The sequence below is a fragment of the Polaribacter sp. AHE13PA genome (genome assembly GCF_019278505.1).
Taxonomy (GTDB): Bacteria; Bacteroidota; Bacteroidia; order Flavobacteriales; family Flavobacteriaceae; genus Polaribacter.
On the sequence record NZ_CP058985.1, the window covers coordinates 230,685 to 346,027 of the forward strand.

Here is a 115,343-nt window from a genome sequence, read left to right on the forward strand (position 1 = left end):
CCAAAAAAGTAGCTATGGCTTTGGCAGAATTAATTACCACTCGTTATCCTAAAGATACCTTAGATATTATTGTTTTTGGAAATGATGCGTGGGCAATTAAAATTAAAGATTTGCCATATTTACAAGTAGGTCCATATCATACAAATACGGTTGCAGGTTTACAATTAGCCATGGATTTATTGCGAAGAAAAAGAAATACCAACAAACAAATTTTTATGATTACCGATGGAAAGCCAAGTTGTTTGCGTTTGCCAGATGGTCAATACTATAAGAATAGTAATGGTTTAGACAAATACATTGTAAACAAGTGTTATGCAATGGCGCAACAAGCAAGAAAATTACATATTCCGATTACTACTTTTATGATTGCACAAGATCCATACTTAATGCAATTTATAAGAGCTTTTACAAAAGCGAATCAAGGAAAAGCATTTTATACAGGTTTAAAAGGATTGGGAGAAATGATTTTTGAAGATTACGAAACCAATAGGAAAAAGAGAATTAGAGGATAATAATAAGTGACAAAATTGCAAAGTAAAAATTACAAAATTTGTTTCAAAGAAAAATATATATGAGCGTAAATACGATAAATTCATTAGGAGAATTAAAAGCATCAGGATACAAATCAAAATCAATTAAAGATGAGTTGAGAGAAAACTTGATTGTGAAAATAAAAAATAAAGAAACAGCTTTTAAAGGAGTTCATGGGTATGAGAATACCGTAATTCCGGAGTTAGAAAGAGCTATTTTAAGTAAGCATAACATTAATTTATTAGGATTAAGAGGACAGGCAAAAACACGTTTGGCTAGATTGATGGTAGATTTATTGGATGAATATATTCCGGTTGTTGAAGGTTCTGAGATTAACGACGATCCTTTAAACCCTATTTCTAGGTTTGCTATTGAGTTGATTAAGGAAAAAGGAGATGATACACCTATATTTTGGTTGCATAGAAATGAGCGTTTTGCAGAGAAATTAGCAACGCCAGATGTTACTGTAGCAGATATTATTGGAGATGTAGATCCTATAAAAGCAGCAAACTTAAAATTGAGTTATGCAGATGATAGGGTCATTCATTACGGAATGATTCCGCGTGCTAACAGATGTATTTTTGTGATTAATGAATTACCAGATTTACAAGCTAGAATTCAGGTGGCACTTTTTAATATTTTACAAGAAGGTGATATTCAAATTAGAGGTTTTAAATTGCGTTTGCCTTTAGATATGCAATTTGTGTTTACGGCAAATCCAGAAGATTATACGAATAGAGGAAGTATTGTAACGCCTTTAAAAGATAGAATTGGCTCGCAGATTTTAACGCATTACCTAGAGGATATTGAAACAGCCAAAACAATTACACAACAAGAAGCAAACAAGGTAGGTTCTCAAAAAGATTTTATAGCAGTACCAGAGCTGGCAAAAGACTTGTTAGAGCAGATTGTTTTTGAAGCTAGAGAAAGTGAGTATATAGATGCTAAAAGTGGTGTAAGTGCACGTTTAAGTATTTCTGCTTTCGAAAACTTATTAAGTACTGCAGAAAGAAGAGCATTACTTTCTGGGGATGATAAAACAATGATTCGTTTAAATGATTTCGACGGAATTATTCCTGCAATTACAGGAAAAGTGGAGTTGGTGTATGAAGGTGAACAAGAAGGGGCACAAGTAGTGGCAGAGACATTAATTAAAAATGCGATTAAAACGTTATTTCCAAGTTATTTTCCGGAGATAAAAAAGTTAGAAAAACAAGAAGAAGAATCTCCTTATGACGATATAATTTCTTGGTTTTTTAATGCTGATGAAGATTTCGAATTGTTAGATGAACACACAGAAGCGCAATACAAAGCAGAGTTAGATAAGGTAAAACCTTTAGATACTTTTCTTAAAAAACACCAACCGAATATGAATGAAACAGATGGGTATTTTGTAAAAGAGTTTATTCTTTGGGCATTGGTAGAGTTTAAAAAACTAAGTAAGTATCGTTTTGCAGAAGGAACACAATTTAAAGATCCTTATGGAAATTTTATAAGTGGACTATAATTAATTACCTCGTTCCACGAGATTTAATATTTTTACTGCACAACCGAATTATTTCTATAATTCGGTTTTTTTTTGTGGTTTCTCTTTTTGCTTGATGTATCCAATATAAATACTGCTTTCTATAACTAGGAGCAAAATTTCTAAAATTGGTAAAAGCTATTTCATTTTTATCAAAGGCAAGTTGTAGGTCATCAGGAATAATTCCTTTTTCGACGGCATCTAAAGCTGTCCAAGATCCATTTTGTTTTGCAATCTCAATTATATCTAATCCACTTTGGTGCATTAAATTATCAGTAATTAAATTTTGAATATAATTTTTATTAACGGCACTCCAAATACTTTTCTGTTTTCTTGGGCAGAAATATTGCCTACGCTTACCATCACCTAAACTTTTTACAGTGGCGTCTATCCAACCAAAACATAAAGCTACTTTTACGGCTTCTTCCCATCGCATAGATTCCTCTATATTTTCTACTTTATAAAATATAAGGTAAACACCTTTAGACAAATTATAATTTTTTGACAACCAATTGCGCCATTCAATATCATTTTTAAAGTAAAATTCGTCTATTTCTTTCATGATTTTTAGATACTAAAATTACCTTTTGTATTTTTTATGTGATTGTTAGTAATTGAAATTTACAATTAAAGCGTGTTGTTTAGAAAGGGAGGTAAATTAAGTAAATTATCTTTATCATTCTCTATTTAGTATTTTTTGATAGTCATAATTATCACAATCATAAAAATGGCAGAACAAATAACGATAGATAGCTCAAGTTTTGGTTGTCCTTAATTTTTTAATTAAATTCAGTGTTATTAATGATTATCTCATAAAAACACAATGAAATGACTGTAAAAAGCTTAAAAAATGAAAATAAAATAAAATTATTGTCCTTTGATATTGACAATACTTTAATTGACTTTCATACCTATAAAAGTAACTTTAAAAAAATATGGGAAAAGTATCATGATCAAAACGATGTGCTTTTAACATATAATACAGGTAGATTAATAGATGACGTCTTAGATTTAATAGATAAAGAGGTGCTTCCAGAACCAGATTATATTATTTCTGGAGTAGGTACACATATTTATAATTTTAAAAAAGGTGCTGTAGAAAAAGAATTTAATGATGTTTTAGATGATGGGTGGAATTTGGAATCTGTAGAAAATATCATTCAAAAAATAAAACACCCTATTAGTGATCAACCAACAAAATTTCAGCATTCTTATAAAAGAAGTTATTTCTTTCATGATGCTAGTAACGATCTTATAGAAAGTATAGAACAAGATTTTGCAGATGCAGATATGGATGTAAATATTGTGTATTCTGGCAATAAGTTTTTAGATGTTTTGCCTAAATGGGCAAATAAAGGAAATGCTTTACGTTGGCTACTAAGAAGATTAAAATTTAAATCTGATCAGGTTTTGGTTGCTGGAGATAGTGGTAATGATTCTGCAATGTTCGATTTAAAAGATGTGTCTGGTATAGTGGTAGCAAATGCACATGACGAATTGTATCTGTATACAAAACATAAAAAGGTTTATCATACAGAAAAAGAAAAAGGTGATGGTATTATAGAAGGACTTATTTTCTATGAAATACTACCAAAAGAAGCGCTTGAAGATACAAATATTGATCACTCAGATGATTTTTTTATTAAAAAAGAGAAAGAAAATATTGCGCAAGAAGATACCGATGAAAAAGTAGCTTTAATTAAAGAAGGATATGTAAAAGCAATTGAAGCTTTAAAGAAAAATATTACACCACTTGGCTTTTCAGCATGTTCAATAAAAGATAATATTCCGAATGGTACAGATGAAAATTATCATAGTGTTTGGGCAAGAGATGGAGCAATTACTGTTATAGGTTCTCTGTCTTTAATTGATGATGAAGAAATTCATACTTGCCAAAGACAAACTTTAGTTACTTTAATAGATAATATTTCTAGAAACGGACAAATACCTGCAAATGTTCGGTTAAAAGATCAAGAACCAGATTATTCTGGAGTTGGTGGAATTTGTTCTATTGATAGTGGTATTTGGGTGGTAATTGCTTTCTACGAATATGTAAATGTTACCAAAGATATTCAGTTTTTAAGAAAATATATTGGAGATATTAAAGAAACCATGCGATGGTTAGGAGCGCATGATAGTAATAATGATGCCCTTTTAGAAATTCCGGAAGCAGGAGATTGGACAGATTTATTTGGTAGAAGTTATAACATTCTATATGACGAAATACTTTGGTATAGATCTAATGTTTGTTTCGGACGTATGTTAGAAATGTTAGGAAATCATGAAGATGCAGGAGAATATATTAGATGGTCTCAGGTAATTAAAAAAGAGATTGTACAAAACTTCTGGCCTTCTACACAGCAAAAATTATTTCAATCGGTTTCATTTGCCGAAAAGCAGTTTACTTTAGGAGATACGTCTTACTTAATTGCACAAACAACACCTTTCGATTTTAGCTGGCGTTGCGATACCCTTGGAAATATTTTAGCCTTTTTACACGGAACCATAGATGCTGAAAAAGCACATCAAACTTTTAAGTTTATGTTGGGGGTCGGAGTTAATGATCCTTTTCCAGTTGCAAATGTATATCCGGTTGTAAGTCCTGGAGATCCTGATTGGAAACCTTATTACACCGTAAATCTCCTGAATTTACCCAACCATTATCATAACGGAGGTATTTGGCCTTTTGTGGGTGGATTCTGGGTGAAATTCGTCAATAAATTAGGGTTTAAAGACATCGCAATAGAAGAACTACATAAACTAGCTTTAATCAATAAAGAAGGAATTAATGAAGAGTGGGAGTTTACAGAGTGGGCACATGGAACTACAGGGAAACCAATGGGGAAAGCCTATCAAGCTTGGTCTGCAGCGCAGTATATATCAGCTTGTAACGATTTAAAAATAATTAAAACTAAAACTAAAAAATAGAAATATGAAATCGATATTAATGATTTCTTTACATGGATATGTAGGGGCACATGCAGAATTAGGAAAACCAGATACAGGAGGTCAAGTAGTATATGTATTAGAATTAGCAGATAGATTTAGTAGATTAGGTAAACGTGTAGATTTGGTAACGCGGCAATTTGAAGATCAACCAGAGTATGATGTTGTAGATGATAATTTTAGTGTTTGGAGAATTCCTTTTGGTGGAAAAAAATTCATCAGAAAAGAAGACATGCACGACCATTTAAAAAAGTTTGTGACCAATACGTTGGCCGCTATAAAAAAAGAAAATAAAAAATACGATGTTGTGTATTCTCATTATTGGGATGCAGGTTGGGCAGGACAAAAAATTGCAGAAGAATTAGGCATTTGTCATGTACATACACCACATTCTTTAGGGTGGTGGAAACAACACTCTATGGGAAGTGATATGGATGAGAAAGAGATGGAGAAAACCTATCGCTTTAAAGAACGTATTAGAAAGGAATATTTTGTGTATCAGATGTGTAATTTTGTGATTGCAACAACACTTCCTCAAGTAGATTTATTGGTACAACAGTATGATGTTTTGTCTAGAAATTGTAGCATGATTCCTCCAGGAATTGATGAAAATAGATTTTTTCCTGTTCCGTCTAAAGAGAATGATAAAATTCGATTGAAATATGATATCAAACCAACCGATATTTTGGCGTTGGGTAGAATGGCGCATAATAAAGGCTACGATTTATTAATACGTTCGTTACCTACGGTTTTTGAACTGTGTCCGGAAGCTAGATTAGTCGCTGCAATTGGAGGAGATTCTCAGCAAGATAGAGACGGAATTGATACTTTAAAAGTATTGGCGAAGGAACTAGGTGTTATGGATAAAATTAAATGGAAAAACTACATTGCTGATGAAGACTTAGCAAACGTATACAGATCTGCAAGTATTTTTGTAATGCCTTCTAGATATGAACCTTTTGGTATGGTTGCTATTGAAGCTATGGCTTGTGGAACACCAAGTGTAATAACGGTTCATGGAGGTTTGTGTGATTTAATTGATTTTGGAAATCAGGCTTTATTTGCAGATCCACACAGACCAAAAGAATTTGGAGCAATGATGGCAATGCCTTTGTTATACCCTAAATTAAGAAACGAAATGTCTGTTGAAGGGGCACGTTTTGCACGTAGAAATTTTGGATGGACAGGGATAGCAAAAAGGATGTTATCAATTTTTGCAAGTTCAATTAATCAAAGAACATCAGAAACTAATATTTATTAAAGTATGTCTAAAATTGTATGTTTTGGTGAAGTTTTGTGGGATGTTTTTCCTACGCATAAAAAAATAGGAGGAGCGCCTTTAAATGTTGCAGTGCGGTTAAAGTCTTTAAATAATGAAGTTGCTATGGTAAGTGCCATTGGTAATGATGACTTAGGTAAGTTGATTTTAAATTACATAAACGATTTAAAAATAAATGCTGATGCTGTTGTAATTTTAGAAGATTATACAACAGGAGAAGTGGCTGTAACGTTAAATGAAAAAGGAGCTGCTACCTATGAAATTGTACATCCGAAGGCTTGGGATAAAATTCCATTTACAGCAACAGCGGCAACATTGGTAAAACAAGCAGATGCTTTTGTTTTTGGAAGTTTAATTACAAGAGACGATGTTTCTAAAAATACACTTTACCAACTTTTAGAATTGGCTAAATATACTGTTTTTGATGTGAATTTAAGAGCACCTTTTTATAACAAAGAAATTCTTATTGATTTAATGTGTAAAGCTGATTTTATAAAATTTAATGATGAAGAATTGTATGAGATAAGTGCTTTTTTAGGTTCCCCTTTTCATAATTTAGAACAAAACATACGTTTTATTGCAAAAAAAACTAAAACAGCACATATTTGCGTTACAAAAGGCGAACATGGTGCTGTTTTATTATATAACAATACATTGTTTTACAATAGTGGTTATAAAATTAAAGTAGTAGACACCGTTGGTTCTGGAGATTCTTTTTTGGCCACATTAATTCATCATTTATTAGACAATCATAATCCGCAGAAATCATTGGATATTGCTTGTGCAGTTGGAGCTTTAGTTGCCCAAAATGAAGGAGCAAACCCTATTATTTCTGAAAACGAAATTTTAGATTTTAGCAGATTATAATTTATTCAATTATTTTAATTTATCTAAAAAAGGCTTTAATTCTAATAGCGTTATATCATCACGTTTTCTTAATTCTTTTAGAAACCAAGCTTTGTGTCCGGCACCATAAGTAATTAAAATACGTTTATTTTGATACTTATATTTCTGTAAAGTTTTCTCAATATTCCAATAATGTGCAATATTAATATTGTCCCAACCACCAAGACCTAATTCTTCATTAAAAAGTCTGTTATAAGCTCCTAATCCAATATTGGAAATACTATCGTAAGTATTGGTGTGTATAAAATAAGGGTCATTTCTGTTACCTGTAATAGCCATAATAGAATCAGATTTTCTATTAGCTTCTCTGTATTGTTTCCAATCAGATTTCCGTAAAGTATCTCTGCTAATGGCTCTTAATTTTTGTTGACGTTCTCTTGCCATAGAAGCAGACCAACCTGCAGTTGGTATAATTTCAAAATCCATAGTTTTTGATAGCGGAAAAATGACTTCTGTATATTCTGGAAAACGAGAAACCCTAGGTTCTGAAATAGAATCATCTCTTTTAAAACCTTTCATCGCTTCTTCAAATCTATTTGGCGGAATTTCAGTTAAAATAAGATCAGGTTTAATTTCTTGAATCAGCTTTGTTAGTTTTTCTATAGAATATTCGTCTGAAGTTAAATGACTACCATGTATCGTTCCTAAAACTAAAACTTCATTCTTTTTATCTTTAGTACAACTAAAAAGTAAAAAGATAAAACTAAGGGCAAAAAGACTTTTAATTATTGTTTTCATATTTATTATCTTAAAATTTTATTAGGGAAAACAACTACACTTTCATGACCGTTTTCGCCAATAGCAGCAACACCAAAAAAGAAATTATCTATTACAATTCCATCTAAAGTAAACTCTGTAGTTTCTACATATCTAGAATTGTCCCAAGTAGGAGAGGTGGTGTCTCTCCAATAAATTTTATACCCTTTGGCTCCGTCAACTTTATTCCATTTTAACTTTACAGAAGCTTCTACAATACCGCCAATAGCTACTTCTTTTGGCGCTTCTGGAGCCCATGCTAAATTGGCCATTGTAATTGCATTAACAGCGGTTAATTTCTTTGCATACTCAAAATTTACATGCTCAAAAGTATCTCCGTATTTTATACCGTTTTCGGTTCTAATGTCTTGATGTTGTTGCGTATAGTTTTCATGTGCTTCCATAATTCTAATACCAGCAAAACCTAAATCATTAAAAGGTCTGTGATGTCCTCCACGGCCAAATCTATCCAATCTATAAATCATCATCGGATTCATTTCTGGCATATAGGTTTTTACATTTTTGTGAATATATCTAGCCAATTGTCTCGAAACTCCATCTACTTCACCACCATAAAACCTACGCATTTTACGTTGGGTTTCTGTTTCGTTTGTAGGTACAGGTTCCGAGAAAATTCTAAAACTACGATTGTCAATTACACCATCTACCCCTTTTATATTTCCAATCATATCATTGTTTAAAACACCAATAATATCCCAACCTTTATCTTTAGCGTACTTGGCTAAACCAGCGCCACCAAACAATCCTTGTTCTTCACCAGAAAGACCTACGTAAATAATACTACTTTCAAATTGATACTTGCTCAATACTCTTGCAGCTTCTATGGTTCCTGCCATTCCAGAGGCATTGTCGTTCGCGCCAGGTGCATCTGTGGTAAAATCCATCGTATCGCTTGCACGAGAATCAATATCACCACTCATAATAATGTATTTGTTTGGGTATTTGGTTCCTTTTTGAACTGCCACAACATTTACAATCCACGCATCATGAGGAACTCTTCTATTACCTTTTTTAGTAACAAAATCCTTTTGATAAAAAGTGTTGATGCAATTGTTACAATTGCTAGATATTTTATCGAATTCGGCTTTTATCCAGCGTCTAGCTGCACCAATACCTCGAGTTGTGGAAATGGTATCTGAAAAAGTATTTCTTGTACCGAATTCTGTTAAGGTTTTTATATCAGCTTTAATATTGTCTGCTGAAACAGAGTTTATAATATCATAAATTTTAAGATCTGTTTGTGCAGAAATAGAAATTGACATCAATAAAAATAATAGTGTAATTTTTTTCATCCGAAGGAAAGTTTAGGCTACTAAATTACAAAACAAAAAAGAGAACAGATTAAAAATCCGTTCTCTTTTATTATTTTATTTAAAATGCTATAAGTTGTTTGAGATCTATCATCAACCTTTAGGTTAAAATAGAGCTTGCAGCATGTACACTATTCATCAATACTAACATGAAATAAAGCATCTCCTTTATTTACGATTGGTGTTTTATTAATACAGAAAATATGACAATCAAACGGCGCATAAATTTTCTTTTTAAACTCACCAAAAGGATCTTGTATTACGCCTAAAACTTCTTTCTTTTTTACAAAGCTTCCGTTTGCTACTCTAATTTTAAACATCCCAGAATCAGATGATCTTATCCACTTTGCCTTATGCACAAAAACAGGAGTTTCTCTAACCGTAATGTCTCCTTCAATAAGACCTAAACGAATTAATACATTTTTAGTTCCGTTAACACCTTCGTTAATAATTGTAGGGTTTAGTTCTTTAGATTTTCCTCCTTCGAAAAGTAAAACGGTTTTACCCATTTTATGTAATGTATCTCTAAGTGATTTTGTAATGTTTTCAGAAAAAACAATCATTGGAGGGTTAAAAACCTTAGCCAATTCTAATGCTTTTTCATCTTCTTTACTACATCTTATTTGTGCAATATTATCGCGATCTCCACCACCTGTATGAAAATCGATAACATAGTCTACAATCGGAGCAATTTCTTTTGTAAATTGATAGGCAAATTGGCTCGCTAACGATCCACCTGCAGAACCAGGAAACATTCTGTTTAAATCACGTCCGTCAGGAAATTCTCTAGTCTGAATTAAATACCCAAAAATATTAAAAACAGGAATGCAAATAATGGTTCCAGTTTTTGGTTTATTAATTTTTAAATTAATGATTTCTCTAATAATTCCTACTCCATTTGTTTCATCACCATGAATACCTGCAAGTAATAAAACAACAGGTCCAGGATTTTGAGAGCGTTCTATAATTATTGGAACCTTAACAGTAGTTCTTGTATGTAATTTTGCTACTTCTAAATCTAAAACGGTACGTTTTCCTAAAGGAATTACTTTTCCTAAAAGGATAAAAGGTTTACTCGACATGAATTTCTAAATAACGAATTATTTCTTTCGCGATATTTTTACCAGTTGCTACCTCAATTCCCTCTAAACCTGGAGAAGAATTTACTTCTAATACCAAAGGTCCTTTAGATGATTGTAACATATCTACTCCGGCAACACCCAAACCTAAAGCTTTGGTTGCTTTTAATGCAGTTTTTTCTTCTTCGTCTGTCAATTCTATGACAGTTGCATTACCACCTCTGTGTAAATTAGAACGGAATTCTCCTTCTTTTCCTTGGCGTTTCATAGCACCAATTACTTTACCATCAACTACAAAAGCTCTAATATCTGCACCACCAGCTTCTTTAATAAATTCTTGCGCAATTACTCTTGCACCCAATCCATTAAAAGCTTCTAAAACGGAGGTTGCTGCGTTTTTGGTTTCAGCCAAAACAACACCTAAACCTTGTGTTCCTTCTAATAATTTTAAAATTAAAGGCGCTCCACCAACAGATTCTACTACGTGTTCTACATCTTTTGTGTAGTTGGTGAAAACTGTTTTTGGCAACCCAACACCAGCTCTTGCTAAAATTTGTAAACTGCTTAATTTATCTCTAGATTTTACTAAAGCTTGAGAAGAAACTGCAGAAAATACTTTCATCATTTCAAATTGACGAATAACAGCAGTTCCATAAAAGGTAACAGAAGCACCAATTCTTGGTATAATAGCATCAATGTTTTCTAAATATTCACCTTTATAAAATATTTTTGGCGATCGTTTTTCAATTTCAATGTTACATTTTAAATGGTCTACAACCATTACTTCATGACCTCTTTTTTCGGCGGATTCTACCAATCTTCTAGTTGAATACAATTTAGGATTTCTAGACAGAATTACAATTCTCATTATATTTTATTTTTTAATTTGTGTGATAAGTTTGTCTTTGTAGTGTCTATCACGAATTTTTTATTTAAAAATTTTCTTCCAAGCAAGATCGGAAACTTCATGTCTTTACGTTCACTTAATGTTAAATGAATAGGGAAGATTTCGTTGAAAATTACAATTTCAGTTTCAACTAAAAACCTTTTTTCTGAAATTCCATTCGAGCTTTTTACCAATTTAGAAGCATAATTTTTTGTAGTAAACTCCTTATTATTGTAAAATGGATGCTCTGGATCTAATAGCTTAAACCTGATAAAATTTTTTCCGTCTATGGTTATTTCTTCAATATTAGAACAATGTATTGATGATGTATAAGCGCCAGAGTCAATTTTTAAATCGATGTCTTCTAAATGGAGTTCCGGGAAATCTGCTTTATCAACACGACCAATGGTTATTTTCATATATTATTTTAAACTGCTGTAAAATTAGTGATACTTATTCGAAATCTTGATAAAATGAAAAAAATTATAAAGAATTATTAAATAACTAATCTAACGATAAGGTTTTTAAAAATTAGATAAATTTTTGATGTTTTAAAACCGATATAAATATCAATTATATTTGAATCTTAAATTTAGATAAATATAGAAAAAAATATAAAACTTTTTTCTTGTTAAGGCTATTCTATTTTAGAAAATGGACTATTCGTTTACAACTTGATTAAAATAGCTATTTATATTTTTTTTATTTTTATTAATGAATTGCAAGTCAGTGTATTAAAAATATAAGTTAAACAAATTAAAGAACTAAGGATACTTCTGTTAAATGTTTTTTAAATGCCTATAGATGTATATATTTGCACCCTAATTATAAATTAAAAGAATAAATATGAAAAAACCTACTATCGGATTTATCGGACTTGGCCTTATGGGTGGTAACATGGTTGAAAATTTGCAAAAAAGAGGTTATGAGTTAACAGTAATGGACCTTAACAAAGATGAGGTTGCAACTGTAATAGCTCGTGGTAATGCTACCGAAGCTAGCTCTCCTAAGGAATTAGCAGAAAAAAGTGATATTATAATGTTTTGTTTAACTACATCTGCTGTAGTTGAAAAGATTGTTTACGGTGAAGATGGAATTTTAGCCGGTATTAAAGAAGGTACTGTTTTAATTGATTTTGGAACTTCAATTCCTGCATCTACGATTAAGATTGGTAAAGATTTAGCAGCTAAAGGAGCTGGTATGATTGATGCACCTTTAGGTCGTACACCTGCACATGCAAAAGACGGATTATTAAATATCATGGCAGCTGGAGATAAAGCTACTTTTGATAAAGTAAAACCAGTTTTAGATGAGCAAGGAGAGAATGTGTTTTATTTAGGAGCTTTAGGAGCAGGTCATACAACTAAGTTAATTAATAACTTTATGGGGATGACTACTGTTGTTGCAATGTCTCAGGCTTTTGCTGCTGCAAAACTTGCAGGAGTAGATACACAACAATTGTTTGATATTATGTCTTCTGGACCGTCAAACTCTCCATTCATGAAATTTTGTAAACATTACGCAGTAGATAACGTAAGTGATTTAGGTTTTTCTATTAACAATGCAAATAAAGATTTAGGTTATTTTGTTCAGATGATGAACGATTTAGGTACTACTTCTAAAATAGCAGAAGCTACTTCTGCAAACCTTCAAGCAGCTGTAGCGGCTGATATGGGAAGCGGAAACGTTCCTGAAATTTTCGATTACTTTACAAGTTTAAAGAAATAATTATTTCCGCAATAGCGGAAGTATAAAATAAGTTTTGATTTTAATATCAAAATGAAATGTATAAAAATACCTCGAGGCTTTGCTTCGAGGTATTTTTTGTTTTTATAATGATTTACAAAATGTCAGTTCGAGTAAAATTTCTTTTTATAAATTTTGTATCGAGAACTAATATTATATTGTCTAAAGAGATGATATTTAAAGTCTATAACTTTGCGATTGCAGCTTCTGCACAGCGTTCTCCATCCATGGCAGCAGAAACAATTCCACCAGCATAACCACCACCTTCACCACAAGGATATAAACCTTCTATTTCTGTATGTTCTAAACTTTCTTTTCTAGGGATGTTTACTGGTGATGAAGTTCTAGATTCCACTCCAATAATATTTGCTTCGTTGGTGTAATAACCATGCATTTTTTGTCCGAATGCTGCAAAACCTTTTCTTAATCTACCTCCAATAATTTTAGGTAATAAAGAATGTAAAGGAGCCGATTTTAATCCTGGTTGATATGAACAATCATTTAAATCGTTAGAAAGTCTTCCGTCTACAAAATCCACCAATCTTTGTGCAGGTGCTGTTTGTGTTCTTCCTCCAGCAAAAAAGGCTATTTTTTCTAAATCTTTTTGAAATTCTAATCCTTTTAAAGGTCCAAACTGTTCGTATTTCTTAAAATCTTTATCAATATCTAATTCAACAACAATTCCTGAATTTGCAAAACGATTATTTCTACGAGAAGGCGACATTCCGTTTACAACAACTTCACCGTTTGCAGTAGCTGCAGGAACAATAAATCCACCAGGACACATACAAAAAGAATATACACCTCTATTATTTACTTGGTGTACCAAGCTATAAGCTGCTGCAGGTAACAATTCGTCTCTTTCTCCTGAACAATGATATTGAATTTGATCTATAATTTCTTGCGGATGTTCTACACGAACGCCCATCGCAAAAGACTTTGCTTTTAAAGCAATCTCTTTCTTGTGTAGTAATTCGTATATATCTCTGGCCGAATGTCCGGTTGCTAAAATAACTGAATTCACAGCCATTTCTTTTCCGTTTTTAAGATGGATAGCTTGTAGTTTATTGTTTTTTATAGTAAAATCAGTAACACGAGTTTCAAAATGAATTTCTCCACCGTACTTTAAAATATTCTCACGAACATTCTCGATGATTTTTGGTAATTTATTGGTTCCAATATGCGGATGTGCATCTACCAAAATTTGTTCTGTTGCTCCATGAAAAACTAAATTTTCAAAAATTCTTCTAACATCACCACGTTTTAATGAGCGTGTGTAGAGTTTTCCATCAGAGTAGGTTCCGGCTCCACCTTCACCAAAACAATAATTAGAATCTTCGTTTACAAAATGATCTTGATTGATGGCTTTTAAATCACGCCTTCTATCTTGTACATTTTTTCCACGTTCTAAAACAATTGGTTTGTAACCTAATTCTATACAACGCAAAGCGGCGTACATTCCTGCGGGTCCAAAACCAATAATATGTACTTCTTTGGCATTAGAAACATCTTTGTATTCAAAAGTATAATCAGATTTATCTGGTACTTTTTCATTGATATAAACGGCTACTTTGTAGTTAAATATGATGTCTTTTTTACGTGCATCTATAGATTTACGCAATACTTTAACAGCAGAAATTTCACTTTTATCAAGGCTTAATTGCTTAGAAGCTTTGTATAATAAGATGTTTTCTTTACGTTCTTCTATTAAATTTACTCGAAGTTGAATTTCTTTTACCATGTGGCAAAAATAATGAATTTTAAAGTCTAAAAAAGCTACGAATTCATGAATTTCTCTTCAATATGATATAATGATAATTTTTAGCGGTAAAAATATTTAAGTTGAGTAGTGAATTGATGTATCCTGTTTTTTAAGTTGTGGTTGTAAAAGGCCTTTTTTTTGTGCTTTTATTTTCTGTTTGAGCGTAGTTGAGATTTAATTACCGACTAAAATAGGTCTTGATTACACGCAAGGAGACATTTATTTCATTTTTTTAATTAGATAAATTTTGTACTGTTTTTGTACCTGAATAAAATGAAACACGTTAACTTTATGCTAAAATTAAGAATTAGATATTTTATTTTTTTTAATTTTAAATGATGACTATATTGTGAATATAATTATTATAAAATGCTATGAAAATCACGGGTAAAAATCACGATTTTATCTATCTTTAAAAAATATTTGAAAGGATGCTAGACAAGGAAAAATATAAGGTAAAAGGAATTATTCAATTGACTGATTTTAATACAAAAGAAGTAATAGAAAAGTCTAAGAAGAAGCTAAAGAAAATTAGAAAAAAACTGAGTGATATTCAGGATACAATGTATGCAGAAGGCAAATATAGTATGCTTATTTGCTTACAAGGAATGGATACTTCTGGCAAAGACAGTTTAATTAGAGAGGTTTTTAAAGATGTAAATGCACGTGGAGTAGAAGTGCATAGTTTTAAAGTACCAACAGAGTTGGAATTAAAGCACGATTTTTTATGGCGTCATTATATTGCACTTCCTGCAAAAGGTAAAATAGGTGTTTTTAATAGAACACATTATGAAAACGTGTTGGTGACAAGAGTGCATCCTGAGTATGTTTTTGGAGAAAATATTCCGACCATAAATACGTTAGAAGATATCAATGATGCTTTTTTTCATGAAAGAATGGAAAGAATCAATAATTTTGAAAAGCATATTACAGATAGTGGAACCATCGTATTAAAGTTCTTTTTAAATTTGTCTAAAGACGAACAAAAGAATAGATTATTACGCAGGTTGAATTTACCTGAAAAGAATTGGAAATTTTCTGCAGGAGATTTAAAAGAACGTAAACTGTGGGATAAATACCAGTTCTGTTATGAAGATTTATTAAACAGAACTTCTAAAGAAAATGCACCTTGGTTTATAATTCCTGCGGATGACAAACCAACTGCAAGATTTATTTTAGCAGATATTGTATTAGAAGAATTAGAAAAATATAACTTTAAAGAGCCAACTTTACCTGCAAAAATTCAGGATCAAGTAGCTGCATTTAAAACACAATTAAATAACGAATAGTTCTTGCTTGCGATTTAGTAGGTAATTATTTTTACCTGAGCGAAGTAGAGAAATTAAAATATTAAAATGAATTTAGATTTAAAGAAGCCAATCGTATTTTTCGATTTAGAAACAACAGGAGTAAACATTGCAACAGATAAAGTTGTTGAAATTGCCATATTAAAAGTATTCCCAAACGGAAATAAGGAAAGTAAAACTTGGTTGGTAAATCCGGAAATGGAAATTCCACAAGGATCTATAGATGTACATGGAATTACAAATGAAAAAGTAGCTTCAGAGCCAACTTTTAAAGAATTAGCACCACAAATTAATGAGATGATTGCAGATTCTGATTTGGCAGGTTTTAACTCTAATCGTTTTGACATCCCGCTTTTAGCGGAAGAATTAATGAGAGCTGGTATCGACTTTGATATGAAAAATAGAAAAGCAATTGATGTGCAAGTAATTTTTCATAAAAAAGAACAAAGAACATTAAGTGCTGGATATCAGTTTTACTGCGGAAAAGAATTAGAAGGAGCACACGGAGCGGAAGCAGATACCAATGCAACGTACGAAATTTTGTTAGCTCAGTTAGATAAATATGATGACATACAAAATACTGTAGATGCTTTAAGTGAATATTCTACACACGGAGAAAGAGCAGATTTTGCTGGTTTTATTCTGATGAATGATAATAAGCAAGAAATTTTCTCTTTCGGAAAATACAAAGGTAGAACGGTAGAAGAGGTGTTTAAAGAAAACCCTGGTTACAATAACTGGATGCAGAATGCAGATTTTCCTTTGTACACTAAAAAGGTTTTAAAAGAAATTAAAGAAAGAATGACGGCGCCAAAAAAGCAAATGTCTGACAAAGAAAAATTAGAAGCTTTACAACAGAAGTTTAATTTAAGATAGTTCTTTTTTGTCATTTGGAATGAGTCTTTTTAGGCGATTGAGAAATCTAATAATTAAGATGTATTAAACTAAACTGTCAATTAAACAGTTAAAAAATTACACAACAAACAATGTTTACAGAATATAAAAATTTACCAAATAATTCTCGCGTTTGGATTTACCAATCCAATAGAGAATTTACAGAGAATGAAATAAACTTTATTTCAGAAAAAGCAGAAGACTTTATTAACCAATGGACGCGTCATGGTGACGATTTAAAAGGTTCTTTTACTATCAAATACAATCAGTTTTTGGTGTTGGCAGTAGATGAAAGTTTTAACAATGTTTCTGGTTGTTCTATAGATAGCTCTGTTCGTTTTATTAAAGAATTAGAAAACGAATTACAATTAGATTTAATGGATAAATTGAATGTTACTTTTAAAGATAATGACAATATTAACTTAGTAAAATTGTTCGATTTTCAGAAGTTCGCAGAAGAAAATAAAGTAACTGCCGATACGATTGTTTTTAATAATATGGTAGCTACCAAAGAAGATTTTGAAAACAATTGGGAAATTCCCGCAAAAGATAGTTGGCACAAACGTTTTTTGGTGTAAAAATTGTATTAAAATTATTGAATTCAGCTAGCAAATTGTTGCGTTAAGGATAGAGCGGTCTGTTTGAGCTCTTTTTTAGGTTTCAGTTCGAGTGGTTACGCTTTTTAGCGTAATTGTATAGAGAACAACCTAAAAAAAGCGAGTAGCGAAAGCCTGTTAAAACGCCCTAAGAATATGTCCCATAATAATATGAAGAAAGAGTTATTAATAGTCGTTTTTATAAGTTTTGTTTTTAATTTATCTGCACAAAGTGTAGATCCTTTAATAGCGAAAGATGCAGAGGCGCAAGATATTTGGGTAGATAGTATTTTAAAAAATATGTCGATTGATGAGAAGATTGGTCAGCTTTTTATGATACAAGCCTATTCTAATAAAGACAAAAAGCACGAAGCTTATATTACCAATATGATTCAAAAATATCATGTGGGTAATTTAATTTTTATGCAAGGAACACCTGAAAAACAAGCGGTACTTACTAATAAATTTCAAGATTCGGCAAAAGTACCTTTGTTAATTGGTTTTGATGGAGAATGGGGCTTGGACATGCGTTTAAAAGATACCTATAGATTTCCTTGGAACATGACTTTGGGTGCTATTGAAAAAGATTCTTTAATTACTGAATTCGGTAAGCATTTGGGGATGCATTGTAAGCGATTGGGAATTCATGTAAACTTTGCGCCAGTTGTAGATATTAATACAAATCCAGAAAACCCAATTATTGGAAACAGATCTTTTGGTGAAGATAAAGAAAACGTAACCCAGAAAGCGATTGCGTTTACAAAAGGGATGCAAAGTCAAGGGGTTTTGGCAAATGCAAAACATTTTCCAGGGCATGGAGATACCGCAACAGATTCTCACCATACATTACCCGTTTTAAATTTTGATTTAGCGCGCTTAGATTCTGTTGAATTGTACCCATACAAAAGAGTTTTTGATGCTGGTATGGCAAGTGTTATGACGGCACATTTAAGTATTGCTAGTTTAGAACCAGATAGTAGATTGCCTACTTCTTTGTCTAAAAATGTAGTGACTAATTTATTGCAGCAAAAATTAGGCTTCTTAGGCTTGGTAATTACCGATGGTTTAAATATGAAAGGTGCTGCTAATTATGCTACTTCGGCAGAAATTAATTTGGCAGCTATACAAGCAGGGAATGATTTACTGTTAATTCCGCAAGAGATTCCTGCTACGGTAAATATGATTAAAAAGGCTATTGAGTTAAAGACATTAACAGAAGAAAGAATCAATTTTTCTGTTCGTAAAATATTAAAAGCGAAATATTGGGCAGGTTTAAATGAATATAAACCAGTAGTCTTAAATAATTTGCATGAAGACTTAAATTCAATTGAAGATGAATTATTGCATAGAGAATTGGTGAAGAATTCTTTAACTGTTCTTAAAAATAAAAACTATAATATACCTATTACAAATTTAGAAGAAAGAAAAATTGCATATGTAAAATTAGGCGACGATTCTGGATATCCTTTTATTGATATGCTTCAAAATTATGGACAAGTAGATGAGATTTATAGTGAAAATTTAGACGGACTTATAACAAAATTGAAACCTTATAACTTGGTAATCGTTGGTTTTCATAAATCGAATGCTAACCCATGGAAAAGTTATAAGTTTACAAATAAAGAATTGGTTTGGTTGCAAGAAATATCTAGAGAGAATAATGTAATTTTAGATGTTTTTGCAAGTCCTTATAGTTTATTACAGGTAAAATCTTTTACAAATATAGAAGGCATTATTGTGTCATACCAAAATAGTAAATTGGCCCAAGAACTCTCTGCTCAATTAATTTTTGGAGCTTTTGGAGCAAAAGGGAAGTTGCCTGTTTCTATTAAAAGTGATTTTTTAGAAGGTAGTGGTTTCTTTACCTCAAACCTAAGTAGATTTGAATATACCATACCAGAAGCAGCCCAGTTATCTTCTATAAAATTAAAAAAGATAGATTCTTTAGCTACCATTATTTTAAAGGAAAAAATGGCACCAGGTTTTCAGGTTGTAGTGGCAAGACATGGTAAAATTGTCTTAGAGAAAAGTTATGGGCATCACACAGATGATACGTCTAGAAAAGTAAAAAATTCTGACGTGTATGATTTGGCTTCCCTTACTAAAATTTTAGCCTCTTTACCTTTAGTGATGAAAGCAGAAGAAGAGAAGAAAATTTCTTTAAATGAAAAACTTCAAGATCTTTTACCAGGTTTTAAAGGCTCTAATAAAGCAGCGGTTTCTGTTAGAGAAATCCTTTCACATTATGGACGTTTAAAAGCGTGGATTCCTTTTTACGTGGCAACTCAAGATAGTATAACGCATAAAAATTTACCTGCTTTTTATAGTAATAAACAATCGGAAAGATTTTCACTAAACGTGGCAAAAAACTTATATATAAACAAGAGTTATAAAGACAGTATTTATAAATATATTAAAGATGCAGACCAAAGAACAACTGCAGGTTATAAATACAGCGATTTAGGATATTATTTATTGCAAGAAGCGATAGAAAATACTTATGAAAAACCTTTAAATACCTTGGTAGATGAAGAGTTTTACCAATCTTTAGGTGCTAATAGAACGACTTATTTACCACTTCAAAAGTTTCCTGCAAACGAAATTATACCTACCGAAAAAGACAACTATTACCGTAACCAATTAGTACAAGGTTATGTGCATGATATGGGAGCTGCGATGTTAGGTGGAGTAGGTGGGCATGCAGGTTTATTTGCCAATGCAAATGATGTTGCAAAAATTATGCAGATGTATTTACAGAAAGGATATTATGGTGGTAAAAGGTATTTAAAAACAGAAACCTTAGACAAATTTAACCATCGTTATTTTTCAGATATGCAGGTGCGTAGAGGTTTAGGTTTCGATAAACCGCAGTTAAACCCTAAGGTAAAAGCAACTTGTGGCTGTGTGTCCGACGAGAGTTTTGGGCATTCTGGTTTTACAGGTACTTACACTTGGGCTGATCCACAAAGTGGAATTGTATATGTATTTTTGTCTAATAGAGTGTACCCTACAGCAGCAAACATGAGTTTGGTAAGGAGTAATATGCGTACAGAAATTCAGCAAGTTATTCAGGATGCTATTATAAATTAAGAAGTATAAAATATTCTTTTTCAGAAGCTATTTCCTGCTTTCCGCACTCGCTTTTTTTATTCAGAAAAAGAATAAAAAAGAGCTCAAACAATTGCTGCAATCAGGGCTAAACTTGGTTGTAGCTTTATTGTATTATAGAAAGTCAGATGTTTATGTTATTAATTTTAGATGCGTTCTAGTTGTTTTTTAATTAATTAACTTCCCGTTTTCATAATTTTCTTGTTTTGTTAATTTACCATTTTCATTAAAATATTTCCATTCTCCTATTTTTTTCATTTTTTTATAAGTACCAATTTTCATAGGTTTTCCACTATCATAAAATTTTTGAAAATATCCATCAACAATTCCGTTATCATAGTTTGCTATTAAAATAATATTTCCATTTGGGTGATATTTAGTCAAGCTTTTATTTTTAAGGTTTTCTAATGGAAAGGTTGTTGATTTATATAAGTCGCCACTTTCTGCGTATTCTTGAATAGTGAATTTTTCTAAACTCCTAAATTTTATTTTTTTAAGTATTTTAGTTGAATTGTATTCTCTTATAGTATCTCCAATATTTGGGATTACTTCTTTTTCAGCCCCATAAGTAATCGTTATTGCTTTTTTTTCTTGGCCAAAAGAGAATGCAGAACATAAGATTATCATTATTAATGCAATCGTTTTTCTCATTTTTTTTTATTTTAAGAGTTGGCTTCTGTATTTGTTGGTGACAACTTGCTATATATAAATATTATAAAACAGCTAAAAGTAAAATAAAAGAGTCCTATTTTGTTGTCAAAGAAATACGAAACTATAAAAGCTTGGAGTGCATAAAAAACAGGTAAAATAAACAAGTTATAGGTAAACCTAAAAGTATCTACAAAATCGATATCCGGATTTTTTTTCGCTTGCTTTTTATAAATTATATAATGAATCAAACTATTTAGGAGAATTAAATAGTACAACGGTTTTAAATAGTTTTTAGAGCCTTCTTTTTTAGGTGGAAATGTATTTGTCTTAATCATCTCTTGTACTTTTTTTACTTCTGTAAAATCTACTTGCGCATCATTTAGCTTTGTTAAAATAGTATCATAATTTTCATCTTTTTCTATATGAACAGAGAGTCCTTTTAATTGATTTACAACTTCGTTTTTTAAAATGTTAATAGATTTACTAGGGATATTGTTTGCGTAAATTTCACTAGCATTAATAGGTGCTCCATAATGCAGCGCTACTTTACAAGGAAAGTGAGATGCATTTTGATACGTAAGTCCAACAGGTACTACTTGTATCTGTAAATCAGGATGTTTTTCAATAGCTCCATATACAATTCTAGTAAAACCTTTACTTAAAGGTCTTACGGTTCTGTCTCTACAATCGCTACCTTCTGGAAAAATCATTAAAGATTTTCCTCTATTAAAAATGTCATAACATTTATTAAAAACTTCCTCGTTTTTTGCCAATTGATCGATGCCGTCTCGCATTCTATAAATGGCTATTAGATTTAAAGAATTTAGAATTTTTTTTATAATTGGGTTTTTAAAAGCAGCCGCTTTTACTAAAAAATAACTAGCTCTTGGGTTATTAGTAGTTACAATTAAAGGATCTATCAATCCGTTTGGGTGGTTTATAGCAAAAAGTACAGCTCCTTTTTTTGGTACGTTTTTTAAACCCACTACTTTTATTTCTTTTGTGTAAAAAAAGAGTCCGAGTTTAACGTACAAACGCACTAAACGAAACCATATTTGTGAAATTTCCATATAATTTTAATAATTATTTTAAAGATGATTTTCTGCCCCAATAAGTCGCTAATGCCATGCCAGAAAAGACATCCCAAACTCCCCAAAAAGCAGCCAATAAAGCCATTCCTCCTAAACCTTCAAAGAAACCAAAAATTAGTAACAAACCTAAGCCTCCATTTTGGATACCAGTTTCCATAGCGATTGTTTTACAATCTTTTTTATTCAATTTAAAACTTTTTGCGGTATAAAACCCTAAAATGTAGGCAAAAATATTATGAAAAATAACCAAGAATAGCACGTGGTGAATATGGTGTATAAAGACGTCTAAATTCTGAGAAAAAGCAATAAAAATTAAAGCGATAAAAACCAACATAGATAATGGTTTTAGAACTTTTTCAATTTTTTGAGCCATTTCAGAGTGGTAGTGTTTAATAACCATTCCAAGAATTAAAGGGATTCCTAAAATTATAGAAACGAGTTTAAATAAATCATACGGATTTAAAGAAACAGTTTTTAAAATTATATTGGTTGGTTCATATAGACTTCCCCAAAATTGTAAATTAAGAGGCGTCATTACAATACAAATTAAGGTTGCAAAAGCTGTTAAACTTACAGATAAAGCTGCATTTCCATCAGCCATTTTACTGAAAAAGTTTGAAACATTTCCACCAGGACACGCAGCAATCATCATCATCCCTAATGCAAAACTAGGATGCGGTTTTAGTATTAAAATAATTAAAAATGTTGCTGCAGGTAATAAAATAAATTGTGATAAAACACCTACAAAAACGATTTTAGGATTTTTAAAAAGCCTTTTAAAGTCTTCTACTGAAATCCCCAAAGCAACGCCAAACATAATAATGGCAATGGCTATGTTTAAAACCCATAAACCACTCTCATCAAAGTTTATTTTAATATCGTCTATATCTATGTTGTTTTGCATTTATTTAAATTAGTTTCAAAGTTTCTGGTTTTCTTGGTTCAAAAAATCTTGTTTTAAATTTTATTTTTTCTAGCAAAGTTGCAAAGGCTAAAAGTTTTTTATTTTTGCTAACTGCTAACTGCTAACTGCTAACTGCTAACTGCTAACTGCTAACTGCTAACTGCTAACTGCTAACTGCTAACTGCTAACTGCTAACTGCTAACTGCTAACTGCTAACTTAATTCTTAAAAGCAAACTCAATAATGTTCGCCCCCATTTTTAAAGCAGTTTCTCTTACACTTTTTGGGTTATTGTGTATAATTTCATCTTCCCAACCATCGCTTAAATCTGTTTCATAATCGTAAAAAACAACCAACCTTGCTTTGTAAAACAAACCAAAACCTTGGGCAGGTTTTTTATTGTGTTCATGAATTTTTGGAATCCCGTTAGGGAATTTAAAAGTCTGATTAAAAATAGGATGATTGGTCGGGATTTCTTTAAACTCTAAATTCGGAAAAACTTTCTTTAATTCTCTTCGTATAAATTTATCTAATCCGTAATTGTCTGAAATATGTAAAAATCCCCCAGAAATTAAGTAATTTCTTAAGTTATTTGTATCATCTTCAGAAAATAATACATTTCCATGTCCCGTCATAAAGATGATAGGGTAGCTAAAAAGATCTTCACTATTAATATTTACGGCTTGTGGATCTTTAGAAATATTGGTTCCAATATTTTTGTTTGCAAAGTCTACTAAATTAGGAATTGCTGTTGGGTTTGCGTACCAATCTCCACCGCCATTGTATTTTAAAATGGCAACATCCTGTGCATTTGTAGATAAAATAAGGAAAATTAATACTAGAACTAAAGTTTGCTTCATCAATTATTTTAGTGAGAATTGAAAGCAATATAGTAAAAATTACTGATTGATAAACGAAATGGTATTTACAGCTACTAATGCAGCAGTTTCTGTACGCAATCTACTTTCTCCTAAAGATATAGGAATCATATTTTTTGCCAAACATTTTTTAATTTCATCACTAGAAAAATCGCCTTCAGGACCAATTAAAATGGTCGTTTTTTCTGAAGGTTTTATTACGGATTGTAATAAGTTTTTTTCTTTTTGATCTTCGCAGTGTGCAATACAAACGTTACCTTTAAAATCTTGTTTTATAAAATCATTCAATTTTACTGGTTCATTCAATTTAGGAAGCGTGAATTTTAAAGATTGCTTCATGGCAGACTGAATAATTTTTTCGAAACGTTCTAGCTTTACAACTCTACGTTCTGAATTAGAACAAATAATTGGTGTAATCTCATCGATACCAATTTCTGTTGCTTTTTCTAAAAACCATTCAATTCTGTCATTTAATTTGGTAGGAGCAATGGCAATATGGAGGTAATAATTCCATGGTTTAGGTTTTTCTTCAAAACCAATAACTTCTGCCAAACATTTTTTGTCGCTTGCAAGTATAATTTTTACATCAAACAAAAAGCCTTTACCGTTTGTAATTTTAAGAATGTCATTTTCTTTTTTACGTAAAACACGTACAATATGTTTACTCTCAATTTTATCGAATGTGAGTTGCGTGGTTTCTGTAGAAATTTCAGAATTATAAAATAATTGCATTTTTTAAATTAGTTTCAAGGTTCTTTTTTCTCGCAAAGACGCAAAGTTTTTTAATTTTGCTTTTGCTTTACTGAATACTCTTTCGATATGTTTTTCGTCTTTTATGCGTTACAGGATCAAAGTTTTCCCATAATTTTTTAATAGCTTCATTGTCTTCTAACTCCGGAGTTCTAATACAATTTTCGATGCCTAGAGGCGCAAAAGTTTTTGTGTATTGATCAAATATAATGGCGTGTACACCTTTATTTTGATAATCTGGATGCACACCAATTAAATAAAATGTAACATCTTTAGAGTGCTTTCTTGCTTTTAACAAGTGAAACAATCCGAATGGAAATAATTTTCCGTTTGCTTTTTGTAAAGCTTCCGAGAAAGAGGGCATTACAATGGCAAAAGCTACTAATTTATTATTTTCATCAACCACAAATTTTATATATTCTGGATTGATAAAGCTGATGTATTTCTTCTTGAAAAAAGCAATTTGAGAATCAGAAATTGGCACAAAAGAAGACAGTTTAGAGTAGGAAGCACTAAAAACCTCAAACATTTCATCTACGTAAGGTAAAATGTCTTTTGTCTTTGTAAAATCTAAGGCTTTTAATTTAAAACGTCTTTTTAAAATGTTACTTATTCTATCAAAATAAACACCATCAACATTTTTAAATTTGAATTTATTTTCTAAATATTCTTTCTCTTTTACAAAACCTAATTGCTCTAAATGGTCTTTATAGTAAGGATGATTGTACCAGGTAATCATGGTACCAATATGGTCGAAACCTTCTGTTAAAACACCCGTTTTATCTAGGTTGTTAAAACCTATTGGTCCTTCTATATATTCTAAGTTGTTTTCTAATCCTATTTCTCTAACTTTCTCCAATAGAGCCTTACTTACTTCAATATCATCAATAACATCAAACCAGCCAAAACGCATTTTTTTAATTTGTTGTTTTTCAACCTCAAACCAATTGATTATTGCAATAACTCTTCCTACAATTTTGCCATCTCTTAAAGCAACAAAGAACTGCGCATCTGCATTTTCAAAAACAGGGTTTTTTGCTGGATCAAAATTGTCTATTTCATCTTTAATAATAGGAGGAACCCAATATTTATGGTCTTTATATAACGAAAAAGGAAATGTTACAAATTGTTTCATTTCCTTTTTGGTGGTCATTTTTTTAATTGTAATCATATTACAAAAATAGTATTTCTAATGGTTATTTTAATCTTCTTCTACTTCTTTCTCAAGCTCTTTAATTTCTCTTTCTAATTTTTCTATATCTGTTTCTTCTTTGGCTTTTTTCTTACCAAACAAACCTAAGAAACCTCCTTTTTTCTCTTTTGTAGAAGTCCTTTTTCTACTTCTTTTCCTAACTGATTTTTTCTTGTCTTTTTTCTTGAAAACACTAAATATTCTAGAGAAAAAACCGTTTTGTTTTTTATTGTACCTACTAATTGGCGTGTCTTTAATCACTTGACCGCTATCGTCTAAATCTGTATAAGAATCAGAATGAGTATCTATTCTATAAGAGATACCAAAACCTCCGTAAAAACCTTGTGATTCTCCTTCTTTTAGAAATCTTGCTGAGGTATTTAGTTGAAAATCTTCATTAACAAGATAGGCTAATCCTGCTCCTATGTTTAAATTATTTTGTTCTTTTTTAAAAATTGCTTGGTGTTCTATAAAACCAGACCAATTGTAGTTTAGATTCTGTGTTGCAGTAATGATATATGAAAGTTCAAAGAAGTCGGTTCCTATTTTATCGTAATATCCATTGTAAACGATATTAAATCGATCTGTAATATTTTGCTGTAATAAAACACCTAATTTAGGTGAAATGCTTTCTGTTTTATATAGATCATCTACAACATCTGTATTTACTCCTAAATACAAAGCAACAGAAGGAATTAATCGCTTTTTATCAAAAGCATGCCTTTTTCTCCAACTTCTAACTTCTTTTGTTTTATCAGTATATTCTGGTTGAAATAACAAGTATTTTGCACCGATTGTAAATTTACTTAACCCAGAATTTGAATATTGCGATGTGAAAACATTATGAAATGTTACTTCGTCTTTTTGATAGGTTAACTGCGCATTTAATTCTAGTTTTTCAAGAAAAAAACTTGTTCTAAAAAGTAAATCTGCTCCAAAAGATTCTGGTATAGAAAAAGTAGGCTCTATACTGGTGTTTTTGTAGAAAACATTTGTCTCAAATTGATATACGCCAGTACCAACACTGTAAGGACTTTCTGAAAAACCAGGTTTGTTAGAGTTTATTACATCGGTGTATTGTGCTTGTGTAGAGCTGCTTATAAATACGATGAGGGTAATAAAAAATTTCAGGAAAAGGTTTTTCATAAATTAAGATAATATATTATTGGCAGTAACTACCTATTACACAAACATAGTATAAAAATGCTATTTTATAAAAGCAAACGATACTTTTTTGAGTTTAAGAAAGTTTTATAGTCTGTAAACGCTCCAATTGTATTCAAATTGTTATTTTTGATTGATTTTTTTATAAATAAATATTTGAATGGGATTATTAAGAACCATAGCTATTATTGTTTTTTGCTATTATGCGTTTAAGTTTTTAGCAAAATTATTCGCACCTTTTTTAATTAAAAAGGCTGCTGAAACAATTAAAAAGAAAGCAGAACAGCAATACGGTGGCGGACAACAACAAGAACCGCAAAAAAATACTGTGCCAGAAGGGAAAACAGTAATCGATAAAACTCCAGGGAATCAACAGCAAAGTAAAAATTCTGTTGGTGAATATGTGGATTTTGAGGAAATAGATTAATTTATGAAGTTTACTAAAATTTTACCATACATCGGTGCTGTTGCAATTTTTGCTTTGGTATCAATTATCTATTTTCATCCTGTTTTAAAAGGTGAGAAGCTAAACCAATCTGATATTACTCAGTTTACCGGAATGGTAAAAGAGATTAATGATTTTAGAGCAGATAAAAACACAGAGCCTTATTGGACAGGTGCTTCTTTTAGTGGAATGCCGGCGTACCAAGTAAGTGCTTATTATCCGAATGATTTTGTAAGGGGAATAGACAGAACTTTACGCTTTTTGCCAAGACCTGCAGATTATACTTTCTTATATTTTTTAAGCTTCTTTGTTTTAATGATGGCTTTGAAAGTAAATTGGAGGTTGGCTATTTTTGGGTCGCTCGCCTTTGGGTTTTCAACCTATTTAATCATTATTTTTGGAGCAGGACATAATGCAAAAGCACATGCAATTGCTTATATGCCATTGATATTAGCTGGATTGTTATGGGTTTTTCAGAAACGATATATTCTTGGTTTTATGGTAACTGGAGTCGCAATGGCTTTAGAAATTTATACAAACCATCCTCAGATGACGTATTACCTAAGTTTTGCTTTAATTATTCTAGGAATTGTAGAGTTTATCCATGCTATTAAAGAAAAAATTATTCCGACTTTTATAAAACAAGTAGCTATAATTTTTGCAGCAGTTTTATTAGGTATTGGAGCAAATGCACCTCGTTTAATGGCTATGAAAGAATATGCAGATCATAGTACAAGAGGGAAATCTGAATTGACTATTACGCCAGATGGGAGTAAAAAAGAAGCTACAAAAGGCTTAGATAAAGCCTATATTACAGAATATAGTTACGCAAAATTAGAGACTTTTAATTTATTCATTCCTCGTTTTATGGGCGGAGGAACCATAGAAAAATTAGGGGAAGATTCTAATTTTTATCAAATTTTAGAAGAAAAAGCAGGAAGAAGTGCAGCAAAAGAATACTCTGAACAAGCGCTTACCTATTGGGGAGATCAAAATATTGTAGAAGCACCTGCTTATATTGGTGCTGTAATTTTCTTTCTATTTTTCTTAGGGATATTTTTGGTAAAAGGACGCTTGAAACAATGGTTGGTTACTGCAACCGTTTTTTCAATTTTAATGAGTTGGGGGAGAAACTTTGATGTTTTAACCAATTTCTTTATTGATTATTTTCCGTTGTACAATAAATTTAGAGCTGTTTCCTCGATACAAGTAATTGCAGAACTATGTGTGCCTATTTTAGGGATACTAGCATTAAAAGAATTCTTTTCGTCTAAGATTTCTTCGGATGAAAAACTAGATGGATTAAAAAAAGCAGTCTATGCTTTTGGAGGATTAATTGTTTTAGGGTTTTTATTAGCACACGGATTTTCAACTTTTGAAGGAATAAGAGATGCTCAATACAATCAGTTACCGGGTTTAGCAGATGCAATTATTTCTGATAGAAAATCGATGCTATTAACAGATACATTACGTTCTTTATTTTTAATGATACTTTCTGCAGGTGTTTTATGGATGTTGTTAAAGGATAAATTAAAACAAGGTGTTGCTATTTTAGCATTAACTGTCTTTTTGTTATTTGATTTAATTTCTGTGGATAAAAAGTACGTAAATGAAGATGATTTTCAATCTGCAAGAAAAATTGAGAAACCATTTATAGCATCAACAGCAGATAAAATTATTTTACAAGATAAAAGTCATTATAGAGTTGGTAACTTCACTGTAAACCCAATGAATGATGGTAGTACATCTTACTTTCATCAATCTATTGGAGGGTATCATGCAGCAAAATTAGGTCGTTATCAAGAGTTATTTGATTTTCAAATTGCCAAAAATAACATGCAAGTTTTAAACATGTTAAATACCAAATATTTTATTATTGGTAATGATAAAGGGGAGAAGCAATCGCAATTAAACCCAGATGCTAACGGAAATGCTTGGTTTGTAGAACGTGTAAAAATTGTAGATTCTGCGAATGAAGAAATTCAAGCTTTAGATTCTTTAAATACAAAGAAGGTGGCTGTTTTCTATAACGATGAAGACAATCAATCTACTTTTCCTAGAGAAATTGATAGTACTGCCAAAATAGAACTTTTAAATTACGATGTAACAACGTTAACATATCAAGCTAAAACATTGAAAGATCAGTTTGCTGTTTTTTCTGAAATCTATTATAAAGATGGTTGGAACGCTTATGTTGATGGAAAATTAACGCCGCATGTGCGTGTTAATTATGTGTTACGTGGAATGACAATTCCTGCAGGAGAGCATACGATCGAATTTAAGTTTGAACCTAAAGTAATTCAGCAAGGAAAAATTATTTCATTAGCTTCTTATGCGTTGTTAATTTTAATAACAACTGGTTGGTTTTTTTACAAAAAGAAGAAAGAAAAATAATGAAAATAGGGATGATTTTAGATGCTCCTTTTCCGCCTGATCCAAGGGTAGAAAACGAAGCCGTTTCTTTGGTGAAAGCAGGTCATGATGTTTTTCTGTTCTGCTTAAAATATGCTGAAGAAAAATCGTCTGAAGTTATAAACGGAATTCAGGTTAAAAGATTTACATCAAATAAACTAGAATATAAATTATCAGCTTTAGCGTATACCGTTCCTCTTTATGGCATTTTGATGAAAAAAAAGATTCATCAATTTATAGAAGAAACAAAAATTGATGCGCTACATATACATGACATTAGAATTGCAGAAGCTGTTTTTAATGCAAATAAATCTTTCAATTTACCGGTAGTTTTAGACTTGCATGATAATATGCCAGAAGTGATGAAATTATATCCGCACCTGCAGAAATTTCCAGGAAAGTATATTATTTCACCATCAAAATGGAAAAAGAAAGAAAAGGAATTTATAAAAAAAGCAGATAAAGTAATTTCGGTTTCTCCTGAATTTTTAGAAAATCTAGTAAAAAGAATCCCCTCTGTTAAAGAAAAGTTAGTTTTAGTTCCGAATACCATTAGAGAATCGTTTTATACAGATTATAAAGTTGATAAAACGATTGTAGCTAGGTACAAAGACAATTTTGTACTCTTGTATTTAGGAGATACTCATTTAAGAAGAGGCCTGCAAACGGCTATTGAGTCTCTAACTTCATTAAAAGAAACCATCCCAAATATTAAGTTGGTTATTGTAGGCAGAAATACTACTGATGTTGTTTTAAAACAACAAGTAGCTGACTTAAAATTAGAAGAATTTGTTGATTTTGAGGGTTGGCAAAATGTTGCTTTATTTCAATCTTATATTTTGTCTAGTGCTATTTGTATTTCGCCTTTGCATAGAAATTTACAACATGATGTAGCTTATGCAAATAAGATTTTTCAATATATGAGTTTGACAAAACCACTTTTAGTGAGTGATGCTACGGCTCAAAAAAGAGTTGTAGAGAATAATAAAACAGGTTTAATTCATAAAGACAGAGATGTACAAGATTTTTCTGATAAAATTATAACGCTCTACAAGGATGAGAAATTAAGAAATGAATTAGGACAAAATGGAAAAGAGTTTATAGAAAATGAGTTCTCTTGGGAACAGACTTCAAAAAAACTGCTACATTTATACGATAATCTACCATTTTGAAAGTATTAATAATTACATATTATTGGCCTCCTGCAGGAGGTTCTGGAGTGCAACGTTGGTTGAAATTTGTAAAATATTTACAAGAGTTTGGTATTGAACCTATTGTATACACAGTTGATAATGTAAAATATCCGAAGGAAGATAACACCTTAATTAATGAAGTCCCGAAAAATATAGAAGTTTTAAAACAAGCTATTTGGGAACCTACAGATATCCTTTTTTGGAAAAAGAATACACCTCAGAAAAGTGGAATTTCCAATGCAAGTAACGGAGGCGTTTTATCATTTATAAGAGGGAATTTTTTTATTCCAGATCCTAAAGTATTTTGGGTAAACTCTTCTGTAAAATACTTGCAAAAGTATTTAGATGCTAACAAGATTGATGCAATTATTTCTACCGGTCCGCCGCATAGTATGCATTTAATTGCTCAGAAATTACACGAACAAAATAATATTAAATGGCTTGCAGATTTTAGAGACCCTTGGTCGGATTTGTATTACAATAAAGATTTTAAGCAATTGTCTTTTGCGAAAATTCGAAATAAAAAATTAGAAGAAAAAGTTTTAAAAAATGCAGATTGTGTATTAACGGTTAGTAATGCTCTAAAAACCGAATTTGCTAAAAAAGCGAGTAGAGTAGAAGTGATTACCAATGGTTTTGATGATGAAGTTTTAACCAATAGCTCAAGTGTTTTAGATACAGCGTTTTCTATTTCTTACATAGGATTATTACCCAAACAAAGCAATCCTAAGGTATTATTTAAAGTTTTAAAAGAACTTTGCTTACAAGATGAAGGTTTTAAGAAGGATTTAAAATTAAATTTTATTGGAGATATTTCTAATGAAGTAAAAGAAGAAATTTCTCAAAATAACTTAACAGAGAATTCTAATTTTGTTGGATATGTTGCGCATGAAAAAGCAATAGCATACCAGCAGAAAGCTCAGGTTTTGTTGTTATTAATTCCGAATGTAGAAAAGTCAAAAGGAATTTTAACAGGGAAGTTATTTGAATATCTAACTGCTAAAAGACCTATTTTAGCGATTGGACCAGAAGATGGAGATTTATCAGAAATAGTGAAAGAAACCAATGCTGGTGTTGTAGTTGATTTTGATAATGGAAAAAAATTATCATTAGAAATATTAAAATTATATCATCAATATAAAAAAGGTTCTTTAGAAGTGAATTCTAAAAATATTGAGAGATTTCATAGAAAAGAACTGACCAAAGACCTTGCATTACTTCTTAAAAGTTTACATTCGTAGCCATGGGAGTTGTATTTAAACAGTCTTTAAAAAACACACTTTTTATTTATCTTGGCTTTGCCTTTGGCGGAATAAATACCTTGTTTTTATATACTCGTTTTTTAGAAGATGAATATTATGGTTTGGTAACTTTTCTGTTATCTACTTCTAATTTGTTAATGCCTTTAATTGCGTTAGGAATCCATCATACAATTGTAAAGTTTTATTCTAGCTATTTTACAAAAGAAGAGAGGGATAGTTTTTTATCGTCGGTACTTTTTTTACCACTATTTATTGCAATTCCTATAGCTTATTTTGGAAACTTATTCTATCAAGAAATAGGGGATTATTTATCCGTAGAAAATCCTATTATAAAAGATTATACTGTTGTTATTTACCTAGTAGCAGTTGCTTGTTCTTATTTTGAGATTTTTTATTCTTGGGCTAAAGTTCAATTTCAATCTGTTTTTGGTAATATTTTAAAGGAGCTGTATAACCGTGTAATGGTAATGATTTTGTTATTTGCAGTTTACTTTGAGTTGATAACAAAGCACGAGTTTATTTACTTCTTAACAGGGGCTTATTTTCTAAGAACGCTTATCATGATGTTTTATGCATTTAATTTATATACGCCAAAATTCACCTTTTCTAGACCAGATAATTTTAAGGAAGTAATTCGTTTTTCTGGGTATATTATTTTAGCAGGAAGTGCAGGAGCAATTATTTTAGATATTGATAAATTTATGATACCTGGTAAGGAGTCTTTGGTAATTGCAGCTTATTATTCTGTTGCCGTTTTTATTGGTTCTTTTATAGAAGCACCAAGTAGGGCAATGTTAAACATTTTACAGCCTTTAACATCTAAAACATTAAATGAAGAGAACCATAAAGAAGTTGCTTCATTATATAAAAAGAGTTCTATTAACCTTTTATTAATTAGCGGCCTTTTCTTTGTTTTAATAAATGCAAACGTTGGTCAATTATTTAATTTACTTCCTAAAGAATATGGAGGTGGTGCATTGGTGGTTCTTATGATTTCTGTACTGAAGCTATATAATGGTTTCTTAGGGAACAATGGAGCTATCATAAACAATTCTAAGTTTTATAAAATAACATTACCCATTAGTATTTCTATGGCATTATCGGTTTATCTTTTAAATAAACTTTTTTATTATGAATTAGATATGGGAACAGATGGCTTAGCGTTGGCAACTTTAATAGTAATCTTTTTAGCAAATACGTTTAAGTTATTTTTTGTAAAAAGTAAGTTTTCTATGACACCTTTTACAGACAAGTCGTTAAAAATGATTGTAATAATTACTGTTCTTTATTTAGCTTTTAATTTTTGGGATTTTACTATAAGTGACATTTATTTATGGAAGTTTCCTGTGCACCCTATTATAAATATTGCTTTAAAAAGTATTTTAATTACGGTTGTATATATACTTTTAGTACTTAAACTTAATATTTCTAATGAGTTTGATATACTCTTAAAAAAATACTACAAATAACAATCTATATAATCTGTAGGCATATGAAATAAGAGTGCTATACAGAGTATTCTCGTTTTCTTAAAAACCAAACCTACTGCATAAAAGCCAATAGCTATGTAAGAATGCAATGGATGAAAGTTGATACTGCATCTATTCTCTTTAAAAATAGGAGTGGCTAATAAATGATCTAAATCGACCAACATAGAACACAAAAAGATTAAGTAAACCTTTTTCCAATTATCTTTAAAAAAAAAATAGGCTATAAGTGCAGGTATTATAAAATGTAGTGAATAGTGTATTATAAATTTTGACATAAAAAAAGGTTTACTCTTTTTACAAAATAAACCTTTTTTTTAGGGGTAGTAATTCTTTGGGGGAGCTTAGAATTCTTACACTGCTAAATTAGATATAATTTGTTTATTAATTCTTTACCTATGTTAATAGATTTATTTTGAATATATTTTTTTTCTAATTCGACTTAATTGCACAGCAGAAATATTTAAATATGATGCTATGTGGTATTGTGGTATAATGTTTTCTATATTAGGTATCTCTTTTTTTAATGCTTTATACCTTTCTGTTGCATCTAAAACGGATAAATTATATATTTTTTTTTCAAATAATAAAAAAATGCTTTCCAAAGCATTTGCATACATAACTGCAATGTCATTATCAACTAAAGCAAGTTCTTTCAATTTTTTATAATTTATAACAAATAATTCACAATCAGTTAAACATTGATAGGTTAACAAAGAGTTTTTATTAGAAACTAAAGCTCCAAATGAACCTGTAGAACTAAAAGGTACAAATAGACTTCTTATGTATTCTTTTCCGTTTTCATCTTCATAGTAAGATCTAACAATTCCTTTTTTTAAAATATATAAATCCGTAGGTTTATCACCTGTTTTAGTTAAAACATCTTTATTATTAAAAAATTTCAACTCTGTAAGCTCTAAAAATTTTTGATAAGATTCAGGAGGTAATTTGTGGAAATTATTAATAAAAAAGGATAAAACATTCATTAAAGAAGCGTTTTAGTTAATAAGTTTAAATTTAATGCAATTAATTATAAATAGCTAATGGCATTTGGTCCTTCCATGAAGATTAAGTCTAAAATTGATAAATTAGGAATAAATCCATGTTTATCATCAAACATTTGAATGTAAGAATCGGGTGTTTTTTTTGGTTGATTTTTTACATTTACAAGTTCTCTAAAATCAGGTTCTGTAGTTTCTACAAGGTATTCTGTTGTTTTAGAATATTGTTGAGAAATTTGTAATGCATCTGTAATAAACAAATGTGTGTCTATATTTACGTCTTGTAAAAATGTATATTTTTTATGAAATATTTTTAATAAATCATCTTCATAAAACTCGTAAAAAGGAGAGGTTCTATATGCTGTTTGTAAAGATTTTAAATGATGGTCTTGCCAAAGAGCATCATTATCTACCAGTAAATCTTTTGTTTTTTTACGCTGAGAAGTACCTTTATTTTTATCCTTAACAGGGATGTTTAATAACTGTTTTCCGTTAGAGTTAAAGATGTAACATCTGTTTCTATAGCTTTGTTTTTGGAAGTTGTCTTCCATTTCAAAAACAACAGCATCAGATTTTACAATCTCTGTATACTGAGAAATTGGGCCAAAATATGTAGGTATAAATAGAGACATTTTCTATTGGTTTTTAGATGCTTTTTTTAGTCGAAATCTGTTATTATTACAAACAGCTATTTAAAACTGAATACTATTTCTTAGCTTTTTTTCCTCTGTAAAAACTATATCCAAAATATAAACCAATTAATGCAAATACAAAATATCTATAAGAAACAGGCTCTCCGTCTCCATGCACAGTTGTAAACATTCTATCCCAACGAATAGATTTTATTTTCTCACCAAAAGATGCCGCATTTGCATCCCAGCTAAACCAAACCATTACGGGTTTCCCTAATACATGATCGAAAGGAGTGTAGCCATAATAACGTGCATCTAAAGAGTTGTGTCTGTTATCTCCCATCATCCAATAATAATCTTGTTTAAAGGTATAGGAATCTGCTTTTTTACCATTAATAAAAATATTATCTCCAACAATTTGTAAATCATTGTTTTCATAATTTTTAATAATTTGCTCGTAATATGGCAAAGATTTGGCATCAATTTTTACAGTTGCTCCAGCTTTAGGAATGTAAATTGGTCCCATATTATCTTGACTCCATTGATTTTCTTTTATATGAGGAAAAATACCAACATCAGCTCTATAATTAACCTTTTTTACAGATACTGTAGAAGGGTGTTTTTTAAGTTGATTAAATTCGTCTTCGGTTAAATTAATATTTATCTTGTTAGCTACATTCGTCATTTTTAAACGACTTGCTAAATCTTGAGAAACACCACCTGCAACTTCTGTATATAAAGAATCTGAACCTATTTTAGATAAGTTAGCACTCTTTTCAAAAGCTTCTTGAACCTTTGGATTGTTCCAATATTCATTTAAAATTTTATAAACTCCTGTTCTTTCTTTATTGATTAAAAACTGCGGAAAATTGTTTCTATCTATTGCAGACTTCGCTTCGTAAGTATAATAAAATTGAATTTTTGCTCTGTACGGTAATTTGTTTTTTTGTCCGTTTATATAAACGTAACCATCTTTAATTTCTAAAGAATCTCCTGCTATACCAACACTTCGTTTTACGTAGTTGGTTTTTTTATCTACCGGTTTGTAGGTGAATTTTCCAGAAGTATCTCCCCACATAGTTGCCAATGTATCTGCAGGCCAATTGAAACAAACAATATCGTTGTTTTTAATTTTCTGTAAACCAGGTAAACGTGTATATGGTAATTGCGGACTTTTTAAGTAAGAAGCAGTTCCTGTAAATGGTAAAGAATCATGTACCATTGGTGCTGCAATTACTGTAGATGGAACTCTAGCTCCGTAATGAAACTTACTTACAAAAAGATAATCTCCTACCAATAAAGATTTTTCTAAAGAAGAAGTTGGTATGGTAAAAGGTTGCATAAAATAGGTATGTACCAAAGTTGCCGCAATAATTGCAAAAGCAATAGAACTAACCCATTCACCTAGTTCAGAGCGTGGTTTTAAGCTTCTTTCTGCATTGTACTTTGCATCTGTTGCATAATTGATGTAAAAAATATACAAACCTAAAGTAACAATAACTAAAAACGAATCTAATTTTTTATAGAAACCAAAAGTTCTAATAGTTTCAATCCAAATAACAGGAAACATTAATAAGTTTACAATCGGAATAAATAATAAAATGATCCACCATTTAGGTCTATTTATTATTTGCATTAAAATAATTCCGTTATAGATAGGCACTGCAGCTTCCCAAGCTTTTCTACCAGCTTTAACATATAATTTCCAAGTACCTAAAAAATGAATTACTTGTATTGCTAAAAAAAATATAAACCACTCTAAATAAGTCATAATTGTACTATTTGATTTCTGTTCGAGCGCAGTCGAGAGCTTAATGTTTTATACTAAAAATATAAACCTCTCAACTGCGCTCGAGAGGATAAATGATACATTTATTAGTAGCTTTATTATTAGTTTGTTACAGGGTTTAACCTATGTTTAACACATCTTTCATAGAGAAAACTCCTTGTTTCCCTACAATCCATTCAGCTGCAACAACGGCACCTAAAGCAAAACCTTTTCTACTGTGTGCTGTGTGTTTTATTTCTATAGAATCTACTTCAGAATCGTACCAAACGGTGTGTGTTCCTGGAACTTCAGGAATTCTTTTTGCAACAATAGGAATATTTTCTTCGGATGTTTTTTCATCCAACTCCCAATTGTTTTTAGAAGAATTTTCTATAATTCCCTCTGCCAACGTAATGGCTGTTCCACTTGGAGCATCTAATTTTTTTGTATGATGAATTTCTTCCATAGAGATATTGTAATCCTCTAAAGAACTCATCATTTTTGCCAATTGCTTATTCAATTCAAAGAAGATATTTACTCCTAAACTAAAATTGGAAGCATAAATAAACGCGCTGTTTTTTTCTTTACAAAGAGCTACTGCATCCTCATATTTGTCTAACCATCCTGTTGTTCCAGAAATTACAGGAACGTTGTTATTAATACAGTTGGTAATATTATTATAAGCAGAAGAAGGTACGCTAAAATCAATGGCAACATCAGCTAACGTAATGTCAATAACATCATCTACATCTTTTTTTATTACGATTTCATGTCCACGAGATAAAGCAATCTTTTCAATTTCTTTCCCCATTCTTCCATATCCTAATAGTGCAATCTTCATTTTAAAAATTATATTTAATTGTTAGACCTACTTTTGGAGCTTCAAAATAAGTAGGATCGTTAATAAAAGTAGGTTTAAATGATAAATCATCATCGGTATTAAATTGTAATAAATGTGCATTTACACTTGCTTCTACAATCTGTAAAACGTACAAAATAGCAGTGGTTAATAGAGACATATCTCTATTTTCGCTTAACTGTTCTTGTGCTCTTTCTAGTGTTTCTAGAGAAAGAATCTCCACACCATCTACCGTAAATTCGTCTACTAAATTATTCTTTCTAAGTTTGTAGGCAGTTCTGTATCTATGGTATTCTTTATTATTGTCTAAATAATAGTAAATACTAGTACCCATAGCACCCCAAACAATGGGCGCTTTCCAATATTTCTTATTGTAAATTTGTCCCATTCCAGGAAATATAGCAGAATAAAATGCTGCTTTAGAAGGAGCTAAAGGATCGTAAACACCACCTTTTTCAATTTTAATATCTCCTTTAATTTTTAAATCTTTCACATTCACAGAATCTTTCTGCCCAAAAATAGATGCAGAAAATAATGCAAGGAATAAAACAAATATGGTATTTTTAATAAACACTTATTTTAATAAGTTTTTTATTCGATTAAAATCTTCTTCAGAATGAAAAGGAATCGAAATTTTTCCTTTACCATTGTTACCAACAGTAACGTCTATTTTATGACCAAAGTATTCACTAATATCTTTAACACTACTTTTAATGAAACTTGGTACTGGTTTTTTCTTTGGTTTTGCAATGGTACCAGATTTTAAGCTTTTTACTAAATCTTCTGTTTGTCTTACAGATAATTTATCTCTTAAAATTTTCTCATAAATAGCTAATTGATCTTCTGTATTTTCTACATTAATCATAGCACGACCATGCCCCATAGAAATAAAACCGTCTCGCATACCTGTTTGTAAAATTGGATCTAACTTTAACAAACGTAAGTAATTGGTTACTGTAGATCGTTTTTTACCAACTCTTGTACTTAATTCTTCTTGCGTTAATTGAATTTCATCTATTAAACGTTGGTAAGATAAAGCAACTTCTATTGGGTCTAAATTTTTACGCTGAATATTTTCTACCAAGGCCATTTCTAGCATTTCTTGGTCGTTGGCAAGTCTTATATATGCCGGTACTGTTTTGTTTCCAATTAATTTTGATGCTCTAAAACGACGCTCACCAGAAACCAATTGAAACTTATTTCCTTCTAGTTTTCTAACTGTGATTGGCTGAATTACACCTAGTTCCTTTATAGAACTTGCTAATTCTCTTAATGCTTCTTCATCAAAATAAGTTCTAGGTTGAAAAGGATTTACATCAATTAAATCTAATTCTATTTCAATAATACTTCCAACAAGTTTGTCTGCATTTTTATCTGATGCAGAAATTACATTAGAAGATTCTTGCAATAAAGCTGATAATCCTCGTCCTAAAGCTTGTTTTTTGGTTGCTTTTGCCATTTTACGAATTCTTTTTTAATAATTCTTGCGCCAAATTTAAGTAATTTACGGCACCTTTACTGGTTGCATCGTATGCAATAATGCTTTCTCCGTAACTTGGTGCTTCTCCTAAACGTGTATTTCTTCTAATTATAGTATCAAAAACCATACTAGAAAAATGTTTTCTAACTTCATCAACTACTTGATTAGAAAGGCGTAAACGAGAATCGAACATGGTTAAAAGTAAGCCTTCTATATCTAAGTCAGAATTATGAATATTCTGTACACTTTTAATGGTATTTAATAATTTCCCTAACCCTTCTAAGGCAAAATATTCACACTGAATAGGAATTATTACAGAATCTGCAGCTACTAAAGAGTTTAACGTAATTAAACCTAATGACGGAGCACAATCTATTAAAATATAATCGTAATCGTCTTTTAGATCGACTAACGCTTTTTTTAACATATACTCTCTATCTTCCTTATCTACCAATTCTATTTCAATAGCTACTAAATCTATATGTGCAGGTATAATATCTACATTTGGAGACTCGGTTTTAACAATCGCATCTTTTGCATCAATGGAATGTTCTAAAACTTGATAGGTTCCATATTCTACAGTTTCAACATCAATACCTAAACCAGACGAAGCGTTTGCTTGCGGATCTGCATCAATCAACAAAACTTTTTTCTCTAAAACACCTAAAGAAGCAGCTAAATTTATGCTTGTAGTTGTTTTACCAACACCACCTTTTTGATTTGCAATAGCAATTATTTTACCCATTATAAAAGTTTAGTTTATAGGTAGTAAAATTACGTTTTTTTCTGTCTTTAGAAAATGAAAGATGTTAACAAAAAGATAAAAATGTAAATTACTGTATTTTAGTTATTTGAGTTTGTTTTTGTTGACTTTTTAAACAAATTTAAGCAAAAAAAAACCGAAGCATAAACTTCGGTTTCTAACAGGTAATATTGTACTATTTCTTTGGAATGTTCTTTAAAATTTCAATTAAAAATTTCCAGAATTTTTGTGTTGATGAAATAGATGCTTTTTCGTCTGGAGAGTGCGCTCCTCTAATAGTTGGTCCAAAAGAAACCATATCCATTTCTGGGTAATTCTGACCTAAGATTCCACATTCTAAACCAGCGTGACAAGCTGCTACATCTGCTTTCTCACCATGTAAAGTTTCATATAAATTAGAAACTACGTCTAAAATTGCTGAGTTTACATTCGGTTGCCATCCTGGGTATTCACCAGATAAATCTACATCAAAACCAGATAATTCAAAAGCAGATTTTAAAGAATTTGCTAAATCTAATTTATTACTTTCTGATGATGATCGTGTTAAACATCCAATTTTTATGCTTCCATCTTTTACAATTACTCGAGCAATATTATTAGAGGTTTCTACCAATCCTTTAATATCCGGACTCATTCTATAGACTCCGTTATGAGCAGCGTAAATAGACTTTAATAAACCTTCCTGAACGCCTAATTCCATGACTTTATTTGGAAGTGTAGTTTCTTGAATGTCAAATGTTAAGTTAGGTTCTATTGTTGAAAACTCTTCTTTTATATTGTTGATAAGTAAATTGGTTTCTAAAAGAAAAGCTTCTTTAGAAATGATGTCTACAGTTACAATTGCAGTACTTTCTCTAGGAATTGCGTTACGTAAACTACCTCCATTTATTTCAGAAATTTGTAAACCAAAATTGGTGAAACCATCAAATAATAAACGGTTCATAATTTTGTTTGCGTTTCCTAATTCTTTAATAATATCCATTCCAGAATGTCCACCATTTAAACCTTTTACAGTAATTGAATAAGCGGTAGCATTTTCAGAAACACCTTCTTCAGCATAACTTCTTGTAGCAGTAACATCTACGCCACCAGCGCAGCCCATGCCAATTTCATCATCTTCTTCTGTGTCTAAATTTAAAAGAATTTCTCCTTCTAAAATCCCGCCTTCAAGTCCCATTGCACCAGTCATACCAGTTTCTTCATCAATCGTAAAAAGTGCTTCTAGGTTTGGGTGTTCAATATCATCAGAAGAAAAAATAGCCATAATAGCGGCAACTCCTAAACCGTTATCTGCACCTAATGTTGTTCCGTCTGCAGTAACCCAATCACCTTCAATTAGCATTTTAATACCTTCCTTATCAAAATCGAAAACAGTAGCTGAGTTTTTTTGATGAACCATATCTAAATGGCTCTGTAAAACAACAGTTTTTCTATCTTCTAAACCTTTTGTAGCTGGTTTTTTAATAATGACATTTCCAACTTTATCTACAAAAGTTTCTAAGTTTAATTTTTTACCAAAATCTACCATGAACTGAATTACACGTTCTTCTTTTTTAGAAGGACGAGGCACTGCATTTAAATCTGCAAAGTGATTCCAAACAATTTTAGGTTCTAAATTTCTTACTGCTTTACTCATTTTCTTGATTTTTATTATGAATTTTTAAAGGCATTTAAAGTCTTTAAAAAGTTTAATTCTAGCTAGTAAATTTACAATATTTCTACTACAGTTTCTGTTAAGTCTTTTCTAACTTTTGTTAAATCTTTCATGTAGCAATCGTCGGCTCTAAAACCAACAGGAAGTACTAATACTGATTGTAAATTTTGAGCAGTTAAATTAAGAATTTCGTCGTATTTATTAGGGATAAAGCCTTCCATTGGGCAGGCATCTATTGTTTCTACGGCACAAACTGTCATTAGATTACCAAGTGCAATATATGCTTGGTTTTTATTCCATACGGTTAATTCTTCTTGTGTTTTTTTTTCAATATCTGCAGTTAGAAATTCTTTAAAAGGTTTTATAATTTCATTAGGAGTCTTTCTAATTTTTTGGACCAATGTAAAGTAGTTTTCTACTTCTACACTTGTATAGTTTTTAGGAATGCAAATAACCAAAACATGAGAAGCATCTAATATTTGTGCTTGGTTCCAAGAATGTGAAACTAGTTCTTTTTGAACTTCTTTATTTTTAATTACAACCAACTTTAAAGGCTGCAGTCCGTATGAACTTGCTGTTAAGTTAAAAGCTTCTTTTAAGGTGTTTATTTGAACTTCTGAAAGTTGCTTTTCTGAATCAAACTTTTTAACGGCATAACGCCATTTTAAACTATCTATAATATTCATTTATCTTAATTAGGCTGCAAAAATAAGTCATTATTTTTGATGAATTCTGTTCATGTGATTATAAATATTGATAAAGGTATAAATGATTTTTTGTATCTTGATAGCAAAAAAAAAGACTATGAATGAGGATTTTCTTCATTATGTATGGAAATATCAATTGTTTTCTGTTCACGATTTAAAAACAACTACTAACGAAGACGTTTCTATTTTAAAAGTTGGAATCCATAATTATAACTCAGGTCCTGATTTTTTAAATGCGCAACTTAAAATTGATGACCAATTGTGGGCGGGCAATGTAGAAATTCATTTAAAATCGTCTGATTGGTATGTACATCATCATGAAATTGATGAAAATTATGATGCCGTTATTTTACATGTTGTTTGGGAAGATGATGCAACTGTTTTTATGAAAAATAACAAGCCTTTACCTGTTTTGGTTTTAAAAGATTTTGTGATTGCTTCTGCTTTACATAATTATCGGAATTTATTTTCGACCAAACAAAATTGGGTTTCTTGTGAAAAAGAAATTAGTACTGTAGATGATTTTACTTTGGATAATTGGAAAGAACGATTATTTTTTGAGCGTTTAGAACGAAAATCGATTGAAATGAATAAAGTTTTGTTGGACAATCAAAACGATTTTGAAGCAGTTCTATTTCAGTTATTAGCCAAAAACTTTGGATTGAAAGTAAATGGTGATGTCTTTTTTAATTTGGCAACTTCTTTCGATTTTTCAACTCTTAGAAAAGTAAGGTTTGATGAAACTCAATTAGCTGCTTTGTTATTTGGACAAGCAGGGTTTTTAGAGGAGGTTGTTGATAGCGAATATCATCAGCAATTAAAAACAAGCTACAATTATTTGCAGCATAAATATAACTTAGAACCGATAGGAAAAGTGCAGTTTTCATTTTTTAGAATGCGACCACCTAATTTCCCAACCATTCGTATTGCTCAATTAATTGCTTTATATCATTGCCATCAAAATTTATTTTCTAAAATGATGCAAATAGAAGCCTTAAAAGAATTTTATAATTTGTTTGAGATTGATGTACATCCGTTTTGGAAAACACATTATACATTTGAAACCGCTTCAAAATTATCTCCTAAAAAGTTGACAAAATCCTTTGTAGATTTATTATTGATCAACACCATTATTCCACTAAAGTTTTCATATCAAAAAAGTAGGGGAGAAGTGAATGAAATGGAATTTTTAAAGATTCTAAAAAAAATAAAACCAGAAAAAAATAGTATTATTTCTAGGTTTGATGATATTGGAGTTCAATCTAAAAATGCTTATGAAACACAGTCTTTATTAGAGCTTAAAAACAACTATTGCGCAAAGAAACGATGTTTACAGTGCGCAATAGGAGTTCGGTTGTTAAGCGAAAAATAATGTTATTTCTTAGGATTTAAGATTTCATTAATTTTAGCATAACAATCTTTATAATGATATTTTGTAATTGTGTTAACAGCTCTTTTACTTGCTGTGTTTACTTGGTATTTTAAAGCTTCTAATTCTCCTCTTACAATAGAAGAGATGTCGTTATTTTTAGACTCTTCATTATCCATTAAATTCTTCATTTTATCAATATATGATTTTTGAAGAGTTCTTCTTTGTAAGTCAACGTTTTTAGTTGCATTTGTTTCAGAAAAAACACCTTTTCTTAAATCTTTAATCATATCTGATGCTGCATAAAATTCATCTTGAATTACTTCTGCTTCTATCATTCTATTTAAAGTTTGGTAATTTAATAAAGTGCTTAAAAACCTATTTTGATAACCTGCAAGTTTGTCTGTATAACCAGTTTCTTCAATCTTGTTTAAAATATTTTTATCTAGTAACCAATTTTGCGTTTTAAAAACATTTGCTTGTAACCAAGCCATTGATTCTTTTTGCTTTGCTTTTGTAACAGGAACATAAATATCACCAGGTTGAGATGGTTTTTTATTAAACTCGTAAACACCACCAATATTACCAACAACATGTCCAGAATATCTTCCCCAAACGCTTAATAACTCTCCGTATAATTCACCTAAATCTTCGTAATTGTTTGTTTGATCTGATGTCCAACTTGGAAGATTTTTAGCTACAATTTTTAAGTTTTTAATTCCATAAGTACTTGCTTTTACCTGGTCATTTCCAATTCCTTCAGTTTGTGCAGAAGGATCAAAACGTTGTCCACCAAATCTATAAATTGGGTTATCTGCTTTATCTTCAATCCATTTATCTAAAGTTTTTACTTCGTCTTCTGGAGTATTTGCATTTGGCACAACTCTATATCCCCAATTAATTGCATAATGATCATAAGGGCCTAATTGTCTAACAAATCTTACATCCTTATCACCAGGTTGTGCTACGTAATTGTAACGAGCATAATCCATAATGGTTGCTGCAATTCCGTTTTTCTGAGTAAAACTTCCAGAACGTAAAGAATCTACAGGATAGGCATAACTTGCAGCCATATTATGTGGTAAACCTAAAGCATGACCAACTTCGTGAGAAATTACCATACGCATCATTTCTCCAATATCTTCTGCAGGCGTGTCTAAAGTTCTTGCAGACGGATTTGCTGCTCCGGTTTCTAATAAATATCTATTTCTGTAAGAACGTAAATGGTTGTGATACCAAATAATATCACTTTCTAAAATCTCTCCAGAACGAGGGTCAGAAACGCTTGGTCCTGTTGCGTTTCTTGTGGTACTTGCTACATATCTAATAGAAGAATAACGAACATCTTCCATACTAAAGTCTGGGTCTTCTTCTTTTGTAGGTGGCATTTTTGCTATAATTGCATTTTTAAAACCAGCAGTTTCAAAAACTTTAGCCCAATCATCAACACCTTGTTTTATATCTTTTCTTAGTTTTTCTGGCGTTGCAGGATCTAAGTAATACACAATTGGTTTAATTGGCTCAACTAATTCTCCGCGATTATACGCTTCAAGATCTTTTGGTTCTAGTCTCCAACGTCTAATATATCTTTTGCTATCAGCTTTTAAAGCTTCTGAACTATAATCTACATTTCCAATAGAAAAATAACCAACTCTTTTGTCAGATATTCTTGGCATCATTGGTTCTTCTGGTAATAAAATCATAGATTGATTAACATGTAAAGTAATTGTGTTTGTACTTCTGTTACTTGGTGGTTCATCTGCTTCAAAAGTAAAATTTTGTACTACTTCTATGTTTTCTGGAAAACTCTTAATACTATTGATAAAGCTTCTAGTAGCATCTAACCTTTTTACTTTGTAGGTTTTTCTAAATCTTGATGATAATCCTGAGATTGCTTTTACATCCGAAGAAAAGAATTTTGTAACATCAACTAACACAGTTGTTGAATCTGTGTTTTGTGTTTTAATATCGAAAGAATAAATAATAGGTTCTAAGTTGTTCGATTTTACAGATTTAAAAATTGGTAAAGAATCATTTGCTATGGCATCATAAGATTTTACTTTTAATAAAATTTTATCTTTATAATGTTCCCATACAACTACTTGGGTGTTAATTTTAGAACCAGCATTTACGTAACCACCGCCTAAACCAGCAGGTATGTCTTTTAATCTGGTAACTAATAACATTTCTTTACCTAAAAAAGATTTAGGAATTTCGTAAATAAATTCATCTTTATTAGTATGTACTTTAAATAATCCATCATCAGTTTTTGTGTCTTTGTTTACAAAATCTGAGTATTTTGGTATTTTTGATTTGCTTGTTTTAGCTTCTGAATTTTCTTTCTTTTTATCTTTTGATTTTCGTTGAGCTTCAAGAGAATTAGAAATTGTAAAAAGAGAAAGTAATAATAAGAGTAGTGTTTTTTTCATATTAGAGTTTAATGATGTGTAAGGCACTAAATTACTTAAATGTGCTTGTTATTTTCTTAACGTTTTCTTATAATTATGTTAAAAAAAAAGCTCAAAAAAAAAGATTTTTTTGAGCTTAATAGAATTTATGTATTGTGTTTTTTAATACAAACTTTTATGTTTATTAGGATTTGCTTCATTCATAATTTCATAGATTTTCTCGTAAATATCCTCTGCAGATGGTTTTGAAAAATAATCTCCGTCTGTACCGTATGCTGTTCTGTGTTCTTTAGCAGTTAAAGTTGCAGGTTTGCTATCTAAAAACATATAACCATTTTGTTTTTCTACGATTTCTTGTAGAAGATAAGCAGAAGCTCCACCAGGTAAATCTTCATCAACGATTAATAATTTATTCGTTTTCTCTAAGCTTTTTACACAATCATGATTCAAGTCGAAAGGTAGTAAGCTTTGTGCATCTATAATTTCTATGTTAATATCTGCTTGCAGTAATTCTTTAGCTACTTCTTCTACAATTCTTAAGGTAGATCCGTAAGAAACAACCGTTAAATCTGTTCCTTCTTTCACTATTTCTACAACACCTATTTGTGTTTTGTATTCACCTAAATTTACAGGCAATTCTTCTTTTAATCGGTAACCGTTTAAACATTCTATTACTAATGCAGGCTCATCACCTTCTAGTAAAGTATTGTAAAAACCAGCTGCTTTTGTCATGTTTCTAGGCACTAAAACATGAATTCCTCTAACATTATTTATAATTCCGCCCATTGGAGAGCCTGCGTGCCAAATACCTTCTAGTCTGTGACCACGAGTTCTAATAATTAAGGGGGCTTTTTGTTTACCGAAAGTTCTGTAATGTAGTGTTGCTAAATCGTCGCTCATTATTTGTAAAGCGTACAATAAATAATCTAGATATTGTATTTCTGCAATAGGGCGCAGGCCACGCATTGCTAAACCAATACCTTGTCCTATAATTGTTGCTTCTCTAATACCTGTATCTGCAACTCTTATTTCACCATATTTTTCTTGAAGCCCTTCCAATCCTTGGTTTACATCACCAATAAAACCAGCATCTTCTCCAAAAATAATTACTTCTGGATGTTTTTTAAGAATAGCATCAAAATTATCTCTCATAATTATCCGTGCATCTACCAATGTTTTACTATCAGAATATACAGGTTTCTTTTCAGGAACGTTTAATGCACTAAGGTTTGATTCACTATATAAATATGAAGAAAATTTTTCAGAGGCACTTTTTAAAGCGTTTTTTATAAAATTTTGAAGTAATATTTTTTCTGCAAAATTTTCATCACTTAAATATCGTAGTGTTTTTCTAGTAGCAGATAAAACATCTTTTCTACTAGGTTCTACAATAGAAATTAAATCTTTTTTATGTTTGTTGATAAAGCTACTGTTTTTACTTTTTTCAGCAACTTTGTCTAATAATTGACAGGCAGTGTTAACTTCTGTTTTTATTTCATTAATAAAAGTATTCCAAGCATTTCTTTTAGCACTTAAAACTTCTTTTTTTGCTTGCTTTTCTAAAATAATAATATCTTCTTCAGATTCTACAAAGCGTAAAGTTTCTCCTGATTCCGTTTCTAATTCGAAGTCTAAAATCCAGTTTCGCATTTTTGTAATGCAATCGTGTTCTTTCTCCCAATTTAGTCTTTTCTTACCTTTATATCTTTCGTGAGATCCAGAAGTAGAATGACCTTGTGGTTGCGTTAATTCTTTTACGTGAATTAAAACAGGTACGTGTTCTTCTCTGGCAATTTTTGCTGCTTTATTATATGTGTCTACTAATTGTACATAATCCCAACCGTTTACCACAAATATTTCGTAACCAGCTTTGTCATGTTCTCTCTGAAATCCTTTTAAAATTTCTGATATGCTTTCTTTTGTAGTTTGATGTTTCGCGTGTACAGAAATTCCGTATTCATCATCCCAAACACTCATTAGCATAGGTACTTGTAAAACACCAGCTGCGTTTATGGTTTCAAAAAATAAACCTTCACTAGTACTAGCATTACCAATAGTACCCCAAGCAACTTCATTTCCGTTTGTAGAAAATTTAGATTTATGTTGTACGCTTTTTTCTGTTCTGTATATTTTAGAAGCTTGTGCTAAACCTAGTAAACGAGGCATTTGACCTGCTGTAGGTGAAATATCTGCACTAGAGTTGTATTGTTTTGTTAGGTCTTTCCAGCTGCCATCTTCATTTAAACTGTGTGTTGTAAAATGACCACCCATTTGTCTACCAGCGGACATAGGTTCTGCTTTTATATCTGTGTGTGCGTATAAACCTGCAAAGAATTGTTGTGGAGTTAACTCTCCGATAGCCATCATAAAAGTTTGGTCTCTGTAGTAACCAGATCTAAAATCTCCTAACTTAAATGCCTTAGCCATTGCTAGTTGTGGAACTTCTTTTCCGTCACCAAAAATACCGAATTTAGCCTTACCTGTTAAAACTTCTCTACGACCTAATAAACTGCACTCTCTACTAATTTTAGCTATTTTATAATCATTTAAAACTTCTGTTTTAAAGTCTTGAAAAGATAGTTTTTGTTTATTATCTATAGGTGTTTCTTGCAACATTTTTATGAGCTTTTTAATGTATCACAAAGATAGTTTTTTTAGTTGATAATTAAAAACTTATATATTTATTAAGAATATGGTAATTTTTTTTGCTGATTTTTAGTTTTTATTGGGTTTTGTTTAATAAAAAAGAGATATTGTTTTCACAATACCCCTTTTTTTGTATAAACTGTTATTTGGTTAGAATAATCTGCTGCATAAATCTCCGGGAGCTTCAAAGTCACCAATAATAATGTTGTCTGAGTTAAATGTATAATCATATTCATAAGAATTACCTCCAAAATATACTTTGTATTTTTGGGACACTCCTATATGTGCGTTATAGATGTAGCCTTTTCCAGCATAAGTGTATCCAACCCATCTCCAGTATGTATAAGTTCTACCATAGTAAGTGTAGCTTTCTTGTCTGTATAAGTATAAAAAAGGATTTAATACTTTGTCTCCACATTTAGCTTGAAATTGTATGTTGATATTTCTTACGTCCGGCTTCGGAGGAATAGAATTAGAAAATGTAGAACCATCTATATTTATATTGTTATTACTACAACCATCAAAAGTATCTGAAGTATATAATAAAACTCTATTGCTGTCATATCTACTACCAGAATATAATTTAATTTTTAGGTTTTGGTTAGGTGTTCTGTAATATCCATTAGAATTATCTTTAGTTTTAGATATCTGTATATCTCTATTAGCGATAACTTGACCATTATGTGCGTAAACTAGGTCGTAGCTTAAGTTATTGAAATTATCAGAAAGACTTGGTGTTTTCGGGATTGATACTGTTAGTTTTCTGTAATAATCACATCCTCTATAATAGTAGTCTAAGTTATACCAAGATAAATGAGTTGTTGTAAAAGCTACGTTGTATTTCCCGGAAGTATTCATGGTTACAGTTCCTGTTTTGTGAAAGCCCCATTGACCATCTTCTCCGTATGACCAAATTGGAATTAAATCACCTTCACTTATATTATCTCCAGTTTCAGGATTTATGTAATTGTTTGGAATCTCAATACCTACACTAATTGGCTTAGAAAAGTTTTTAACTTCTTTACCATCTACAAACATATCAATAGAGGTAAAACCTGCTGTAATAAAAGCAACATCTTCAGTTTCTTCTCCGGTTTCGTCAATAACACTTAGTGGGGTTAAACCTCCAGGGAAAGAGGCTATAGCTTCGGGTGTATCTAAACTAAAGTGAGCAATTTCACTTTTTAAGTTAGCTCCAGAGATGTTGTTTCCATTTGCATCTTGAAAAATAGTGCCAGATTCAATTGTGATTTCTGTATTTGTTGTTGCTTTTGTTTTTGGTGTTGTAATGATGTAGTTTTCAGAAATTGAGTTGTTAGAAAGTGTTTTAGTGGTTTCAATGAAATCAACTCCTTGTACAGTATTTAATTTGTTTACTATGTTTATAGATTTAGTAACTAAAGTGTCATTTGCAGCTATAATAACAGGTATAGTGGTTGTTAGATAGTTATCGCCTTTAATTTTTAGTAAAACTTTTAAATCTTCAGAACTAGAAAAGTTAGGGTTTACTGCTAAAGATATATTTCCGTCAATTACTTTTAAGTTAGAAATTTTTTCTCCAGAATTTGTTACAAATTTATCAGCATCATCTCCAATAAGTTCTACAGTTAATTTATTTGGGCCCTCAATACTTTCAGGGTTTACAATATCTAAAATACTAATAAGCACTTCTTGTTTTAATATATTGTTGGATATTTGAATATCAACATCGTCTGTTATTCCTTTAAAATCACAACTTATAACAAGTAGCGTCATAAATGCGAGCGCAATTAATGCATGTAGTTTCTTTAATTTTTTCATTTTTCTTTTTTTTTAAAATTTATAAGCTAATCTTATTTGTATTCTTGGTATAAATTTAAAAGTATCAAGAGCTTCTTTTAAATTTTCTTTTTGGTTTGAAGTCGGTGAAAGTAAATTTGTTGCAGTTAATTCTACATCTGGTGATGAAGTGAAATAAGTACCAAATTCAACACCAAAACCAATTTTTTTCTTAGGTATAGCTCTACCAAAACCAAGCCCTAGATAAGGAGCTACTCCGCTCCAAGTAATATCTGCGTTTATTTCACCAATATTTTCTTTGGTAATTGTAATATCTCCATATTTTACATCTTCTGTATATGTAATTAGAGCATTTGCATTTACTTTAGATAAAATACCTAGACCGGTTGTTAATTTAAATGAAGAGTTTTTAAATGGTAAATATTCAATACCTAAATCTATTATTGAAGATTCTATCGTTGCAAGTAGGTCTACAACGTCATCTTTAATCTCTAGGTCTTCTTTTTCGAAATCTTCTAATTTAAAAGTGTGCCAGACTACTTTTGCATTAAGTTTTGGGCTAATCTTTCTTGCATATTCTAATCCAAGACCAGGTGATCCAACAGAAATTGCAAAAGCATTTTTCTTTTCAATTTCTTGTGATTGCCCTAGGAGACTAAAGCTAATAAGAAAAATAAATAATAGTTGTTTTTTTTTCATTTTCATCAATTTTTAATTTGTTAGACAAAATTAATATTTAATGAGAATGTTAAAATACCTATTTATAGGTATATTGACTCTTTAGTAGGTTTTTTGTGAATATTACAAAAATCCTCTCTTAAAAAAGTTGTAAATAGATTTTACATCAGCAGATAATGAGAATCTTATTTTTTCTGGATAAGCATTCTGAGATATTTCCCAACCGTTGTTGGAGTATAGTGGGAAATAAATTTCGAAGATCTCGTGTACAAAGTTGAAACGGATTCCGTTTTCATAGGCAAAATACAGAGGCTGATTTTTATTTTTTAAGAAAGCGACATCATTATAAACCTCTATCCATCTCCATAAACCAATGCTAGAATTATTAGAAACCATAAATTGATTAGCAAATCTAGTAGGTAATACAGATTTAAAACCACCTTCGTTAATAATGTATTGTTGGCTAAAGAAACCAGAGCTTTCAGATCTTCCTAAATAATTTAATTGAAATAGGTAGTCATTACTTCTATCTAAGCCAAAACTAAAATAATCTCCTTCTGTTTTATTATTAAAAAACACACCCGCAAAAAACCTAAAGTCTAATTGAGTATCTGTTGTTGTTAAGGTTCTAAATCTAAGATCTAATGTGGCTTTAGAAAACTTTTTAGCAAACTCTGTGCTAAAGCTGTACCTAAACTCTTTAATAATATCTGGGTTAGAGTAATTGTAACTCAAGCTAAGAACACTGTAGTTATCTTGGTCTGTTCTTATAGCGTCAGGTGCAATTTCTTTATCTATATGAATTAATTTTGCTCTTAAATATTCTGATGAAATGTCTCTTAATGTTTTTCTTTTAAAAGTGATGTCTACATAAGGGGTAAGAGATTTATATGATAAGTTAGGTGCGTAATCAGAGGTGCCTCCAGCTAAACCGTAAGCTACTTTGTATATTTTTGTTTTTTCAAAAAATTGATTATAAAGTAAAGAGAAGCTTCCAATTACTGTATTACTTTTTGTAGCATAATATGGAGCTATTTTAAATTCAAAATTTCTTTTTATCAGCGGTTTGTTGTGTAATTTTACCCCAAGAATTAAACCATTGTAAAAATTATAATTTATATCGGGTTGGTAAAAAACTTGATTAAAATTTGGGCTGCTTATGTCTTTTAAAAATGAAAACTTTAGAGGTTTGTTCAGGATTTTTTTATCAACTGTTTTCCAGTTATTCAAAGTGTTTAATTCTGGATATAGGTTTTCATAATTTAATACAAAAGTATCGTAGTCTCCTTTTTTAAACTTTACTGTCTTAGTACTGTCAACGTCTGCTACCCATTTTTTTAATTTAATTTCTTCGTCTTTTATGGCGTAAAGAGCTAAAGGAGTCGTAATATTTCTTTTATTTTTAATGGTTACAGAAATACTGTCTTTTTCTTTTTTTACGCTTTCAATCTTATGATCTATTTTTTTATTGGTCTTTACAAAATCATTAAAAAACCAATCTAAATCTTTATTAGTCTTAGAAGAAAGTAATTTGTTAAAATGAGTACTTGAAGTAATTTTTAATTGGTTATTCTGATAAAATTCTTGAATTGTTTGGTTTAAAATACTATCACCTAAATATCCTTTTAAAAAACGAAAACCTAAGCCAGCTTTGTATTTACTAACAATTTTTCTATTAAAATTTGAAAGAGAATCTGCAGAAGTATTTAATGCTTGATCTAAAAATTTACGAGCTGTAAATTGGTATACAAAAGGGTATTTATCATTAAAATCTAATTTAGAAATATTAAATCCTTTTACAAGCCAAGAGTTAGAAACTTTACCTAGAAGTTTTACTTCTGGATAATATTCCTCTACATATTCGATCATTAAATAGTTTTGTATACCGTCTATTAGCCAGTAATCTTTTCTTTTGTTTAAGAGTAAAGTATTTTCTATATACCTTTTTGTAAGTGCTTTAAACATAGTAACGTCCCATTTAAAAGTATCGGAAAATGGACGTAAGAAATTAGGTAATTGATTTAAACCATAGATTGGATTTTTATTTTGAGTAGCTTTGTCAATAAAAATTTCTAAATGAGGATATTTTCCTAAGTATTTTTGAATAAAAAGGATTTCTCTATTTAAGATACTTGTTGTTAAATTGTAATCTAATTCTTTAGAGAAAACATCTGTATGTACAGTAACTGTTTTTGTATTATAGGTTTTTAGTTGTTTTGTTTTGTTGATTCCAAGAATAACATCGGTTTTATTTTTTCCAACTAAATAGTAACTGTTTGTATTTTCTTTTTTTGTTTTATATTGATATAAGTTAGATTCTACTATTAAATCTTTGGGCACATCTATTTCTATTTTAAAATCAGTCCCTTTTTCGTATAAATCATCTAAATTTAAATTACTCATTAATTGCCAACCATTGTCGTAAATCGCTGGTGTTAAATACCAATTTCTAAGATGATAACCTGTTTTTGTTTTTCCGTATTTTGTAAAACGAGCATTGGGTGTTTTTACAATATATGTTATAGATATAGTGATTTTTGAATTTGGATGTAATGGTTTGTCAAGATCTATTTCTATGATGTCTGCTTGTTTGTCTAATTCTTTAAAATAGACATTTTCAAAATCGACAGAAAGACTTTTTATGGTAGATGAACCTAATTCTTGTGGTTTTGCAAAGTATAAATCTTTTCTAAAATCCTTAATAAAACGTTTAGATAATGGCGTTTTTCTGTCTCTGTAACTATTTGCCCAATTATGAAGATAAACTTTAGTTAATATAGAGTCTGATGGGTTATGAAAAACAATTTCTTGTTGAATTTTAAGCTCGTCTTTTTCGGTATCTAATTTAGATTTTATGCTGATAGAGTTCTGCTGTGAAAACACAAAACTGGATGCTAGGAAGCAAATTAGTACTATGTAATAACGATTTTTCAATTAAATCTTTATTGTGTTAAATAGGGTTTATATTATAATAGCCTATCTTACTATAAAAAGACAGGCTATATAAAAGTGTAAAATAATATAATATTTTAGAAATTAGGCTTAAAATGATATTTATCGTAAAAATTATTAAGATGTTCGATAGCTTCCTCTGCAGTATCTACCAATCTAAAAAGGTCTAAATCCTTTTCACTAATATTTCCTTCTTCTAAAAGAGTGTTTTTTATCCAATCTAATAAACCACCCCAGAATTTTGTTCCGACTAAAATAATAGGAAAACGACCAATTTTATGGGTTTGTATTAGTGTAATGGCTTCAAAAAGCTCATCCATAGTACCAAAACCACCAGGCATTACTACAAAACCTTGCGAGTATTTTACAAACATTACTTTACGTACAAAAAAGTAATCGAAGTCTAAACTTTTCCCTTGGTCAATCCATGGGTTGTCATGCTGTTCAAAAGGCAATTCAATATTTAAACCAACAGAACTTCCTTTTCCTCTGTGAGCTCCTTTATTTCCTGCTTCCATAATTCCTGGTCCACCACCAGTAATTACACCGTAACCATTGCGGGTTAATTGAAAAGCAACTTCTTCTGCTAATTTATAATATGGATGATCTGGTTTTGTTCTTGCAGATCCAAAAATAGATACTGATGGGCCAATTTTACTTAAGCGCTCATAACCATCTACAAACTCTGCCATTATTTTAAAAATAGCCCAAGAATCGTTTGTTTTTATCTCGTTCCAGGTTTTTGTTTGTAATTTTTCTTTTATTTTTCTATCATCACTTGTCATTATCTGTAATTTTTTAAAATTTATTTTTCTTTTTTCAAAAAAAAAGAAAGCTTGCTAAAATAGCTCTTTTTTAACATTACACGATGTTAAATGATTAAAATTTAATTCAATTCCTTTTTCAAAAATTTAGCAGTATAACTCGTTTTATGTTTTGCAATTTCTTCCGGAGTTCCGGTGCAAAGTATTTTTCCTCCTTTTTTTCCGCCTTCCATACCAACATCAATAATATAGTCGGCTAGTTTTACAACATCTAAATTGTGCTCTATAATTAGTACGGTATTTCCTTTATTGGCAAGTTTATTTAAAACGTCCATTAAAACCCTAATATCTTCAAAATGAAGTCCGGTTGTAGGTTCATCTAAAATATAGAAAGTATTTCCTGTATCTCTTTTAGATAGCTCTGATGCTAATTTAATTCGTTGTGCTTCCCCTCCAGAAAGTGTGGTAGATTGTTGCCCTAATGTTATGTACCCAAGCCCAACATCTTTAATTGTTTTTAATTTTCTGTGTATTTTTGGTATGAGTTCAAAGAATTCTGTAGCATCTTCAATCGTCATATTTAAAACATCAGAAATAGATTTTCCTTTGTATCTAATTTCTAAAGTTTCTCTGTTAAAACGTTTTCCTTGGCAAGTTTCACATTCTACTTGTACGTCTGGTAAAAAATTCATTTCTATCACACGAACTCCTCCACCTTGGCAAGTTTCACATCGTCCACCTTTTACATTAAAAGAAAAGCGGCCAGGTTTGTAACCACGAATTGCCGCTTCTGGTGTTTTTGCAAATAAACTTCTAATTTCACCAAAAGTACCTGTATAGGTTGCTGGGTTAGATCTTGGAGTTCTTCCAATAGGAGATTGATCGATGTCGATTACTTTATCTACATGCTCTAAACCTTCAATTTTTTTGTAAGGCATCGGTTTTTTGACGCCTCTATATATATGAGCGTTTAAAATAGGGTATAATGTTTCATTTATTAAGGTAGATTTTCCACTTCCAGAAACTCCAGTTACACAAATCATTTTTCCAAGTGGAAATTCTACAGAAACATTTTTTAGATTGTTTCCGGTTGCACCTTTTAGTTTGATGAATTTTCCATTTCCTTCTCTACGTTTTTTAGGAACCGCAATTTCTTTTCTTCCTGTTAGATAATCTGCTGTTAAAGTATTTTGTTTTTTTAAATCTTCAAAAGTTCCAGAGCTTACTATTTCACCTCCGTGTCTTCCTGCACCAGGACCAATATCGAACACAAAATCCGCATGTTCCATCATGTCTTTATCGTGTTCCACGACTAAAACAGAATTACCAATATCTCGTAATTTTACAAGGGAATCAATTAATTTTTGATTGTCTCGTTGGTGCAATCCAATACTTGGTTCATCTAAAATGTACAAAACACCTACTAATTGAGAACCAATTTGAGTTGCCAATCGAATTCTTTGTGCTTCTCCTCCAGAAAGTGATTTAGAGGTTCTGTCTAACGTTAAGTAATCTAAACCAACATCTAATAAAAACTGAATTCTAGTTCTAATTTCCTTTAAAATTTCAGCTGCAATAATTAGTTGTTTTTTTGATAAACTTTTCTCAATATTTTTAAACCATTTTGCTAGTTCAGTAGCATCCATTTGTGCTAAATCACTAATGTTTTTATCGATAATTTTAAAATGAAGTGCTTCTTTTTTCAATCTTTTTCCACCGCAGGTAGAGCAAGAAACTTCATCCATAAAACCTTTAGCCCAACGTTTTATTGTGGTGCTTTCTGCACTGTCATATTGGTTTTCTATAAAAGAAATAATTCCTTCAAAATCTATTTTATAATTTCTAGTAACGCCGGCTGCTTTAGACTCAATTTCAAAAGATTCATTTCCTCCATTCAAAATTACGTCTAACGCTTCTTTAGGAATATTTTTTATAGGATCTGTTAATTTGAATTGATAACGTTCAGCAATATTTTCTATCTGTTTAAAAATCCAACTACTTTTTTGTTCTCCAAGTGGAGTAATTCCTCCTTTTTGTATGGAGATAGAATTGTCTGGAATTACTTTTTCTAGGTTAATTTCATTTGTAATTCCTAATCCACTACATTTATTACATGCGCCTTTTGGCGAGTTAAATGAAAAAGTATTCGGTTCTGGATTTGGATATGCAATTCCAGATGTTGGACACATTAATTCTCTACTAAAATAACGAGGTTCATTGTTATCAATGTCAATAACCATCATAATGTTATTTCCAGAATACAATGCTGTTTTTATCGTTTCTTCTAAGCGTTTCTCTATAGAATCATTTATCAAAAGTCTGTCTATTACAACCTCAATATCATGCGTTTTATATCTGTCTAAACGCATTCCTTTTTCTATTTCTTTTATTTCTCCATCAACCCGAACACGTAAAAAACCTTGTTTAGAAATTTGTTCAAAAAGTTCACGATAATGTCCTTTTCTAGATTTTACTAAAGGTGCTAAAACAGCAATTTTTTTATCAGCAAAATCCTTTAAAATAAGTTGTCTAATTTGTTCATCAGAATAACTTACCATTTTTTCTCCAGTATTATAGGAGTACGCATCTGCGGCTCTTGCAAACAATAGTCTTAAAAAATCATAAATCTCAGTAATAGTACCAACGGTAGAACGCGGACTTTTATTAGTTGTCTTCTGTTCAATAGAAATTACTGGCGAAAGCCCATCAATTTTATCAACATCGGGTCTTTCTAATCCGCCTAAAAACTGACGTGCATATGCCGAAAAAGTTTCAATATATCGCCTTTGTCCTTCTGCATAAATAGTGTCAAAAGCTAAAGAGGATTTTCCACTTCCGCTTAACCCAGTTATTACAACTAGTTTTTCACGAGGGATTTTTACATCAATATTTTTTAAGTTATGGACTCTTGCTCCGTATACTTCTATATATTCTTGGTCTTTCAAATGAGATCTTTTTGGAAAAACGCAAAGTTAAAGAAACCAATTTTAATTTAAGGATGATTGTTTAACGCTTTTGATGTTAAACTTTTATAGAAATATTCCATAATAAGAACAGTAATTTAAAAAATGTTGTTATCAATTGATAAAATACTATATTGCATTTAAATTATTTGAACTTAAATGATAGATAGTATTCGACATTTTTTTGAAAGAAATGGATTTCATGTTTCGTCAAGATTAGCAGACAGAATAGGGATGAGAGCCTTAAATGTGCGCTTATTTTTTATTTATGTCACTTTTTTTACGGTAGGTTTGTCTTTTGGTTTTTACTTAACATTAGCATTTTTATTAAAGTTAAAAGATACGGTGTACACTAAAAGAAGTTCTGTCTTTGATCTATAATATATGAAGATAGCTGTATTAGAATCTAAAATTAATAAAACTTTATTTTTAGTTATTGCTATATTATCTTTAGGCACAATAGGGTATATGGTGCTTTCTAATTACTCTTTTATAGATGCATTGTATATGACGGTTATTACCGTTACTACTGTTGGTTTTGGTGAGTTGAGACCATTTTCTCCGGAAGAAAAAGTTTTTACAATATTTTTAATTTTAACTAGTATTACTATTTTTGGATATGCTGTTTCAGCTTTTTCAGAATATTTAGTAAGTGGTAGATTATTTGAACATTTTAAGCATAGAAAAGTGGAAAAAAAAATAGCAAGTTTAAAAGGGCATACCATTGTTTGTGGATATGGAAGAAATGGAAAACAAGCAATTTTAAAGTTAAAAAATTATAATAAAGACTTTGTCGTTATTGAAAAAAGTAAAGAAAGAATAGAAATATTAGATGCAGCTGGGGTTTTAAATATAAGCGGAGATGCAACTTTAGATGAAACCTTATTGAGAGCAGGTATAGAAAAAGCGTCCTATTTAATTACTGCTTTACCCTCGGATGCTAATAATTTGTTTGTAGTTTTAACGGTGAGTCAATTAAATAAAGAGTGCAAAGTAATAAGTAGGGCATCTAATGAGTCTTCTTATAGTAAACTAAAAATTGCAGGAGCAAGCAATGTAATTATGCCGGATAAATTAGGAGGAGATCATATGGCTTCCTTGGTAACTACACCAGATGTTATTGAGTTTGTAGATCGTTTAACTATAGAAGGAGAGACTACAGCTAACTTAGAAGAAATAGCTGTAGACGATTTGCCAGAAAAATATATCAATAAAACGCTCTTAGATTTAGATTTAAGAAAAAAAACAGGGTGTACGGTTATCGGTTTTATAGGTCCTAATAAAGAATACATTATAAATCCGGAAGCCGATTGTCTACTTATTAAAGGATCTCATTTAATTGTCTTGGGGAGACCAAATCAAATAATTAAATTAAGAGCGTTGTTTTAGTTTCATAAAATATGAAAAGAATCTTTGAGGTTATTGATTTTTTTTTACCTAAAATAAAACGCTAAAAAATATAAAATAAGAAATCTATCTATGATTAAAGTTGTGATTACGGGAAGTAACGGGTTGTTAGGTCAATCTTTATTAGGTTTATTGCTTAAAGAAAAAGAAACTTACCAAGTTTTTGGATTTTCAAGAGGAGATAATAGAAGTGGGAGAAATGATTTTTCTTATGTTTCTATTGATATTACTGAAGAAGAAAATCTTAAAAAAGTATTATTAGAGATTCAGCCAGATTTTATTATCAATACGGCAGCAATGACACAGGTTGATGACTGTGAAAACCAGAAGGCAGCATGTGATTTGTTAAATATAACGGTTGTAAAATGGTTGTCAGAAATATCAGCAGAACTAAATGCTCATTTAATTCATATTTCTACGGATTTTATTTTTGATGGAATAAAAGGAAACTATAAAGAGACGGATATTGCAAATCCATTAAGTTATTATGGAGCTTCGAAATTAAAATCTGAAGCACTTTTATTAGAGTCAAGCATAAATTACACCATATTAAGAACTATTTTAGTTTACGGAAAAGTGTTTGATATGAGCCGAAGTAATATTGTACTATGGGTTAGAGAGATGTTAGATAAAGGAAAAGAAATTACTATTGTAGACGATCAATTTAGAACACCAACCTATGTAGAGGACTTAGCCTTAGCTTGTAAGATCTCTATGGATAAAAAAGCAACAGGTATTTTTAATATCTCATCAAATGAATTATTAAGTGTTTATGAAATTGCGCAACAAATAGCAGTTACTTTTAATTTAGATAAAAACTTAATTAAACCAATATCAACATCCACTTTAAATCAGACGGCACCAAGACCTGCAAAAACAGGTTTTGATTTATCTAAAACCAATAAAATACTAGAATTTTATCCAAAGTCATTTAAAGAAGATTTACAAAGATTTAAAGAAATCTTAATATAAAATTTGGATTTATCTGCTAAAAGTTGTGAAAAGAGCAAATTTTTAGGATATTGCGAGTTACTAATTGAAAAAACAATAATTTATATATTATGAAGAAACGAATTCTGTCAATGTTTTTATTGGCAATCCCCATGTTAACATTTGCACAAGAAAAAGGACTAGATCAACAAATCGATAAAGCTTTCGGAGATGCAACAGGTTGGTTTGTGAACCTTATTTTCTACCAAATTCCATTTACAGATACAATTAGAATATACTGGGTGTTGTTTCCACTTATTTTAGGAGCACTTTATTTTACGTTTTACTTCAATTTTATAAATTTTAGAGGTTTTTTTACATCAATAAATATTGTTAGAGGTAAGTATGACGATTTAGAAGAAAGAGAAAATCATAAAGTAGAAATATCTAAATCTACATTTACAGATGAAGAAGATAATCCAGATACTATAAGAGTAGAGGGACATGAAGGTGAGGTTTCTCACTTTCAAGCTTTAACGGCAGCATTGTCTGCAACCGTTGGTTTAGGAAATATTGCAGGTGTAGCAATTGCTGTTTCCATTGGTGGTGCAGGTGCTACTTTTTGGATGATTGTTGCTGGGTTTCTAGGAATGGCTTCTAAATTTGTAGAGTGTACATTAGGTGTTAAATATAGAGATATTGAATCGGATGGAACCGTTTATGGTGGTCCGATGTATTACTTAACAAAAGGATTAAAAAATAAAACTCTAGGTAAAATATTAGCAGGTTTATTTGCTGTATTTGTTATTGGAGGTTCTTTTGGAGGAGGAAACATGTTTCAAGTAAATCAAGCTTTTCAATTAGTACAAAACATAACAGGAGGGTCAGAGTCATTTTTAGCCGGTAAAGGTTGGTTATTTGGTCTTGTAATGGCAATCTTAGTAGGTATTGTAATTATTGGAGGAATCAAAAAAATAGCAAAAGTAACAGATAAAATTGTTCCTTTTATGGTAGCAATTTATGTTGCAGCAGCGTTGTTTGTAATCTTTGCAAACTATACTATGATTGGCGATGCATTTTTACAAATATTTAATGGTGCATTTAGTCCAGAAGGTATTGCTGGTGGTGCAGTAGGGGTATTGGTACAAGGATTTAGAAGAGCAGCTTTTTCAAATGAAGCAGGTATTGGTTCTGCATCTATTGCGCATTCTGCTGTAAAAACTAAATATGCAGCAAGTGAAGGTATGGTTGCTTTATTAGAGCCATTTATAGATACTGTTGTAGTTTGTACAATGACAGCATTGGTATTAATTATCACAGGTAATGTTGCAGCAGAAAATGCCTCTTTAAATGATGCACAAGCAATATTATTAACATCAGGTGCATTCGAATCTGCAATTTCTTGGTTTCCGTATGTGTTAACGGTTGCAGTTGTTTTATTTGCATTTAGTTCTATGATCTCTTGGTCTTACTATGGTTTTCAAGGTTGGGTGTTTTTATTCGGAAGGTCTAAGAAAATGGAATATACATATAAAATAATTTTCTGTATATTCGTAGTAATCGGAGCGGCAGCAAGTTTAGGTTCTGTAATTGGTTTCTCTGATGCAATGGTTTTTGCAATGATGGTTCCAAACATGATTGGTTTAATAATTCTTGCACCTAAAGTAAAAGAAGAACTAAATAAATATATGGCTGCTATAAAGTCTAGGACAAAAGCGTAAATCACTTTTTATGAAAATATTAAAATCCCATTTCTGGTATCACAAAAGCCAAAGAAATGGGATTTTCTTTTTAATACTACTTATCCTTATCATACAATCTGTAATTGTCTTTGGTAATTTTTCTTCGGATGACAAAATAGACCTTAATTCTAAACAGGTTTTAGCATTTCATGAACAAATAGATAGTATACGAACGATTGAAATAGAAAATAGAAAGCCTAAAATTTATCCATTTAATCCTAATTATATTACAGACAGTAAAGGGGAACAATTAGGGATGTCTATAGAGGAGATAGATCGGTTATTGGCTTTTAGAAAAACAAATAAATTTGTCAACTCAAAAAGTGAGTTTCAAAGAGTAACCCAAATTTCTGATTCTTTACTACATAAAATTGCACCGTATTTTAAGTTTCCAGATTGGGTTGTCAAACAAAATTCTAGCCCATCATCTTCAGGTGGAAAGCAAACTTATTATAAAAAGAATGAAAAAATTGTATCTACTACAGATATCAATAAAGCAACTGCCCAAGATTTTAGAACGATAAGTGGAGTCGGAGCCGCTTTTTCCGAACGAATTATAAACTATCGAACAAAGCTACAAGGCTTTTCTATTGAAGATCAACTAAAGGAAGTTTGGGGATTAGATGTAGAAGTTGCAAATAAAGTATTATCAAAATTTAAAATAGTTGATAAACCAATTATCAATAAAATAAATGTAAATACAGCTTCATTTAAAGCACTTTTAAAGAATCCTTATATTGATTATTCGTTGTGTAAAAAGATTTTTGAATACAGAGATGAAGTAGCCGAACTTCAAAATATTTCTGAATTAAAAAACATCATAGATTTTCCGTTAGATAAATATGATAGAATAGTCTTATATTTGATGGCTGAATAACAAACCACAAACACATTTATTGGCTTATGAGCAGTATGTATTTTACTGAAGAGCACGAAGCTTTCCGTGCAAGTTTTAAAGAGTTTTTGAAAAAAGAAGTAATTCCTCATATAGATAAATGGGAAAAAGAAGGTAGTATAGAACGTTTTATTTGGAAGAAATTTGGAGAAATGGGCTATTTCGGTTTAAACACTCCAGAAGAGTTCGGAGGCTTAAATTTAGATTTATTTTACACAGTTATCTTTTTAGAAGAATTGCAGAAAGTTAATTCAGGTGGTTTTGCGGCTGCAATGTGGGCGCACGAATATTTAGCCATGACGCACTTAACTAAAGAAGGTGATGATTTTATAAAAAATAAATATTTAACACCAAGTATAGAGGGAGATATGATTGGTTGCATGTGTATCACTGAACCATTTGGTGGGTCTGATGTTGCAGGTATGCGTTCTACAGCAATTAAGCAAGGAGATACATATATTTTAAACGGGTCAAAAACTTTTATTACAAATGGTGTTTATTCAGATTATTTAATTGTAGCAGCAAAAACAGATCCTTCAGATAGATATAAAGGAATTAGCATCTTTGTGGTAGATAGAGCTTCAAAAGGACTTACAGCTACAAAGTTAGATAAGTTAGGTTGGAAAGCATCAGACACCGGAGAAATAGCATTTGATAATGTAGAAATTCCTGCAGAAAATTTATTAGGAGAAGAAGGAAAAGGATTCCCTTATATTATGCAACATTTTGCCTTAGAAAGATTGGTAATGGGTGTAAATGCACATGCTAGAGCAGAATTTGCGCTAGAATATGCTTTAAATTACATGCAAGAACGAATTGCTTTTGGTAAATCTTTAGATAAATTTCAAGTATTAAGGCATAAAATAGCAGAAATGGCAAGTAGAGTAGATATGTGTAAAGAATACAACTACTCAATTACAAAACGTCTCGACGATGGTCAATATGTAGTAAAGGAGGCAAGTATGTCTAAATTACTCTCTACAAAAATGGCAGATGAAGTTATTTACGACGCTTTACAAATGTTAGGCGGTTATGGTTATATGGAAGATTACCCGATGGCACGTTTATTAAGAGATAGTAGATTAGGACCAATAGGAGGTGGGACTTCAGAAATCTTAAAAGAGATTATCGCAAAGATTGTAATTGATAAGAAAGAATATAAACCAGCAACATAAGGTTTCCAAAACATTGTAAGTATCAATTAAAAAAAATAATTTTTGAATACACTGGACACTCTTTTTTAGGGCGTTTCCTAAAGGTCGGGCTTTCACTACTCGCTTTTTTCGTGCCTCAAAAGAGCTCAAACAAGTCGTTCAATCCCTAACGCATATGGCTTTTTTAAAATATATTGTAATAACTAATTGTCAATTCATAATTTGTAATTACATTTGCAGTCCAAAAAATAAAAATAATAGTTTAAATACTATTCTAAAATATAAAGAGACTATGAAGGGAGGTGCCAACTTATGTTAATTATACCAATTAAAGAAGGAGAGAATATCGATAGAGCTTTAAAGCGTTACAAGAGAAAATTTGATCGTACAAAAACGATGAAAAACTTGCGTGCTAGAAAGAACTTCACAAAACCTTCTGTAGCAAACAGAGCTCAAAGAATTAAAGCTTCTTACGTTCAGAGATTAAGAACACAAGAAGAAGTAGGTTAGAAATAACTTAATTCTAAGAAATAAAACCCGTATTGAATTTTCAATACGGGTTTTTTGTGTTCAATTTTTTGTAAATTTACTAACACTTAATATCTAACAATTTGATTGATCCTTTTTTAGAATATTTGTCTTTTGAGAAAAAATACTCTTTACATACTATTACTGCTTATAAAAACGATTTAACCTCATTTAGAGATTTTTTAGAGACGGAGTATGGTCAAGAAAGTTTGTTAGAAGTGCATTATCCACAAATTAGAAGTTGGATTGTTTTTTTAGTAGATACTCAAATATCAAATAGAACCATTAATAGAAAGGTAAGTTCTTTAAAGTCTTTTTATAAATTTTTACAAAAAACCAAACAGGTAGAACTAAATCCGCTTTCTAAGCATAAAGCCTTAAAAACAGAAAAAAGAGTTCAGGTGCCTTTTACATCAAAAGAAATTAATGAGGTTATCAATCAAATAGAAAAAGAGGTCGATGTTACTTTTACATCCATTAGAAACAAATTAATTGTTGAATTGTTTTATTCCACAGGTATTAGAAGAGCAGAGTTAATTAATATAAAAGAAAGAGACGTTAGTTTATTAGATAAAACTATAAAAGTATTGGGGAAAAGAAATAAAGAACGCTTTGTGCCTTTATTAGATACTGTTATTCAAACTTTAAAACAATATTTAAAACTTAAACAAGAATTTACAATTGGTTTAGAGGAGCTTTTTATTACCGAAAAAGGAAATAAAATTTATGAAACTCTTGTTTACAGAATTATTAATACCTACTTTAGTCAAGTCTCTTCAAAGCAGAAAAAAAGCCCACATATTTTAAGGCACTCTTTTGCAACACATCTTTTAAATGAAGGGGCAGATATAAATTCAGTTAAGGAGTTGTTAGGGCATTCATCTTTAGCTTCAACACAAGTCTATACGCAAAATAGTCTTGCTGTTATTAAAAAAGTATATAATCAGGCTCACCCTAAGAGTCATAAAACACAATAAAATATGAAAGTATTCACGCAATCAGTTAATTTTAATGCAGATAAAGAACTTATAGCATATGTAGATGAAAAGGTTTTATCATTAACTAAATTTCACGATAAGATAGTTGACGCAGAAGTTTTTTTAAAAGTGATCAATACGAGCGATAAAGAAAATAAAGTTACAGAAGTTAAGATAAATATACCAGGAAGTGAGTTAATCATAAAAAGAGAGGCAAAAACCTTTGAAGAGGGCGTTAATGCTGCGGTTGATAATTTAAAAAGACAGTTAAAAAGGTCTAAAGAAAAGCTTCGAGACTCTGTTAATTCATAAAAATGAAAAAAAAAGTGAAAAAACTTTAAAAAAAGTTTTGAAAACTGAAATAACTTCGTACATTTGCAATCCGTTAGAAATAGCGGATTGTTTTTTACATCAAAAGCCGATGTAGCTCAGCTGGCTAGAGCAGCTGATTTGTAATCAGCAGGTCGTGGGTTCGAGTCCCTCCATCGGCTCAAAAACAATAAAAATTGCGAAAGCAATTAAGTTCATTGAAATAGTAAATTAAAGGGGAGATACTCAAGCGGCCAACGAGGACGGACTGTAACTCCGTTGACTACGTCTTCGCAGGTTCGAATCCTGCTCTCCCCACAATTTACATATTATTGCGAAAGTAGCTCAGTTGGTAGAGCGTCAGCCTTCCAAGCTGAATGTCGCCGGTTCGAACCCGGTCTTTCGCTCAATTTTATCAGCAAGCCGGTGTAGCTCAGTTGGTAGAGCGCATCCTTGGTAGGGATGAGGTCGTGGGTTCAAATCCCATCGCTGGCTCATATAATATTTATCATTACACACTAAATATAATAAACTAAAGAATTAAAATTAATAATTATGGCAAAAGGAACTTTTGACCGTTCGAAACCACACTTAAACATTGGTACTATCGGACACGTAGATCACGGTAAAACAACTTTAACTGCGGCTATTACTAAAGTATTAGCTGATGCAGGATTTTCTGAAGCTAGGTCTTTTGATCAGATTGATAATGCACCAGAAGAAAAAGAAAGAGGTATTACAATTAATACTTCTCACGTAGAGTATCAAACTGCTAATCGTCACTATGCGCACGTTGACTGTCCTGGTCACGCGGATTATGTGAAGAACATGGTTACAGGTGCTGCTCAAATGGACGGTGCTATTTTAGTTGTTGCTGCTACGGACGGGCCAATGCCTCAAACTAGAGAGCATATCTTATTAGGTCGTCAGGTTGGTATTCCTCGTATGGTTGTATTCATGAATAAAGTGGATATGGTTGATGATGAAGAATTAATCGAATTAGTAGATATGGAAGTAAGAGAATTACTTTCTTTCTATGAGTATGATGGTGATAACGGACCGGTAATTGCTGGATCTGCATTAGGTGCACTTAATGGTGAGCAAAAATGGGTTGATACTGTTTTAGAATTAATGGAAGCAGTTGATGCTTGGATTGAGGAGCCTTTAAGAGAAGTTGATAAAGATTTCTTAATGCCAGTTGAGGATGTATTCTCTATTACTGGACGTGGTACTGTTGCAACTGGTCGTATTGAGACTGGTATTGCTAATACAGGTGATGTTGTAGATATTATTGGTATGGGAGCTGAAAAAATGACTTCTACTATTACTGGTATTGAAATGTTCCGTCAAATCTTAGATAGAGGTGAGGCAGGAGATAATGCAGGTATCTTATTAAGAGGTATTGCAAAAGAAGACATAAAAAGAGGAATGGTAATCTGTAAGCCAGGTTCTGTAACTCCACATGCTAAGTTTAAAGCAGAAGTTTATGTTCTTAAGAAAGAAGAAGGTGGTCGTCACACTCCATTCCATAACAACTATCGTCCACAGTTCTATGTAAGAACTACAGATGTAACAGGTACTATTAATTTACCTGAAGGAGTTGAAATGGTTATGCCAGGAGATAACTTAACAATTACAGTAGATTTAATTCAACCAATCGCATTAAATGTTGGTTTACGTTTCGCAATCCGTGAGGGTGGTAGAACAGTTGGAGCAGGTCAGGTTACTGAATTATTAGACTAAGATTATTAGTTTTTAATAAATAAATTCTAAGGGTGTTCCGTTTCTAACGGAACGCCTTTAATATTGAATTAAAATACGGGCGTAGTTCAGCGGTAGAGCACTGGTCTCCAAAACCAGCTGTCGGGAGTTCGAATCTCTCCGCCCGTGCAATTAAATATAAGAAAAATGAACTTTATACAATACATCAAAGATTCTTTTGACGAATTAAGCAATCACATGACGTGGGTAACTAAAGAAGAAGCTCAAAAAACTACAGTAACTGTTGCTGTTTTTACGATTGTATTTGCTTTAGCTGTAGCTGGTATAGATTATGTTTTTCAAACAGGATTAGATAACTTTTTTGGAATGTTTAAATCTAACTAATTATGGCAGCTGATTCAGTAATGAAGTGGTATGTTGTTAGAGCCATTGGAGGACAAGAAAATAAAGTAAAAGCTTACATAGAAACAGAAATTTCTAGAGTAGGATTATCAGATTATGTTAGTCAGGTAATTGTACCAACTGAAAAAGTTATTCAGATTAGAAATGGGAAAAAAGTAAACAGAGAAAGAGTATACTTTCCTGGTTATATTATGGTTGAAGCTAATCTTTCTGGAGAAGTTCCTCACGTAATTAAAGGTATAACAGGTGTTATTGGGTTTTTAGGAGAAGTTAAAGGTGGTGAGCCTGTTCCTATGCGTAAATCTGAAGTTAACAGAATGTTAGGTAAAGTTGATGAACTATCAATCCAAGATGAAAATATTGCAATTCCTTTTAATATCGGTGAAACTGTAAAAGTTGTAGATGGTCCTTTTAATGGATTTGACGGAACTATTGAGAAAGTGAATGAAGAAAAGCGTAAGCTTGAGGTAATGGTGAAAATATTCGGAAGAAAAACACCATTAGAATTAAGTTATATGCAAGTAGAAAAAATATAATTGTTACACAAATATATATTGATATCGATTTATTTTTTGGCTTCCAACTTAAAATAAATCATTAAACATTTTTAAAATGGCAAAAGAAGTTAGTAAAGTAGTTAAGTTACAAGTAAAGGGAGGCTCAGCGAATCCATCGCCGCCGGTTGGACCTGCTTTAGGAGCTGCTGGTGTTAACATTATGGAGTTCTGTAAACAGTTTAATGCAAGAACGCAAGACAAACAAGGTAAAGTTTTACCTGTTGTTATTACTGTTTTCAAAGATAAATCATTCGATTTTCTTGTTAAGACTCCTCCTGCAGCAGTTCAGTTACTAGAAGCAGCCAAAATTAAAAAAGGTTCAGGAGAACCAAACAGAAAGAAAGTAGCATCAGTTACTTGGGATCAAATTCAAATTATTGCAGAAGACAAAATGGTAGATTTAAATGCCTTTGAAATTTCTTCGGCAATGCGAATGATTGCAGGTACGGCTCGTTCTATGGGATTAACAGTAAAAGGTAATGCACCAGCATAAACTTTATAAAAAGTAGTAAAATGGCAAAATTAACAAAAAAGCAAAAAGAAGCTCACGCAAAGTTAGATAGCTCTAAATCTTATGATTTAGCAGCGGCTTCAGCGCTAGTCAAAGACATTACTAATGTAAAGTTTGATGCATCAGTAGATTTAGCAATACGTTTAGGAGTAGATCCTCGTAAAGCTAATCAAATGGTTCGTGGTGTAGTAACATTACCTCACGGAACAGGAAAAGATGTAAAAGTTTTAGCATTAGTAACTCCAGATAAAGAAGCAGAAGCTACAGCAGCAGGTGCAGATTATGTTGGATTAGATGAATACCTTCAGAAAATTAAAGGAGGTTGGACAGATGTAGACGTAATTATTACCATGCCAAGTGTAATGGGGAAATTAGGTCCTTTAGGAAGAATTTTAGGTCCTAGAGGTTTAATGCCAAACCCAAAGACTGGTACAGTAACAATGGATGTTGCAAAAGCTGTTACAGATGTAAAAGCTGGTAAAATCGATTTTAAAGTTGATAAAACTGGTATCGTTCATGCTGCAATTGGAAAAGTATCTTTTGATGCGAAGAAAATTGAGGAAAATGCAAACGAATTAATACAAACTATTATTAAATTGAAACCAACAACTGCAAAAGGAACGTATGTAAAAAGCGTTTTTATGTCTAGTACTATGAGTCCTAGTATTGCTGTTGAGGTGAAAGCTGTTTAATACGTTAAAACTTATAATTATGACTAGAGAAGAGAAATCACAAGTAATACAAGATTTAACAGCAGTATTAGCAGATACAAATACGTTATATTTAGCAGATATTTCTGGGTTAAATGCACAAACTACCTCTAACTTACGTAGAGCTTGTTTTAAAGCAGGAATTCAGTTATCAGTTGTTAAAAACACATTACTTGCAAAAGCAATGGAAGCTTCAGATAAAGAATTTGGAGACTTACCAACAGTATTAAAAGGTAATACATCAATGATGATTTCTGAAGCAGCTAATGCTCCAGCTAAATTAATCAAAGAATTCAGAAAGAAAACTAAAGATAAGCCTGTTTTAAAAGGTGCATTTGCAGAAGAATCTGTTTACATTGGTGATGATCAATTAGATGCTTTAGTAGATATTAAATCTAGAGAAGAGCTTATTGGTGAAATCATTGGATTATTACAGTCTCCAGCTAAAAATGTTATTTCAGCATTACAATCTGGTGGACAAACAATTTCAGGTATTCTTAAGACTTTATCTGAAAAATAAGTACGCGCACAAATAAACTATAAATAAACAAAATTTTAAAAACAATTAAAATGGCAGAATTAAAAGATTTCGCAGAGCAATTAGTTAACTTAACAGTAAAAGAAGTTAATGAATTAGCTACTATTTTAAAAGATGAATATGGTATTGAGCCAGCAGCAGCAGCAGTAGCAGTAGCAGGTCCAGCAGCAGGAGGAGAAGAAGCAGCAGATGAGCAAACTGAATTTGATGTTATCTTAACAGCAGCAGGTTCTTCTAAATTAGCAGTTGTAAAATTAGTTAAAGAATTAACTGGTTTAGGATTAAAAGAAGCTAAAGGTATCGTAGATAGCGCACCAGCAGCAGTAAAAGAAGGTGTTTCTAAAGATGAGGCTGAAGGTCTTAAAAAATCTTTAGAAGAAGCTGGAGCTGAGGTAGAGCTTAAGTAAGCATTTTGTCCCGAGTTCGAGTAATCGAAACGGGAAAACAAATTTAGGTTTAGGTACTAAGAACTAACGTTTTTAGACCTAAACCATTTTGTGTATATATTCGTTTTTTATTTTTATTTCAGATTTTAATCAAAAAAATATTCTCTTTTGGCAACGAAAAACACTACTGAAAGAATCAACTTCGCTACTTCTCAAATGATAAAGGAATATCCAGACTTTTTGGATATTCAGGTAAAATCTTTTCAAGATTTTTTCCAACTTCAAACTAAGGCAGAAGAAAGAGGTGAAGAAGGTTTGTACAAAACCTTCATGGATAACTTTCCAATTACAGATACAAGAAATCAATTCGTTTTAGAATTTTTAGATTACTTCGTAGACCCACCAAGATACTCTATACAAGAGTGTATTGAAAGAGGTTTAACGCACAGTGTGCCTTTAAAAGCACGTCTAAAATTGTACTGTACAGATCCAGAACATGAAGATTTCGAAACTATTGTGCAAGATGTATATCTTGGTACAATACCTTATATGACTAACTCTGGTACCTTTGTTATTAATGGTGCAGAGCGTGTTGTTGTTTCACAATTACACAGGTCTCCTGGTGTATTCTTCGGACAATCTTTCCATGCAAATGGTACAAAATTATATTCAGCAAGGGTAATTCCTTTTAAAGGTTCTTGGATAGAATTTGCTACCGATATCAATCAAGTAATGTATGCTTACATTGATAGAAAGAAAAAATTACCAGTAACAACATTATTCAGAGCAATCGGTTTTGAAAGAGATAAAGATATTTTAGAGATATTTGACCTTGCGGAAGAGGTGAAGGTTTCTAAAGCTGGATTAAAAAAAGTATTAGGTCGCAAATTAGCTGCTAGAGTTTTAAAAACTTGGCATGAAGATTTTGTGGATGAAGATACTGGTGAAGTTGTATCTATCGAAAGAAATGAAATAATTTTTGATCGTGATACCATTTTAGATAAAGAACATATTGATGAAATAATAGACGCAGGTGCTAAAACCGTTTTACTTCATAAAGAAGATAACGATATGGCAGATTATGCTATTATTCATAATACTTTACAGAAAGATCCTACGAATTCCGAAAAAGAAGCAGTAGAACATATCTATAGACAATTACGTAATGCAGAACCGCCAGATGAGGAGACAGCAAGAGGTATTATAGATAAGTTATTCTTTTCTGAACAAAGATATAATTTAGGTGAAGTTGGTCGTTTTAGAATGAACACTAAACTTCAGTTAAATGAACCTATTGATCAAAAAGTATTAACAAAATTAGATATTATAACGATTATTAAATATTTAATTGAGTTAATCAACTCTAAAGCAGAGGTAGATGATATTGATCACTTATCTAACAGACGTGTAAGAACTGTTGGTGAGCAATTAGCAGGTCAGTTTGGTGTTGGTTTAGCTCGTATGGCTAGAACAATTCGTGAGCGTATGAATGTACGTGATAACGAGGTGTTTACACCTATCGATTTAATTAATGCTAAAACATTATCATCTGTAATTAACTCATTCTTTGGTACCAACCAATTGTCTCAGTTTATGGATCAAACCAATCCTTTAGCAGAGATTACTCACAAGCGTAGATTATCTGCACTAGGACCGGGTGGTTTATCTAGAGAAAGAGCTGGTTTTGAGGTACGTGATGTTCATTATACTCACTATGGTCGTTTATGTCCAATTGAAACTCCTGAGGGACCAAATATTGGTTTAATTTCTTCACTTTCTGTTTTTGCAAAAGTGAATAATTTAGGATTTATTGAGACGCCATACAGAAAAGTTGTAGAAGGTGTTGTTGGAACTGAAGAGCCAACATATTTAAGTGCTGAGGAAGAAGAGGGAATGAAATTTGCTCAATCTAACTTAGAATTAGATTCTGATGGACGCTTTGTAGCTGAAAGAATGATTTCACGTGAAGGTGGTGATTTCCCGGTTGTTGGTCCTGAAGACATTAACTTTATGGATGTTGCTCCTAATCAGATTGCTTCAATTTCTGCATCTTTAATTCCTTTCTTGGAACATGATGATGCGAATAGAGCGTTGATGGGATCTAACATGATGCGTCAGGCAGTACCATTATTAAGACCAGAATCTCCAATTGTAGGTACAGGTTTAGAGCGTAGAGTTGCAAAAGATTCTCGTATCTTAATTAATGCTGAAGGAGCTGGAGAAGTTACTTATGTAGATGCTAATAAAATTACAATTAAGTATGATAGAACAGAAGAGGAAAAACTTGTTAGTTTTGAATCTGATGAAGTTTCTTATAACTTAATTAAATTTAGAAAAACGAATCAAGGTACAAACATCAACCTAAAACCGATTGTTGAAAAAGGAGATAGAGTTGAAGAAGGACAAGTTCTTTGTGAAGGTTATGCAACACAAAAAGGAGAATTAGCTTTAGGTAGAAACATGAAAGTAGCCTTTATGCCTTGGAAAGGGTATAACTTTGAGGATGCGATTGTAATTTCTGAAAAAGTTGTTCGTGAAGATATATTTACATCTATTCATATTGATGAGTATTCTTTAGACGTAAGAGATACAAAATTAGGAACTGAAGAGTTAACTAATGATATCCCTAACGTTTCTGAAGAAGCTACCAAAGATTTAGATGAAAATGGAATGATTAGAATTGGAGCAGAAGTGAATCCTGGTGATATCTTAATTGGTAAAATTACACCAAAAGGAGAATCAGATCCTACTCCAGAAGAAAAATTATTACGTGCTATTTTTGGTGATAAAGCAGGTGATGTAAAAGATGCATCGTTAAAAGCTTCTCCATCATTAAGAGGTGTAGTAATTGATAAAAAATTATTTAGAAGAGCTGTTAAAGATAAAAACAAGAGATTAAGAGATAAAGAAGCAGTAGCTAAGTTAGAAGCTTCTTTTGTATCTAAATTCGAAGGTTTAAAAGATGTTTTAATAGACAAGTTGTTTTTACTAATCAGTGGAAAAACTTCGCAAGGAGTTTACAATGATTTAGGTGAAGAAGTTTTACCAAAAGGTAAAAAATACACACTTAAAATGTTAAATTCTGTTGATGATTATATTCACTTAACAGGTTCTTGGACAACGGATAAAGAGTTAAATAGTTTTGTAGGTGAATTAGTTCATAATTACAAAATTAAAGTAAATGATTTACAAGGTTCTTTACGTCGTCAAAAATTTACTATCTCTGTTGGAGATGAATTGCCAGCAGGAATTTTAAAGCTTGCTAAGGTTTATATCGCTAAGAAACGTAAGTTAAAAGTAGGTGATAAAATGGCGGGACGTCACGGAAATAAAGGTATTGTTGCTCGTATTGTACGTGCAGAAGATATGCCTTTCTTAGAGGACGGAACTCCAGTTGATATCGTATTAAATCCATTAGGGGTACCTTCTCGTATGAACATTGGTCAGATTTATGAAACTGTTCTTGGTTGGGCAGGTCAAAAATTAAACACTAAATATGCAACACCAATTTTTGATGGAGCATCTTTAGACCAGATTAATGAGATTACCGATACAGCAGGTGTACCAAGATTTGGACATACTTATTTATATGATGGTGGAACAGGAAAACGTTTCGATCAACCAGCAACAGTTGGTATCATTTATATGATTAAGTTAGGTCACATGATTGAAGATAAAATGCATGCGCGTTCTATTGGACCATATTCATTAATTACACAACAACCTTTAGGTGGTAAAGCACAATTTGGGGGTCAGCGTTTTGGAGAGATGGAAGTTTGGGCACTTGAGGCTTATGGTGCATCAAGTATCTTAAGAGAAATCTTAACTGTGAAATCGGATGATGTTATGGGAAGAGCTAAAACATACGAAAGTATCGTGAAAGGTGAAGCTATGCCAGAACCAGGTTTACCAGAGTCGTTTAACGTATTAATGCATGAACTTAAAGGTTTAGGTTTAGACGTTAGATTAGAAGAATAAATTTTTTCAGTAACCAATTACCAGTTACAATTTTGTAACTGGTAATTGAATACTGCCAACTGAATACTTATCAAAAGACATGGCAAGAAAACAAGAGAAATACACTGTAAAAAAGTTTAACAAAATCTCAATTGGTTTATCATCACCAGAAGCTATTTTAGAAATTTCTAAAGGTGAAGTTTTAAAACCAGAAACTATAAATTACCGTACGCACAAGCCAGAAAGAGATGGTTTATTTTGTGAGCGTATTTTTGGTCCTGTAAAGGATTATGAATGTGCTTGTGGAAAGTACAAAAGAATTCGCTACAAAGGTATCGTTTGTGATAGATGTGGTGTAGAAGTAACTGAAAAGAAAGTACGTAGAGAGAGAGTAGGGCATATCAACTTAGTTGTGCCTGTTGCTCATATTTGGTATTTTAGATCATTACCTAACAAAATGGGTTACCTTTTAGGTTTGCCATCCAAGAAGTTAGATATGATTATTTACTACGAACGTTATGTAGTAATTCAACCAGGTATTGCAAAGAATGTGGAAGGAGAGCCATTACAAAAAATGGATTTCTTAACTGAAGAAGAATATTTAGATATTGCTGATGAGTTACCACAGGACAACCAATACTTAGATGATTCTGACCCAAACAAGTTTATCGCTAAAATGGGTGCTGAATGTTTAATTGATTTATTAGCACGCATCGATTTGGATGGGTTGTCTTTTGAATTAAGACACAAAGCAAATACAGAAACGTCTAAACAACGTAAAACTGAAGCATTAAAACGTTTAAATGTTGTTGAAGCATTTAGAGATTCTCAGAAAAATAGAGAGAATCATCCAGAATGGATGATTATGAAAGCTGTACCAGTTATTCCACCAGAATTAAGACCTTTAGTTCCTTTAGATGGTGGACGTTTTGCAACTTCAGATTTAAATGATCTTTATAGAAGAGTTATTATTAGAAACAATCGTTTAAAAAGATTGGTTGAAATAAAAGCTCCAGAAGTTATTTTACGTAATGAGAAGCGTATGTTACAAGAGTCTGTAGATTCTTTATTTGACAACACTCGTAAATCATCTGCAGTAAAAACTGAATCTAACAGACCTTTAAAATCTTTATCAGATTCATTAAAAGGTAAACAAGGACGTTTCCGTCAGAATTTATTAGGAAAGCGTGTTGATTATTCTGCACGTTCTGTAATTGTTGTTGGACCAGAAATGAAATTATCTGAGTGTGGATTGCCAAAAGACATGGCAGCTGAACTTTACAAACCTTTTGTAATTAGAAAACTAATTGAAAGAGGAATTGTAAAAACAGTAAAATCTGCAAAGAAAATAATAGATAGAAAAGAACCAGTTGTTTGGGATATTTTAGAAAATGTAATTAAAGGACATCCAGTTTTATTAAACAGGGCTCCTACTTTACACAGACTAGGTATACAAGCTTTTCAACCAAAATTAATTGAAGGAAAAGCAATCCAGTTACACCCATTAGCATGTTCTGCATTTAATGCGGATTTTGATGGGGATCAAATGGCAGTTCACTTACCATTAGGACCAGAAGCTATTTTAGAAGCACAATTATTAATGTTGGCTTCTCATAATATCTTAAATCCTGCAAATGGTGCACCAGTAACAGTTCCTTCTCAGGATATGGTACTTGGTTTATACTATATGACTAAAGAGAGAATCTCTACTCCAGAAGTGAAAATTAAAGGAGAAGGATTAACTTTTTATTCACCAGAAGAAGTAACGATTGCTTTTAACGAAGAAATGGTAGACTTAAATGCTGGAATTAAAGTAAGAACTTACGATGTTGATGAGAACGGAGAACAAGTTAGAAAAATAATTAAAACTACTGTTGGTAGAGTATTATTTAACGAGGTTGTTCCTGCGAAAGCTGGTTACATTAATGAGGTATTAACTAAGAAAAACTTACGTGGAATTATTGGTGGTATTTTAAAAGCTACTGATATCCCTACAACAGGAGAATTCTTAGACAATATAAAAAATATGGGATATAAATTTGCCTTCCAAGGTGGTTTATCATTCTCATTAGGGGATATTATTATTCCTAAAGAAAAACAATCTATGATTGATGAAGCCAACAAAGAGGTGGATATCATTGTAGGGAATTATAACATGGGTATGTTAACGCAAAAAGAGCGTTATAATCAGGTAATTGATATTTGGGGTAGAACCAATAACGATTTAACTGAATTATCTATGAAACGTTTACGTGAAGATCAACAAGGTTTCAACTCGGTATACATGATGCTTGATTCTGGTGCAAGGGGTTCTAAGGAGCAGATTCGCCAGTTAACAGGTATGCGTGGATTAATGGCAAAACCTAAGAAATCTACTGCAGGTGGTGGAGAAATTATTGAGAATCCGATTCTTTCCAACTTTAAGGAAGGTTTATCAATTCTTGAATACTTTATCTCTACTCACGGTGCTCGTAAGGGACTTGCGGATACGGCGTTAAAAACGGCAGATGCTGGTTACTTAACTCGTAGATTAGTAGATGTTTCTCAAGATGTTATTATTAACGAAGAAGATTGTGGTACATTAAGAGGTTTAGAAGTAGCTCCTTTAAAGAAAAATGATGAGATTGTAGAATCTTTATCAGAGAGAATTGAAGGTAGAGTTTCATTAAACGACGTATATCACCCGTTAACAGACGAAGTTCTTTTAAAAGCGAATCAACCAATTTCTTATCAATTAGCTGTTGCTGTTGAAAAGTCTGGAATTGATGCTGTAGAAGTAAGATCTGCTTTAACTTGTGAATCTACAAAAGGTATTTGTGCAAAATGTTACGGACAGAGTTTATCTACCCTTAACAAAGTACAAATTGGTGAGGCAGTTGGTGTAATTGCTGCACAATCTATTGGAGAGCCAGGTACACAGTTAACATTACGTACATTCCACGTTGGTGGGGTTGCAGGTAATATTTCTGAAGAGAATAAATTAATTGCTAAGTTTGACGGTAAAGTTGTTATCGATGATTTACGTACAGTTGTTGGTAAAGACAATGAAGGTAAAGATATTGATATCGTAATATCTAGAACCGCTGAGATTAAAATTATAGATAAGAAAACAGGAATTACTCAAAGTACAAATATCCTTCCTTATGGATCTATTATTTTTGATAAAGAAATAAAATCCATTAAAAAAGGAGATGCTATTGTACAATGGGATCCATTTAACGGGGTTATTGTTTCTGAATTTGGAGGAAAAGTTAAGTTTGATAATTTAATACAAGGTATCAATTACTCTGTAGAAGTAGATGAGCAAACAGGTTTCCAAGAGATTGTAATGATCGATTCGAAAAACAAAAAAATCATTCCATCTTTAATTATTGAAGATAATGATGGTAATGCTTTACGTTCTTATAGTTTACCTTTAGGTGCACACTTAATGGTTACTGATGGAGATAAAGTAGAAAGTGGTCATACTTTAGTTAAAATACCAAGAAAATCTGGTAAAGCTGGGGATATTACAGGAGGTTTACCACGTGTAACAGAATTATTCGAAGCACGTAATCCTTCTAATCCATCTGTTGTTTCTGAGATTGATGGTGTTGTTTCTTTCGGTAAAATTAAACGTGGAAATAGAGAAATTATCGTTGAATCTAAAACTGGAGATATTAGTAAGTATTTAGTTAAACTTTCTAATCAGATCTTAGTTCAAGAAAATGACTTTATAAAAGCTGGTATGCCATTATCAGACGGAGCTACAACTCCTTCAGATATTTTAAGAATTCAAGGTCCATCTGCAGTACAAATGTACTTGGTAAACGAAATTCAAGAAGTATATCGTTTACAAGGTGTAAAAATTAATGATAAGCATTTTGAGGTTGTTGTTCGTCAAATGATGCGTAAAGTTAAAATTATAGATTCTGGTGATACTTTATTATTAGAGAATCAATTAGTTCATAAAATTGACTTTATCAAAGACAACGATGATATTTTTGGAATGAAGGTTGTTGAAGACGCTGGAGATTCAGAAAACTTAAGTGCAGGTCAAATTATTACTGCTCGTCAATTAAGAGATGAAAATTCTTTATTAAGAAGAAATGATCAGAACTTAGTAACAGCAAGAGAGGCTAAACCGGCTACGGCAGAGCAAGTTTTACAAGGTATTACAAGAGCATCACTTCAAACAAAATCGTTTATTTCTGCAGCTTCTTTCCAGGAAACTACAAAAGTATTAAACGAGGCTGCTGTTAGTGGTAAAATAGATACATTAGAAGGCTTAAAAGAAAATGTAATTGTTGGTAAGAGAATTCCAGCAGGTACAGGTATGAGAGCTTATGAAAACATTCTAGTTGGTCCTAAAGACGAAATAGAAAAAAGTTTCTAAATAAACGAAACGTGTAAACGTTTAAAAGTTTAATTATTAAAAAGTTGAATTGTTTAGGGTATCTCAGGTGCACTATTCAATTCAACTTTTTTCTTTTTATACCTTTTGATAAATATAAAGGTGAAATTTTACGGGTGTAATTCAATTTTTTTTACGATTTTACATGTACTAGAATTAACAAATACACAATTTTAATTATGGAAGAAAATCAAAACAAAGACGGACAAATAAATATTGAGTTAGATCAAGAAATTGCAGAAGGAACGTATTCTAACTTAGCAATTATTAATCATTCTATGTCAGAATTTATTGTAGATTTTATTAATATTATGCCAGGTGTACCAAAGGCAAAAGTAAAATCTAGAATTATTTTAACTCCGCAACACGCTAAACGATTAACGCAAGCTTTAGCAGACAATGTTAGAAAGTTTGAAGAACAACATGGTGAAATTAAAGATTACGAGCAACCTCCAATTCCAATGAATTTTGGTCCTACAGGACAGGCTTAATAAATAGGATAAAGACTGCTTTTAAAGTGGTCTTTTTTTTTTGCTTATATTTCTATAGTAAGTGAATTGATTTTTTTTGTTTTATTGTTTGAAATTTAGATTAATTCATTTTAAAGTTAACGTTAATTCAGGTTAAAACTAAGTATAAAATTAGCTTTTTGTTTTTAATTAGTTAATAATGTTAAGTAAATGAAAATTTACTTTTGCGTTATAAAAAAACTAAATAATGAAACAATTTTATAATTTTAATTTATTTTTATTAACGATATTTCTGTCGTTAAGTGCGTTTAATTCATTTGCACAAACCAGTAAAATACAAGGTCTTATTACTGATAAAGATGGACTTTATGTACCAGGTGCAAATGTTTTAATAGAATCGCTTAAAAAAGGTGATATTTCTAATTTTGATGGAAAGTTTACCATAGTTGGTGTACCAGCTGGTACACACACTATAAGAATTACTTATTTAGGATTTAAAGATATTTTACAAGAAGTTGTTGTAAAAGAAAATGAAACTACTTCCGTAAAAATAGCACTTGTTTCAGAAAGTATTCAATTAGATGATGTTTTAATTACATCTTATGGCTTAGGTAGTCAATCTAAAGCATTAAACACTCAAAAGAATAATTTAAATATTACCAATGTCGTTTCTACAGATCAGATTGGTAAATTTCCTGATGCAAATATTGGGGATGCTGTTAAAAGAATTCCTGGTATTACTATGCAAGTAGATCAAGGAGAAGCTAGAAATATTATTATTAGAGGTCTTTCACCTCAGTTAAACTCTGTAACTCTTAATGGAAGTAGAATTCCGTCTGCAGAAGGAGATAACAGAAATGTACAGATGGATTTAATTCCGTCGGACATGATACAGTCTATACAAGTTAACAAAGCAGTAACGCCAGATATGGATGCAGATGCTTTGGGAGGGTCTGTTAATTTAATAACAAGAACTTCTCCTCAAAGTTTTAGACTTTCTGCTACAGCTGGATCTGGTGTAAATACAATTACAAACAAAAGAATATTAAATGGTTCTTTTTTAGTTGGAGATCGTTCTAAAAACAGAAAATTTGGTTGGATGATTTCTGCAACTATTAATGATAATGATTTTGGTTCTCATGATGTGGAAGCAGAATGGACAGATGAATTTGCATATACAAATGATGTTGGTGAAGAAGTTGAAATGGATGTAAACCCGTACACGAATGTTTTTGAAGAACGTACTTATTTAGTACAAAGGGTCCGTAGAAGTTTTTCTGCAAACTTCGATTATCAAATTAATGATGACAATAACATTTATTTTAAATCGATGTATAACTGGAGAGACGATAGAGAAAATCGTTTTAGATTAGAACATGAGATTTTAGATGCAGAAGATATAGGACTTGGAGATTTTACCATTACAGATAATACACCAACAATGTTTCCTGTAGAAGTTAAAAGACAATCTAAAGGTGGTATTGATAACGATCGAAATAAAAATAGACGTTTAGAAGATCAAAAAATGCAAAATTACACACTTGGTGGTAATCATGCTGCAGGTAAATTAAAAATTGACTGGATGACTTCTTTTGCTAAAGCATCTGAAGAAAGATTAAATGAGCGATATGCAGAGTTTGAAACTGAATATAGTATTAATAATGATATTTCTGATACTAGATTCCCTTTGTTTACTGCTGTAAATTCATCAGATTTTAATGATCTTTCTAGTTTTGAGTTCGGTGAAATCACAGAAGAAAATCAATATACAGAGGAAAAAGACTTTAATACTTTTGTTAATTTTGAATTACCATCTGATTTCTTTGGTCATGGAGACGGATTTATAAAATTTGGATTTAGAGGTCGCTTTAAAACAAAATTAAGAGATAATGATTTTTTTGAATATGATTTAGAAGATGATTATCCTACGTTATCATCTATACCAACCAAAGATTATTCGAATTCAGATTATTTGGCAGGTAGTCAATACCAAGCAGGTTTATTTGCAGATGAGGAGTGGTTAGGTAGCTTAGATTTAACCAACGGAGAAACTATAAGTGATGAGTTTTTAAGAGCAAATTATAATGTAAAGGAAAATGTATTTGCTGGTTACCTTATGACCAATCAAAGATTGTCTGACAAGCTAAGTGTATTGGTTGGTTTAAGATTAGAGTACACAAAATTAACGGCAACAGGAAATAATATTTTAGATGAAGATACTTTAGACGGTACTTTAACCGAAGAAAGTTCTTATTCTAATTTAATGCCAGGTGTACATTTTAAATATGATGTTTCTGATAAAACGGTAGTAAGGTTTGCTTGGACCAATACGTTGGCAAGACCAAATTACGTAGATATTACACCAACTTTGGATGTTGTAACCGGTGACGAAGAAGTCTTCTTAGGAAATCCAGATTTAAAGCCAACAACTTCTATGAATTTTGATGTGATGGCAGAAACTTATTTTGAGAACGTAGGTATTTTATCTGGAGGTTTATTCTACAAAAACATTAAAGACTTTACCTATACTTTTCAATCGGAAACTACTACAGATGCTTTTGGACCAGGAACTACTGGTTTTGAAGTTTATCAACCTTTAAATGGAGATAAAGCAACTATTTTTGGAGCAGAATTAGCAATTCAAAGAAAATTAGATTTCTTACCAGGCTTTCTTAAAAACTTTAGTGTGTATGCAAATTATACTTTTTTAACTTCGGATGCAAACGGAATTCGTAATGAAGACGGTGAAGAAAGAGAAGATATAGATTTACCAAATACAACACCAAATATGGTGAATGCTTCTTTAGGATATGCAGATCAAAAATTTAATGCAAGACTTTCTGGTAATTTTTCTGATGCTTATGTAGATGAAATAGGAGGGAATGCATTTGAGGATCGTTATTACGACAAACAATTTTTCTTAGATTTTAGTACAGGTTATACCATTAATAAGAATTTAAGTATTTATGCGAGTGTAAATAACCTTACCAACCAACCATTACGTTATTACCAAGGAGAAAGTGGCAGAACAATGCAAATGGAATACTATGGTAGAAGAATTACATTTGGTTTAAAATATGATTTATTTAAAAAATAGTAAATAATGAAATTATCAATAAAAAATAGCATCCTATTTTTAGGTACATTAACATTGTTATCGTGTACTACTGGTAGTAAATTACCTGCAATAGCACCAGATGTAATTACAGAAAAATCTATAAATGATACAGATGATCCTGCCATTTGGATTCATCCAACAGATGCAACAAAAAGTATTGTTTTTGGAACAGATAAAGAAACCAATGGAGCAATTTATGCGTATGATTTACAAGGTAAAATTATAGAAGTTAAAACCATCAGAAATATAAAAAGACCTAACAATGTAGATTTAGAATATGGTTTTCAGGTAAATGATTCTGTAAAAGTAGATATTTTGATCTTTACAGAAAGAGAAGAACAGCAAATTAGAATGTTTTCTGTACCAGATATGAAGCCTTTAGATGAAGGAGGATTTCCAGTTTTTGAAGATGAAACTATTTCAGAAAATAAATTACCAATGGGAATTGCTATCTATAAAAGTCCGATTGATGGTAGTTTTTATGCAATAGTTGGTAGAAAAACAGGACCTAAAGAAGGCTATTTATATCAATATAAATTGGTTTCAGAAAATAGTAAAGTAACCGCTACTTTGGTTAGAAAGTTCGGGAATTTTAGTGGTAAAAAAGAAATTGAAGCCATTGCTGTTGATGCAGAAATGGGTTATGTTTATTATTCTGATGAAGGACATTGTGTTCGTAAATATTATGCAGAACCTTCTAAAGGAAATAAACAAATTGCTTGTTTTGGAAGTGAACTTTTTGAAAGAGATATAGAAGGTATTGCAATTGCTAAATTTGAGAATGAGAAAGGGTATATTATTGTTTCGGATCAACAAAAGGGACAATTTAATTTGTTTGATAGGCAAACAAATGAGTTTGTAAAAGCAGTTAATCTATCAACTACTGAAACAGATGGATGTGATGTGGTTACCGTACCTTTAAACGACACTTTTAAAAGTGGACTATTTGTAGCAATGAATGATGCTAAAGATTTTTATTTTTATGATTTGGATAAATTATTAAAGTAAAAAAATAAAAATTATAAATTAAAAGCGAAACTTAATAGTTTCGCTTTTTTTATATCAAATTAAAAAGTAGTTTCAATTTGCCGGTTATTTCTTTTTAAAACATCATAATATAAAAAATCTATAATTTCTTTTGTACACTCATATATGGGCTTAGAATTCCAGTTATGGCTTCCTTCCTTTATACTATATAAGTAATATGGTTTATTAATAGCCTTTAATTTATTTGCAATTGCTCTAGAACCAAACAAGTTTAAATAACCAGGAGATGCTAACTTACAATAATGGTGAGAAGCGATATAATAAGGAACTAAATTATCTTTTACTCCATGAAATAATTGAGTAGGAATTGCATTATCTGAAGTTATATTATCAATAGAAGTTATTGCACCAGCCATGGCAATGATACCAGCAAATTTAAAATTCTTGTTTAAAATTTTGTTATCATAAACATAGGCTAAATTTAAAATAGCTTCTGCACCAGCACTAGAACCCACTAAAATAATATTATCTATATCTATTTTAAACTTGTTTTTATGTGCTATTAAATACTGTACAGCATAACTTATATCTTTAGAGACTTCATTAAAAGCAGCTATTTTTAATGATGAGTTTGTAGCGCATCCAAAACCTTTACCTTTCATGGTTAACCTATAAGATATGGATGCTACAGAATAACCATATTGAACCATTTCTTCCGCAAAATCTCTAGACTTTTTATCATTTCTACTTCCTCCTGAAAATCCACCTCCATGAACATAAATTAATAATGGAATTTTCCTTTTTGCTTTTTTAGGTTTATAAAAATTTAACTTTAAACTTTCCTCATCTTTTAATTGATGATAAGTGTATGTTTTCTCTTTATATTTTGAAAACTTTTCTAAATACCTTTCTTGAGAAAAACCATCGAAAAATACTAATAATAGAATTAAAGAAAGTAGCATTTTCATTTTAGGTTATTTTTTAATTTTATTAAAAACTTTTCTCAATTTTAAATATAAAAAAGTATTTGTTTTCGCGTAATAAAAAGACAATAAGCAAACTACAATTAAGAATAGTATAGCTCCAATAATTGCTTCTGTTGGGTTTAGACTTTTACCGATAATTTTTTTTAATCCTAATCCCGTAAAGCTTCCATAAATAATAATGAAATGAATTACATAAATGGATAATGTTTTTTGACCTATTTTTAAAATTAGGGAAGACTTTAAATATTTCTCTAAACTAAAGAAGAAAGCAAAAATTAATAATACATTTCCAAATCTAGTAAACAGATAATTATAACTAGCAGCATCCATTAATAGTTGAGAGTCTGTTAACTTTGAAAAATATACAAGTATTTTTGAAGAACAAAATATTAGAATAAAACCAAAACATATAAAAAAAGAAATGATTATTTTTTTAAAACTTTTTTTGAATACATTTTTATGAAAAATTGTTGCTAAAAATGCACCAAAACAGACAAAACCAGACCAGGGAATAATTGTAAATATAGATCCATTACTTTTAGAAATATAATTATTTATAAAAAGTGGAATAGCCGTTATGTTTAAACCTCTATACAGAGGTTCTGTTATAAATATAGTAATACCAAAGATGAATGTAATTATAGAAAAAAGTATTGTTTTTTTGTTACTGATAAAATAAAAACTAATAATTAATATTAAGCTTAGGCCTATTATTTGTAGCACATCAATAGCTAAAAAAGAAGTATTAAATGTACCTGTTAACCAACTAAAAAGCGGAACTCTTAGTAAGTAACCAATAGCTATTAAAAAGCCCCCTCTGGTAATTCCTTTTATCATTCTTTCTTTTTCTAATCCTTTTTCTTTTGAATTTAACAAAAGATAGGTGAAAATTAATCCCGAAATAGTAAAAAAAGTTGGGGCAGTAATGCCTCTAAAATAAGACCATAGCATAAAAGTAGGATCATTTAAATCTCTATACGAGTTAGCTAGTAACGTATCTATAAAGTGCCCTTGTAGCATCATTAAGATAGCAAAAGCCCTAATAATATCAATAAAATATAATCGTTTAATATCCACAGAAAAAAAAGTTTTTCCGTTAAAGGTAAATAAATTTACAAGTATTCTATTTCAATCCTTTAAATAGTACGTAAATTATATCTGTCTCGTTTTATTTAACAACCAAAAATCAGCTAATACTAAAGCAGTCATTGCTTCTACAATTGGTACAGCTCTAGGTACAACACAAGGGTCATGACGTCCTTTACCTGTAATCTCTGTAACTTCATATTCTGAGTTAATAGTTTGTTGAGAGCTCATAATAGTTGCAACAGGTTTAAAAGCAACTCTAAAATAGATATCCATACCATTGCTTATTCCACCTTGTATACCACCAGATAAATTAGATTGTGTAGAACCGTCTGCATTAAAAACATCGTTATGATCTGAACCTTTCATTTTTGCGCCACAAAATCCACTACCAAATTCAAAACCTTTTACGGCATTTATAGATAACATTGCGCTACCTAATTGTGCGTGTAATTTCTGAAATATTGGTTCACCTAAACCTACAGGTACATTTTGAGCAACACAAGTTACGGTACCACCAATTGTATCACCAGCTTTTCTAATTTCTTGTATTCTGTTGATCATTTTCTCAGCAGAAACTTCATCCGGACAACGAACAATATTACTTTCTGTTTTAGAAAAATCTAAATCTTGATACGGTTTGTCTATAAAAATATCGCCAACAGAAGATGTAAAGGCATTTATATTCATGCTAGCAATTAACTGTTTTGCTAAAGCACCAGCAACTACCCAATTTGCAGTTTCGCGGGCAGAACTTCTTCCGCCACCTCTATAATCTCTGTTTCCAAATTTCTTATCATACGTAAAATCTGCATGAGAAGGTCTATATATATTGGTATTGTGGTTGTAATCTTTAGATTTTTGATTGGTGTTTCTAATAATAAAACCAATAGAAGTACCTGTAGTTTTACCTTCAAAAATACCTGAATGAAATTCCACAGTATCTGGTTCTTTACGCTGGGTAACAATTTTAGATTGCCCAGGTTTACGTCTATCTAACTCATTTTGAATAGCTTCAAAATCTACCTCTAATCCTGCAGGGAATCCATCTATGACGCCACCAATAGCAGTTCCGTGAGATTCTCCATACGTTGTTACTTTTAATAAATTTCCAAAGGAATTAAATGACATAATTATATAATTAGAATAATAAGGGCAAATATAATGAACTACTATACAAGAATTCTTTATTTAGACTTTTTTGTGACGATTTCTAAAAAAAAAATAATAATTTAAAAGACTTGATTTATAGGGTGATATGATATTTTATGTATGATATTCAAAAAAAAAATAAAAATAAATCGTTATTTGTTTTTGTAAACTAAAAAACCTTTCTATATTTGCAGCCGCAATCAGGGAATACTTGATGAGACGCACTGGAGAAATGGCAGAGCGGTCGAATGCGGCAGTCTTGAAAACTGTTGACTGTAACAGGTCCGGGGGTTCGAATCCCTCTTTCTCCGCCAAAAGCCTTACATTTATGTAAGGCTTTTTTTATACACCACATTCTTGGATGGTAAAAAACCTTAAACTTTTATAAACACTGATTTCACCTGATAATTTATTAGGGTTAAGAATTTTTAGATTAAATAGATAATATCTTATACATGTACTTAAAAACGCATGTGATAGTTACCTTATGAGTTACCCTAGTTATTTTGAGACACAATAGAGTCTCGGAAATATTGTTAAAGTATAAGATTGTGGAGTAAGCTTAAAAGGATCAATTTTAAATATAGAGAAACTTGTTGGTAAGTAAAAATTGACGTCTACCGATACATAAAGAAGTACACTTCGTTATAATTCTGAAATGAATTTTAAAAAAGCAATTATATAGTTATTGAGGTGTTACTTTGTAGGATCTAAAAAAAACAGGTTAAATGTAAAAACTATTGTTAGTCTCTGTTCAAAATACTTTTTATCCGTTTAGAAGGGGGGAATTTGAACTATTTTTGTATAAAATTTTAGTTCTTCTAAATTTATATTATTTCTTTAACATGTTCTGTATTTGATATTTCCTTTTGCTAATTTTTTAACCTATGTTAGTGTGAGTTTTTAATGGTTGTAAATATATTGGGCTTGTTTTGTTGCTTTCTAAGCAATGTAATTGTTTTCCTTGCGTTAAATTCTCTAAATGAATGATGTCTGATTTTAAATAAAATATAGGGATACATTTATGAAAGTCAGTTGCCTTGTTTTCTGTTAAACTTTTCTAAAGTAAAATTTTATTATCAAATTTTGTATACCTTTGCTATTAATATGAAACAAGTATCCCATAAAATAATGTCTTTTGTTATGGCCATTGTAGTGTTATTCTCTACAATGTCATTTACTGTGAGCATGCATTATTGTGGAGAAACGATAGTAGAAACTGCTATGTTTCATAAAGCAGAAGGTTGCGGCATGGAAATGCAAAAACCTGCCACCAAAGATTGTTCAATTACAAAAAAAGATTGCTGTAATGATGAACAAGTGGTTGTAGATGGTCAAGACGAATTACAACTACAAGTAGATACTATTTCTTTTGAACAACAACTTTTTATAGCTTCATTTGTTTATACATATATCAACCTTTTTAAAGGTTTAGAAAACAATGTATCATCATACGAAGAATATCGATCACCTTTCATAGACAAAGAACTCTTTAAGCTAGACGAAACTTATTTAATCTGATTTTTTAAACAATAGACTGTATTATCCTGTGATGTATTTCATTAGGATGATTTCTTGTATTCGATGTTTTTTCTAACATCACTTTCTAATTGTTTTAAATATCAGGCTTTATGCTAAATAAGATTATTAAATTTTTAATAGAAAATAAAATCGTATCGGTTTTATTATTGGTCCTTTTTATTGGATGGGGAACTGTAAACGCTCCTTTTAACTGGGATACTGGCTTTTTACCAAGTAATCCTGTGGCTGTAGATGCTATTCCGGATATTGGCGAAAATCAACAAATTGTATTCACAAAGTGGGATGGTCGTTCTCCACAAGATATAGAAGATCAAATAACCTATCCGCTCACCACTTCCCTACTTGGTATTCCAGGAGTAAAAACAATTCGTAGTTCATCGATGTTTGGTTTCTCTAGTATTTACATCATTTTTGAAGAAGACATTGAGTTTTATTGGAGCAGAAGCAGAATTTTAGAAAAGTTAAATTCGTTACCAAGTAATTTATTACCAGAAGGAATAAATCCTGCTTTAGGACCAGATGCTACAGGTTTAGGACAGATTTATTGGTACACTTTAGAAGGTAGAGATAAAGACGGAAACGTAACTGGTGGTTGGGATTTACAAGAATTACGCAGCATACAAGATTACTATGTAAAATACGGTTTGTCTTCTGCAAGTGGTGTATCCGAAGTTGCTTCTATTGGTGGTTATGTGCAAGAATATCAAATTGATGTCAACCCAGAATTGATGCGCCAATACAGCATTGGATTGAATCAAGTTGTAAAAGCGGTTAAAGAAAGCAATAAAGATATTGGTGCACAGACTTTAGAAATTAATAAAGTTGAATATCTAGTTCGTGGTTTAGGCTATGTAAAATCAATTGAAGATATTGAAAATGCCGTCGTTACTTCTAAAGATTTTACGGCTATTAAAATTAAAGATATTGCCAAAGTAACTTTAGGTCCTGCCGCTAGACGCGGGATATTAGACAAAGAAGGCGCAGAAGTTGTTGGTGGTGTTGTAGTGGCAAGATATGGTGCAAACCCTATGGAAGTCATCACGAATGTAAAAGCCCAAATAGAAGAATTAAAAGGTGGTTTACCTTCTAAAGTTTTAGCAGACGGACGTACATCTCAATTAACAATCGTTCCTTTTTATGATCGATCAGAACTGATTGTAGAAACCTTAGACACCCTTAGTGAAGCTTTAACCTTAGAAATATTAATTACCATTTTGGTGATTATTGTGATGGTTTTTAATTTAAGAGCTTCTATTTTAATTTCGGGCTTGTTACCTGTAGCTATTTTAATGGTGTTTGTTACCATGAAACTCTTTAATGTGGATGCCAATATTGTGGCATTATCTGGTATAGCCATCGCTATTGGCACCATGGTTGATGTTGGCGTCATACTCGCCGAAAACATGATTCGCCATCTCGATGAACAGGAGAATGTCATTCCGACAGAGCGAGGTACGAGTGACGAGGAATTTCAGAAGAACAAACTATCCATAAACGAAGTTATCTACAACGCTACTGCAGAAGTTTCTGGCGCTATTTTAACTGCTGTTTTAACAACTATTATCAGTTTTGTTCCTGTATTTACAATGATTGGTGCCGAAGGGAAATTGTTTAGACCTTTAGCGTTTACTAAAACAATGGCACTATCAGCTTCTTTAGTGATTGCTTTGTTTATCATTCCGCCATTTGCTGCTTTTTTATTCCGTAAAACAACCCTAAAAAACTCGTTTAAATACATTGTAAGTGGTGCTTTAATTCTTGCAGGAATTGTAATTGTGATAAGTGGTCATTATTTAGGGATTATTTTAATTGCTTTTGGAATTTCTGCCTTATTAGGTGTTTTAGGAAAACTAGAAGCTAAAAAAGTAAATCTTCTTAATATCATTATCTCATCAATTGCCATTGTATTTCTATTGGCAGAATATTGGAGACCTTTAGGTTTTAATCGTAGTATTTTTATAAACTTAATTTTTGTGTCTATTATTTGTTTCGGAATTTTAGGAATATTCTCTGTTTTTAGAAAATATTACGGCCGAATTTTACAATGGGCTTTAGCGAATAAGATGTTGTTTTTAATGGTTCCGATAATGGTTCTTATTTCTGGAATATATATTATGAACAACACAGGAAAAGAATTTATGCCTTCTTTAAATGAAGGCTCTTTTCTACTCATGCCTACTTCTCTTCCGCATGCTGGAGTCGAAGAAAATAAACGTGTGTTGCAGCAATTGGATATGGCAGTTGCTACCATTCCAGAAATTGAAACAGTGGTTGGTAAAGCGGGTAGAACAGAATCTCCTTTAGATCCTGCGCCTTTGTCGATGTACGAAAACATGATTCAGTATAAACCAGAATACATGCGTAATTCCCAAGGAAAAAGACAACGTTATAAAGTAAATACTGATGGTTTGTTTGAGTTAAAAACAAATGTCATTCCGACAGAGCGAAGAATGAGCGACGAGGAATCTCATAATCCTGCTAATAATAACAAAACAAAACGTTTTATTACTTCAGGAACATCTGTTGAAAGCGCTCAATTAATTGAAGACAACGACGGAGAATTCTATAGAAACTGGCGACCAGAAATTAAAAGTCCAGATGATATTTGGAAAGAAATCATTAAAGTTACCAAGTTACCCGGTGTTACTTCTGCCCCAAAATTACAACCTATAGAAACCAGATTGGTGATGCTACAAACAGGTATGCGTGCACCCATGGGAATAAAAGTAAAAGGGCAAGATTTAAAACAAATTGAAGCTTTTGGTTTAGAGTTAGAACGCTTTTTAAAACAAGCGGAAGGTGTTAAAGTAGAAGCTGTTTTTGCAGATAGAATTGTTGGTAAACCTTATTTGTTAATCGATATTGATAGAGAAAAAATAGCACGTTATGGTATTTCTATAGAGGATGTACAAAGTGTGCTAAAAGTTGCCATTGGCGGCACGTCTTTAACACAAACGGTTGAAGGCCGAGAACGTTATGGAGTTCGCGTACGTTACCCAAGAGAATTACGTGGCAATCCAGAAGAGATCAAAGACATTTATATTCCTGTAGAAAAAGGAAGTCCTGTACCCTTAAGTGAATTAGCGACGATTAAATATGAACAAGGTCCGCAAGTGATTAAAAGTGAAGATACTTTTTTAGTGGGTTATGTTTTGTTTGACAAAATAGATGGTTTTGCAGAAGTTGATGTGGTAGAAAATGCGCAAGCTTTGTTTCAACAAAAAATAGATTCCGGAGAATTAACGGTTCCTAAAGGCATCAGTTATAAATTCACGGGTACTTATGAGAACCAACTGAGAGCAGAAAAAACACTAGCAGTTGTGGTGCCTTTAGCATTGGCCATTATATTCTTGATACTATATTTTCAGTTTAAATCTGTTACCACTTCTTTAATGGTATTTACCGGAATTGCAGTTGCATTTGCAGGTGGTTTTATTATGATTTGGTTATACGGACAAGATTGGTTTTTCAATTTTAGCTTCTTTGGCGAGAATATGCGAGATCTTTTCAATATGAAAACCATCAATTTAAGTGTGGCTGTTTGGGTGGGGTTTATTGCCTTATTTGGTATTGCAACAGATGATGGCGTTGTCATGGCAACCTATTTAACGCAAACTTTTGACCGTGAAAAACCATCAGATAAAATGAGTATTAGAGTTGCTGCTTTAGAGGCTGCTAAGAAACGTATTCGTCCGTGTTTAATGACAACGGTAACTACTATTTTGGCATTATTACCCGTTTTAACATCCACAGGAAAAGGAAGTGATATTATGATTCCGATGGCAATTCCAATCTTTGGAGGAATGGTGATTGACATTACCTCCTACTTTATCGTTCCGGTTTTATATAGCTGGAGAGAAGAAGTTCTTTTAAAAAGAATAGAGAAAAAAGAGCATAGAAGTTAGACTAAAAAAACATACAATGAAAAACTATAAAAATCAGATAACGCACAAAGTAGTCTTACTTCTTGGTTCTTTATTCTTTGTTCTACAAGGAAATTCTCAAGAACTAGAAACCTACATTAACATCGCTTTAGAAAATAATCCTGAAATTCAGAAATTTGAGTTACAGTATCGAATTGCTTCAGAAAAAGTAAATGAAGTAAACACATTGCCAAACACAGAATTTAGTGCTGGTTATTTTGTGTTAGAGCCAGAAACACGAACAGGAACACAGCGTTTTAAAGTATCAGCAAAACAAATGTTGCCTTGGTTTGGAACCATCACATCTCGTGAAAATTATGCGAGTTCTTTGGCCGATACAAAGTACGAAGATATTGTAATAGCCAAACGAAAACTGATGGTTTCCGTATCTCAATGGTATTATAAATTATATGTAAACAAAGGCAAACAAGCTATTTTAGTTGAAAACAGTAAACTGCTTAAAACTTATGAAATATTGGCATTAAAATCGATTGAAGTCGGTAAAGCTTCTGCAGTAGATGTTTTAAGATTGCAAATGCGTCAGAATGAATTAGAACAACTCAAATTGGTTTTAGAGCAACAGTATTTAGCAGAACAAACCGCTTTTAATAAGCTTTTAAATAGAGAAAATACGATTAAAATTGATGTTGTTGATGCATTAATAATGCCTTCCGAAGCTTTTGAAATCAATACTAAAAACCTTGCATTGCATCCTGAATTACTGAAATACGACAAACTGTTTCAATCTGTAGCACAATCCGAATTGATGAATCAAAAAGAAAGTCAGCCTTCCTTTGGTTTCGGATTCGATTACATCAATATTAATGCAGGACCTGACATTACTTTTAGTGAAAAAGGAAAAGATATTTTGATGCCAACTGTGTCGTTATCTATTCCGCTTTTTAATAAGAAATATAAATCGAAAACCAAGCAAAACGAGTTGCAACAACAAGAAATTGAAGCACAGAAACAAGAACGTTTAAATACTTTAGAAACCTTTTTAGACAAAGCAATAAACGATATTATATCTGCAAGAATTAGTTATAACACACAAGTTAAAAACTTAAAACAAGCTAAGGCAGCAGAAGACATTTTAATTAAAAGCTATGAAACCGGAACTATCGATTTTAATGATGTTTTAGACATTCAGGAATTGCAGTTAAAATTTCAAATAAATCAGATTGAAGCTGTAAAGAACTATTATGTTCAAACCACAAACATCAATTATTTAATCAATTAAATTATGAAAAAATATATCATTTACATCGTTCTTTTAGCTCTTGGTCTCTCTTTAGGATGGCTACTTTTTGGAGGAAATACTACATCTACAGAAACAGTGCACAAACATAATGAAGCTACAGAAACTAATCAAATGTGGACTTGCTCCATGCATCCTCAAATTATGCAACCAGAGGCTGGAGACTGCCCTATTTGCGGAATGGATTTAATTCCTGCTGCAAGCAGTGCAAAAGGATTATTAGCAGATCAATTTAAGCTTTCTAAAAACGCGATGGCTTTGGCCAATATTCAAACATCAATAGTAGGAGAAAGTATTTCTAATGAAAATTCAGGTTTTGTTTTATCAGGAAAAATTACCGAGAATGAGAATGAAACAGCAACAATGCCTGCCCATTTTAACGGTAGGGTTGAAAAACTTTTTGTAAATTCTTTAGGAGAACGTGTACATAAAGGACAAGCCGTTGCTCAAATTTATTCTCCAGCATTAATTGCTGCACAGCAAGAATTAATTACAGCTTATAAATTAAAAGCATCGCAACCACAATTGTATAATGCCGTTAAAAACAAGTTTAAAAATTGGATGATTCATGGTAAGCAATTAGAGGAAGTGGAACAAACCGGACAAGTAAAAAATAGTTTCACCATTTACTCGCATGTTTCTGGTGTGGTTACTGAAATTGCTATAAATGAAGGCTCTCATATTATGGACGGAAAACCTATTTTTAAAGTATCTAATTTAAACACTGTTTGGGCAAATTTTGATGTCTATGAAAATCAAATTAGTCAATTTAAAAAAGGGCAGAATATTGTGGTAACCACTAAGGCATATTCTAATAAAGAATTTAAAGGCAAAGTAGATTTTATAGATCCTATTTTAGATAGTAAAACAAGAACAGTAAAATTAAGAGTCGTATTAAATAATAAAAACGAACTTTTTAAACCAGGCATGTTTGTAGAAGGTAAAATTAAAGGAGTTGATTCTTCAATTAAAAAGCAAGTTTTATCCATACCTGCTTCTGCAATTTTATGGACAGGAAAACGCTCTGTTGTGTATCTAAAATCGAATGCAAATGAACCTGTTTTTCAAATGCAAGAAATTACATTAGGAAACCAAATTGGAGAAAATTATCAGGTTTTAGAAGGGCTAAATAATGGTGCCGAAATTGTAACCAACGGAACCTTTACTGTAGATGCTGCTGCCCAATTACAAGGTAAAAAATCGATGATGAATAAAAAAGGTGGTAAAGTAATGACAGGACATGAAGGACATCTTGGAATGGAAACAAATGCTTCAGAAGAAATAAAACCTTTAAATAAAAATGAGCGAATAGAAGTTTCTAAAGAGTTTCAAAATCAATTAAACATCGTTTTTAATACTTATATTGAATTGAAAAATGCGCTTGCAATAGATGATACTCAGAACCTTAAAAAGCAATCGAAACAATTATTAACTGATTTAGGGAAAGTAGATATGAAGTTATTAAAGAGTAAAAATGCACATCAGCATTGGATGCCTTTAGAAAAAGAACTAAAAGCGACTGCTAATTTAATTTCTCATACAGACGACATTAAAGTTCAAAGAACCTATTTTAAAAATTTATCATCAAATATGGCCACTGCGTTAGAAGTGTTTGGTATTCATAAAAAAGTATATCATTTGTACTGCCCAATGTCTGATAATAATAAAGGTGCTTATTGGTTAAGTAAAGAAGAAAAAGTAGTAAATCCTTATTTTGGAGGTGCTATGTTAACTTGCGGAGAAGTAAAACAAGTAATAGAATAATAAAAAATTAAATACTAATAATTAAATCTAAATCAATGAAAAAAGTAATTTTAAGTCTAATCGTACTAGCAACAATGGGGTTTACAAGCTGTAAAAACGAAACCAAACAAAAAACAAATACTACAGAAGTTTCTAAAGAAGTAGCAAACGCTACGCTAACTTTTGGAGTTAGAGGAAACTGTGGAATGTGTAAAAGCACCATTGAAAAAGCAGCCAATGCTGTAGAAGGTGTTGCCAATGCTAATTGGAGTATTGATAAAAAGAAAATAGAAGTATCTTTTGATGATGCAAAAACAGATGCTACTGCCATTCATAAAGCTATTGCAGCTTCTGGTTATGATACAGAAAAAGAATCTGGAAGCGAAGACGCATACAAGGGTTTGCCTGCTTGTTGCCAATATGATCACGAAATGGCAATGAATCAATCTGGAGAAGAAACAGCAGATGGTCATGCTAATCACAATTAATCTAAAAGAGTACTTTTAGATTTTACTTCTAATATCATCAGTTTTATATTAGACAAATTACACTCGTACTTTACTGTGTAACTTAAAATTACAGGATTAGACTTTTATCGTTTAATCCTGTTTTGATGTAAAAAAGTAGAGCTAGTGTTTGTATATATTTAATTAGCTATTTTTATTCAATAAACAGTTTTTTTTGCATGGGGAAGCCATTGTAAATTAAATTCTAATCTTTTAAAAATACAGTAAGACTTAAGGAACCGTGGGCACCAATTACTAAAGATTGTTCTATATCTGCCGTTTTAGAAGGGCCTGCAATAAATACACCAAAATCGGCATTTATGTTGGTTAACTTTTCATACGCTTGATGCATATATGGCACAATGTCTTTTTGTGAAATAACGAGTATTAAATGTTTTGTAATAAATGGTAATACACGCATAGGAATCTCTGAACCTGTGATCCAAATAGCACCATTTTCTGCAACCGCTAATTTACTTTCTAAAATTAAAATATCTAAATCTTCTAAATCGTGTGGCTTCTGTAAAGTTGCTAGTTTTATAGTGTTAAAAGAAGCGGTATCTGCTAAATTAGAATACTTTACTTTGGCATCTGTAAATGTTTTATCTATTTGTTCAATAATCTCTTGATTAGAGTTTACAGAAATAACGTTACCACCAACGACTTCTACTTTTTTAGTAAATTCTTTAAGAAGATCTAAGCCTTCGTCAAAAAGAGAAATATTGATGTTTGGTAAATTTATAAGTGCCGGTTTATTGGCTTTAATTCGGTCTAATATTTGATTTCTGCTACTCATAATTTAACTTTTTTTCTCGTTTTCTCTATCTTTAAACCATTGATCGAAACTTTTCTCTGGACCCAAAGGTAAATCTCTGGTATGTCCCCAAACATTTGGTTTGGAGTTAATCATTGTTTTTGGTAAGTTTCTTAAAGACCAACGTGCAATTTTACCGACAATTTCAAAACGATCAGGGTGTGCAAAAATATTTCCCATTGCTTTCATAGCTTGCTTTTTAACAAACGGTTGAGGTGTTTCTTTGGTGATTATTTGTCGCCATTTATACAACTGCGAATGAATATCTATTTTTACAGGGCACACATCGGAACAAGAACCACATAAGGTGGATGCAAACGGAAGTGTACTGTGTTTTGTTAAATCTTTTCCTAGTGATAAAATAGAACCAATTGGTCCTGGAATGGTAGCATCATAACTATGGCCGCCACTTCTTCTGTAAATAGGGCAGGTGTTCATACAAGCACCACAACGAATACAGTGTAAAGAGGCTCTAAAATCGGGTCTACTTAATTGTTCAGATCGTCCGTTGTCTACAATTACAATGTGCATTTTTGCACCTTTTCTTGGTTTTTTAAAGTGAGATGAATAGGTTGTTATTGGTTGTCCGGTTGCAGATCTTGCCAATAATCTTAAAAATACACCTAAGTGTTCTTGCTTTGGTATTATTTTTTCTACACCCATACAAGCAATATGTACAGGAGCTAAATGTGCGCCCATATCAGCATTTCCCTCGTTGGTACAAACTACAAAGCCACCAGTTTCTGCAACAGCAAAGTTAACACCTGTAAGAGCTGCATCTGCTTCAATAAATTTGGTTCTTAAGTGTTTTCTAGCTTCACCAGTTAGGTATTGTGGGTCTCCATCGCAAGGTTTTGTGCCTAAATGTTCTTGAAACAATTCATCTACTTCATGCCTGTTTTTATGTATGGCAGGCAATACAATATGACTTGGTGTTTCTTTTGCTAATTGTACTATGCGTTCTCCTAAATCGGTATCTATTACCTCAATTCCATCTGCCTCCAAAGCTGGATTTAAATGACATTCTTCGGTTAACATCGATTTACTTTTTACAATTTTTTTAGCATTATTGTCTTTAAGAATTTGAAGTACAATTTTATTGTGTTCTTCTGCATTTGCAGCCCAATGAACTTCTACACCGTTCTTTTTGGCATTTTCTTCGAACTGAATTAAATAGTTGTCTAAGTTGGACAGCATGTGAGCTTTAATTCCATGGCCTAGGTTTCTTAGTTCTTCCCAACCTTTTACATTATGAACAGTTAGATCTCTTTTATGACGGACAAACCACAGGGCTTTGTCGTGCCAATCAACCCTTTTTTCGTCTTTATTAAAAATACTTGCTAATTTAGAATGACTCATTTTATAGTATTTTATAGGTTGCTATTTAAAATTTCTGCGATGTGCAAAACTTTTAAAGGTTGTTTGTTTCTATTAATTAATCCTTCTAAATGCATTAAGCAAGAAGTGTCTGTAGCAGTAATTACTTCTGCACCACTTTCTAAATGGTCTTTAATTTTGTCTTTTCCCATTTTAACAGAAACGGCCTCTTCTGTAACTGCAAAGGTGCCTCCAAAACCACAACATTCGTCGCTTCTTTTTAAGGTGACTAATTCTGCTCCTTTTACTTCTTGTAGCAATTCTTCTATATAAGAATATTTTTTACCAACCACTTCCGAGCAAGAACCTAAACGCAAACCTCTTAATCCATGGCAACTTTTATGAATGCCAATTTTGTGAGAAAAAGTAGCACCTACGTCTTTAATTTTTAAGATATTTAAAATAAAATCGCACAATTCATATACATTGTCTCTTACTTTTGTAACTTCCTCTGTTTGAGGAATAATGTTGTAATGTTTTTTTACATGATATGCACAACTTCCAGACGGAGTAACAATATAATCGAACTCTTTAAAATTGTCTACAAAGTTATTACATGCACCAACAGATTCATATTCGTAACCTGAGTTTGCCATAGGTTGACCACAACAGGTTTGCCCTGACGGATAGCCAACATCAATATTTAATTTTTCTAAAAGTTCTATAGTTGCAATTCCAACTTGTGGGTATAACTGATTGATGTAACAGGGGATAAATAGACCTACTTTCATGTGGAAATGATATTAATATTTATAGATACAATAGTACAAAAACTGATTATTGGAGTCTTCCTAAATTTTGACCATTAATGATACTTATTTTGCCTTATTATTTAGATTGATATTAGATAAAGCAAATTAAAGCATAGATATTTGAGTTTTTATCTAGGATTAACTAGATAAAAAGAGAGGGTTTTTCCTTTTAAATTTAATGTTTAACACTATATATTGTAAAAGCTAATGAAATAACGTTAGCACTAATTAATTACTGCCCGGAAATTTTGGATCTATACTTTTTTAAATAGTTAGAAGGAGTAGCATTCATCACTATTTTAAATTGACGATTAAAATTAGATATATTTTTAAAGCCAGATTCATAACAAATTCTGGTAATATTAAATTTGTCTTCCATTAACATTTTGCAAGCGTATCCTATTCTTATTTCAGTAACGTATCTAGAGAACGTTTTTTTATTTATACGTTTAAAATAGCGACTAAAAGCAGCTGTATTCATGTTGGCAATAGAAGCAGCGGTTTCTGAATTAATTTCTTTATTGAAGTTTTTAAATATGTAAGCTTGTACTTTATCTTGTATATCACTTTTAGTAGATTTAAAAGAATTAACAAACCCATCACTGGCTAATTTTTTTGTAGATGTGTGTTTTGCTAGTTTATCTAATATAATTAAAAATGAGATTGTTTTATTAAATCCTTCTAAATCAAGTATTTTTTTAATATCGGTGATAAGGCTAGTATCTACATTTAAGAATTTTAGACCATACTTAGCTCTTTCAAAAAGTGCTAATATATGCTTCATTTCTGAAGCTTCGAAAAATGAATCTCCCAAATAGTTTTGCTTAAAATGAATAGCAATAGCTTTTACTAATTTGGTGGCGTTTTGATTAAAATAATCATCACTATTCACCCACATGTGAGGTAGGTTTTTACCAATTAGGATTACATCTCCAACATTAAACTTTTCAATACTATCACCAATGAAACAAGTACCTTCACTTTTTAAGATCACCACTAATTCTAATTCGGCATGATAATGCCATATTTTTAAAAAATAAGGGTATTCATTTACTTTTGTAGTTAAAGAGCTATTACTAATACTGCTTCTATCTAAGCGGTGTAATTTCATGAAAAAAAATATTTTGTATAAAAAAAACAGAAATTTAATACCCTAATAAAGGTACTAAATTTCTGTTATAATTAAAAAAATAAAATATTAGTATAAGAAAAATGTAGTCATTATTGTTTGCTATTTTATTAAATGGTTCGGCAAGTTTTTAACATGTTCGCAGCATAATTGCTCCATAACTTGCTGAAATTCTCGTTTCATTAAAGAAATGGTATGGTTACCACCTTCTTTTCCTAATGCACCAACACCATACATAAAACTACGTCCCATAAATGTAAATTCTGCTCCGTTAGCCATCGCTCTTGCAATATCTGGACCTCCACGCAGGCCTGAATCGACCATTATTTTTATTTCATTCTTAAACTTTTTAGCTAAATGGGTCATTGGTACAATAGAAGATTGACCAGCGTCTAGTTGCCTTCCTCCATGATTAGATACAATTAATCCATCTACACCTAAGTTAATGGCTTTTTGTGCATCCATTTCATTTACAACACCTTTTATGACTAATTTACCTTTCCATTGGTCTCTTATAGAAGCAATTCGGTCTTCATTTAATCGACCTGAAAAAGTTACATCCATAAATTCACCTAATTTTTTTAAATTTAATCCTTTAGGCATATACTTTTCCATGGTTTTAAAAGCAGGTTGTCCATGAATTAAAGTCTGTATAGCCCAATCTGGTTTTTTAAATACTTCAAGAATATTTTTTACACTCATAGATGGAGGCATTGCTAAGCCGTTTCTAACATCTCTTGGTCTATAACCAAATGTAGGTACATCTGCTAAAATAACTAAGACATCTGTTCCTGCATTTGCAGCTCTATCTAACAAATCTCTTTTAACACTTTCTTCTGCAGGATGGTATAATTGAAACCAAGATTTTCCTTCTGTTAATTCTGCTACACGCTCAATACTAGAGGTAGTAACAGTACTTAAGATAAAAGGAACATTATGATCAAAGGCTGCTTTTGCTAAAATTTCTGGAGAATTTGGCCACATTAGCCCTTGAAGTCCAACTGGTGAAATTCCAAAAGGGGCATCATATTCATGACCAAATAATTCTGTTTTTAAATTAGATTTATCAAACTTTGATAAATATTGAGGCATTAACTCTATTTTCTGAAGGTCAGTACGATTTTTATCTAAATTAATATCTTCGTTACATCCACCATCTAAATACTCAAAAGCAAATTTTGGCATTTTAACCATTGCTCTTTTTCTTAAATCTGTTACAGAAGGATATTTAGGGTTTATTTTTATTTCCATTTTTTTTATTTATAAATTTTCATTGTTCTGTATCCATAAAGTGCTATAAAACAGAAACAGATAAAAGGTAAAATAAATGAAAAGTTGACTCCCGTAAATGGACCAATTTTTTCCATATCTATCATTGAACCTTGTAATATAGGCATTAAAGCGCCACCTACAATTGCCATAACCAAACCTGCAGCTCCTAGAGCTGAATCCTCTTCACTTAATCCGTCTAAAGCAATTCCGTAAATTGTAGGGAACATTAAAGACATAAATGCTGAGGTTGCAACTAGCATATATAAACCAGCCATTCCTTCAATTAAAATAACTCCGGCAGTGGTAACCATTGCACCAAGTGCGAAAATCATTAGTAGTTTTTTTGCGTTGATGTATTTCATCATAAAAGTACTTATAAACCTACTTCCTAAGAAAATAGACATGGCAACAATATTAAAGTTTTGCGCTGTAGATTTAGGGATTCCTAAGTTTCCGGCATACTGGATAATAAATGTCCAACACATAATTTGTGCTGCTACATAAAACATTTGTGCTAAAACACCTTCCTTATATTTTCCGTTTGCAAATAACCTTTTAAAAGAATCTGCGGCACTAGAGTACGTTGCATTAGTGTTTCTTTTAGGCATTTTAGTAACTGCAATTAAAACCAACATTGCTATTACAACAAAACCTAATATTACATATGGATTTCTAATAATAGCTAAATCGTGTGTTCTAATAATTGCTTTTTGAGTTTCATCTAGTGTACTAAAAATTAACTCACCTGCTTCATTTCTTTTATCAGAATCTAAAGCGACCAAAATAAATTTAGATGCTACAAACATTCCGAATAAAGACCCAATAGGATTAAAAGCTTGTGCTAAATTTAAACGTTGTGTAGCCGTTCTTTCATCACCCATAGAAAGGATATACGGATTTGCTGTGGTTTCTAAAAACGCCAATCCGAATGTTAAAATATAAAGTGATCCTAAAAAGAAACCGAAGACTTCAAATTGCGCTGCCGGAAAAAATAATAAAGCTCCAATTGCGTATAATGTTAGTCCTAAAAGAATTCCTTTTTTATAGCTGTATTTTCTTACAAATAAAGCAGCAGGAATTGCCATTGTTGCGTACCCACCATAAAAGGCAAGTTGTACTAAAGCAGCTTTTGCAGTAGATATTTCCATAACGGTACCAAACGCAGCAACCATGGGATTTGTAATATCATTGGCAAAACCCCAGAGTGAAAATAAAGAGGTAATGATGATGAAAGGAATTAAAACTTCCTTGGAAACTACGGGGATTTTTTTTGACTCAGCCATAAATAAAGTTTTGTTGTGTGTATAAAAAAAGCACTTTTAAAAGATCTATATTGGGGGGAGATCTTTAAATTAAAAGTGCTTTTGTAATATTATGAAATACTACCTATATTGAGCATAGATAACTTTTGTTTGTAAATATTCTTCCATTCCATGTTTACCATCTGCACCACCTAAACCAGATTTTTTCCAACCAGCGTGGAAACCTTGAATTGCTTCAAAATGCTCTCTGTTAATGTACGTTTCTCCGTATTGTAATTCTTCTGCAGCATGCATTACTTTGTTAAAGTTTTCTGAGAATATAGATGATGTTAATCCAAATTCACAGTCATTTGCTAAAGCAATTGCTTCGTCAAGAGTACTAAATTTCATCACAGGTAAAACTGGTCCGAAAACTTCTTCTTGAATAATTTGCATGTTTTGAGTTACGTTGGTTAATAAAGTTGGTTGGTAAAAATAACCTTTATCAAATCCAGGAGTTCTAGTTCCTCCTACAACAACTTCTGCACCTTCTTTTTTAGCATATTCTACCATTTCAGAAACTTTATCCAATTGCGCTTTAGAAACCAAAGCACTCATATCTGGGTTATTCTCAGAAAAAGCATCTTCTACTTTTAAAGTTTTCATTTTTGCTGCAACCATATCTAAAAATTGATCATGTATAGACTCTTCTACATATAAACGTTCTGCACAGTTACATACTTGTCCGCTAAACGTAATTCTAGAAGTAACAACAGCATTAACAGCCAATTCTAAATTAGCATCTGCACATACAATCGCTGGTGCTTTACCACCCAACTCTAAAGAAACTTTAGTAATGTTTTTAGACGCAGCTTCCATAACCATTTGACCAGCACCAACACTACCTGTTAAGCTAATAATACCAGTAATAGGACTTTTAGAAAGTGCATTACCAACAATACTACCTTTACCACAAACATAGTTTAATACACCAGCAGGAAGTTTTATTGCTTCTATTAATTTAGCAAATGCCATTACCGTATTTGGTGCAATAGAACTTGGGTTTATTACACATGTATTTCCGGTAATTAAAGAACCAGCAACTTTTCTAGCCATTACAAAGAACGGAAAGTTCCAAGGCAAAATACCTACAGCAACACCAATAGGTGCTTTGTGTAAAAAGATATGCTCTTTAGCACGGTCACTTTGTATAATTTCTCCTTCTATTCTTCTTGCAAAACCTGCATAATAGTCAAAGTAATCTGCGGTAACATCAATTTCTACTTGTGCTAAACCCATTACTTTTGCTTGCTCTGCTGCTAACGTTTTTGCCAAGAAAATTCTATTCTCACGAATTACATTAGCCATTTTATTTAAATAGTTAGCTCTTTGAATTGCAGGAAGAGATTTCCATGCATGTTGAGAAGCTTGTGCTGCTTCTAAAGCTAATTGAGCATCCTTTACACTTCCAATAGGCATTAAAGCTAACACCTCTTCGGTACAAGGATTTAAAATTTCAATTACTTCTGTAGAGGTAGATTTTACAAATTTTCCGTTGATATACTGTTCAAATTGCTGCATAAAATATTTTTTAGTTAATTGTTTTTATATTAAATGAAGTCAAAAAAATAAGATAATTTTTAAGCTTCTTCTGCTACTAACATATTGGTCATAAAAGACATTAAGCAAACTTATAAATATAACTGAGTAAAATTTTATCCATAATATGCAATAATATGTATAATTTAAACATAAGTATATTTAAAAAGGTGTAATAACCCTCTAATAATTACTTGTAGAGATGTTTTTTTGTGAATATTATAAAGTTGATTTTGTGTATGTTCTATGAATGTTTTTGTCTGAATTGTGTTTTTAGTTTAAATTAATATGTTACAATGTAATTCCAATTATTTATAGATAATAAAATGTGTCGAGATCAATTTTTTTTCTATTTTATTGATGATACTTATTCTAATTGAGAGCCTTCTTTTAAAATATTTAATTGTTTAGTAACTATCAATTTTCCTATATAGAAGTCCAATCTAAGGTAGCATAATGGTTTTTTAGATATGCTTTTACAATCGCAATATCATCTTTAGAAGATAAATCTGGTACGTGTTCCGAAAGCGGAATTCCTACAACTTTATTTATAGTTTCTGTAATGTAATTTAAAAGAGAGCTTTGCATTTCCTTTTCATTTCTAATAGGGTGCACGGGACAATTTTTTAAAAATGGATAAAATTCTTTGCCATCAAATTTAAAAATATTCATACTCACTCTTAGCTTTCCGTCTCTGTCATAAAAATTAGGCACCTCTTCTTTCGAAGGTTTTTCAAGAATGTTGATGAGGTTATTTTCAGCATCTAATTTTGTCAATGCAAATTTAGAAATTCGTTCTAACGGAAATTCTAAAGCATCTCTATTATAACTTATAAAAGCATTTTTGTGTTCAGTTTTTCTTAATGTATAAAGTGCTTCTGTAGAGTATAAATTATCGCTATTACAAACCGTATAAAATTGATTATTCAATTGGGGAAATTGTTCTACAGCTTGTAAAAGTGCGTCTGCAGTACCAAAAGGTTTTTCTCTGTTTTTAGGAACATACTGTATTGGAAAATAAATGTTTAATCCGTTAAAATCGTTATTTTTATCTTTACTACCGTAGAACTCTTTAAACAAACCTCCTTTTTCATTGATAACAATATAGATGTTTTTGTAACCCGCTTTTTTTGCATTATATAACAGATAATCTAACACCGGTCTCCCTGTTTTATCTAAGCTAATTAAACTTTTACTTCTGTTGTTAGCTTGTGCAGTTTCATTAGAATCTATGGTTTTAGAAGTTGCTGGTTTCTTCATTCTAGAAGAGGCTCCGCCAGCTAATATTATCAAGTTATTGTGCATGTAAAATATTGGTTTTTTTTTGACTTTTTAAAAGTAATCAATTCAAGTTAAAATTGTATTTTTATTTCATGGATTTATTTTCTTCAGAAACAATACAAAATATTTTACCTTATGATGGAGTTACAAATTATCATGGAATAATTCTGGATAAAAAACAATGTGCGTTTTATTATCAGAAATTAATGGAAACCATTAACTTTAAAAATGATGAAGCAATTATTTTTGGTAAAAAGATATTGACCAAAAGAAAAGTAGCTTGGTACGGAGAGTCTGAATATTCGTATACCTATTCTAAGATAACAAAAACTGCCAATATTTTTACAAAAGAATTGTTAGCCCTTAAAGAAATCGTAGAGCAGGAGAGTGGTGAAACGTATAATTCTTGCTTGTTAAATTTATACCATTCTGGTGATGAAGGAATGGCGTATCATTCCGATGGAGAAAAAATGCTAAAGGAAAATGGAGCTATTGCTTCTTTATCTTTAGGAGCAGATCGTAAGTTTTCTTTTAAACACAAAGAGAACAAACAAAGAATAGATATTATTCTAGAAAAAGGGAGTTTATTGGTTATGAAAAAAGGAACACAAACCAATTGGCTACACAGATTACCACCAACCAAAAAGGTAAATTCACCTAGAATTAATTTAACTTTTAGAACAATAGAATTGTAATATTAATTATCAATTTTTTTGATAAAATCGTCTCTATAATTTAATCCAATAGGTATCCAGTTATTATCAATAATAATTCTATTTCTTTGCACAGAATAAATGTGTTTTATAGAAACAATGTAGGATTTATGAACACGGATAAAATTCACTTTACCTAATTTTTCTTCAAAATTCTTAAGACTGCTAAGTGTTAAAATAGGTTTTTCTCTATGTGTATGAATTTTAATATAATCTTTTAACGACTCTATATATTTTATGTCTGCTAAGTTTATTTTTAAATTCTCATATTCAGATTTTACAAAAATAAACTCAGGAGTTGTTTCTAAGGTTGTAACAGGTGTTTCTTCTTCCGTTTTAGACTTCAATAAACTTTGTGCTCTTGTTGCCGCTTTTAAAAAACGATGAAAAGGAATCGGTTTTACTAGGTAATCGATGGCATTTAAGTTAAAACCTTCCACGGCATAATGCGAGTATGCAGTTGTAAAGATAAATAGTGGTTTGTTGTCTAAAGATTTTATAAAATCGATTCCAGAAAAATCTGGCATTTCTATATCAGTAAAAATTAAATCTATTTTTTGTGATTGTAAAATAGTTGTTGCTTCAAATCCACTAGAGCAAGAACCTATTAATTCTAAAAACGGAACTTTAGAGATAAAGTCTTCTAATAATTCTAATGCTAGCGGTTCATCATCAATAATTATACACTTCATTTTTTATTTTTTTAAGTTGATTTTTAGATTTACTTCAAATGATTTTTTAGTATTCGTAATCTCTAAAGTATGCGCGTTTGGGTACAATAAATTCAATCTGTTTTGTATGTTTTCTAAACCAATACCAGAGTCTTTGTTTAAGGTGTTTTGTAGTGATGATAAATTGTAAACATTTAAATGTAATTGATCATCATTGGTAGAAATTTTAATAGTAATATCTGTTTTTCCTTTATAATCTGTTCCGTATTTAAATGCGTTTTCTATAAAAGAAATAAGTAGTAGAGGTTCTATTTTGTAGTTTAAATTTCCATGCACGTTTATTTTTACACCACTAGAATCTTTTAATCGTAATAACTGTAAAGAGATATAATTTTTTATGTATTCTATTTCTTTTTCTAGGCATATATAGTCTTCATTGGCCTCATAAATCATATATCGCATGAGTTCCGAAAGAGTTACAATGGCAACGGTAGTGTCATCAGATTTCTTATTAGCTAAAGAATAAATACTATTTAATGTATTGAATAAAAAATGAGGATTTAACTGTGCTTTTAAAAATGATAATTCAGAATTTACTTTTTGAGAAGCGGCAATAGTTCGTTCTTTTTCAGATTTATACCATTCTGCAACTAGCTTTACACAAGTACTTAAAGCAAAAAATATCAGCAGTAAAATAGGTGGTCTTAAATTGAAATTACTTTCTCTAGGTCCTCTAAATTTAGGATTAAATTGGCCTTCCGGAAAAGGTGGTCTTAAAGAAAATTTTAAACAGAATTTTATTATAAAAGTTATAGAAAATATAATTCCTAATGAAATTAGAAGGTATAAAATAATTTTTTTATTCAGTAAAAATTTAGGGATTAACACTAAATAATTCAAATAAAAAACAGCAATAAAAGTGAAGTTTAAAATATAAAACTCATTCGGAATTGTGCTTAGTCTAGCATAAGACTGAATGGCGGTTATCACCAAAAAGAAAATCCATATAAGACAATGGACAATTATTATGGTGTTATTTTTTTTTAATAAAGGACTCAATGTTTTCATTATTTAACAAATGCAAAATTATATGAGACGTTTCTTAAAACTCTCCCAATAAACTGTTGTTTTTATCACAAAAAAGGTTGAAAATTAAGTTACTAGGAATAAGTAGCTTAATTTTCAACCTTAAATATATTTTTAAAAGTAAGAAGTGTTAATCATCTTCATTTTCTAATTCATAAGGTCTAAACTCCCAAACATCATCAAAATAATAACTACCGCTTCTACCCATTAATACAAATGCTTTTGTATCAAAAGTAAAAGTAGATGCGTTTTGTCTTGCAGATCCTTCAAATACAGGTAATTCTTCCCAAGTATCTGTTGCAGGGCTATATTCCCAAGCATTGGTGTTGATAGAACCAGCAATACCAGTAGTTACATATCCTTTTCCGTCTAAAGAAAATGCTGCACCACTGCTTAAAAGAATGCTATAATCGTCATCATCATCTTCGTCATCATCTAAATCTGTTAAACGTGTCCAGGTAGTTCCGTTAAAAGCATAAAAATCTTCTTCGTAACCACCATTATGAATTCCTAAACCAATATAAGCAACATCATCTATAGTAAAAACAGAGGCATTCTGACGCTTTTGTCCACCAAAACCTACAGATTGTTCCCAAGTATTAGAAGCAACATCGTATTTCCAAAAATCTTTTTGCTCACTACCATCATACCCGGTTCCAATATATCCATCATTACCAATAGCAAAACCAATAGCACCATATCTTGCAGTACCTTCAAAATCTGCTTTTTGAGTCCAAGTGTCAGACGTTGGGTCATATTCCCAAAAATCATTTAATTTATCTACACCGTCATAACCAGTACCTAAATATCCTTTACCGTTTATAGTAAAACCAACAGCACCACTTCTTGCAGTACCAGGAAATGCAGCTTTCTTTACCCAGTAATCACTATCAGAATTATACTCCCAAGTATCAGCTAAATAATCATCACCATCATAACCAGTTACTAAATACCCTTTAGAACCAATGGTAAAACTTACAGAATTCGCTCTAGAATCACCATCAAAAGTAGAACTCTCCACCCAGTTTCCGTACTCATCATCATCGTCATCATCACTACACCCTATAAAAAATAGAGACATTATTAATGTTGCTAAAAAGAGCATACTACTCCTTTGTATTAAATTTGTTTTTCTCATTAGATTTAATTTATTCATTTGCTTAATTATTAGGCAAACTTAAAAGCTAATAAATAGCTAACATTACAAAATAGACAAACAAGGGTATTTTATAGATAAACATGTAAACCAAATGTTAATTTTCTTAAAAGGTGTTAATTATAGGGTTTAACGATGTTTTTTAGTGGTAAGTCTATAAAAAAAGACTGTTTATATATTTTATGATTTCTGATGACGGCTCTCCTAATATTTTTGCTTGAAAAAGTAAAATGAGGTATTTAATTTTTAGTATTATAGGTATGGTCTTTTTAGCGTCTTGCGCTACCGACGATACTACTTATGAAGTAGGAGGTGATTTTATTGAAAACACTATTCAGGTTAGAGTTTTAGATACATTTTCTATAAAAACAGGAACTTTTAAATTAGATTCTATAATTACTTCTAGCACTAATAGAATTTTAGTAGGTAATGTGGTAGATGAAAACTTGGGTACTTTATCTGCAAAATCTTATCTAGAATTAATAACCTCTAATTTTTCTATAAGTACAGATGCGGTGTATGATTCTATAGGGATGATTTTAAATTATGATAATTACTATTATGGAGATACTACAAAAGTACAAACCTATACACTACATAGAATTACAGAAACAGTAGAGCCAGAAGACGATGCTACTAGTTTTTACAATACATCTTCCTTAGAATACGATGCTGCTATTTTAGGACAACTTTCATTTACGCCAAGACCTAATAAATCTACAGATTCTTTATTTGTTAAAATGGATGATGTTTTAGGAAAAGAAATTTTTGATAAAATTGTAGACAATGATATTAATAATACAGACGATTTTCTACAATATTTTAAAGGATTGGTAATTGCACCAGATACTTCTGTAAGTAGCCATGTTTTAGGTTTTAATGCACAAACTACAACAGGTACAGGGAATTCTATGATGCGATTGTATTATTCTATAAATGATGATGACAGTGAAGATAATGATTATTACATAGATTTTGTAATTTCTTCAGCAGCACAGCAGTTTAATGAAATACAATCAGATTTGTCTAGTACGGTTTTAGGTGATTTTGAAGATGGTGAAGAAATAAAACTGAGTACAACTACAGATAATTTATTGTTTGCACAATCTGGAACAGGAATTACAGCGAGAATAGAGATGCCGTCTATTAAAAAACTTTCTGAATTGTATGAAAATGCTGCTACTTTAAGTGCCGAATTAACCTTTAACCCGTTAAAAGGAAGTTATAGTGATGACAATCCGCTACCAGAATACTTGTCGGTTTATATTGTAGATCATAAAAATAGAATTATACAACAACTTACGGATATAGATGGTAATATAGCTTCTGCAATTTTAATAGAAGATACAGATGAATTTAATGAAGACACTTATTACTACGTTAATTTAAGTGGATTTGTAGAGCAAATTTTATATTCAGACACCGATTTAAATTATGCCTTAATGATTCAGTCGGAAAACTATTCTAAAGAAGTAAATAACATTGTTATAGAAAATAACGCAAGTACTAATAGAGAAGTAAAGTTATCAGTAAAATATTTAAACTATTAAGATGAGAAAAAAGATATTATTACTAGTATTAGTAGTTTCAGGACACGCTTTGTTTGCCCAAAGTAATACAAATACACCCTATTCATTATTTGGTTTAGGTGTAGAAAATAAAACAGCTACAGGAGGTTTAACCGGTTTAGGAAACACAGGTATTGCACAAGCTAATCCGTTTGAAATAAATTTATTTAACCCAGCGAGTTTAAGTAGTATTTTACCAAAATCTTTTTTATATGAATTTGGTTTAAATGGTACATATTCTACCTTACAAACAAATAGTGTTAGTGAAAGTAGTACCAATGGAAACATCTCTCACCTTGCTATTGCGTTTCCTATAAAACAAGGTTGGGGTATGAGTATTGGTTTGCTTCCGTATACAAAAACAGGGTATAATATAGATGTAGAAAATGCTATTGAAGGTTCTGCAGATACTTATGTTACTAGAATTACAGGAGAAGGAGGTTTAAATAAATTTTATTTATCTACGGGTTTTAAAGTGATTAAAAATTTATCTTTAGGTGTAGATGTAGCTTTTCTTTTTGGGTCTATCAATCAAGAAAGTATAGCGTATACAGGTTCTTTAGTTTCTATCAGTGATCAAAATCATTACGGCGGAGTAAAATTAAAAACCGGACTTCAATATAAACTACCATCAATTAAAGGTTTAAAAAACACTATTGGAGCTACGTTAGAATTGCCTTCATCTTTAGGAGGAACACAAACAAGAACTTCTTATAAAACATCTTCTAACGGAACCTCAATAAGTATCGAAGAAGATGTAGAAAATGATTTAGAGAATTTTGAACTGCCGTTTTCCTACGGAGTAGGACTTACTTCTGTGATCAATAAAAAAATTACAACAAGTTTAGATTACCGAAAATTACTTTGGAGCGATACTTCTCAACCGCAAAATAACGAAAGTTATGCAGACCAATCTATTTATGCTTTTGGAGTAGAATACGTGTCTACATCAACAAAATATAATTATTGGTCTAACGTAAAATATAGAGCAGGTATTAATTATAATACAGGTTTTTTAAAAATTTCTAACCAACAAATAGATAGTTATTTTGTGTCTTTTGGACTAGGTTTACCAATGAAAAAATATAGTAATGATAATTTTAATATTTCTTATTCTTACGGTAGAGAAGGTACTTTAGATAGCAATTTAATTCAAGAAAACTTTCATAAAATTACTTTAAACCTAAACTTTGTTGGTCAATGGTTTAATAAAAAGAAAATAGATTAAACAAATAGCTTTGTAATTTAAAATAAGTGCGGTAATCCCTTTAAATAATTTGTATTTTTGCACAAAATTATTTTCTTTTGGACACTACAAATCAAAAATCGACAAACCTTAATAAATATATCAGTTCTTCTGGTATGTGCTCTCGTAGAGAGGCAGAAAAATTTATAAATGAAGGTAGAGTTACCATCAACGGTAAACCAACTCAATTAGGAAACCGAGTTGCTAAAAAAGATGTTGTAAAGTTAGACGGACGATTAGTAGAGCCTAAAAATGTTACGCTATATATTGCTTTAAATAAGCCAGTAGGTATTGTTTCTACTACCGATGATAGAGAACCAAATAACATTGTAAAACACGTTAATTACCCAGAAAGATTATTTCCTATTGGCCGTTTAGATAAACCGTCTGAAGGATTAATTTTTTTAACAAATGATGGAGATATCGTTAACAAGATTCTACGTGCAGGTAACAATCACGAGAAAGAGTACTTTGTTTCTGTAGATAAATCTATCACAGATGATTTTATTAATAAAATGGGGAGTGGAATTCCTATTTTAGGTACTATGACCAAAAAATGTCTAGTAGAAAAAGTAAGCGATAAAATTTTTAAAATCATTTTAACGCAAGGGTTAAACCGTCAAATTCGTAGAATGTGCGAATACTTAGATTACGAAGTAACTAAGTTAAAACGTACTAGAATAATGAATGTTGAACTTGGTTATCTACAATCTGGAGATTGGCGAGAATTAACAGATGAAGAAATGAAAGAAATTAATAAAATGATTTCTAGTTCATCAAAAACACAAGAAGCATCTGTAGTAAAAGAGAAGCCTAAAAAGCAAGTTTCTAAGAAAAAAGCAGCTCCTACTAAAAACGATTTCAATAAAAAAAGTGCTTCTTTTAGAAAATCATCACCAAAAAGTAAAAGAAATAATGCTGGTGCTTCCTCTAAAAAGAAACGCTGGTAATCTTTTTTGGGCGTTACCTTGTAGGTCAGGCTTTACGCTATATCTTTTTTAATAGCATGTATGCAAAAAGCATAAATACTATTAAAAAAGGATGCCGCTGCAATCCTTAACGCACGTTTTAGCCAACAAAAATAAATCCTTAACTTTTTGCCTTTTTTATAACAGTTCATTTTATTTATCAATTCTTAAATAATAGTATCTTTGCAGGCAATGAAATGGAATTTATTTAAAAAAATAAATAAATGAGAGAACCAGATAGTTATATAGGTTCTAAAGTTTTGTAATTAATTATAGTTACAAAAATCATCAAAAATTAAACGATTGAAATTCGACTTAAAAATTACCGACCCAAAAAGTAAGGCAAGAGCAGGAGTAATAACTACTGATCACGGAGTAATAGAAACTCCTATTTTTATGCCTGTGGGAACTGTTGGAACCGTAAAGGGAGTACATCAAACAGAATTAAAAAACGACATAAATCCTGATATTATTTTAGGAAATACATATCACTTATACTTACGTCCTGGTTTAGATATTTTAGAAAAAGCAGGTGGTTTGCACAAGTTTATGAATTGGGATAGAAATATTCTTACAGATTCTGGTGGTTACCAAGTATATTCTCTTTCTGGAAGAAGAAAAATAAACGAAGAAGGAGTAAAGTTTAAAAGTCATATAGATGGTTCTACGCATCATTTTACACCAGAAAATGTAATGGAAACGCAAAGAACTATTGGTGCAGACATTATTATGGCATTTGATGAGTGTACTCCATATCCTTGTGATTATAATTACGCAAAACGATCTATGCATATGACACATAGATGGTTAACGAGATGTATCAACCACTTAGATAAATTACCTTATAAATACGGTTTCGAGCAAACTTTTATGCCAATTGTACAAGGTAGTACGTATAAAGATTTACGTAGACAATCTGCAGAATATATTGCAAATTCCGGTCAGCAAGCAAATGCAATTGGCGGACTTTCAGTAGGGGAACCTGCGGAAGAAATGTATGCAATGACGGAGGTTGTTACAGAAATTTTACCAGAAGATAAGCCAAGGTATTTAATGGGAGTTGGTACTCCAATTAACATTTTAGAGAATATTGCTTTAGGTATCGATATGTTCGATTGTGTAATGCCAACAAGAAATGCTAGAAACGGAATGTTGTTTACAGCACACGGTTCTATCAATATTAAAAATAAAAAATGGGCAGAAGATTTTAGTCCAATAGACGATATGGGAATTACAGGAGTAGACACCATGTATTCTAAAGCCTATTTACGCCATTTATTTGCAGCAAAAGAAATGTTAGGAAAACAGATTGCCTCAATTCATAATTTAGGTTTCTATGTTTGGTTAACACGCGAAGCAAGAAAACATATCTTAGCAGGAGATTTTAGAGAGTGGAAAGATATGATGGTAAAACAAATGGATAAACGTTTGTAATTATTTACATATTCTAAATTACAAAATAAAGCTACGCTTTTGAAAATAATAGACTGGTACATATTAAAACGATTTTTGGTAACTTTCTTGTTCACCTTATTAATCTTGATTCCTATTGCTATTGCCATAGATATATCAGAAAAGATTGATAACTTTTTAGAGCATGCAGATTTAGGATTGTACCAAATTATAGATGAATATTACAAGAATTTTATCATCTATTATGCCAATACATTTATGCCTTTGGCATTATTTATTGCTGTAATTTTATTTACTTCTAAACTATCTAATAATACCGAAATTATTGCCATTACAAATGCAAGAGTTTCATTTACACGTTTTTTATATCCTTATTTTGTTGGAGCTAGTTTAGTAACAATTATTTCTTTAGGAATGAATCATTTTGTGGTTCCTAATAGTAGTAAGGAAAGAAAAAAGTTTGAAAGAGAGTATATTAAAAGTAACAGGCAAAAGCACGAGTTAAAATATGTAAGAGAATTTAGTTTGCAACTTACAGATAGCACCTACATCTTTATACGTAGTTTTGATACAGAATCTAATTCAGGTTATGATTTTACATCAGAAGTATATGATGGTATAGAAATGAAATCGAAACTAGTTGCTGATAGAATAAGTTATAAAAA

The 115,343-nt window shown here is 31.2% G+C and carries 93 protein-coding genes and 6 tRNA genes (2 of these 99 cut by a window edge); 54 read left to right on the forward strand and 45 right to left on the reverse strand.

The window, feature by feature from the left end:
* Together H0I28_RS01045 and H0I28_RS01050 are read left to right on the forward strand one after the other, a co-directional pair.
* On the forward strand, positions 1 to 512 hold the 3' portion of the coding sequence (locus tag H0I28_RS01045) for a VWA domain-containing protein (protein WP_218732858.1). The gene continues 613 nt to the left of window position 1, outside the view; 512 of the gene's 1,125 nt are visible here — the last part of the coding sequence; its start codon lies beyond the left edge, outside the window; it ends in the stop codon at positions 510 to 512.
* A 59-nt stretch (positions 513 to 571) separates the two neighbouring features.
* Positions 572 to 2,038, forward strand: a complete 1,467-nt coding sequence (locus tag H0I28_RS01050) for a magnesium chelatase (protein ID WP_218760138.1) — start codon at positions 572 to 574, stop codon at positions 2,036 to 2,038.
* A gap of 4 nt (positions 2,039 to 2,042) precedes the next feature.
* On the opposite strand, the gene H0I28_RS01055 is transcribed toward H0I28_RS01050, so the two are convergent.
* The gene (locus tag H0I28_RS01055) at positions 2,043 to 2,618 is read right to left on the reverse strand and encodes a YdeI family protein (RefSeq protein ID WP_218760139.1); all 576 of its coding nucleotides are present in this window, start codon (positions 2,616 to 2,618) and stop codon (positions 2,043 to 2,045) included.
* Between the two features lie 266 nt (positions 2,619 to 2,884).
* Between H0I28_RS01055 and H0I28_RS01060 the strand changes: the two genes are divergently transcribed.
* From H0I28_RS01060 to H0I28_RS01070, 3 genes are read left to right on the forward strand one after another with little or no spacing between them, the layout of a single operon-like run.
* Positions 2,885 to 4,984, forward strand: a complete 2,100-nt coding sequence (locus H0I28_RS01060; RefSeq protein WP_218732861.1) for an HAD-IIB family hydrolase — start codon at positions 2,885 to 2,887, stop codon at positions 4,982 to 4,984.
* A gap of 4 nt (positions 4,985 to 4,988) precedes the next feature.
* Positions 4,989 to 6,263 (forward strand): glycosyltransferase, encoded by a 1,275-nt coding sequence (locus H0I28_RS01065; protein ID WP_218732862.1) that lies wholly within the window; start codon positions 4,989 to 4,991, stop codon positions 6,261 to 6,263.
* A gap of 3 nt (positions 6,264 to 6,266) precedes the next feature.
* The gene (locus H0I28_RS01070; protein WP_218760140.1) at positions 6,267 to 7,148 is read left to right on the forward strand and encodes a carbohydrate kinase family protein; all 882 of its coding nucleotides are present in this window, start codon (positions 6,267 to 6,269) and stop codon (positions 7,146 to 7,148) included.
* 9 nt (positions 7,149 to 7,157) lie between these two features.
* Here the strand turns inward: H0I28_RS01070 and H0I28_RS01075 are convergent, their stop codons facing one another.
* From H0I28_RS01075 to H0I28_RS01095, 5 genes are all read right to left on the reverse strand, one after another.
* Positions 7,158 to 7,925 (reverse strand): hypothetical protein, encoded by a 768-nt coding sequence (locus tag H0I28_RS01075; RefSeq protein WP_218760141.1) that lies wholly within the window; start codon positions 7,923 to 7,925, stop codon positions 7,158 to 7,160.
* Positions 7,926 to 7,930: 5 nt separating this feature from the next.
* Positions 7,931 to 9,256, reverse strand: coding sequence for a M28 family peptidase (locus H0I28_RS01080; RefSeq protein WP_218760142.1), 1,326 nt, complete (start codon positions 9,254 to 9,256; stop codon positions 7,931 to 7,933).
* Positions 9,257 to 9,405: 149 nt separating this feature from the next.
* Positions 9,406 to 10,356 (reverse strand): succinylglutamate desuccinylase/aspartoacylase family protein, encoded by a 951-nt coding sequence (locus tag H0I28_RS01085; RefSeq protein ID WP_218752436.1) that lies wholly within the window; start codon positions 10,354 to 10,356, stop codon positions 9,406 to 9,408.
* A complete protein-coding gene (rimK, locus tag H0I28_RS01090; protein WP_165732831.1) occupies positions 10,346 to 11,221 on the reverse strand; it encodes a 30S ribosomal protein S6--L-glutamate ligase in 876 nt (291 codons plus the stop codon). The genes H0I28_RS01085 and rimK overlap by 11 nt, the downstream gene beginning before the upstream one ends.
* A complete protein-coding gene (locus tag H0I28_RS01095) occupies positions 11,221 to 11,658 on the reverse strand; it encodes a RimK/LysX family protein (RefSeq protein ID WP_218732867.1) in 438 nt (145 codons plus the stop codon). Before H0I28_RS01095 ends, rimK begins: the two co-directional genes overlap by 1 nt.
* Before the next feature lie 427 nt (positions 11,659 to 12,085).
* On the opposite strand from H0I28_RS01095, the gene H0I28_RS01100 reads away from it, so the two are divergent.
* Positions 12,086 to 12,967 carry an NAD(P)-dependent oxidoreductase gene (locus H0I28_RS01100; protein WP_218732868.1) on the forward strand — a complete coding sequence of 294 codons (882 nt, stop codon included), beginning with the start codon at positions 12,086 to 12,088 and terminating at the stop codon, positions 12,965 to 12,967.
* A 202-nt stretch (positions 12,968 to 13,169) separates the two neighbouring features.
* Here H0I28_RS01100 and H0I28_RS01105 read toward each other — a convergent pair whose 3' ends face one another.
* On the reverse strand, positions 13,170 to 14,726 hold the full coding sequence (locus tag H0I28_RS01105; RefSeq protein WP_218760143.1) for an NAD(P)/FAD-dependent oxidoreductase: 1,557 nt from the start codon (positions 14,724 to 14,726) through the stop codon (positions 13,170 to 13,172).
* 452 nt (positions 14,727 to 15,178) lie between these two features.
* On the opposite strand from H0I28_RS01105, the gene H0I28_RS01110 reads away from it, so the two are divergent.
* The 4 genes from H0I28_RS01110 (at position 15,179) to H0I28_RS01125 (ending at position 20,634) form a co-directional block, all read left to right on the forward strand.
* A complete protein-coding gene (locus H0I28_RS01110) occupies positions 15,179 to 16,036 on the forward strand; it encodes a PPK2 family polyphosphate kinase (RefSeq protein ID WP_218760144.1) in 858 nt (285 codons plus the stop codon).
* 66 nt (positions 16,037 to 16,102) lie between these two features.
* Positions 16,103 to 16,930, forward strand: a complete 828-nt coding sequence (locus tag H0I28_RS01115) for a 3'-5' exonuclease (RefSeq protein WP_218760145.1) — start codon at positions 16,103 to 16,105, stop codon at positions 16,928 to 16,930.
* 110 nt (positions 16,931 to 17,040) lie between these two features.
* Positions 17,041 to 17,526, forward strand: coding sequence for an ABC transporter ATPase (locus H0I28_RS01120; RefSeq protein ID WP_218752439.1), 486 nt, complete (start codon positions 17,041 to 17,043; stop codon positions 17,524 to 17,526).
* 189 nt (positions 17,527 to 17,715) lie between these two features.
* The gene (locus H0I28_RS01125) at positions 17,716 to 20,634 is read left to right on the forward strand and encodes a glycoside hydrolase family 3 N-terminal domain-containing protein (protein WP_218761538.1); all 2,919 of its coding nucleotides are present in this window, start codon (positions 17,716 to 17,718) and stop codon (positions 20,632 to 20,634) included.
* A gap of 186 nt (positions 20,635 to 20,820) precedes the next feature.
* Here the strand turns inward: H0I28_RS01125 and H0I28_RS01130 are convergent, their stop codons facing one another.
* From H0I28_RS01130 to H0I28_RS01160, 7 genes are all read right to left on the reverse strand, one after another.
* The gene (locus H0I28_RS01130; RefSeq protein WP_218760147.1) at positions 20,821 to 21,303 is read right to left on the reverse strand and encodes a toxin-antitoxin system YwqK family antitoxin; all 483 of its coding nucleotides are present in this window, start codon (positions 21,301 to 21,303) and stop codon (positions 20,821 to 20,823) included.
* An 11-nt stretch (positions 21,304 to 21,314) separates the two neighbouring features.
* Positions 21,315 to 22,373, reverse strand: coding sequence for a 1-acyl-sn-glycerol-3-phosphate acyltransferase (locus tag H0I28_RS01135; RefSeq protein WP_218760149.1), 1,059 nt, complete (start codon positions 22,371 to 22,373; stop codon positions 21,315 to 21,317).
* 13 nt (positions 22,374 to 22,386) lie between these two features.
* The gene (locus H0I28_RS01140; protein ID WP_218760150.1) at positions 22,387 to 23,298 is read right to left on the reverse strand and encodes a bile acid:sodium symporter family protein; all 912 of its coding nucleotides are present in this window, start codon (positions 23,296 to 23,298) and stop codon (positions 22,387 to 22,389) included.
* A 217-nt stretch (positions 23,299 to 23,515) separates the two neighbouring features.
* The gene (locus H0I28_RS01145; RefSeq protein WP_218760152.1) at positions 23,516 to 24,157 is read right to left on the reverse strand and encodes a DUF4159 domain-containing protein; all 642 of its coding nucleotides are present in this window, start codon (positions 24,155 to 24,157) and stop codon (positions 23,516 to 23,518) included.
* 39 nt (positions 24,158 to 24,196) lie between these two features.
* On the reverse strand, positions 24,197 to 24,907 hold the full coding sequence (locus tag H0I28_RS01150) for a 16S rRNA (uracil(1498)-N(3))-methyltransferase (protein ID WP_218752443.1): 711 nt from the start codon (positions 24,905 to 24,907) through the stop codon (positions 24,197 to 24,199).
* Positions 24,908 to 24,974: 67 nt separating this feature from the next.
* Positions 24,975 to 26,096 (reverse strand): GTP cyclohydrolase, encoded by a 1,122-nt coding sequence (locus tag H0I28_RS01155; protein WP_218752444.1) that lies wholly within the window; start codon positions 26,094 to 26,096, stop codon positions 24,975 to 24,977.
* A gap of 30 nt (positions 26,097 to 26,126) precedes the next feature.
* On the reverse strand, positions 26,127 to 27,263 hold the full coding sequence (locus H0I28_RS01160) for a transporter (RefSeq protein ID WP_218760154.1): 1,137 nt from the start codon (positions 27,261 to 27,263) through the stop codon (positions 26,127 to 26,129).
* 178 nt (positions 27,264 to 27,441) lie between these two features.
* Here H0I28_RS01160 and H0I28_RS01165 point away from each other — a divergent pair, with 178 nt between their 5' ends.
* From H0I28_RS01165 to H0I28_RS01185, 5 genes are read left to right on the forward strand one after another with little or no spacing between them, the layout of a single operon-like run.
* Positions 27,442 to 27,708, forward strand: a complete 267-nt coding sequence (locus H0I28_RS01165; protein ID WP_165732817.1) for a DUF4834 family protein — start codon at positions 27,442 to 27,444, stop codon at positions 27,706 to 27,708.
* 3 nt (positions 27,709 to 27,711) lie between these two features.
* Positions 27,712 to 30,120 carry a YfhO family protein gene (locus tag H0I28_RS01170; protein WP_218760155.1) on the forward strand — a complete coding sequence of 803 codons (2,409 nt, stop codon included), beginning with the start codon at positions 27,712 to 27,714 and terminating at the stop codon, positions 30,118 to 30,120.
* Entirely contained in the window at positions 30,120 to 31,310 is a 1,191-nt protein-coding gene (locus H0I28_RS01175; RefSeq protein WP_218760156.1) for a glycosyltransferase family 4 protein, read from the forward strand. Before H0I28_RS01170 ends, H0I28_RS01175 begins: the two co-directional genes overlap by 1 nt.
* A complete protein-coding gene (locus tag H0I28_RS01180; RefSeq protein ID WP_218760157.1) occupies positions 31,307 to 32,572 on the forward strand; it encodes a glycosyltransferase family 4 protein in 1,266 nt (421 codons plus the stop codon). Before H0I28_RS01175 ends, H0I28_RS01180 begins: the two co-directional genes overlap by 4 nt.
* 2 nt (positions 32,573 to 32,574) lie before the next feature.
* On the forward strand, positions 32,575 to 34,062 hold the full coding sequence (locus tag H0I28_RS01185) for a lipopolysaccharide biosynthesis protein (RefSeq protein ID WP_218752452.1): 1,488 nt from the start codon (positions 32,575 to 32,577) through the stop codon (positions 34,060 to 34,062).
* Here the strand turns inward: H0I28_RS01185 and H0I28_RS01190 are convergent.
* The 10 genes from H0I28_RS01190 to H0I28_RS01235 all read right to left on the reverse strand — a co-directional run bounded on the left by H0I28_RS01190 (position 34,053) and on the right by H0I28_RS01235 (position 42,923).
* Entirely contained in the window at positions 34,053 to 34,358 is a 306-nt protein-coding gene (locus H0I28_RS01190; RefSeq protein ID WP_218760158.1) for a DUF6122 family protein, read from the reverse strand. The two genes, H0I28_RS01185 and H0I28_RS01190, sit on opposite strands and share 10 nt — an antisense overlap.
* A 132-nt stretch (positions 34,359 to 34,490) precedes the next feature.
* Positions 34,491 to 35,066 (reverse strand): Crp/Fnr family transcriptional regulator, encoded by a 576-nt coding sequence (locus H0I28_RS01195; protein ID WP_218732884.1) that lies wholly within the window; start codon positions 35,064 to 35,066, stop codon positions 34,491 to 34,493.
* Between the two features lie 44 nt (positions 35,067 to 35,110).
* Positions 35,111 to 35,713 (reverse strand): WbqC family protein, encoded by a 603-nt coding sequence (locus H0I28_RS01200; RefSeq protein ID WP_218760159.1) that lies wholly within the window; start codon positions 35,711 to 35,713, stop codon positions 35,111 to 35,113.
* A gap of 73 nt (positions 35,714 to 35,786) precedes the next feature.
* Positions 35,787 to 37,484 (reverse strand): signal peptidase I, encoded by a 1,698-nt coding sequence (lepB, locus tag H0I28_RS01205; protein WP_218760160.1) that lies wholly within the window; start codon positions 37,482 to 37,484, stop codon positions 35,787 to 35,789.
* Positions 37,485 to 37,620: 136 nt separating this feature from the next.
* Positions 37,621 to 38,322 carry a 4-hydroxy-tetrahydrodipicolinate reductase gene (gene dapB / locus H0I28_RS01210; protein ID WP_218732887.1) on the reverse strand — a complete coding sequence of 234 codons (702 nt, stop codon included), beginning with the start codon at positions 38,320 to 38,322 and terminating at the stop codon, positions 37,621 to 37,623.
* Between the two features lies 1 nt (position 38,323).
* Positions 38,324 to 38,914 (reverse strand): DUF5683 domain-containing protein, encoded by a 591-nt coding sequence (locus H0I28_RS01215; RefSeq protein WP_218760161.1) that lies wholly within the window; start codon positions 38,912 to 38,914, stop codon positions 38,324 to 38,326.
* Positions 38,915 to 39,799, reverse strand: coding sequence for a ParB/RepB/Spo0J family partition protein (locus H0I28_RS01220; protein ID WP_208888696.1), 885 nt, complete (start codon positions 39,797 to 39,799; stop codon positions 38,915 to 38,917).
* A 1-nt stretch (position 39,800) separates the two neighbouring features.
* Positions 39,801 to 40,565 carry a ParA family protein gene (locus tag H0I28_RS01225; RefSeq protein WP_165732805.1) on the reverse strand — a complete coding sequence of 255 codons (765 nt, stop codon included), beginning with the start codon at positions 40,563 to 40,565 and terminating at the stop codon, positions 39,801 to 39,803.
* A 193-nt stretch (positions 40,566 to 40,758) separates the two neighbouring features.
* Positions 40,759 to 42,219, reverse strand: coding sequence for an aminoacyl-histidine dipeptidase (locus H0I28_RS01230; protein WP_218760162.1), 1,461 nt, complete (start codon positions 42,217 to 42,219; stop codon positions 40,759 to 40,761).
* Positions 42,220 to 42,290: 71 nt separating this feature from the next.
* Positions 42,291 to 42,923, reverse strand: a complete 633-nt coding sequence (locus H0I28_RS01235) for an NAD(P)H-dependent oxidoreductase (protein WP_218760163.1) — start codon at positions 42,921 to 42,923, stop codon at positions 42,291 to 42,293.
* Between the two features lie 118 nt (positions 42,924 to 43,041).
* Between H0I28_RS01235 and H0I28_RS01240 the strand changes: the two genes are divergently transcribed.
* Complete coding sequence (locus H0I28_RS01240) at positions 43,042 to 44,316, forward strand: DUF2851 family protein (protein WP_218760164.1); 1,275 nt, start codon at positions 43,042 to 43,044, stop codon at positions 44,314 to 44,316.
* A 2-nt stretch (positions 44,317 to 44,318) separates the two neighbouring features.
* Here the strand turns inward: H0I28_RS01240 and H0I28_RS01245 are convergent, their stop codons facing one another.
* From H0I28_RS01245 to uvrA, 7 genes are all read right to left on the reverse strand, one after another.
* Positions 44,319 to 46,742, reverse strand: a complete 2,424-nt coding sequence (locus H0I28_RS01245; RefSeq protein WP_218760166.1) for a zinc-dependent metalloprotease — start codon at positions 46,740 to 46,742, stop codon at positions 44,319 to 44,321.
* Between the two features lie 141 nt (positions 46,743 to 46,883).
* Positions 46,884 to 49,337 carry a thiamine pyrophosphate-dependent enzyme gene (locus H0I28_RS01250; protein ID WP_218760167.1) on the reverse strand — a complete coding sequence of 818 codons (2,454 nt, stop codon included), beginning with the start codon at positions 49,335 to 49,337 and terminating at the stop codon, positions 46,884 to 46,886.
* A 180-nt stretch (positions 49,338 to 49,517) separates the two neighbouring features.
* Positions 49,518 to 51,167, reverse strand: a complete 1,650-nt coding sequence (locus tag H0I28_RS01255; RefSeq protein WP_218760169.1) for a hypothetical protein — start codon at positions 51,165 to 51,167, stop codon at positions 49,518 to 49,520.
* 12 nt (positions 51,168 to 51,179) lie between these two features.
* Positions 51,180 to 51,845 (reverse strand): hypothetical protein, encoded by a 666-nt coding sequence (locus H0I28_RS01260; protein WP_218760171.1) that lies wholly within the window; start codon positions 51,843 to 51,845, stop codon positions 51,180 to 51,182.
* Between the two features lie 102 nt (positions 51,846 to 51,947).
* Positions 51,948 to 54,707 carry an aminopeptidase gene (locus tag H0I28_RS01265; RefSeq protein WP_254712814.1) on the reverse strand — a complete coding sequence of 920 codons (2,760 nt, stop codon included), beginning with the start codon at positions 54,705 to 54,707 and terminating at the stop codon, positions 51,948 to 51,950.
* Between the two features lie 146 nt (positions 54,708 to 54,853).
* Positions 54,854 to 55,561 (reverse strand): TIGR00730 family Rossman fold protein, encoded by a 708-nt coding sequence (locus H0I28_RS01270; protein ID WP_208888706.1) that lies wholly within the window; start codon positions 55,559 to 55,561, stop codon positions 54,854 to 54,856.
* 101 nt (positions 55,562 to 55,662) lie between these two features.
* Positions 55,663 to 58,485, reverse strand: a complete 2,823-nt coding sequence (gene uvrA / locus H0I28_RS01275; RefSeq protein ID WP_218760173.1) for an excinuclease ABC subunit UvrA — start codon at positions 58,483 to 58,485, stop codon at positions 55,663 to 55,665.
* Positions 58,486 to 58,662: 177 nt separating this feature from the next.
* Between uvrA and H0I28_RS01280 the strand changes: the two genes are divergently transcribed.
* The 26 genes from H0I28_RS01280 to H0I28_RS01405 all read left to right on the forward strand — a co-directional run bounded on the left by H0I28_RS01280 (position 58,663) and on the right by H0I28_RS01405 (position 84,217).
* The gene (locus H0I28_RS01280; protein ID WP_218732898.1) at positions 58,663 to 58,884 is read left to right on the forward strand and encodes a PspC domain-containing protein; all 222 of its coding nucleotides are present in this window, start codon (positions 58,663 to 58,665) and stop codon (positions 58,882 to 58,884) included.
* Between the two features lie 3 nt (positions 58,885 to 58,887).
* On the forward strand, positions 58,888 to 59,892 hold the full coding sequence (locus H0I28_RS01285; protein ID WP_218752470.1) for a TrkA family potassium uptake protein: 1,005 nt from the start codon (positions 58,888 to 58,890) through the stop codon (positions 59,890 to 59,892).
* A 90-nt stretch (positions 59,893 to 59,982) separates the two neighbouring features.
* Positions 59,983 to 60,882 carry an NAD(P)-dependent oxidoreductase gene (locus H0I28_RS01290; protein WP_218760174.1) on the forward strand — a complete coding sequence of 300 codons (900 nt, stop codon included), beginning with the start codon at positions 59,983 to 59,985 and terminating at the stop codon, positions 60,880 to 60,882.
* A gap of 89 nt (positions 60,883 to 60,971) precedes the next feature.
* Positions 60,972 to 62,561, forward strand: coding sequence for a sodium:alanine symporter family protein (locus tag H0I28_RS01295; RefSeq protein WP_218732901.1), 1,590 nt, complete (start codon positions 60,972 to 60,974; stop codon positions 62,559 to 62,561).
* Positions 62,562 to 62,571: 10 nt separating this feature from the next.
* Positions 62,572 to 63,459, forward strand: coding sequence for a helix-hairpin-helix domain-containing protein (locus H0I28_RS01300; protein ID WP_218760175.1), 888 nt, complete (start codon positions 62,572 to 62,574; stop codon positions 63,457 to 63,459).
* 26 nt (positions 63,460 to 63,485) lie between these two features.
* Positions 63,486 to 64,652, forward strand: a complete 1,167-nt coding sequence (locus H0I28_RS01305; RefSeq protein WP_218760176.1) for an acyl-CoA dehydrogenase family protein — start codon at positions 63,486 to 63,488, stop codon at positions 64,650 to 64,652.
* A 291-nt stretch (positions 64,653 to 64,943) separates the two neighbouring features.
* Positions 64,944 to 65,141, forward strand: a complete 198-nt coding sequence (gene rpsU, locus H0I28_RS01310) for a 30S ribosomal protein S21 (protein WP_036822200.1) — start codon at positions 64,944 to 64,946, stop codon at positions 65,139 to 65,141.
* 101 nt (positions 65,142 to 65,242) lie between these two features.
* The gene (locus H0I28_RS01315; protein WP_218732904.1) at positions 65,243 to 66,136 is read left to right on the forward strand and encodes a tyrosine-type recombinase/integrase; all 894 of its coding nucleotides are present in this window, start codon (positions 65,243 to 65,245) and stop codon (positions 66,134 to 66,136) included.
* Between the two features lie 3 nt (positions 66,137 to 66,139).
* Positions 66,140 to 66,448 (forward strand): ribosome-associated translation inhibitor RaiA, encoded by a 309-nt coding sequence (gene raiA / locus H0I28_RS01320; protein ID WP_165732787.1) that lies wholly within the window; start codon positions 66,140 to 66,142, stop codon positions 66,446 to 66,448.
* A 105-nt stretch (positions 66,449 to 66,553) separates the two neighbouring features.
* Positions 66,554 to 66,627, forward strand: a tRNA-Thr gene (locus H0I28_RS01325).
* Between the two features lie 54 nt (positions 66,628 to 66,681).
* Positions 66,682 to 66,763, forward strand: a tRNA-Tyr gene (locus H0I28_RS01330).
* A 16-nt stretch (positions 66,764 to 66,779) separates the two neighbouring features.
* Positions 66,780 to 66,852, forward strand: a tRNA-Gly gene (locus H0I28_RS01335).
* 15 nt (positions 66,853 to 66,867) lie between these two features.
* Positions 66,868 to 66,940 (forward strand) — tRNA-Thr (locus tag H0I28_RS01340).
* Positions 66,941 to 67,000: 60 nt separating this feature from the next.
* Positions 67,001 to 68,188 carry an elongation factor Tu gene (tuf, locus tag H0I28_RS01345; protein ID WP_218732905.1) on the forward strand — a complete coding sequence of 396 codons (1,188 nt, stop codon included), beginning with the start codon at positions 67,001 to 67,003 and terminating at the stop codon, positions 68,186 to 68,188.
* A 75-nt stretch (positions 68,189 to 68,263) separates the two neighbouring features.
* A tRNA-Trp gene (locus H0I28_RS01350) sits at positions 68,264 to 68,335 on the forward strand.
* 18 nt (positions 68,336 to 68,353) lie between these two features.
* Positions 68,354 to 68,551 (forward strand): preprotein translocase subunit SecE, encoded by a 198-nt coding sequence (gene secE / locus H0I28_RS01355; protein ID WP_068450831.1) that lies wholly within the window; start codon positions 68,354 to 68,356, stop codon positions 68,549 to 68,551.
* Between the two features lie 2 nt (positions 68,552 to 68,553).
* A complete protein-coding gene (gene nusG / locus H0I28_RS01360; protein WP_068450834.1) occupies positions 68,554 to 69,105 on the forward strand; it encodes a transcription termination/antitermination protein NusG in 552 nt (183 codons plus the stop codon).
* Between the two features lie 76 nt (positions 69,106 to 69,181).
* Positions 69,182 to 69,619, forward strand: a complete 438-nt coding sequence (rplK, locus tag H0I28_RS01365) for a 50S ribosomal protein L11 (RefSeq protein WP_218732906.1) — start codon at positions 69,182 to 69,184, stop codon at positions 69,617 to 69,619.
* 20 nt (positions 69,620 to 69,639) lie between these two features.
* The gene (gene rplA / locus H0I28_RS01370; protein ID WP_165732784.1) at positions 69,640 to 70,329 is read left to right on the forward strand and encodes a 50S ribosomal protein L1; all 690 of its coding nucleotides are present in this window, start codon (positions 69,640 to 69,642) and stop codon (positions 70,327 to 70,329) included.
* 19 nt (positions 70,330 to 70,348) lie between these two features.
* Positions 70,349 to 70,867, forward strand: a complete 519-nt coding sequence (gene rplJ, locus H0I28_RS01375; RefSeq protein WP_218732907.1) for a 50S ribosomal protein L10 — start codon at positions 70,349 to 70,351, stop codon at positions 70,865 to 70,867.
* A gap of 50 nt (positions 70,868 to 70,917) precedes the next feature.
* Positions 70,918 to 71,292 carry a 50S ribosomal protein L7/L12 gene (gene rplL, locus H0I28_RS01380; protein WP_218732908.1) on the forward strand — a complete coding sequence of 125 codons (375 nt, stop codon included), beginning with the start codon at positions 70,918 to 70,920 and terminating at the stop codon, positions 71,290 to 71,292.
* Positions 71,293 to 71,439: 147 nt separating this feature from the next.
* Positions 71,440 to 75,249 carry a DNA-directed RNA polymerase subunit beta gene (rpoB, locus tag H0I28_RS01385; protein WP_218760177.1) on the forward strand — a complete coding sequence of 1,270 codons (3,810 nt, stop codon included), beginning with the start codon at positions 71,440 to 71,442 and terminating at the stop codon, positions 75,247 to 75,249.
* Positions 75,250 to 75,328: 79 nt separating this feature from the next.
* Positions 75,329 to 79,603, forward strand: coding sequence for a DNA-directed RNA polymerase subunit beta' (gene rpoC / locus H0I28_RS01390; RefSeq protein ID WP_218752476.1), 4,275 nt, complete (start codon positions 75,329 to 75,331; stop codon positions 79,601 to 79,603).
* A 197-nt stretch (positions 79,604 to 79,800) separates the two neighbouring features.
* On the forward strand, positions 79,801 to 80,112 hold the full coding sequence (locus H0I28_RS01395) for a DUF3467 domain-containing protein (RefSeq protein WP_208888713.1): 312 nt from the start codon (positions 79,801 to 79,803) through the stop codon (positions 80,110 to 80,112).
* A 226-nt stretch (positions 80,113 to 80,338) separates the two neighbouring features.
* Entirely contained in the window at positions 80,339 to 83,188 is a 2,850-nt protein-coding gene (locus H0I28_RS01400; RefSeq protein ID WP_218760178.1) for a TonB-dependent receptor, read from the forward strand.
* 6 nt (positions 83,189 to 83,194) lie between these two features.
* Entirely contained in the window at positions 83,195 to 84,217 is a 1,023-nt protein-coding gene (locus H0I28_RS01405) for a phytase (RefSeq protein WP_218760179.1), read from the forward strand.
* A 59-nt stretch (positions 84,218 to 84,276) separates the two neighbouring features.
* On the opposite strand, the gene H0I28_RS01410 is transcribed toward H0I28_RS01405, so the two are convergent.
* The 3 genes from H0I28_RS01410 to aroC all read right to left on the reverse strand — a co-directional run bounded on the left by H0I28_RS01410 (position 84,277) and on the right by aroC (position 87,399).
* Positions 84,277 to 85,164 carry a carboxylesterase family protein gene (locus tag H0I28_RS01410; RefSeq protein WP_218760180.1) on the reverse strand — a complete coding sequence of 296 codons (888 nt, stop codon included), beginning with the start codon at positions 85,162 to 85,164 and terminating at the stop codon, positions 84,277 to 84,279.
* 6 nt (positions 85,165 to 85,170) lie between these two features.
* On the reverse strand, positions 85,171 to 86,259 hold the full coding sequence (locus H0I28_RS01415; protein WP_218732914.1) for a heparan-alpha-glucosaminide N-acetyltransferase domain-containing protein: 1,089 nt from the start codon (positions 86,257 to 86,259) through the stop codon (positions 85,171 to 85,173).
* Between the two features lie 75 nt (positions 86,260 to 86,334).
* Complete coding sequence (gene aroC / locus H0I28_RS01420) at positions 86,335 to 87,399, reverse strand: chorismate synthase (RefSeq protein WP_218752483.1); 1,065 nt, start codon at positions 87,397 to 87,399, stop codon at positions 86,335 to 86,337.
* 247 nt (positions 87,400 to 87,646) lie between these two features.
* Here aroC and H0I28_RS01425 point away from each other — a divergent pair.
* The 6 genes from H0I28_RS01425 to H0I28_RS01450 all read left to right on the forward strand — a co-directional run bounded on the left by H0I28_RS01425 (position 87,647) and on the right by H0I28_RS01450 (position 96,374).
* Positions 87,647 to 87,734: transfer RNA gene (locus tag H0I28_RS01425), tRNA-Ser, on the forward strand.
* 793 nt (positions 87,735 to 88,527) lie between these two features.
* Positions 88,528 to 88,941: a hypothetical protein gene (locus H0I28_RS01430; protein ID WP_254712815.1), complete on the forward strand. Its 414-nt coding sequence runs from the start codon at positions 88,528 to 88,530 to the stop codon at positions 88,939 to 88,941.
* 110 nt (positions 88,942 to 89,051) lie between these two features.
* Positions 89,052 to 92,867 carry an efflux RND transporter permease subunit gene (locus H0I28_RS01435; RefSeq protein ID WP_218760181.1) on the forward strand — a complete coding sequence of 1,272 codons (3,816 nt, stop codon included), beginning with the start codon at positions 89,052 to 89,054 and terminating at the stop codon, positions 92,865 to 92,867.
* A 16-nt stretch (positions 92,868 to 92,883) separates the two neighbouring features.
* Complete coding sequence (locus H0I28_RS01440; RefSeq protein WP_218760182.1) at positions 92,884 to 94,125, forward strand: TolC family protein; 1,242 nt, start codon at positions 92,884 to 92,886, stop codon at positions 94,123 to 94,125.
* Between the two features lie 3 nt (positions 94,126 to 94,128).
* The gene (locus tag H0I28_RS01445; protein ID WP_218760183.1) at positions 94,129 to 95,907 is read left to right on the forward strand and encodes an efflux RND transporter periplasmic adaptor subunit; all 1,779 of its coding nucleotides are present in this window, start codon (positions 94,129 to 94,131) and stop codon (positions 95,905 to 95,907) included.
* A gap of 35 nt (positions 95,908 to 95,942) precedes the next feature.
* A complete protein-coding gene (locus H0I28_RS01450; protein ID WP_218760184.1) occupies positions 95,943 to 96,374 on the forward strand; it encodes a heavy-metal-associated domain-containing protein in 432 nt (143 codons plus the stop codon).
* A gap of 223 nt (positions 96,375 to 96,597) precedes the next feature.
* Here the strand turns inward: H0I28_RS01450 and H0I28_RS01455 are convergent, their stop codons facing one another.
* From H0I28_RS01455 to H0I28_RS01490, 8 genes are all read right to left on the reverse strand, one after another.
* Positions 96,598 to 97,188, reverse strand: a complete 591-nt coding sequence (locus H0I28_RS01455; protein WP_218760185.1) for an LUD domain-containing protein — start codon at positions 97,186 to 97,188, stop codon at positions 96,598 to 96,600.
* Between the two features lie 3 nt (positions 97,189 to 97,191).
* Positions 97,192 to 98,565 (reverse strand): lactate utilization protein B, encoded by a 1,374-nt coding sequence (locus H0I28_RS01460; protein WP_218760186.1) that lies wholly within the window; start codon positions 98,563 to 98,565, stop codon positions 97,192 to 97,194.
* A gap of 11 nt (positions 98,566 to 98,576) precedes the next feature.
* Positions 98,577 to 99,314 carry a (Fe-S)-binding protein gene (locus tag H0I28_RS01465; protein WP_218760187.1) on the reverse strand — a complete coding sequence of 246 codons (738 nt, stop codon included), beginning with the start codon at positions 99,312 to 99,314 and terminating at the stop codon, positions 98,577 to 98,579.
* A 253-nt stretch (positions 99,315 to 99,567) separates the two neighbouring features.
* Positions 99,568 to 100,446 carry an AraC family transcriptional regulator gene (locus H0I28_RS01470; RefSeq protein ID WP_218760188.1) on the reverse strand — a complete coding sequence of 293 codons (879 nt, stop codon included), beginning with the start codon at positions 100,444 to 100,446 and terminating at the stop codon, positions 99,568 to 99,570.
* A gap of 120 nt (positions 100,447 to 100,566) precedes the next feature.
* Positions 100,567 to 101,715, reverse strand: coding sequence for an alpha-hydroxy acid oxidase (locus tag H0I28_RS01475; protein WP_218732924.1), 1,149 nt, complete (start codon positions 101,713 to 101,715; stop codon positions 100,567 to 100,569).
* Between the two features lie 5 nt (positions 101,716 to 101,720).
* Complete coding sequence (fucP, locus tag H0I28_RS01480; protein ID WP_218760189.1) at positions 101,721 to 103,019, reverse strand: L-fucose:H+ symporter permease; 1,299 nt, start codon at positions 103,017 to 103,019, stop codon at positions 101,721 to 101,723.
* A gap of 99 nt (positions 103,020 to 103,118) precedes the next feature.
* Entirely contained in the window at positions 103,119 to 104,558 is a 1,440-nt protein-coding gene (aldA, locus tag H0I28_RS01485) for an aldehyde dehydrogenase (protein ID WP_218760190.1), read from the reverse strand.
* A 444-nt stretch (positions 104,559 to 105,002) separates the two neighbouring features.
* A complete protein-coding gene (locus H0I28_RS01490; RefSeq protein WP_218760191.1) occupies positions 105,003 to 105,881 on the reverse strand; it encodes a sugar phosphate nucleotidyltransferase in 879 nt (292 codons plus the stop codon).
* A gap of 68 nt (positions 105,882 to 105,949) precedes the next feature.
* Between H0I28_RS01490 and H0I28_RS01495 the strand changes: the two genes are divergently transcribed.
* Positions 105,950 to 106,552, forward strand: coding sequence for an alpha-ketoglutarate-dependent dioxygenase AlkB (locus tag H0I28_RS01495; protein ID WP_218732928.1), 603 nt, complete (start codon positions 105,950 to 105,952; stop codon positions 106,550 to 106,552).
* Positions 106,553 to 106,554: 2 nt separating this feature from the next.
* Here H0I28_RS01495 and H0I28_RS01500 read toward each other — a convergent pair whose 3' ends face one another.
* The 3 genes from H0I28_RS01500 to H0I28_RS01510 all read right to left on the reverse strand — a co-directional run bounded on the left by H0I28_RS01500 (position 106,555) and on the right by H0I28_RS01510 (position 109,465).
* Entirely contained in the window at positions 106,555 to 107,262 is a 708-nt protein-coding gene (locus H0I28_RS01500; RefSeq protein ID WP_218752518.1) for a LytTR family DNA-binding domain-containing protein, read from the reverse strand.
* A 3-nt stretch (positions 107,263 to 107,265) separates the two neighbouring features.
* Complete coding sequence (locus H0I28_RS01505; protein ID WP_218760193.1) at positions 107,266 to 108,309, reverse strand: sensor histidine kinase; 1,044 nt, start codon at positions 108,307 to 108,309, stop codon at positions 107,266 to 107,268.
* 148 nt (positions 108,310 to 108,457) lie between these two features.
* Positions 108,458 to 109,465 (reverse strand): kelch repeat-containing protein, encoded by a 1,008-nt coding sequence (locus H0I28_RS01510; RefSeq protein ID WP_254712619.1) that lies wholly within the window; start codon positions 109,463 to 109,465, stop codon positions 108,458 to 108,460.
* A gap of 248 nt (positions 109,466 to 109,713) precedes the next feature.
* On the opposite strand from H0I28_RS01510, the gene H0I28_RS01515 reads away from it, so the two are divergent.
* From H0I28_RS01515 to H0I28_RS01535, 5 genes are all read left to right on the forward strand, one after another.
* Entirely contained in the window at positions 109,714 to 111,033 is a 1,320-nt protein-coding gene (locus H0I28_RS01515) for a DUF4270 family protein (RefSeq protein WP_218760195.1), read from the forward strand.
* Between the two features lies 1 nt (position 111,034).
* On the forward strand, positions 111,035 to 112,279 hold the full coding sequence (locus H0I28_RS01520; RefSeq protein ID WP_218760197.1) for an outer membrane protein transport protein: 1,245 nt from the start codon (positions 111,035 to 111,037) through the stop codon (positions 112,277 to 112,279).
* A 77-nt stretch (positions 112,280 to 112,356) separates the two neighbouring features.
* On the forward strand, positions 112,357 to 113,247 hold the full coding sequence (gene rluF / locus H0I28_RS01525) for a 23S rRNA pseudouridine(2604) synthase RluF (protein ID WP_218760199.1): 891 nt from the start codon (positions 112,357 to 112,359) through the stop codon (positions 113,245 to 113,247).
* 321 nt (positions 113,248 to 113,568) lie between these two features.
* Entirely contained in the window at positions 113,569 to 114,699 is a 1,131-nt protein-coding gene (gene tgt, locus H0I28_RS01530; protein WP_218732934.1) for a tRNA guanosine(34) transglycosylase Tgt, read from the forward strand.
* A 39-nt stretch (positions 114,700 to 114,738) separates the two neighbouring features.
* Positions 114,739 to 115,343, forward strand: partial view of an LptF/LptG family permease gene (locus tag H0I28_RS01535; protein WP_218732935.1) — the 5' portion only. Its footprint extends 493 nt past the window's final position; only the first 605 of its 1,098 coding nucleotides appear in the window; it begins with the start codon at positions 114,739 to 114,741; the stop codon falls past the right edge of the window.

Coding starts and splice junctions, on each gene's coding strand:
- H0I28_RS01050 (WP_218760138.1), top strand. CDS start 572: ATGAGCGTAAATACGATAAATTCATTAGGAGAATTAAAAGCATCAGGA.
- H0I28_RS01055 (WP_218760139.1), bottom strand. CDS start 2,618: ATGAAAGAAATAGACGAATTTTACTTTAAAAATGATATTGAATGGCGC.
- H0I28_RS01060 (WP_218732861.1), top strand. CDS start 2,885: ATGACTGTAAAAAGCTTAAAAAATGAAAATAAAATAAAATTATTGTCC.
- H0I28_RS01065 (WP_218732862.1), top strand. CDS start 4,989: ATGAAATCGATATTAATGATTTCTTTACATGGATATGTAGGGGCACAT.
- H0I28_RS01070 (WP_218760140.1), top strand. CDS start 6,267: ATGTCTAAAATTGTATGTTTTGGTGAAGTTTTGTGGGATGTTTTTCCT.
- H0I28_RS01075 (WP_218760141.1), bottom strand. CDS start 7,925: ATGAAAACAATAATTAAAAGTCTTTTTGCCCTTAGTTTTATCTTTTTA.
- H0I28_RS01080 (WP_218760142.1), bottom strand. CDS start 9,256: ATGAAAAAAATTACACTATTATTTTTATTGATGTCAATTTCTATTTCT.
- H0I28_RS01085 (WP_218752436.1), bottom strand. CDS start 10,356: ATGTCGAGTAAACCTTTTATCCTTTTAGGAAAAGTAATTCCTTTAGGA.
- rimK (WP_165732831.1), bottom strand. CDS start 11,221: ATGAGAATTGTAATTCTGTCTAGAAATCCTAAATTGTATTCAACTAGA.
- H0I28_RS01095 (WP_218732867.1), bottom strand. CDS start 11,658: ATGAAAATAACCATTGGTCGTGTTGATAAAGCAGATTTCCCGGAACTC.
- H0I28_RS01100 (WP_218732868.1), top strand. CDS start 12,086: ATGAAAAAACCTACTATCGGATTTATCGGACTTGGCCTTATGGGTGGT.
- H0I28_RS01105 (WP_218760143.1), bottom strand. CDS start 14,726: ATGGTAAAAGAAATTCAACTTCGAGTAAATTTAATAGAAGAACGTAAA.
- H0I28_RS01110 (WP_218760144.1), top strand. CDS start 15,179: ATGCTAGACAAGGAAAAATATAAGGTAAAAGGAATTATTCAATTGACT.
- H0I28_RS01115 (WP_218760145.1), top strand. CDS start 16,103: ATGAATTTAGATTTAAAGAAGCCAATCGTATTTTTCGATTTAGAAACA.
- H0I28_RS01120 (WP_218752439.1), top strand. CDS start 17,041: ATGTTTACAGAATATAAAAATTTACCAAATAATTCTCGCGTTTGGATT.
- H0I28_RS01125 (WP_218761538.1), top strand. CDS start 17,716: ATGAAGAAAGAGTTATTAATAGTCGTTTTTATAAGTTTTGTTTTTAAT.
- H0I28_RS01130 (WP_218760147.1), bottom strand. CDS start 21,303: ATGAGAAAAACGATTGCATTAATAATGATAATCTTATGTTCTGCATTC.
- H0I28_RS01135 (WP_218760149.1), bottom strand. CDS start 22,373: ATGGAAATTTCACAAATATGGTTTCGTTTAGTGCGTTTGTACGTTAAA.
- H0I28_RS01140 (WP_218760150.1), bottom strand. CDS start 23,298: ATGCAAAACAACATAGATATAGACGATATTAAAATAAACTTTGATGAG.
- H0I28_RS01145 (WP_218760152.1), bottom strand. CDS start 24,157: ATGAAGCAAACTTTAGTTCTAGTATTAATTTTCCTTATTTTATCTACA.
- H0I28_RS01150 (WP_218752443.1), bottom strand. CDS start 24,907: ATGCAATTATTTTATAATTCTGAAATTTCTACAGAAACCACGCAACTC.
- H0I28_RS01155 (WP_218752444.1), bottom strand. CDS start 26,096: ATGATTACAATTAAAAAAATGACCACCAAAAAGGAAATGAAACAATTT.
- H0I28_RS01160 (WP_218760154.1), bottom strand. CDS start 27,263: ATGAAAAACCTTTTCCTGAAATTTTTTATTACCCTCATCGTATTTATA.
- H0I28_RS01165 (WP_165732817.1), top strand. CDS start 27,442: ATGGGATTATTAAGAACCATAGCTATTATTGTTTTTTGCTATTATGCG.
- H0I28_RS01170 (WP_218760155.1), top strand. CDS start 27,712: ATGAAGTTTACTAAAATTTTACCATACATCGGTGCTGTTGCAATTTTT.
- H0I28_RS01175 (WP_218760156.1), top strand. CDS start 30,120: ATGAAAATAGGGATGATTTTAGATGCTCCTTTTCCGCCTGATCCAAGG.
- H0I28_RS01185 (WP_218752452.1), top strand. CDS start 32,575: ATGGGAGTTGTATTTAAACAGTCTTTAAAAAACACACTTTTTATTTAT.
- H0I28_RS01190 (WP_218760158.1), bottom strand. CDS start 34,358: ATGTCAAAATTTATAATACACTATTCACTACATTTTATAATACCTGCA.
- H0I28_RS01195 (WP_218732884.1), bottom strand. CDS start 35,066: ATGAATGTTTTATCCTTTTTTATTAATAATTTCCACAAATTACCTCCT.
- H0I28_RS01200 (WP_218760159.1), bottom strand. CDS start 35,713: ATGTCTCTATTTATACCTACATATTTTGGCCCAATTTCTCAGTATACA.
- lepB (WP_218760160.1), bottom strand. CDS start 37,484: ATGACTTATTTAGAGTGGTTTATATTTTTTTTAGCAATACAAGTAATT.
- dapB (WP_218732887.1), bottom strand. CDS start 38,322: ATGAAGATTGCACTATTAGGATATGGAAGAATGGGGAAAGAAATTGAA.
- H0I28_RS01220 (WP_208888696.1), bottom strand. CDS start 39,799: ATGGCAAAAGCAACCAAAAAACAAGCTTTAGGACGAGGATTATCAGCT.
- H0I28_RS01225 (WP_165732805.1), bottom strand. CDS start 40,565: ATGGGTAAAATAATTGCTATTGCAAATCAAAAAGGTGGTGTTGGTAAA.
- H0I28_RS01230 (WP_218760162.1), bottom strand. CDS start 42,219: ATGAGTAAAGCAGTAAGAAATTTAGAACCTAAAATTGTTTGGAATCAC.
- H0I28_RS01235 (WP_218760163.1), bottom strand. CDS start 42,923: ATGAATATTATAGATAGTTTAAAATGGCGTTATGCCGTTAAAAAGTTT.
- H0I28_RS01240 (WP_218760164.1), top strand. CDS start 43,042: ATGAATGAGGATTTTCTTCATTATGTATGGAAATATCAATTGTTTTCT.
- H0I28_RS01245 (WP_218760166.1), bottom strand. CDS start 46,742: ATGAAAAAAACACTACTCTTATTATTACTTTCTCTTTTTACAATTTCT.
- H0I28_RS01250 (WP_218760167.1), bottom strand. CDS start 49,337: ATGTTGCAAGAAACACCTATAGATAATAAACAAAAACTATCTTTTCAA.
- H0I28_RS01255 (WP_218760169.1), bottom strand. CDS start 51,167: ATGAAAAAATTAAAGAAACTACATGCATTAATTGCGCTCGCATTTATG.
- H0I28_RS01260 (WP_218760171.1), bottom strand. CDS start 51,845: ATGAAAAAAAAACAACTATTATTTATTTTTCTTATTAGCTTTAGTCTC.
- H0I28_RS01270 (WP_208888706.1), bottom strand. CDS start 55,561: ATGACAAGTGATGATAGAAAAATAAAAGAAAAATTACAAACAAAAACC.
- H0I28_RS01280 (WP_218732898.1), top strand. CDS start 58,663: ATGATAGATAGTATTCGACATTTTTTTGAAAGAAATGGATTTCATGTT.
- H0I28_RS01285 (WP_218752470.1), top strand. CDS start 58,888: ATGAAGATAGCTGTATTAGAATCTAAAATTAATAAAACTTTATTTTTA.
- H0I28_RS01290 (WP_218760174.1), top strand. CDS start 59,983: ATGATTAAAGTTGTGATTACGGGAAGTAACGGGTTGTTAGGTCAATCT.
- H0I28_RS01295 (WP_218732901.1), top strand. CDS start 60,972: ATGAAGAAACGAATTCTGTCAATGTTTTTATTGGCAATCCCCATGTTA.
- H0I28_RS01300 (WP_218760175.1), top strand. CDS start 62,572: ATGAAAATATTAAAATCCCATTTCTGGTATCACAAAAGCCAAAGAAAT.
- H0I28_RS01305 (WP_218760176.1), top strand. CDS start 63,486: ATGAGCAGTATGTATTTTACTGAAGAGCACGAAGCTTTCCGTGCAAGT.
- rpsU (WP_036822200.1), top strand. CDS start 64,944: ATGTTAATTATACCAATTAAAGAAGGAGAGAATATCGATAGAGCTTTA.
- raiA (WP_165732787.1), top strand. CDS start 66,140: ATGAAAGTATTCACGCAATCAGTTAATTTTAATGCAGATAAAGAACTT.
- tuf (WP_218732905.1), top strand. CDS start 67,001: ATGGCAAAAGGAACTTTTGACCGTTCGAAACCACACTTAAACATTGGT.
- secE (WP_068450831.1), top strand. CDS start 68,354: ATGAACTTTATACAATACATCAAAGATTCTTTTGACGAATTAAGCAAT.
- nusG (WP_068450834.1), top strand. CDS start 68,554: ATGGCAGCTGATTCAGTAATGAAGTGGTATGTTGTTAGAGCCATTGGA.
- rplK (WP_218732906.1), top strand. CDS start 69,182: ATGGCAAAAGAAGTTAGTAAAGTAGTTAAGTTACAAGTAAAGGGAGGC.
- rplA (WP_165732784.1), top strand. CDS start 69,640: ATGGCAAAATTAACAAAAAAGCAAAAAGAAGCTCACGCAAAGTTAGAT.
- rplJ (WP_218732907.1), top strand. CDS start 70,349: ATGACTAGAGAAGAGAAATCACAAGTAATACAAGATTTAACAGCAGTA.
- rplL (WP_218732908.1), top strand. CDS start 70,918: ATGGCAGAATTAAAAGATTTCGCAGAGCAATTAGTTAACTTAACAGTA.
- rpoC (WP_218752476.1), top strand. CDS start 75,329: ATGGCAAGAAAACAAGAGAAATACACTGTAAAAAAGTTTAACAAAATC.
- H0I28_RS01395 (WP_208888713.1), top strand. CDS start 79,801: ATGGAAGAAAATCAAAACAAAGACGGACAAATAAATATTGAGTTAGAT.
- H0I28_RS01400 (WP_218760178.1), top strand. CDS start 80,339: ATGAAACAATTTTATAATTTTAATTTATTTTTATTAACGATATTTCTG.
- H0I28_RS01405 (WP_218760179.1), top strand. CDS start 83,195: ATGAAATTATCAATAAAAAATAGCATCCTATTTTTAGGTACATTAACA.
- H0I28_RS01410 (WP_218760180.1), bottom strand. CDS start 85,164: ATGAAAATGCTACTTTCTTTAATTCTATTATTAGTATTTTTCGATGGT.
- aroC (WP_218752483.1), bottom strand. CDS start 87,399: ATGTCATTTAATTCCTTTGGAAATTTATTAAAAGTAACAACGTATGGA.
- H0I28_RS01430 (WP_254712815.1), top strand. CDS start 88,528: ATGAAACAAGTATCCCATAAAATAATGTCTTTTGTTATGGCCATTGTA.
- H0I28_RS01435 (WP_218760181.1), top strand. CDS start 89,052: ATGCTAAATAAGATTATTAAATTTTTAATAGAAAATAAAATCGTATCG.
- H0I28_RS01440 (WP_218760182.1), top strand. CDS start 92,884: ATGAAAAACTATAAAAATCAGATAACGCACAAAGTAGTCTTACTTCTT.
- H0I28_RS01445 (WP_218760183.1), top strand. CDS start 94,129: ATGAAAAAATATATCATTTACATCGTTCTTTTAGCTCTTGGTCTCTCT.
- H0I28_RS01450 (WP_218760184.1), top strand. CDS start 95,943: ATGAAAAAAGTAATTTTAAGTCTAATCGTACTAGCAACAATGGGGTTT.
- H0I28_RS01455 (WP_218760185.1), bottom strand. CDS start 97,188: ATGAGTAGCAGAAATCAAATATTAGACCGAATTAAAGCCAATAAACCG.
- H0I28_RS01460 (WP_218760186.1), bottom strand. CDS start 98,565: ATGAGTCATTCTAAATTAGCAAGTATTTTTAATAAAGACGAAAAAAGG.
- H0I28_RS01465 (WP_218760187.1), bottom strand. CDS start 99,314: ATGAAAGTAGGTCTATTTATCCCCTGTTACATCAATCAGTTATACCCA.
- H0I28_RS01470 (WP_218760188.1), bottom strand. CDS start 100,446: ATGAAATTACACCGCTTAGATAGAAGCAGTATTAGTAATAGCTCTTTA.
- H0I28_RS01475 (WP_218732924.1), bottom strand. CDS start 101,715: ATGGAAATAAAAATAAACCCTAAATATCCTTCTGTAACAGATTTAAGA.
- fucP (WP_218760189.1), bottom strand. CDS start 103,019: ATGGCTGAGTCAAAAAAAATCCCCGTAGTTTCCAAGGAAGTTTTAATT.
- aldA (WP_218760190.1), bottom strand. CDS start 104,558: ATGCAGCAATTTGAACAGTATATCAACGGAAAATTTGTAAAATCTACC.
- H0I28_RS01490 (WP_218760191.1), bottom strand. CDS start 105,881: ATGCACAATAACTTGATAATATTAGCTGGCGGAGCCTCTTCTAGAATG.
- H0I28_RS01495 (WP_218732928.1), top strand. CDS start 105,950: ATGGATTTATTTTCTTCAGAAACAATACAAAATATTTTACCTTATGAT.
- H0I28_RS01500 (WP_218752518.1), bottom strand. CDS start 107,262: ATGAAGTGTATAATTATTGATGATGAACCGCTAGCATTAGAATTATTA.
- H0I28_RS01505 (WP_218760193.1), bottom strand. CDS start 108,309: ATGAAAACATTGAGTCCTTTATTAAAAAAAAATAACACCATAATAATT.
- H0I28_RS01510 (WP_254712619.1), bottom strand. CDS start 109,465: ATGAGAAAAACAAATTTAATACAAAGGAGTAGTATGCTCTTTTTAGCA.
- H0I28_RS01515 (WP_218760195.1), top strand. CDS start 109,714: ATGAGGTATTTAATTTTTAGTATTATAGGTATGGTCTTTTTAGCGTCT.
- H0I28_RS01520 (WP_218760197.1), top strand. CDS start 111,035: ATGAGAAAAAAGATATTATTACTAGTATTAGTAGTTTCAGGACACGCT.